The 111,362-nt window shown below is 65.6% G+C and carries 112 protein-coding genes, 1 tRNA gene, 1 pseudogene and 1 riboswitch (2 of these 115 cut by a window edge); of the genes and pseudogenes, 73 read left to right on the forward strand and 41 right to left on the reverse strand.

Annotated elements, in window-relative coordinates:
• The 3 genes from IM816_RS02885 to IM816_RS02895 form a co-directional block, all read left to right on the forward strand.
• Positions 1-490, forward strand: the 3' end of a protein-coding gene (locus IM816_RS02885; RefSeq protein ID WP_250339722.1) for a dipeptidase. The gene continues 758 nt to the left of window position 1, outside the view; only the last 490 of its 1,248 coding nucleotides appear in the window; its start codon lies off the left edge, out of view; the stop codon is at positions 488-490.
• Between the two features lie 109 nt (positions 491-599).
• A complete protein-coding gene (locus tag IM816_RS02890) occupies positions 600-1,319 on the forward strand; it encodes a M15 family metallopeptidase (protein WP_250339723.1) in 720 nt (239 codons plus the stop codon).
• Positions 1,320-1,492: 173 nt separating this feature from the next.
• Entirely contained in the window at positions 1,493-3,109 is a 1,617-nt protein-coding gene (locus IM816_RS02895) for an NAD+ synthase (RefSeq protein ID WP_250339724.1), read from the forward strand.
• Positions 3,110-3,232: 123 nt separating this feature from the next.
• On the opposite strand, the gene IM816_RS02900 is transcribed toward IM816_RS02895, so the two are convergent.
• Positions 3,233-4,069, reverse strand: a complete 837-nt coding sequence (locus IM816_RS02900) for a hypothetical protein (protein WP_250339725.1) — start codon at positions 4,067-4,069, stop codon at positions 3,233-3,235.
• A gap of 143 nt (positions 4,070-4,212) precedes the next feature.
• Here IM816_RS02900 and IM816_RS02905 point away from each other — a divergent pair.
• Positions 4,213-4,385, forward strand: a pseudogene (locus IM816_RS02905) (integrase core domain-containing protein); the annotation flags it as partial.
• A 67-nt stretch (positions 4,386-4,452) separates the two neighbouring features.
• Here IM816_RS02905 and IM816_RS02910 read toward each other — a convergent pair.
• Complete coding sequence (locus IM816_RS02910; protein WP_250339726.1) at positions 4,453-5,280, reverse strand: outer membrane protein assembly factor BamD; 828 nt, start codon at positions 5,278-5,280, stop codon at positions 4,453-4,455.
• Between the two features lie 69 nt (positions 5,281-5,349).
• Between IM816_RS02910 and rluD the strand changes: the two genes are divergently transcribed.
• Together rluD and pgeF are read left to right on the forward strand one after the other, a co-directional pair.
• Positions 5,350-6,324 carry a 23S rRNA pseudouridine(1911/1915/1917) synthase RluD gene (gene rluD / locus IM816_RS02915; RefSeq protein WP_250339727.1) on the forward strand — a complete coding sequence of 325 codons (975 nt, stop codon included), beginning with the start codon at positions 5,350-5,352 and terminating at the stop codon, positions 6,322-6,324.
• Between the two features lie 2 nt (positions 6,325-6,326).
• Complete coding sequence (gene pgeF / locus IM816_RS02920) at positions 6,327-7,067, forward strand: peptidoglycan editing factor PgeF (protein WP_250339728.1); 741 nt, start codon at positions 6,327-6,329, stop codon at positions 7,065-7,067.
• Between the two features lie 45 nt (positions 7,068-7,112).
• Here the strand turns inward: pgeF and otsA are convergent, their stop codons facing one another.
• Entirely contained in the window at positions 7,113-8,528 is a 1,416-nt protein-coding gene (otsA, locus tag IM816_RS02925; protein WP_250339729.1) for an alpha,alpha-trehalose-phosphate synthase (UDP-forming), read from the reverse strand.
• Complete coding sequence (gene otsB / locus IM816_RS02930; protein WP_250339730.1) at positions 8,525-9,310, reverse strand: trehalose-phosphatase; 786 nt, start codon at positions 9,308-9,310, stop codon at positions 8,525-8,527. The genes otsA and otsB overlap by 4 nt, the downstream gene beginning before the upstream one ends.
• Positions 9,311-9,479: 169 nt before the next feature.
• On the opposite strand from otsB, the gene clpB reads away from it, so the two are divergent.
• The 22 genes from clpB to IM816_RS03040 all read left to right on the forward strand — a co-directional run bounded on the left by clpB (position 9,480) and on the right by IM816_RS03040 (position 31,763).
• Entirely contained in the window at positions 9,480-12,062 is a 2,583-nt protein-coding gene (clpB, locus tag IM816_RS02935) for an ATP-dependent chaperone ClpB (RefSeq protein WP_250339731.1), read from the forward strand.
• 161 nt (positions 12,063-12,223) lie between these two features.
• Positions 12,224-12,526: an FmdB family zinc ribbon protein gene (locus tag IM816_RS02940; protein ID WP_072322618.1), complete on the forward strand. Its 303-nt coding sequence runs from the start codon at positions 12,224-12,226 to the stop codon at positions 12,524-12,526.
• 85 nt (positions 12,527-12,611) lie between these two features.
• Complete coding sequence (locus tag IM816_RS02945) at positions 12,612-13,163, forward strand: DUF3011 domain-containing protein (RefSeq protein ID WP_250339732.1); 552 nt, start codon at positions 12,612-12,614, stop codon at positions 13,161-13,163.
• Positions 13,164-13,260: 97 nt separating this feature from the next.
• Positions 13,261-15,030 (forward strand): aspartate--tRNA ligase, encoded by a 1,770-nt coding sequence (gene aspS / locus IM816_RS02950; RefSeq protein ID WP_250339733.1) that lies wholly within the window; start codon positions 13,261-13,263, stop codon positions 15,028-15,030.
• A 13-nt stretch (positions 15,031-15,043) separates the two neighbouring features.
• A complete protein-coding gene (locus tag IM816_RS02955) occupies positions 15,044-15,682 on the forward strand; it encodes an alpha/beta hydrolase (protein ID WP_250339734.1) in 639 nt (212 codons plus the stop codon).
• Positions 15,683-16,012: 330 nt separating this feature from the next.
• Positions 16,013-16,966 carry an IS110 family transposase gene (locus tag IM816_RS02960; protein ID WP_250338290.1) on the forward strand — a complete coding sequence of 318 codons (954 nt, stop codon included), beginning with the start codon at positions 16,013-16,015 and terminating at the stop codon, positions 16,964-16,966.
• A 221-nt stretch (positions 16,967-17,187) separates the two neighbouring features.
• The gene (locus tag IM816_RS02965) at positions 17,188-17,937 is read left to right on the forward strand and encodes a YebC/PmpR family DNA-binding transcriptional regulator (RefSeq protein ID WP_250339735.1); all 750 of its coding nucleotides are present in this window, start codon (positions 17,188-17,190) and stop codon (positions 17,935-17,937) included.
• Between the two features lie 46 nt (positions 17,938-17,983).
• On the forward strand, positions 17,984-18,505 hold the full coding sequence (ruvC, locus tag IM816_RS02970; protein WP_250339736.1) for a crossover junction endodeoxyribonuclease RuvC: 522 nt from the start codon (positions 17,984-17,986) through the stop codon (positions 18,503-18,505).
• A complete protein-coding gene (gene ruvA / locus IM816_RS02975; protein ID WP_072322624.1) occupies positions 18,502-19,098 on the forward strand; it encodes a Holliday junction branch migration protein RuvA in 597 nt (198 codons plus the stop codon). Before ruvC ends, ruvA begins: the two co-directional genes overlap by 4 nt.
• A gap of 2 nt (positions 19,099-19,100) precedes the next feature.
• Positions 19,101-21,002 (forward strand): potassium transporter Kup, encoded by a 1,902-nt coding sequence (locus tag IM816_RS02980; protein WP_250339737.1) that lies wholly within the window; start codon positions 19,101-19,103, stop codon positions 21,000-21,002.
• Between the two features lie 383 nt (positions 21,003-21,385).
• Positions 21,386-22,000, forward strand: coding sequence for a hypothetical protein (locus tag IM816_RS02985; RefSeq protein ID WP_250339738.1), 615 nt, complete (start codon positions 21,386-21,388; stop codon positions 21,998-22,000).
• 58 nt (positions 22,001-22,058) lie between these two features.
• Positions 22,059-23,099, forward strand: a complete 1,041-nt coding sequence (gene ruvB / locus IM816_RS02990) for a Holliday junction branch migration DNA helicase RuvB (RefSeq protein WP_250339739.1) — start codon at positions 22,059-22,061, stop codon at positions 23,097-23,099.
• 23 nt (positions 23,100-23,122) lie between these two features.
• Positions 23,123-23,494, forward strand: coding sequence for a tol-pal system-associated acyl-CoA thioesterase (ybgC, locus tag IM816_RS02995; RefSeq protein ID WP_425602628.1), 372 nt, complete (start codon positions 23,123-23,125; stop codon positions 23,492-23,494).
• Positions 23,495-23,532: 38 nt separating this feature from the next.
• Positions 23,533-24,216 carry a protein TolQ gene (tolQ, locus tag IM816_RS03000; RefSeq protein ID WP_250339740.1) on the forward strand — a complete coding sequence of 228 codons (684 nt, stop codon included), beginning with the start codon at positions 23,533-23,535 and terminating at the stop codon, positions 24,214-24,216.
• 14 nt (positions 24,217-24,230) lie between these two features.
• Positions 24,231-24,674, forward strand: coding sequence for a protein TolR (gene tolR / locus IM816_RS03005; protein ID WP_072322629.1), 444 nt, complete (start codon positions 24,231-24,233; stop codon positions 24,672-24,674).
• Positions 24,661-25,605: a cell envelope integrity TolA family protein gene (locus tag IM816_RS03010; RefSeq protein WP_250339741.1), complete on the forward strand. Its 945-nt coding sequence runs from the start codon at positions 24,661-24,663 to the stop codon at positions 25,603-25,605. The genes tolR and IM816_RS03010 overlap by 14 nt, the downstream gene beginning before the upstream one ends.
• Positions 25,606-25,713: 108 nt before the next feature.
• The gene (gene tolB / locus IM816_RS03015; protein WP_250339742.1) at positions 25,714-27,042 is read left to right on the forward strand and encodes a Tol-Pal system beta propeller repeat protein TolB; all 1,329 of its coding nucleotides are present in this window, start codon (positions 25,714-25,716) and stop codon (positions 27,040-27,042) included.
• Between the two features lie 244 nt (positions 27,043-27,286).
• A complete protein-coding gene (pal, locus tag IM816_RS03020; RefSeq protein ID WP_072322632.1) occupies positions 27,287-27,796 on the forward strand; it encodes a peptidoglycan-associated lipoprotein Pal in 510 nt (169 codons plus the stop codon).
• Between the two features lie 3 nt (positions 27,797-27,799).
• Positions 27,800-28,654 carry a tol-pal system protein YbgF gene (gene ybgF, locus IM816_RS03025; protein ID WP_250339743.1) on the forward strand — a complete coding sequence of 285 codons (855 nt, stop codon included), beginning with the start codon at positions 27,800-27,802 and terminating at the stop codon, positions 28,652-28,654.
• 4 nt (positions 28,655-28,658) lie between these two features.
• The gene (gene queE, locus IM816_RS03030) at positions 28,659-29,351 is read left to right on the forward strand and encodes a 7-carboxy-7-deazaguanine synthase QueE (protein ID WP_250339744.1); all 693 of its coding nucleotides are present in this window, start codon (positions 28,659-28,661) and stop codon (positions 29,349-29,351) included.
• Between the two features lie 15 nt (positions 29,352-29,366).
• Complete coding sequence (queC, locus tag IM816_RS03035; protein ID WP_250339745.1) at positions 29,367-30,053, forward strand: 7-cyano-7-deazaguanine synthase QueC; 687 nt, start codon at positions 29,367-29,369, stop codon at positions 30,051-30,053.
• A gap of 168 nt (positions 30,054-30,221) precedes the next feature.
• Positions 30,222-31,763: a hypothetical protein gene (locus tag IM816_RS03040; RefSeq protein ID WP_250339746.1), complete on the forward strand. Its 1,542-nt coding sequence runs from the start codon at positions 30,222-30,224 to the stop codon at positions 31,761-31,763.
• 15 nt (positions 31,764-31,778) lie between these two features.
• Here the strand turns inward: IM816_RS03040 and IM816_RS03045 are convergent, their stop codons facing one another.
• Positions 31,779-32,246 carry a nuclear transport factor 2 family protein gene (locus tag IM816_RS03045; protein ID WP_218184750.1) on the reverse strand — a complete coding sequence of 156 codons (468 nt, stop codon included), beginning with the start codon at positions 32,244-32,246 and terminating at the stop codon, positions 31,779-31,781.
• Positions 32,247-32,343: 97 nt separating this feature from the next.
• On the opposite strand from IM816_RS03045, the gene IM816_RS03050 reads away from it, so the two are divergent.
• The gene (locus tag IM816_RS03050; protein ID WP_250339747.1) at positions 32,344-32,913 is read left to right on the forward strand and encodes a TetR/AcrR family transcriptional regulator; all 570 of its coding nucleotides are present in this window, start codon (positions 32,344-32,346) and stop codon (positions 32,911-32,913) included.
• A 70-nt stretch (positions 32,914-32,983) separates the two neighbouring features.
• Here IM816_RS03050 and IM816_RS03055 read toward each other — a convergent pair whose 3' ends face one another.
• The 12 genes from IM816_RS03055 to IM816_RS03110 form a co-directional block, all read right to left on the reverse strand.
• Entirely contained in the window at positions 32,984-33,208 is a 225-nt protein-coding gene (locus IM816_RS03055; RefSeq protein WP_250339748.1) for a helix-turn-helix transcriptional regulator, read from the reverse strand.
• A complete protein-coding gene (locus IM816_RS03060) occupies positions 33,201-33,617 on the reverse strand; it encodes a DUF2178 domain-containing protein (RefSeq protein ID WP_486624462.1) in 417 nt (138 codons plus the stop codon). Before IM816_RS03060 ends, IM816_RS03055 begins: the two co-directional genes overlap by 8 nt.
• Positions 33,618-34,086: 469 nt before the next feature.
• Entirely contained in the window at positions 34,087-34,419 is a 333-nt protein-coding gene (locus IM816_RS03065; RefSeq protein ID WP_250339750.1) for a hypothetical protein, read from the reverse strand.
• A 289-nt stretch (positions 34,420-34,708) separates the two neighbouring features.
• Positions 34,709-34,784 (reverse strand) — tRNA-Lys (locus IM816_RS03070).
• 54 nt (positions 34,785-34,838) lie between these two features.
• Positions 34,839-35,783 (reverse strand): DedA family protein/thiosulfate sulfurtransferase GlpE, encoded by a 945-nt coding sequence (locus IM816_RS03075; protein WP_250339751.1) that lies wholly within the window; start codon positions 35,781-35,783, stop codon positions 34,839-34,841.
• A gap of 72 nt (positions 35,784-35,855) precedes the next feature.
• Positions 35,856-37,238 carry a sensor histidine kinase gene (locus IM816_RS03080; protein WP_250339752.1) on the reverse strand — a complete coding sequence of 461 codons (1,383 nt, stop codon included), beginning with the start codon at positions 37,236-37,238 and terminating at the stop codon, positions 35,856-35,858.
• A 105-nt stretch (positions 37,239-37,343) separates the two neighbouring features.
• On the reverse strand, positions 37,344-38,375 hold the full coding sequence (gene phnD / locus IM816_RS03085) for a phosphate/phosphite/phosphonate ABC transporter substrate-binding protein (protein ID WP_256470235.1): 1,032 nt from the start codon (positions 38,373-38,375) through the stop codon (positions 37,344-37,346).
• An 89-nt stretch (positions 38,376-38,464) separates the two neighbouring features.
• The gene (locus tag IM816_RS03090) at positions 38,465-39,151 is read right to left on the reverse strand and encodes a LuxR C-terminal-related transcriptional regulator (RefSeq protein ID WP_072322645.1); all 687 of its coding nucleotides are present in this window, start codon (positions 39,149-39,151) and stop codon (positions 38,465-38,467) included.
• A gap of 88 nt (positions 39,152-39,239) precedes the next feature.
• Positions 39,240-41,150 carry an ATP-binding response regulator gene (locus IM816_RS03095; RefSeq protein WP_072322646.1) on the reverse strand — a complete coding sequence of 637 codons (1,911 nt, stop codon included), beginning with the start codon at positions 41,148-41,150 and terminating at the stop codon, positions 39,240-39,242.
• A gap of 70 nt (positions 41,151-41,220) precedes the next feature.
• Positions 41,221-41,928 carry a TVP38/TMEM64 family protein gene (locus IM816_RS03100; protein WP_072322647.1) on the reverse strand — a complete coding sequence of 236 codons (708 nt, stop codon included), beginning with the start codon at positions 41,926-41,928 and terminating at the stop codon, positions 41,221-41,223.
• 15 nt (positions 41,929-41,943) lie between these two features.
• The gene (locus IM816_RS03105) at positions 41,944-42,501 is read right to left on the reverse strand and encodes a nucleoside deaminase (protein ID WP_250339754.1); all 558 of its coding nucleotides are present in this window, start codon (positions 42,499-42,501) and stop codon (positions 41,944-41,946) included.
• Positions 42,501-44,228: a glutamine--tRNA ligase/YqeY domain fusion protein gene (locus tag IM816_RS03110; RefSeq protein WP_250339755.1), complete on the reverse strand. Its 1,728-nt coding sequence runs from the start codon at positions 44,226-44,228 to the stop codon at positions 42,501-42,503. Before IM816_RS03110 ends, IM816_RS03105 begins: the two co-directional genes overlap by 1 nt.
• A 101-nt stretch (positions 44,229-44,329) precedes the next feature.
• Between IM816_RS03110 and IM816_RS03115 the strand changes: the two genes are divergently transcribed.
• Positions 44,330-44,602, forward strand: a complete 273-nt coding sequence (locus IM816_RS03115; RefSeq protein ID WP_250339756.1) for a putative signal transducing protein — start codon at positions 44,330-44,332, stop codon at positions 44,600-44,602.
• 26 nt (positions 44,603-44,628) lie between these two features.
• Positions 44,629-45,147 carry an adenine phosphoribosyltransferase gene (locus IM816_RS03120; RefSeq protein WP_250339757.1) on the forward strand — a complete coding sequence of 173 codons (519 nt, stop codon included), beginning with the start codon at positions 44,629-44,631 and terminating at the stop codon, positions 45,145-45,147.
• Here the strand turns inward: IM816_RS03120 and IM816_RS03125 are convergent, their stop codons facing one another.
• Positions 45,148-45,741 (reverse strand): hypothetical protein, encoded by a 594-nt coding sequence (locus IM816_RS03125; protein WP_250339758.1) that lies wholly within the window; start codon positions 45,739-45,741, stop codon positions 45,148-45,150.
• Positions 45,742-45,754: 13 nt separating this feature from the next.
• On the reverse strand, positions 45,755-46,714 hold the full coding sequence (oxyR, locus tag IM816_RS03130) for a DNA-binding transcriptional regulator OxyR (protein ID WP_250339759.1): 960 nt from the start codon (positions 46,712-46,714) through the stop codon (positions 45,755-45,757).
• Between the two features lie 155 nt (positions 46,715-46,869).
• On the opposite strand from oxyR, the gene IM816_RS03135 reads away from it, so the two are divergent.
• The 5 genes from IM816_RS03135 (at position 46,870) to IM816_RS03155 (ending at position 53,035) form a co-directional block, all read left to right on the forward strand.
• Positions 46,870-47,418, forward strand: coding sequence for a peroxiredoxin (locus IM816_RS03135; protein WP_250339760.1), 549 nt, complete (start codon positions 46,870-46,872; stop codon positions 47,416-47,418).
• 193 nt (positions 47,419-47,611) lie between these two features.
• Positions 47,612-48,154 carry a carboxymuconolactone decarboxylase family protein gene (locus IM816_RS03140; RefSeq protein WP_250339761.1) on the forward strand — a complete coding sequence of 181 codons (543 nt, stop codon included), beginning with the start codon at positions 47,612-47,614 and terminating at the stop codon, positions 48,152-48,154.
• Between the two features lie 98 nt (positions 48,155-48,252).
• Positions 48,253-48,612, forward strand: coding sequence for a DUF1428 domain-containing protein (locus IM816_RS03145; protein ID WP_250339762.1), 360 nt, complete (start codon positions 48,253-48,255; stop codon positions 48,610-48,612).
• A 107-nt stretch (positions 48,613-48,719) separates the two neighbouring features.
• Positions 48,720-51,404 (forward strand): M1 family metallopeptidase, encoded by a 2,685-nt coding sequence (locus tag IM816_RS03150; protein ID WP_072322662.1) that lies wholly within the window; start codon positions 48,720-48,722, stop codon positions 51,402-51,404.
• Positions 51,405-52,018: 614 nt separating this feature from the next.
• Positions 52,019-53,035, forward strand: a complete 1,017-nt coding sequence (locus IM816_RS03155; RefSeq protein WP_256470236.1) for a LacI family DNA-binding transcriptional regulator — start codon at positions 52,019-52,021, stop codon at positions 53,033-53,035.
• A gap of 10 nt (positions 53,036-53,045) precedes the next feature.
• Here IM816_RS03155 and IM816_RS03160 read toward each other — a convergent pair whose 3' ends face one another.
• On the reverse strand, positions 53,046-54,161 hold the full coding sequence (locus IM816_RS03160) for a Gfo/Idh/MocA family protein (protein ID WP_250339764.1): 1,116 nt from the start codon (positions 54,159-54,161) through the stop codon (positions 53,046-53,048).
• A 133-nt stretch (positions 54,162-54,294) separates the two neighbouring features.
• On the opposite strand from IM816_RS03160, the gene IM816_RS03165 reads away from it, so the two are divergent.
• Positions 54,295-55,206 carry a phytanoyl-CoA dioxygenase family protein gene (locus IM816_RS03165; protein ID WP_250339765.1) on the forward strand — a complete coding sequence of 304 codons (912 nt, stop codon included), beginning with the start codon at positions 54,295-54,297 and terminating at the stop codon, positions 55,204-55,206.
• A 101-nt stretch (positions 55,207-55,307) separates the two neighbouring features.
• On the opposite strand, the gene IM816_RS03170 is transcribed toward IM816_RS03165, so the two are convergent.
• Positions 55,308-55,736 (reverse strand): DUF4879 domain-containing protein, encoded by a 429-nt coding sequence (locus IM816_RS03170; protein ID WP_250339766.1) that lies wholly within the window; start codon positions 55,734-55,736, stop codon positions 55,308-55,310.
• A 266-nt stretch (positions 55,737-56,002) separates the two neighbouring features.
• A complete protein-coding gene (locus IM816_RS03175) occupies positions 56,003-56,431 on the reverse strand; it encodes a DUF4879 domain-containing protein (protein WP_250339767.1) in 429 nt (142 codons plus the stop codon).
• A 315-nt stretch (positions 56,432-56,746) separates the two neighbouring features.
• On the opposite strand from IM816_RS03175, the gene IM816_RS03180 reads away from it, so the two are divergent.
• The gene (locus tag IM816_RS03180) at positions 56,747-57,076 is read left to right on the forward strand and encodes a hypothetical protein (protein ID WP_250339768.1); all 330 of its coding nucleotides are present in this window, start codon (positions 56,747-56,749) and stop codon (positions 57,074-57,076) included.
• Positions 57,077-57,133: 57 nt separating this feature from the next.
• Here IM816_RS03180 and IM816_RS03185 read toward each other — a convergent pair whose 3' ends face one another.
• Complete coding sequence (locus IM816_RS03185) at positions 57,134-57,994, reverse strand: alpha/beta hydrolase (protein WP_250339769.1); 861 nt, start codon at positions 57,992-57,994, stop codon at positions 57,134-57,136.
• A 38-nt stretch (positions 57,995-58,032) separates the two neighbouring features.
• Here IM816_RS03185 and prmC point away from each other — a divergent pair, with 38 nt between their 5' ends.
• Positions 58,033-58,860: a peptide chain release factor N(5)-glutamine methyltransferase gene (prmC, locus tag IM816_RS03190; RefSeq protein WP_250339770.1), complete on the forward strand. Its 828-nt coding sequence runs from the start codon at positions 58,033-58,035 to the stop codon at positions 58,858-58,860.
• 85 nt (positions 58,861-58,945) lie between these two features.
• On the opposite strand, the gene dxs is transcribed toward prmC, so the two are convergent.
• Together dxs and IM816_RS03200 are read right to left on the reverse strand one after the other, a co-directional pair.
• The gene (dxs, locus tag IM816_RS03195) at positions 58,946-60,841 is read right to left on the reverse strand and encodes a 1-deoxy-D-xylulose-5-phosphate synthase (protein ID WP_250339771.1); all 1,896 of its coding nucleotides are present in this window, start codon (positions 60,839-60,841) and stop codon (positions 58,946-58,948) included.
• Between the two features lie 144 nt (positions 60,842-60,985).
• The gene (locus tag IM816_RS03200) at positions 60,986-61,594 is read right to left on the reverse strand and encodes an HNH endonuclease (protein ID WP_072322674.1); all 609 of its coding nucleotides are present in this window, start codon (positions 61,592-61,594) and stop codon (positions 60,986-60,988) included.
• A 316-nt stretch (positions 61,595-61,910) separates the two neighbouring features.
• Between IM816_RS03200 and IM816_RS03205 the strand changes: the two genes are divergently transcribed.
• Both IM816_RS03205 and IM816_RS03210 read left to right on the forward strand, forming a co-directional pair.
• Entirely contained in the window at positions 61,911-62,666 is a 756-nt protein-coding gene (locus tag IM816_RS03205; RefSeq protein ID WP_250339772.1) for a SapC family protein, read from the forward strand.
• Between the two features lie 383 nt (positions 62,667-63,049).
• A complete protein-coding gene (locus IM816_RS03210; RefSeq protein WP_250339773.1) occupies positions 63,050-63,685 on the forward strand; it encodes a pentapeptide repeat-containing protein in 636 nt (211 codons plus the stop codon).
• Positions 63,686-63,705: 20 nt separating this feature from the next.
• Here the strand turns inward: IM816_RS03210 and IM816_RS03215 are convergent, their stop codons facing one another.
• From IM816_RS03215 to IM816_RS03230, 4 genes are all read right to left on the reverse strand, one after another.
• Positions 63,706-64,341, reverse strand: a complete 636-nt coding sequence (locus IM816_RS03215) for a trimeric intracellular cation channel family protein (RefSeq protein WP_250339774.1) — start codon at positions 64,339-64,341, stop codon at positions 63,706-63,708.
• 86 nt (positions 64,342-64,427) lie between these two features.
• Positions 64,428-64,904: a GNAT family N-acetyltransferase gene (locus IM816_RS03220; RefSeq protein WP_072322677.1), complete on the reverse strand. Its 477-nt coding sequence runs from the start codon at positions 64,902-64,904 to the stop codon at positions 64,428-64,430.
• 165 nt (positions 64,905-65,069) lie between these two features.
• Complete coding sequence (locus IM816_RS03225; protein ID WP_250339775.1) at positions 65,070-66,845, reverse strand: acyl-CoA dehydrogenase C-terminal domain-containing protein; 1,776 nt, start codon at positions 66,843-66,845, stop codon at positions 65,070-65,072.
• A gap of 42 nt (positions 66,846-66,887) precedes the next feature.
• Positions 66,888-67,388, reverse strand: a complete 501-nt coding sequence (locus IM816_RS03230) for a hypothetical protein (RefSeq protein ID WP_250339776.1) — start codon at positions 67,386-67,388, stop codon at positions 66,888-66,890.
• Positions 67,389-67,530: 142 nt separating this feature from the next.
• On the opposite strand from IM816_RS03230, the gene IM816_RS03235 reads away from it, so the two are divergent.
• Positions 67,531-68,013: an SET domain-containing protein gene (locus IM816_RS03235; protein WP_250339777.1), complete on the forward strand. Its 483-nt coding sequence runs from the start codon at positions 67,531-67,533 to the stop codon at positions 68,011-68,013.
• Between the two features lie 102 nt (positions 68,014-68,115).
• Positions 68,116-68,661 (forward strand): type 1 glutamine amidotransferase domain-containing protein, encoded by a 546-nt coding sequence (locus tag IM816_RS03240; RefSeq protein ID WP_072322680.1) that lies wholly within the window; start codon positions 68,116-68,118, stop codon positions 68,659-68,661.
• A gap of 61 nt (positions 68,662-68,722) precedes the next feature.
• Here the strand turns inward: IM816_RS03240 and fusA are convergent, their stop codons facing one another.
• A complete protein-coding gene (gene fusA, locus IM816_RS03245) occupies positions 68,723-70,762 on the reverse strand; it encodes an elongation factor G (protein ID WP_250339778.1) in 2,040 nt (679 codons plus the stop codon).
• Between the two features lie 300 nt (positions 70,763-71,062).
• Here fusA and IM816_RS03250 point away from each other — a divergent pair, with 300 nt between their 5' ends.
• Both IM816_RS03250 and IM816_RS03255 read left to right on the forward strand, forming a co-directional pair.
• Positions 71,063-72,076, forward strand: coding sequence for a hypothetical protein (locus IM816_RS03250; RefSeq protein ID WP_250339779.1), 1,014 nt, complete (start codon positions 71,063-71,065; stop codon positions 72,074-72,076).
• A gap of 54 nt (positions 72,077-72,130) precedes the next feature.
• Positions 72,131-74,128: a hypothetical protein gene (locus IM816_RS03255; protein WP_250339780.1), complete on the forward strand. Its 1,998-nt coding sequence runs from the start codon at positions 72,131-72,133 to the stop codon at positions 74,126-74,128.
• Between the two features lie 6 nt (positions 74,129-74,134).
• Here IM816_RS03255 and IM816_RS03260 read toward each other — a convergent pair whose 3' ends face one another.
• Entirely contained in the window at positions 74,135-74,620 is a 486-nt protein-coding gene (locus tag IM816_RS03260; protein ID WP_250339781.1) for an RDD family protein, read from the reverse strand.
• A gap of 188 nt (positions 74,621-74,808) precedes the next feature.
• Between IM816_RS03260 and IM816_RS03265 the strand changes: the two genes are divergently transcribed.
• From IM816_RS03265 to IM816_RS03295, 7 genes are all read left to right on the forward strand, one after another.
• Positions 74,809-75,126 (forward strand): hypothetical protein, encoded by a 318-nt coding sequence (locus IM816_RS03265; RefSeq protein WP_250339782.1) that lies wholly within the window; start codon positions 74,809-74,811, stop codon positions 75,124-75,126.
• A 33-nt stretch (positions 75,127-75,159) separates the two neighbouring features.
• On the forward strand, positions 75,160-76,086 hold the full coding sequence (xerD, locus tag IM816_RS03270; RefSeq protein ID WP_250339783.1) for a site-specific tyrosine recombinase XerD: 927 nt from the start codon (positions 75,160-75,162) through the stop codon (positions 76,084-76,086).
• An 83-nt stretch (positions 76,087-76,169) separates the two neighbouring features.
• Entirely contained in the window at positions 76,170-76,922 is a 753-nt protein-coding gene (locus IM816_RS03275) for a DsbC family protein (protein WP_083527424.1), read from the forward strand.
• 540 nt (positions 76,923-77,462) lie between these two features.
• Positions 77,463-81,326: a phosphoribosylformylglycinamidine synthase gene (gene purL, locus IM816_RS03280; protein ID WP_250339784.1), complete on the forward strand. Its 3,864-nt coding sequence runs from the start codon at positions 77,463-77,465 to the stop codon at positions 81,324-81,326.
• Positions 81,327-81,351: 25 nt separating this feature from the next.
• Complete coding sequence (locus IM816_RS03285; protein ID WP_250339785.1) at positions 81,352-82,197, forward strand: glycosyltransferase family 2 protein; 846 nt, start codon at positions 81,352-81,354, stop codon at positions 82,195-82,197.
• The gene (locus IM816_RS03290) at positions 82,194-83,096 is read left to right on the forward strand and encodes a DMT family transporter (RefSeq protein ID WP_250339786.1); all 903 of its coding nucleotides are present in this window, start codon (positions 82,194-82,196) and stop codon (positions 83,094-83,096) included. Before IM816_RS03285 ends, IM816_RS03290 begins: the two co-directional genes overlap by 4 nt.
• Positions 83,097-83,213: 117 nt before the next feature.
• Positions 83,214-83,918 carry a FadR/GntR family transcriptional regulator gene (locus IM816_RS03295; RefSeq protein ID WP_250339787.1) on the forward strand — a complete coding sequence of 235 codons (705 nt, stop codon included), beginning with the start codon at positions 83,214-83,216 and terminating at the stop codon, positions 83,916-83,918.
• Between the two features lie 37 nt (positions 83,919-83,955).
• On the opposite strand, the gene IM816_RS03300 is transcribed toward IM816_RS03295, so the two are convergent.
• Both IM816_RS03300 and IM816_RS03305 read right to left on the reverse strand, forming a co-directional pair.
• A complete protein-coding gene (locus IM816_RS03300) occupies positions 83,956-84,162 on the reverse strand; it encodes a YbdD/YjiX family protein (RefSeq protein ID WP_072322687.1) in 207 nt (68 codons plus the stop codon).
• A 10-nt stretch (positions 84,163-84,172) separates the two neighbouring features.
• Positions 84,173-86,248 (reverse strand): carbon starvation CstA family protein, encoded by a 2,076-nt coding sequence (locus IM816_RS03305; RefSeq protein ID WP_250339788.1) that lies wholly within the window; start codon positions 86,246-86,248, stop codon positions 84,173-84,175.
• A 197-nt stretch (positions 86,249-86,445) separates the two neighbouring features.
• Between IM816_RS03305 and def the strand changes: the two genes are divergently transcribed.
• Positions 86,446-86,982, forward strand: coding sequence for a peptide deformylase (gene def / locus IM816_RS03310; protein ID WP_250339789.1), 537 nt, complete (start codon positions 86,446-86,448; stop codon positions 86,980-86,982).
• An 18-nt stretch (positions 86,983-87,000) separates the two neighbouring features.
• Here def and IM816_RS03315 read toward each other — a convergent pair whose 3' ends face one another.
• The 4 genes from IM816_RS03315 to IM816_RS03330 form a co-directional block, all read right to left on the reverse strand.
• The gene (locus IM816_RS03315) at positions 87,001-87,384 is read right to left on the reverse strand and encodes a hypothetical protein (RefSeq protein WP_072322690.1); all 384 of its coding nucleotides are present in this window, start codon (positions 87,382-87,384) and stop codon (positions 87,001-87,003) included.
• A 122-nt stretch (positions 87,385-87,506) separates the two neighbouring features.
• Positions 87,507-88,319: an orotidine-5'-phosphate decarboxylase gene (gene pyrF, locus IM816_RS03320; RefSeq protein ID WP_250339790.1), complete on the reverse strand. Its 813-nt coding sequence runs from the start codon at positions 88,317-88,319 to the stop codon at positions 87,507-87,509.
• A gap of 119 nt (positions 88,320-88,438) precedes the next feature.
• Positions 88,439-90,097, reverse strand: coding sequence for an energy-dependent translational throttle protein EttA (ettA, locus tag IM816_RS03325; protein ID WP_250339791.1), 1,659 nt, complete (start codon positions 90,095-90,097; stop codon positions 88,439-88,441).
• Positions 90,098-90,190: 93 nt separating this feature from the next.
• Positions 90,191-91,192, reverse strand: a complete 1,002-nt coding sequence (locus IM816_RS03330; protein WP_250339792.1) for a M12 family metallo-peptidase — start codon at positions 91,190-91,192, stop codon at positions 90,191-90,193.
• Between the two features lie 213 nt (positions 91,193-91,405).
• On the opposite strand from IM816_RS03330, the gene glyA reads away from it, so the two are divergent.
• The 4 genes from glyA to IM816_RS03350 are packed head-to-tail and all read left to right on the forward strand — an operon-like array spanning position 91,406 to position 95,294.
• Positions 91,406-92,662, forward strand: coding sequence for a serine hydroxymethyltransferase (gene glyA / locus IM816_RS03335; RefSeq protein WP_250339793.1), 1,257 nt, complete (start codon positions 91,406-91,408; stop codon positions 92,660-92,662).
• Between the two features lie 3 nt (positions 92,663-92,665).
• On the forward strand, positions 92,666-93,181 hold the full coding sequence (gene nrdR / locus IM816_RS03340) for a transcriptional regulator NrdR (protein WP_072322695.1): 516 nt from the start codon (positions 92,666-92,668) through the stop codon (positions 93,179-93,181).
• A 38-nt stretch (positions 93,182-93,219) separates the two neighbouring features.
• Entirely contained in the window at positions 93,220-94,302 is a 1,083-nt protein-coding gene (gene ribD, locus IM816_RS03345) for a bifunctional diaminohydroxyphosphoribosylaminopyrimidine deaminase/5-amino-6-(5-phosphoribosylamino)uracil reductase RibD (RefSeq protein WP_250340687.1), read from the forward strand.
• Entirely contained in the window at positions 94,299-95,294 is a 996-nt protein-coding gene (locus tag IM816_RS03350; RefSeq protein WP_250339794.1) for a Gfo/Idh/MocA family protein, read from the forward strand. The genes ribD and IM816_RS03350 overlap by 4 nt, the downstream gene beginning before the upstream one ends.
• Before the next feature lie 90 nt (positions 95,295-95,384).
• Positions 95,385-95,533: riboswitch (FMN riboswitch) on the forward strand.
• Here IM816_RS03350 and IM816_RS18675 read toward each other — a convergent pair.
• Complete coding sequence (locus IM816_RS18675) at positions 95,507-95,629, reverse strand: hypothetical protein (protein ID WP_255369407.1); 123 nt, start codon at positions 95,627-95,629, stop codon at positions 95,507-95,509. (Overlaps the previous riboswitch by 27 nt.)
• A gap of 28 nt (positions 95,630-95,657) precedes the next feature.
• On the opposite strand from IM816_RS18675, the gene IM816_RS03355 reads away from it, so the two are divergent.
• The 8 genes from IM816_RS03355 (at position 95,658) to IM816_RS03390 (ending at position 101,815) form a co-directional block, all read left to right on the forward strand.
• Positions 95,658-96,299 (forward strand): riboflavin synthase, encoded by a 642-nt coding sequence (locus IM816_RS03355; RefSeq protein ID WP_250339795.1) that lies wholly within the window; start codon positions 95,658-95,660, stop codon positions 96,297-96,299.
• A gap of 14 nt (positions 96,300-96,313) precedes the next feature.
• Entirely contained in the window at positions 96,314-97,408 is a 1,095-nt protein-coding gene (gene ribBA, locus IM816_RS03360) for a bifunctional 3,4-dihydroxy-2-butanone-4-phosphate synthase/GTP cyclohydrolase II (protein ID WP_250339796.1), read from the forward strand.
• A complete protein-coding gene (gene ldcA, locus IM816_RS03365) occupies positions 97,405-98,343 on the forward strand; it encodes a muramoyltetrapeptide carboxypeptidase (RefSeq protein ID WP_345779959.1) in 939 nt (312 codons plus the stop codon). Before ribBA ends, ldcA begins: the two co-directional genes overlap by 4 nt.
• A 46-nt stretch (positions 98,344-98,389) precedes the next feature.
• Complete coding sequence (ribH, locus tag IM816_RS03370) at positions 98,390-98,857, forward strand: 6,7-dimethyl-8-ribityllumazine synthase (protein WP_250339797.1); 468 nt, start codon at positions 98,390-98,392, stop codon at positions 98,855-98,857.
• Positions 98,854-99,300 carry a transcription antitermination factor NusB gene (gene nusB / locus IM816_RS03375; RefSeq protein ID WP_250339798.1) on the forward strand — a complete coding sequence of 149 codons (447 nt, stop codon included), beginning with the start codon at positions 98,854-98,856 and terminating at the stop codon, positions 99,298-99,300. Before ribH ends, nusB begins: the two co-directional genes overlap by 4 nt.
• Positions 99,301-99,387: 87 nt before the next feature.
• Positions 99,388-100,341 carry a thiamine-phosphate kinase gene (gene thiL, locus IM816_RS03380; protein ID WP_250339799.1) on the forward strand — a complete coding sequence of 318 codons (954 nt, stop codon included), beginning with the start codon at positions 99,388-99,390 and terminating at the stop codon, positions 100,339-100,341.
• Positions 100,338-100,838, forward strand: coding sequence for a phosphatidylglycerophosphatase A family protein (locus IM816_RS03385; protein WP_250339800.1), 501 nt, complete (start codon positions 100,338-100,340; stop codon positions 100,836-100,838). The genes thiL and IM816_RS03385 overlap by 4 nt, the downstream gene beginning before the upstream one ends.
• 8 nt (positions 100,839-100,846) lie before the next feature.
• Positions 100,847-101,815, forward strand: coding sequence for a potassium channel beta subunit family protein (locus IM816_RS03390; protein WP_250339801.1), 969 nt, complete (start codon positions 100,847-100,849; stop codon positions 101,813-101,815).
• Between the two features lie 286 nt (positions 101,816-102,101).
• Here IM816_RS03390 and IM816_RS03395 read toward each other — a convergent pair whose 3' ends face one another.
• Entirely contained in the window at positions 102,102-102,836 is a 735-nt protein-coding gene (locus IM816_RS03395) for a 16S rRNA (uracil(1498)-N(3))-methyltransferase (protein ID WP_250339802.1), read from the reverse strand.
• An 82-nt stretch (positions 102,837-102,918) separates the two neighbouring features.
• Between IM816_RS03395 and IM816_RS03400 the strand changes: the two genes are divergently transcribed.
• Positions 102,919-103,545 (forward strand): 2-hydroxychromene-2-carboxylate isomerase, encoded by a 627-nt coding sequence (locus tag IM816_RS03400; protein WP_250339803.1) that lies wholly within the window; start codon positions 102,919-102,921, stop codon positions 103,543-103,545.
• A gap of 7 nt (positions 103,546-103,552) precedes the next feature.
• Here the strand turns inward: IM816_RS03400 and IM816_RS03405 are convergent, their stop codons facing one another.
• Complete coding sequence (locus IM816_RS03405; RefSeq protein WP_250339804.1) at positions 103,553-104,923, reverse strand: adenosylmethionine--8-amino-7-oxononanoate transaminase; 1,371 nt, start codon at positions 104,921-104,923, stop codon at positions 103,553-103,555.
• Positions 104,924-104,949: 26 nt separating this feature from the next.
• Between IM816_RS03405 and gspN the strand changes: the two genes are divergently transcribed.
• The 5 genes from gspN to mazG are packed head-to-tail and all read left to right on the forward strand — an operon-like array spanning position 104,950 to position 108,680.
• Positions 104,950-105,723: a type II secretion system protein N gene (gspN, locus tag IM816_RS03410; protein ID WP_072322708.1), complete on the forward strand. Its 774-nt coding sequence runs from the start codon at positions 104,950-104,952 to the stop codon at positions 105,721-105,723.
• Complete coding sequence (locus tag IM816_RS03415) at positions 105,720-106,520, forward strand: inositol monophosphatase family protein (protein ID WP_250339805.1); 801 nt, start codon at positions 105,720-105,722, stop codon at positions 106,518-106,520. The genes gspN and IM816_RS03415 overlap by 4 nt, the downstream gene beginning before the upstream one ends.
• Positions 106,517-107,074, forward strand: coding sequence for an ADP compounds hydrolase NudE (gene nudE, locus IM816_RS03420; protein WP_250339806.1), 558 nt, complete (start codon positions 106,517-106,519; stop codon positions 107,072-107,074). The genes IM816_RS03415 and nudE overlap by 4 nt, the downstream gene beginning before the upstream one ends.
• Positions 107,071-107,889: a 3'(2'),5'-bisphosphate nucleotidase CysQ gene (cysQ, locus tag IM816_RS03425; RefSeq protein WP_250339807.1), complete on the forward strand. Its 819-nt coding sequence runs from the start codon at positions 107,071-107,073 to the stop codon at positions 107,887-107,889. Before nudE ends, cysQ begins: the two co-directional genes overlap by 4 nt.
• Positions 107,886-108,680, forward strand: a complete 795-nt coding sequence (gene mazG, locus IM816_RS03430; RefSeq protein WP_256470237.1) for a nucleoside triphosphate pyrophosphohydrolase — start codon at positions 107,886-107,888, stop codon at positions 108,678-108,680. Before cysQ ends, mazG begins: the two co-directional genes overlap by 4 nt.
• Positions 108,681-108,853: 173 nt before the next feature.
• Here the strand turns inward: mazG and IM816_RS03435 are convergent, their stop codons facing one another.
• Positions 108,854-109,375, reverse strand: coding sequence for a hypothetical protein (locus IM816_RS03435; RefSeq protein WP_250339808.1), 522 nt, complete (start codon positions 109,373-109,375; stop codon positions 108,854-108,856).
• A 166-nt stretch (positions 109,376-109,541) separates the two neighbouring features.
• Here IM816_RS03435 and IM816_RS03440 point away from each other — a divergent pair, with 166 nt between their 5' ends.
• Both IM816_RS03440 and IM816_RS03445 read left to right on the forward strand, forming a co-directional pair.
• Positions 109,542-110,318 (forward strand): DUF4097 family beta strand repeat-containing protein, encoded by a 777-nt coding sequence (locus IM816_RS03440; RefSeq protein WP_250339809.1) that lies wholly within the window; start codon positions 109,542-109,544, stop codon positions 110,316-110,318.
• A 124-nt stretch (positions 110,319-110,442) separates the two neighbouring features.
• A protein-coding gene (locus IM816_RS03445) for an SLC13 family permease (protein WP_250339810.1) crosses the window boundary here: on the forward strand, positions 110,443-111,362 show its 5' portion. Its footprint extends 184 nt past the window's final position; 920 of the gene's 1,104 nt are visible here — the first part of the coding sequence; its start codon is at positions 110,443-110,445; the stop codon falls past the right edge of the window.

The following is a 111,362-nucleotide window of genomic DNA, read 5'->3' on the forward strand; positions in this document are numbered from 1 at the left end:
ACAGGCGGTGGCATACAAGGAGTTTCTGAAGAAAGACCCCGAGCGCGCGGCAGCGGAGAAGGCCCTGCAGGCAAGGGTGGCGAAGGCGGCCGGCGACAAGGACTACGACAGCGAAAAGCACGACTACCTACCGTCCTATGTCGAGGGCATGAAGGCGATCCAGCGCGACCACCCGCTCGCGACACTGGACGATTTCCTCGATCACATCGAGCACATGGTGAAGGTGGCCGGCATCGATCATGTCGGTATCGCGTCGGACTTCGACGGTGGCGGCGAAATCACCGGTTGGATGGATGCCTCGCAGACGCGCAATGTGACCGCGGGCCTCAAGCGCCGAGGTTTTTCCGACGACGACATCGCGAAGCTCTGGAGCGGCAACCTGCTGCGCGTCTGGGCGGCCGACGAGGCGGCATCGACCCAGCAGAATCCGATGCCGGTCGGCCAACGTCGCGAAGCGTGGAACGACACGCATCTCTACGGTTACGGTTAGCGCGCCGGCTGGCGCTTTCTCGTACAGTGGGACGGGCAGCGGATGGACGTCGAGCCCTTGGTCGATCTCCTACCGCCCGACCCATTGCGCCTGACCAAGGTCGATCCCGATGCCGATTTCAGCAGTGACTTCGAAGATCTGGCTTTCACTCGCGTGCGCGCTTGCCCTTAGCGCCCACGCTGGTGAGCCGCCGCAGCTGTCGGCCGCCTGCACGCCGGAAGAGGCGGGACTGATCGATGTGCGCGCCCGCGCGCCGGACATCGCCGAAGCGATTCACTACGCCGGCAGCGACAACTTCGTCGGCCGCCCCGTGGATGGCTATGCAGCGGCAAAGTGCTACCTGCGCACTGCCGCCGCCGAGGCGCTGGCGCGCGTAGAACGCAGCCTGCGCGCACAGGGCTACGGTCTGCTGGTATGGGATTGCTATCGGCCAGCGCGTGCGGTCGCGGATTTTGTCCGCTGGGCGGGAGATCTTTCGGATACGCGCACCAAGGCAACGCATTATCCTCACCTCAGCAAGGACAAGCTGCTGGGCGAATACATCGCGCCGATCTCCGGACACAGTCGCGGCGCTACGGTGGACCTGACGCTGATGCGCTGCGACGGCGGGCAGTGCACGCCGCTGGACATGGGCACCGACTTCGATTTCTTCGATCCGCGCGCGCATACCGACGCCCCCGATATCGATGCCGCGCAGCGCGCTCATCGCCAACGGCTCCTTGGCGCCATGGCGGCGGAAGGCTTCGTGAACTACCCGCAGGAGTGGTGGCATTACACGCTGCCGTCGGCCGCGGAGGCGGGCGTGATCTACGATGTTCCGGTGAAGTGAGCGGGAGCTAACGTTCTCCTCCCCGGTGTCTTCGCGGCGCCCGCGGTGGGTTTCGGCGTTCGTGGGAGACCGCTACTCGCCAACGCGAGGCGCTGCCGGTAGGCGCGGCTGACAAAGCCCCGCCACGGGCCATGCCTTATCATGGGCGTTCCCCGCGACCGCCCGGATCCTCCATGTCCACGTTCCGCTTCGCCCTGGCCCAGTTCGATTTCCCCGTCGGAGCCACCGCCGCCAATGCCAAGCGCGTACAGGCGCTGGCCGAGGAAGCACGCGACCGCCTCGGTGCCTCGCTGATTGCCTTTCCCGAACTGACTTTGTCCGGCTACCCGCCCGAAGATCTCCTGCAACGGCCCAGCTTTCTCGAAGCCTGTCACCGGGAAATCGAGGCGCTGGCGCCGCGGATCGACGGGATCTCCGCCATCGTCGGTTACCCGGACTCGCACGGCGAGGTGTACAACGCGGCCACGCTCATTCGCGAAGGCAAGCGGGAGTGGACCTATCACAAGCAGGCGCTGCCCAATTACACCGTCTTCGACGAGAAGCGCTATTTCCAGCATGGCGAAGCCACCCGCGTGTTCGTCATCGACGGTGTGCGCGTTGGCATGCTCATCTGCGAGGACATCTGGGAAGCCGAACCCGCAGCGCATGCCGCACAGGCGGGCGCCGAGCTGATCCTCGTGATCAATGCCTCGCCCTACGATCGTCGGCAGGCGGCCACCCGCGAGGAACTGCTGCGCCGTCGTGCCACGGAAAACGGCGTGCCCATCGCGTACGTCAACCTCGTGGGCGGGCAGGACGACCTGCTCTTCGACGGCCACTCGCTGCTCGTGCAGGCCGACGGTCACGTCGCGGCACGCGCACCGTCGTTCGAGGAAATGCTGCTCGCCGTGGAATACGACACGGAAACGAAGCGCCTCGCCGCCATCGATTGGCCGGCACCCGACACCCGCTCACCGGAAGCCATCATGTATGCCGGGCTGGTGCGCGGCGTGCGCGACTACGTCGGCAAGAACGGCTTTTCCGGCGTACTGCTGGGCCTCTCCGGCGGCATCGATTCGGCACTGACGCTCGCCCTCGCCGTGGACGCGCTGGGCAAAGACAAGGTCACCGCCGTGATGATGCCCACGGTATACACCTCCGATCTGTCGCTGCGCGAAGCCAAGGCGCAGGCCGAGCAGCTTGGCGTCGAGTACCACGTGCTGCCGATCGAGGGCATCTATGAGGCTTTCACTGGTGCTCTGGCGCCTGTCTTCGCCGGACGCGAACCGGACATCACGGAGGAAAACCTCCAGTCGCGCACGCGCGGCGTCTTGTTGATGGCGATGTCCAACAAGACCGGCAAGCTGCTGCTTTCCACGGGCAACAAGAGCGAAATGGCGGTGGGCTACGCCACTCTTTATGGCGACATGTGCGGCGCTTATGCGCCGCTCAAGGACGTCTACAAGACCACCGTCTATGCGCTGTCGCGCTGGCGCGCGGCGATCGACGGGGCGATTCCCTTGGCGGTGATCGACCGTCCGCCCTCGGCCGAACTCCGTCACGAACAGACCGACCAGGATTCGCTGCCGCCCTACGACGAATTGGACGCCATCCTCGAACACTTCATCGAAGGCGAAGCGTCGGCGGAAGACATCATCGCGGCGGGCCACGAGGACGCCACCGTGCGTCGCGTCATCCGCATGGTCTTCATCAACGAGTTCAAGCGTCGCCAGGCCGCCCCCGGCCCCCGCGTCACCACCAAGGCCTTCGGCCGCGAACGCCGCTACCCCATCACCTCCGGCTGGCGCTAAAGGGGGGGGCGGGCCACTCCGTCGCCGATACCCAGATAGTCCGCCGGGGGCTCGGTCGCGATAGGCGCCGGTGTGGCCCGATCGCGAGCTCGCATGTTTGGGCGCGCATTGATCAAACCATGCTTAATTCCCGAGAGAAGCGGTTCCCCGCTCCAGGAGTAAATCGAACGCCCGGCCGCCGAGCCCCCATCCGAACCTCGACGGATAGGGCACCAGATTGATCCTGCAAAAGCACACGCAAAACGCTTCAGCTGGGAAATTCGTGTAAGCGAGGGGCGGAATCCAGAAGTGGTAATCCGCATTGGTGCCGTATGGCAGGCGTTGAATCAAGGAAAACAAGGAGATGAGCAAGTTGTCCTCGGCAATGTAGATTCCCCAATTGCACGTTATGTCCTGGAATAACTCGCCGTTTCCGACGGGTCCCAGCCGCACCGACAAGCCGTTCGGATAGTCCGGGACATATAAGCCGTCATCTGCGACGCCTTCGATGACTGGTGGCGTGAACGTCAGGAAGCGCGTCACCTTGATCGACCGAGTAGGCGAAACGACCACGGAACCATCGCGCAGATGCACAGAGTAGGTAACGTCGACGTCCTTCCCTTCGAATGGCCGGCGCTTGTCATCCGGCAGCGGGATGATCAAAAGATCCTGGCCGGATGACGGCACCGGTGGCGACGAGAAGCCGGCAGAACCGTCCGATGCCAGCCAACGGACGCTCACGAGTGCGTCGAGCGGCAGGGCGGCCGTCACGACACGCATGTCGGCGTGGCCAGCCGTTACAGGGAAATAGGTGCCCCAGATTGGGACATCTGGAATCTCCTCCGCGTCATCGGCAGAGTTTCCCCAAAAGATGCGAGGCTCGTGGAGCTGTGCGGCGAGAACACTGTTGCTCGCCAGCGCGAGGGCGCTGAAGGGGGATGTGCTCCGGTCGGGTCCGCTGGGATAGTCGATCGTTTTCATGATCCGTCCTTGGATAGTGAGTACGAAGATGCTGCCCGTGATCGCTCGCTTATGAAAGGGGCGCTTGCCGCCGATCGTTACGCAAATTCACGCGACACCTAGGCAACTCGCGCGTACGCCTAACAAATCACGCAGCATTGCCTGTACAGCTTCGGCTGATCGAGTCAGACAAACCCAATCAGAACGCCTACGTTGAGTCCTTTCAACGGGCGTCTGCGCGACGAATGCCTGAATGAGCATGGGTTTACCCACCCGCTACACGCCCGCACAATCATCGAGTCAATGGCGGCGGGAACACATCGAGGAACGACCTAGGAATGTGTCGGCGCTCGAATCATCCACTAAAACGAACAAGCCGGCTTTCGCCGGCTTGTTCGCTTGGATCAGTGGTGCCCCGAGAACGGGATCGCCTTGCGCCAGACCGACGGGTGATGCGGCCAGTTCGGGTCCGTCAGGTACGGGTGATCCGGGTAGTTCAGGGCCAGCACCTGGCGGGTCTGGTCGGCCAGCGGCTTGCGGTCGAGGGCCAGATAGCTGCGGGTGAGGATTGCCAGGGCGTCCGCCGTCTGCGGCGACTGCTGGTAATGCTCGATCACGTATTGGGCGCGGTCCGCCGAGGCCACGTAGGACTTCGTGCGCAGGTAGTACTCCGCCACGTTGATCTCGAACTGGGCCAGCTGGTTGCGCAGGAAGATCATGCGCTGGCGGGCGTCCGTGGCGTAGGCGCTGTTCGGATAACGACGGGTCAGCTGGCTGAAATCGTCGAATGCCGTGAGGTTGAAGCCCTGGTCGCGACGCGTGGATGCCGAGTTGCCGCGCTGCAGATAACGCTCGATCAGGCCACCGGTACGGTCGAAATTGATCAGACCGCGCAGGTAATAGGCATAATCTGCATGCTTGTGGGTCGGAAACGTCTTGATGAAGCGGTTGATCGTCGAGTACGCGTCGTCCGGCTTGTTGTCTTTGTACTGCGCGTAGGCCAGTTCGATCTGGGCCTGCTCATTGATGTCCCCCGACGGGAAGCGCGCGATGAGGCGCTCGTAGGCCTTTTCGGCCGCGGCATAGTCGGAATGCTCGAGTGACTCGTGAGCATTGGCGTAGAGCCGGTCGACCGGCATCGTGTCGATCGTCTCCTTCTTGCTGTGGAACATCGAGCAGGCGCTCATCGACAGGGCGAGGACGAGCAGAATGGTGATCTTAGTTGCACGCATTGAGAGAGTTCGGATGCTTGAGCGAAAAGGCATGATAGCCGAAACCGGCCTTGGGCCGGGTGGGGCGCTATGACGACGGTCAGACACGAGGCCAGCGTGCCGGTCTCGGCCGCAGGTCGGCGTTTCGACCAGTCCCTGGCCGAGATGTTCCCCGAGTATTCCCGATCCCGCCTGACGGCCTGGATCAAGGAGGGCAAGGTGCTGCTGGACGGCGCCAAGGTGGCGCCCCGGCACCTGCTGCGAGGCGGGGAGCGGGTGGAGCTGGAGGCCGAGCTGGAGACCGAGGTCGATGCCCAGCCCGAGGACATCGCCCTGAACATCCGCTACGAGGACGACGACCTCATGGTGATCGACAAGCCCGTGGGGCTGGTCGTCCACCCGGGGGCGGGCAACTCGGCCGGCACCCTGCTCAACGCCTTGCTCCACCACAGTGCCGCCCAGGCCGAGCTGCCCCGCGGCGGCATCGTGCACCGCCTGGACAAGGACACCGCGGGCCTGATGATCGTCGCCAAGAGCATCGCGGCGCATACCGCGCTCGTGGCGATGCTGGCCCGGCACGACGTACACCGTCAGTACGAGGCCGTGGTGCTCGGCACCATGGTCGCCGGCGGCACGGTGGACCAGCCGATCGGCCGCCACCAGCACGATCGCCTGAAGCAGGGCGTGCGCGACGTGGAGGATGGCGGCAAGGAGGCCATCACGCACTACCGCGTGCGTGAGCGCTTCCGCGCCCACAGCGTGGTTCAGTGCAATCTGGAAACGGGGCGCACGCATCAGATTCGCGTACACATGGCCCACCTCGGCCATCCCCTGGTCGGCGATCAGCTCTACGGCAACGGCCTGCGCCTGCCGCGTGGGGCGAGCCAGGAACTGATCGACGCGCTTCGTGGCTTCCGTCGTCAGGCGCTGCACGCGGAAAAGCTGGCTTTCGAGCATCCGCTGACGGGCGAGCACCTGGAGTTCGAATCGCCGCGGCCTGCCGACCAGGAAGCCCTGATCGCCGCCCTGCGGGCCGACACGGCCCTGCATCCGATCGAGGACTGAGCATGGACGACGCCTGGATCGTGCCGGACTGGCCCGCCCCGGCGACCGTCGGGGCCGCGGTCTCGACCCGGCAGGGGCCGGGCGTTTCGGCGCCGCCGTACGACCGCCTGAATCTCGGGCTGCGCTCCGGGGATGACCTCGCCGCCGTGGTGACGAACCGGGCGGCGCTGGCCCAGGCCCTCGCGCTGCCGGCGACACCGCTATGGCTGCGCCAGATCCATGGCACGGCTGTTGCCGAGCACTCGGCACCGCGCGAGGACGAGCCGGAGGCCGACGCCGCCGTCGCCCGTGGGCCGGGCAAAGCGCTCGCGATCCTCACCGCCGACTGCCTGCCGGTGCTCTTCACCAGCGCTGACGGTGGGACGATCGGTGCGGCACACGCGGGCTGGCGCGGGCTGGCGGCAGGCGTGCTCGAAAACGCCCTGGCCCGGATGGCGGTCCCAGCGGCGGACGTCATGGCGTGGCTGGGGCCGGCGATCGGCGCGCCGTCCTATGAGGTGGGTGACGAAGTCCGGGCTGCGTTCGTCGCTACCGATCCGGGCGCGGAAGCCGCCTTCACCCCCACCCGGCCGGGGCACGCCCTGTGCGATCTCTACATGCTGGCGCGGCGCAAGCTGGCGGCGGCGGGCGTCACGCGTGTCTTCGGCGGCGGCTTCGACACGTTCCGCGACTCACGCTTCTACTCCTACCGCCGCGACGGCGCGGCCAGCGGCCGTTTCGCGACGGTGATCTGGACGCGTTGATTCGCTGTCACACCGAGCGGTCGGTGTGACAGCGACCGTGCGCCATCAAGGCGCGACGTTGGGCTTCGGCAGGTAGATTTCGGGCTTTACGCGCGGTGGCTCGGTCAGCGCGTGCAGGAACGCATTGCGCCAGGTCGTGATGTCGTTGCGTTCCAGTACGTCCATCATCGACTGCCAGCGCATCCGCCGCTCCTTCAACGGCATTTCCAGGGCGCGCTTCAGCGCTTCCGATACCTCGTCCAGATCCGACGGATTCACCAGCAGGGCGGCGTCCAGTTCCTGCGCGGCGCCTGCAAAGCGCGAAAGCACGAGCACGCCCGGGTCCTGCGGATCCTGGCAGGCCACGTACTCCTTCGCCACGAGGTTCATGCCATCGCGCAAGGGCGTGACCAGGCCGACCTTCGCCACGCGGAAGTAGCCTGCGAGCACCTTGTGCGCAAAGGACTTGTTCACGTAGCGGATCGGCACCCAGTCCGGTTCCGCGTACTGGCCGTTGATGTGGCCCGCGCTGCGCTCCAGTTCGCGGCGGAGCGATCGGTATTCAGGCACGTCCGAGCGGGATGGCGGGGCGATCTGCAGCAGCGACACGCGGCCACGCATCTCCTTGTGATCGCGCAGCAGGCGAGCGAAGCCCTCGAAGCGCTCGGGCAGGCCCTTGGAGTAATCCAGGCGATCCACGCCGATGATCAGCGCACGGTCGTCGATCGACGCTTTCAGCTTCGCCACCGCGCCACTGTCTTCCGCGCGGTGCGCAAGTTCCACGGCCTCGGCGGTGTCGATGCTGATGGGGAATACCCCGGCGCGGAAGATGCGTCCGTTCGCTGCACGGATCCGGCCGCCCGTGCGCATGGCCGCGCCCAGTTCGTGCAGGAAATAGTCTTCCAGCGCGCGCAGATCGCGCTGCGTGTGGAGACCCACCAGATCGTACGAGGCCAGGGGCTCGAGCAGTTCGCGGTGGCGGGGCAGGGTGATGAGCAGTCCTGCAGCCGGCAGCGGGGTATGCAGGAAGAAACCGATCCGGTTCTCTACGCCCTCTTCGCGCAGCATCGCAGCCAACGGAAGGAGGTGGTAGTCGTGCACCCAGATGATGTCGTCCTTGCGGATCAACTTCGCCACGCGCTTGGCGAAGATGCGGTTCACCCGGAGATAGCCTTCGAGGTGATCACGGCGATAGTCGACCAGATCGGCGCGGTAGTGGAACAACGGCCACAGCGCGCGATTGGCGAAACCGCTGTAGTAGTCATCGTGATCCGCCTTCGACATGTCGATGGTGGCGTAGCTGATGTGTCCGTCCTCGACTTCATGCAGCTCCTTGCCCGTCTCGGCGGCGATGTTGCCGCTCCAGCCGAACCACAGACCGCCCATTTCCTGCAGCGCCGCGTTCATGGCGGAAGCGAGTCCGCCGGTCTGTGTCTGCTTGGGCAGCGCTACGCGGTTCGATATGACGACTAATCGGCTCATCGTGGTCTTGCGGCTCCCTGCGTCAATGCGGCCTTCACGGCATTCAGCCAAGCATGAACATCGGCCGGGCTAGGCAATGTGAACGCGGCATGTGACGGCGTTCTTTCGCCGACGCGCACCGACGCCCCCCCGCGTTCGTTGACCACCGCGAACGCATGTTCGTCGGTCAGGTCGTCGCCCAAATACACCGGGCGACGTCCCTGAAACGGCGCCGCATCGAGAAACGCCGCCACGGCCACGCCCTTGTCCATGCCACGCGGCTTGAACTCGTAGACGTAGCTGCCGGGCTGTAGTTCGAAGCCGGGGAAGCGCGCCGCGATCGCGGGCGCGACGCGATCGAGTTCCGCGGCATGGTCCGGACGTTCGCGGCAATGCAGCGCCACCGACCAGCTCTTGTCTTCCACGCGGACGCCGGGCATGGCGATCGCCACGTCATGCACGATGGCTCGCAAGCGGGCCAGTTCCTCCGCGTCCACGGGCATCGTGACGAGGCGTCCGTCGGCGTCGCGGCGCTCGAGGCCGTGCTGGCCGGCTGCGGCCCAGCGCTGACGCCCAAAGATGCGGTCGAGCCCTGCGATAGCGCGTCCGCTCACCAGGGCCAGCGCACCGTCCAAGGCGTCATGGATCGTGTCGAGCGTCTCGATCAGCCCGTCCACCACGACTACCCCCTCGGGATCGTCGGCGAATGCCAGCAGCGTGCCGTCGGCATCCAGGAACAGGGCAGTGTCGGAGGTGACGAGGTCGGCAGGCGGCCGGGGCAGATTGTCGCGGGCAGTGGTCACGGGAGCTCCATGGGCGGCGATCCGCGAAGGATGACGTTGTGCTCGTGAAAAAAGTGGTGGTTCACGCAGCGGCCGGGCCGTTGAAGGCGCATGCTTGCACCCGCATTTACCTGCCAGAGGCGTCGCGGGGAGGGCCCGGGGGCGCCAAACCTTGCGGAGAACAACCAAGATGCGAATGGACAAACTGACGTCGCGCTTCCAGCAGGCGCTGGCCGACGCGCAATCGCTGGCCGTGGGCCGCGACAACAACATCCTCGAACCTGCCCACGTGTTGGCTGCGTTGCTGGACCAGCAAGGCGGTTCGACGGCGCCGCTGCTTACCCAGGCACAGGTGAACGTGCCGGCGCTTCGCCAGCGGGTCGGCGAGATCCTGGAGCGGCTGCCGCGAGTCAGCGGCCAGGAGGGCAACATCAGCGTCGGCAACGACCTCAACCGCCTGTTCAACCTCACCGACAAGCTCGCCCAGCAGCGTGGCGACCAGTTCATCGCCAGCGAACTGTTCCTGCTGGCTGCGCTGGACGACCGTAGCGAGATCGGCGGCGCGTTGAAGGCCGCTGGCGCGACCAAGGAGCGGCTCGAAGCCGCCATCGAGAAGCTGCGCGGTGGGGAGAAGGTGCAGTCGGAAAACGCCGAGGACCAGCGCCAGGCGCTGGAGAAGTACACCATCGATCTCACCGAGCGCGCGGAGAGCGGCAAGCTGGATCCCGTGATCGGCCGCGACGAGGAAATCCGCCGCACGATCCAGGTGTTGCAGCGTCGAACGAAGAACAATCCGGTGCTGATCGGCGAGCCCGGTGTGGGCAAGACCGCTATCGTGGAAGGCCTCGCGCAGCGCATCGTCAATGGCGAGGTGCCGGAAGGGCTGCGTGACAAGCGCGTGCTCTCGCTCGACATGGGCGCCTTGATCGCGGGTGCGAAGTTCCGCGGCGAGTTCGAGGAACGCTTGAAGGGCGTGCTCAACGACCTCTCCAAGCAGGAGGGTCGGGTGATCCTCTTCATCGACGAGCTGCACACCATGGTTGGCGCGGGCAAGGCGGACGGCGCCATGGACGCCGGCAACATGCTCAAGCCGGCGCTCGCGCGCGGCGAGCTGCACTGCATTGGTGCCACCACGCTCGACGAGTACCGCAAGTACGTCGAAAAAGACGCGGCACTCGAACGCCGCTTCCAAAAGGTGTTCGTCGGCGAGCCGAGCGTGGAGGACACGATCGCGATCCTGCGCGGATTGAAGGAGCGCTACGCCGTGCACCACGGCGTCGAGATCACCGATCCGGCGATCGTCGCCGCAGCGACGTTGTCGGCCCGCTACATTCCGGATCGCCAACTTCCCGACAAGGCCATCGACCTGATGGACGAAGCGGCCTCGCGCATTCGCATGGAAATCGATTCCAAGCCGGAGGAACTCGATCGTCTCGAGCGTCGACTGATCCAGCTCAAGATCCAGCGCGAGATGCTCAAGAAGGAGCAGGATGACGAGTCGCGCCAGCGCCTCGCCCATTTGGAAGCCGACATCGAAAAGCTCGACCGCGAGTTCTCCGACCTCAACGAAGTATGGAAGTCGGAGAAGGCGACGCTGCAGGGCGCCACCAAGATCAAGGAGCAGATCGAACAGGCACGTCTCGATCTCGAGTCGGCCCAGCGGCGCCAGGACTACGGTGCGATGAGCGAGATCCAGTACGGCCGCCTGCCGGCGCTGGAAAGTCAGCTCGCGGCCGCGCAGAAAGCTGAGAAGCAGGACTTCACGCTGCTGCAGGACCGCGTTACGGCGGAAGAGATCGCCGAAGTGGTGGCACGCTGGACCGGCATTCCCGTCGCCAAGATGCTCGAAGGCGAGCGCGAGAAGCTGCTGCACATGGAAGAGGCGCTGCACGGTCGTGTGGTGGGGCAGGACGAAGCGGTGCGCGCGGTGTCCGACGCGATCCGCCGCGCGCGCGCCGGGCTGTCCGATCCCAACCGTCCGTATGGCTCGTTCCTGTTCCTCGGCCCCACGGGCGTGGGCAAGACGGAGCTGTGCAAGGCGCTGGCCGACTTCCTGTTCGACACGCAGGACGCCATGGTCCGCATCGACATGAGCGAGTTCATGGAGAAGCACTCCGTGAGTCGGCTCGTCGGTGCGCCCCCGGGCTACGTGGGCTACGAGGAAGGCGGTTATCTGACCGAGGCGGTGCGTCGCCGGCCGTACAGCGTGATCCTGCTCGATGAGGTGGAAAAAGCGCACCCGGACGTCTTCAACATCCTGCTTCAGGTGCTCGACGACGGTCGCCTGACCGACGGCCAGGGGCGCACGGTGGACTTCCGCAACACCGTCATCGTGATGACCTCGAACCTCGGTTCCAACCTCATCCAGGAGCAGGCCGGCGACAGCGAGGCGGACTATCTGCAGATGAAGGCGTCGGTACTGGGCGTGGTGCAGGCGCACTTCCGTCCGGAATTCATCAACCGTCTGGACGATCTCGTCGTCTTCCGCCCGTTGGACAAGACCCAGATCCGTTCCATCGCGCGCATCCAACTCGACTATCTGGCCAAGCGTCTGGCCGATCGTCAGTTGTCGCTGGATCTGACGGATCGTGCGCTCGACCTGCTGGGAAGTGCAGGATTCGACCCGGTGTACGGCGCGCGGCCGTTGAAGCGGGCGATCCAGCAGCAATTGGAGAACCCACTGGCGCAGCGCATCCTGCAGGGCGTGTTCTCGCCCGGTCAGACGGTGCGCGTCGATTCCGACGGCAACCACCTGACGTTTAGTGCGGTGTGAGTCGGCGGCTTGCGCCGCCTGTAAGTCGGCCGCTGTGCGGTCTGGGAACCGTCAGCTCACCGTTCGGTTCACGGTTTCCAGCGTGCGCAGCACGCGACTTTCAGGCCGCGCAGCGGCCGACTTACGCGATAATGCGCCCGATAGAACCTCGAGGTATCCCGATGCCCATCTACGAATTCCAGTGCCAGGCCTGCGGTCATCGCTTCGACCGCCTGCAGAAGATGTCCGATCCGGATCCCGCCACCTGCCCGAGCTGCGGGGAGCCACGCGTGGGTCGCCTGCTCAGCGCCCCGCAGTTCCGCCTGGCTGGCGGCGGCTGGTACGAGACCGACTTCAAGAAGGACGGTGAGCGCAAACGCAACCTGGCGGAAGGTTCCTCCGGTGCGCCCGCAGCCGCCCCTGCGCCTGCACCCGCGGCGGCTCCGGCGCCCGCCCCCGCGCCTGCCGCGAAAACCGGCGACTGACCCGCGCAGGTTCCTGCGGTCCGTTCAAACAGCGTTGCGTTGGCCTCGTATAGTTTTGCCCCCACACACATGGGAGGTCTGGGGTATGAGACGCATTCTGGGGCTGTTTGCCACCGTCGCCATCGGCGCTCTGTCGCTCGCCGCCCCGCACGTGGCGCACGCCCAGCGGGGCGGTGACACCGTCAACTGCTACAGCGACAACGGCCGGCGTTCCTATTGCCGCGTGCCGTGGCGCGACGCGCGCCTGATTCGCCAGGATTCGCAGACCGCATGCATTCGCGGCCGTACCTGGGACATCGACCGCGGTGGCCTTTGGGTCGACGACGGCTGCCGCGGCATCTTCCAGGAAGCCCGCGGCTGGGGCGGCGACGACCGGCCGGGTTGGGGTGGCCGCCCGGACGATGATCGACCGGGTTGGGGTGGTGGCCGTCCGGGTTACGGCGGCGGTGGGCAGATCGTGTCCTGCGACAGCGAGGACAACAAGCGCGTGTTCTGCCGCTGGCCGATCGGTCGCGGCGCGCGCCTGGTCGAACAGACCTCCAAGGCGAACTGCAGCGAAGGCTACAGCTACGGCTTCACCCGCGACGGGATCTGGGCCGATCGCGGCTGCCGCGGCAAGTTCGACATCGGCCGCTGAGGCCGTTCGCAGGCGTTTGGAGACCCCGGCTCGTGATACGATCCGGGGTCTTTTCCCACGCATTGACCGCCTTTGCGGTAGCCGGAGTTCCAAGCGCATGCGCACCCATTTTTGCGGACTCATCGACGAGTCGCTGATCGGCCAGGACGTCACCCTCTGTGGTTGGGTCAACACGCTCCGGCTGCAAAGCCACGTGGCCTTCGTCGACCTGCGCGACCACGAGGGCATCGCCCAGATCGTGATCGAGCGCGAGAACGCCGATGCCTTCGCCGTGGCCGGTGAGCTGGGTTACGAATTCGTGGTGCGCGTCACCGGCCAGATCCGTAAGCGGCTCTCGGCAAACGACAAGCTGAAGACCGGCACCGTGGAGTTGCTGGCCGACAAGGTCGAGATCCTCAACGCCGCACGCGACCTGCCGTTCGCACTGCATGAGTCGCCGAATGAGGACATGCGGATGACCTACCGCTACCTCGACCTGCGTCGCCCCGAAATGCAGAAGATGATGCGCACGCGCACGGCGCTGGTGCGCGAGCTGCGTCGTTACCTGGATGCCGCCGGCTTCCAGGACATCGAAACCCCGATCCTCACCAAGGCCACGCCGGAAGGCGCGCGCGATTACCTCGTGCCGAGCCGTGTGCATGCGGGGCAGTTCTATGCGCTGCCGCAGTCGCCGCAGCTGTTCAAGCAGATCCTGATGATGGCCGGCTTCGATCGCTACTATCAGATCGCGCGCTGCTTCCGCGACGAGGACCTGCGCGCCGATCGCCAGCCGGAATTCACCCAGCTCGACCTCGAGTTCGCCTTCGTCGAAGAGCGCGATGTGCAGGATTTCGTCGAGAACCTGATCCGCCATGTGTTCCGCGAAGTGCGCCACGTCGAACTCGACGCCAGCTTCCCGCGCATGACCTATGCCGAAGCCATGCGTCGCTTCGGTTCCGACAAGCCGGACCTGCGCATCCCGCTGGAGCTGGTCGACATCGCCGATGCGGTGAAGCACGTGGAGTTCAAGGTGTTCTCCGGTCCGGCGAACGATTCGGCCGGCCGCGTTGCCGCGCTGCGCGTTCCCGGCGCGGCGGACCTGTCGCGCAAGGACATCGACGGCCTGACCGAGTACGCCGCCAAGTACGGTGCGAAGGGTCTGGCCTGGCTCAAGGTCGACGACCTCGCCAAGGGCCGCGAAGGCATCACCTCGCCGGTCGCCAAGTTCCTCGACGATGCGGCGCTGACCCAGGTGCTGGCGCTTACCGGCGCCGCGTCCGGCGACATCGTGTTCTTCGGCGCCGGTGCGTGGAAGACCGTCACCGATTTCATGGGCGCGCTGCGGATCAAGCTCGGCCGCGATCGCGGTCTGGTCGAAAATGTGTGGAAGCCGCTGTGGGTCACCGACTTCCCCATGTTCGAGTACGACGACGAGGAAAAGCGCTTCGTCGCGCTCCATCATCCGTTCACCGCGCCCAAGGTGGACGACATCGCCGACCTGCGTGCCAACGCGGCCGTGGCGGTCAGCCGCGGCTACGACATGGTGCTCAACGGTAACGAGATCGGTGGCGGCTCCATCCGTATCCATCGCCCCGAGATGCAGAGCGCGGTGTTCGATCTGCTCGGCATCGGTGCGGAAGAGGCCGAGGCCAAGTTCGGCTTCCTGCTCAAGGCGCTGCGCCTCGGCGCGCCGCCGCACGGTGGCCTCGCCTTCGGTATCGACCGCATCGCTGCACTGATGGCGGGCACCGAGTCGATCCGCGACGTGATCGCCTTCCCCAAGACCACCAGCGCACAGGATCTGATGACCGACGCCCCGTCGCCGGTGTCCGAGCCGCAGCTCAAGGAGCTGCACGTGCGCGTGGCGGTCGCGGAGACGAAAGCCTGAACCGGAGGTGCCGATGACCCTTCCTGCGCCCGAGGTTCTGCTGCTGCACGGGCTGTGGATGCGCGGTTTCGCCATGGCGATGCTGCATCGGCGCTTGCGTGAGGAAGGCTTCCAGGTTCATCAGTTCGAATATATGAGTGTGGCCGCGCCGCCGGAGCAGGCGATCGCGCGGCTGCGGAAGCGCATGCGTAGCCTTGCTCCCGGACCGGTCCACGTGGTCGGCCACAGTCTGGGCGGCATTCTGGCCTTGCTGGCCTGCCGGGACGGCGACGACCTGCCCGACGGGCGCATCGTCTGCCTTGGCTCGCCGCTCAACGGCAGCGGCGCCGCCCGTGGTCTGACCCATCGCTGGGGCGGCGACATGCTGCTCGGTCGCTCGAAGGAATTGCTGGAGCACGGCCTGGATCGCTGGGACGGGCCGCGCCAGGTTGGCGTGATCGCCGGACGGCAGCCGGTGGGCCTCGGTTCGCTCGTTGGCGATGTGGGTTCCGAACACGATGGCTCGGTGGGCGTCGAGGAAACCCGGCTTCCGGGCCTGACCGACCACTGCATTCTCGAAACCAGTCACACCGGCATGCTCGTTTCGGCCGATGTCGCCCGCCAGGTGGCGTATTTCCTCAGGGAAGGGCGTTTCGACACCCCACTGGTTTAGGAGCCGCTATAGCGGCGAGGACTTGCCGGTGGGAGCCAGCCTGCTGGCGATGGGGGACTTGCCTCGCTGCTACACCGCTTCGTTGGCTTTTCGCCACCAGGGTGGCTTGTATGTTGTGTCCGCCCCTTTCTCTCGCCGGCAAGGCGAGGGATAAGGGGCTGGGGTGAGGGACGCTAGTGGTATCGGCTCGACCAACGAGACCGACAGTGAGAGACATCCCGACCCATCGTGAGCGTCGATGAAGGATCTGGCGATCCGATCGCCGATGAACAAGCTAACGCGTCGATGGGCTTCACCCCAGCCGTCCTTGAGACTACGAGGAGTGGGACCATGAAGCCAGTACGTCATTTCGGGATCGATATCGACAAGGCGGCTCTGACGGTGGCTTGCCACCAAGTGCCGGGTCAGACGCGGCGGATCGGCAACGACCCGCCGGCCATTGATGCGTGGCTGGATGAGTTGCCGCCGCGCAGCGTGCTGGCCGTGGAAGCCAGCGGCGCCTGCCATCAGACGTTGTTGCAGCGTGCGGTGGCCAAGGGGGTGGCCATTTACCTGCTCAATCCGCGGGACGTGCGCCATTACGCGGAGAGCCTGCGGCGACGGGCCAAGACCGATCGGGTCGACGCCCAAGTCATTGCCCGTTATCTGGAGCGCGAGCAGGACCATTTACGACGCTATACCGCGCCGGAAGAGCATGCGGCCAGCCTGGAATGGCTGCTGCGGCGACGGGCCTTGCTGGTGAGGCAGCAAGGCAGCCTGCGGTTAGGTTTCCAGGACGCGCCGCTGCCCGCTATCGATGCCTTGTTGGCGCAGTACAAAGCCGCCCTGGCCCAGATCGACCGACTCATCGATGAGCAGGTCGCCGCCGATCGGGCGCGCCAACAACAACGCGAACTGCTGCGCACCATTCCCGGCGTGGGGGCGCTTAGCAGTGCGGCCTTGCTGAGCCTTTTCTGGCGCCTGCCAGGCATTGGCGCCGAGGCGCTGATTGCCTATATCGGCTTGGACCCTCGGCCCCGGGAGTCCGGCAGCTACCGCGGCACGCGTAAGCTCTCCAAGCGGGGCGAGGCGGAATTTCGACGACTGACTTACATGGCGGCGGCCACCTTCGCTCGGCATACGGTCGGCCAAGCACTCTACGCGCGCTACCGCGCGCGCGGACTCAGTGCCACCGCCGTCTTCGTGATCCTGGCTCGGAAGATCATCCGACTCGCCCACGCCATCCTCACTAAAGGTCAGCCCTTCGACCCCGAACGCTTCGCTGCCGCTTGCGCCTCAACATAGGATCTCCCACCTTTCGTTGCCGCGGCGGGAACCGCTGGTGGGAGCCAGCCTGCTGGCGATGGGAACTAGCCTTGCCGCTACACCGCTTCGTTGGCTTTTCGCCACCAGGGTGGCTCCCACCTTCGCTCCGTAGGCCTCTCGCCGCGGCGGCGGCTCCTACAGCCGACACAGTTCCGCTAGAATCGCGCCCCTGTCCGTCCGGTAAGACCAGGAATCCGAACATGGGTAGAGGCCCGTCCATCGAAGGTCGCAAGAATGCCGAAGACGCCAAGCGCGCTAAGGTGTTCACGAAGCTGATCCGCGAAATCACCATCGCCACGCGCGGTGGTGTGCCGGATCCGGCCGGTAACCCGCGCCTGCGCGCGGCGGTCGACAAGGCGCTTGCGGCGAACATGACCAAGGACACCATCGAGCGCGCGATCAAGCGCGGCTCCGGTGCCGAAGGCGGCGCCGATATGCACGAGATCCGCTACGAGGGCTACGGCCCGGCGGGTACCGCGCTCATCATCGACTGCGTGACGGACAACCAGACCCGCACGGTGGCCGACGTTCGCGCCGCGCTCAACAAGTTGGGCGGCAACATGGGCACCACCAATTCGGTGGCGTTCCAGTTCACGCGCGTCGGTCAGGTCGTTGTCCACACGGGCGGCGACGCGGACGTCGAGGCCAAGCTTGAAGAAGCGGCCATCGAGAACAACGCCGAAGACATCGTGATCGCCGACGGCGTAGGTACGGTGCTGCTCGCCTCCGATCCGATCGCCGTGGAAGCCATGCGCAAGGCGCTGGCCGCCGCGGGTTTCGACGTCGACAGCTCGGACGTGGTGATGAGGCCGAACGGTCCGCTGGTTACGCCGACCGGCGACGCGCTGGAGCAGTTCGAAAAGCTGCTCGAGCGCCTGAACTCGCTCGACGACGTGGACGAGGTCTACCACAACGCTGTCCTGCCGAATCACGACGCGGACGAGGGCTGAGGCCGGTTCGCCGGTCCCTTCCTGTCTTGCTTCCGACGCCGTCGTCATGACCCGCATCCTTGGTATCGATCCGGGCAGTCAGCGTACCGGCGTCGGCGTGGTCGACGTGGCAGAGGACGGCAAGGTCTCTTACGTGTGGCACGGCGCGCTGCTGGTGTCCGGGGAAGCCACCTTTCCGCTTCGGCTGAAACGCATCTTTGACGAACTCTGCGACATCATCGGCACGCATGCCCCCGCAGAAGCCGCCATCGAACGGGTTTTCATGGCCCGCAACGCCGATTCGGCGCTCAAGCTCGGCCAGGCGCGCGGTGCTGCCGTCTGCGCGGTGGTCAGCCAGGGCATCGTGGTGCATGAATACGCCGCGACCGAAGTGAAACAGGCGGTGGTAGGCACCGGGCGCGCCGACAAGACCCAGGTGCAGCACATGATCGGCATGATCCTCGGCCTCAAGGGCCCGATACAGGCGGATGCGGCCGATGCGCTGGCGATCGCCATCGCACACGCGCACACCCGCTCCAGTCTCGAACGCGTGGGTATCCCGCGCACGGCATGGAGGCGTCGTCGATGATCGGACGACTGCGTGGCACCCTCATCAGCAAACAACCGCCGTCGCTGCTGGTGGAAGTCGGCGGCGTGGGTTATGAACTCGACGCGCCGATGTCCACCATCTACGACCTGCCGGCGACCGGTAAGGAAGTGATCCTGCTCACCCATTACGCGGTGAAGGAAGACGGCGTGGCGCTCTACGGTTTCCTGCGGGAAGCCGAGCGCGCGATGTTCCGCAACCTGCTCAAAGTGAGCGGCATTGGCGCGAAGATCGCGCTGGCCGTGCTTTCGGGTGTGTCGACCGACGAGCTGTCGCGACTGGTCCACGCTGGCGATGTCGTGGCGCTGACCAAGATTCCCGGCATCGGCAAGAAGACCGCCGAACGTATGGTGGTGGAGCTGCGGGACCGCGTGGATGCCGTGGGCGTGCGCCTTCCGGTAAGTACGCTGGGCGAAGCGCTGCCGGTCGATCCGGTGGGCGAGGCGACCGTGGCATTGCAACAACTTGGCTACAAGCCCGTGGAAGCGTCGCGCCTCGTACAGAAGGCCGCCGCCGAGGGCGATTCGGCCGAAACCATCATCCGCAAGGCGCTCCGCGCCGCGCTGGGAGGTTGAGTGTGAAAACGGAACAGCAGGGCGGCGACGTCCAGCACGCGCATGGCCGGCGCATCGGCGCGTTGGCGCTCGGTGCCATCGGCGTCGTCTTTGGCGATATCGGCACCAGCCCGCTCTACGCGATGAAGGAAACCCTCGGCACGCACGGCATGAGTCCGCACCCCGCGGCCGTGCTCGGCGTGCTGTCTTTGATCTTCTGGTCGCTGATCATGGTGGTCTCGTTGAAATACGTGACCTTCGTGATGCGCGCGGACAACAAGGGCGAGGGCGGCATCATGGCGCTCATGGCCCTGGCGCAGCGCAGCGTCAGCGGGTCGCCGCGGGCGCGCTGGGTGCTCGCCGCGATCGGTATCTTCGGTGCATCGCTTTTCTACGGCGACGGCGTCATCACGCCGGCGATCTCTGTGCTTTCGGCGGTGGAAGGCCTGGAAATCGCCGCGCCGCAGCTGGACACCTACGTGCTGCCGATCTGTCTCGTCATCATCTTCGTGCTGTTCGCCGTGCAGCGGCACGGCACGAACATCGTCGGCAAGGCCTTCGCGCCGGTGATGGTGCTGTGGTTCCTGGTGCTGGCCGGCCTCGGTATTCGCCAGCTTGTGGCCCATCCTCAGGTGCTCGTCGCGCTCAATCCCTGGTATGCCATCACGTTCTTTATCGAACACGGCAAGTTGGCCTTCATCGCGCTCGGCGGCGTGGTGCTGGCGCTGACCGGTGCCGAGGCGCTGTATGCGGATATGGGGCACTTCGGCAAGCGTCCCATCCGGCTCGCGTGGTTCGGCTTCGTGCTGCCAGCGTTGCTCATCAACTACTTCGGCCAGGGCGCGCTGCTGTTGCACGACCAGACCGCCATCGAGAACCCGTTCTACAAGATGGTGCCGGAAGACTGGCTCTATCCGATGGTGGCGCTGGCGACGATGTCGGCCATCATTGCCTCGCAGGCGGTGATTTCGGGTGCCTTCTCCATGACGCGTGAGGCCATGTCGCTGGGCTACTCGCCGCGCATGGCCGTGGTGCACACCTCCCACGAAATGTCCGGGCAGATCTTCGTGCCTTGGGTGAACCGGCTTCTCCTGGTGCTGGTCTTGCTCGCGGTGATCGGCTTCCGTTCGTCGAACAACCTCGGCGCGGCCTACGGCATCGCCGTGACCGGCACGATGACGATGACCACGCTGCTCGCGCTGGTCGTTGCGCGTTATCGCTGGCATTGGCATTGGTCCGCGGTCATTACCGTGGGCGTGATCTTCCTCATCGTCGACGTCGCGTTCTTCGGTGCGAACGCGCTGAAGATCGCCCACGGCGGCTGGTTCCCGCTGGTGTTGGGCGTGATCATCTTCACGGTGATGACGACATGGCGGCGGGGCAGGGACCTCGTCGTCCGCGAGATCAAGCAGTCTGGCCTGGCGCTGGAGCCGTTCATCGCCAACATCGCCGATCATCCGCCGTTGATCGTGCCGGGCACGGCGGTGTTCCTCACCGCCAACCAGAACGCCGTACCGCACGCGATGCTGCACAACCTCAAGCACAACAAGGTGCTGCACGAGCGCAACGTGCTCCTGACGGTGGAAATGCTGGAAACCCCAGTGGCCGACTTCGAGGAGCGCATGGAAGTGTTCGATTACGGCAATGGCTTCTATGGTCTTCAGCTTCGCTACGGCTTCGCCGAAGACCCGAACATTCCGGTGTCGCTCTCCCGGGCCAGTGCGCTCGGTCTCGACTTCGACATGATGGACACCACGTTCTTCCTGTCCCGCGAGACCATCGTCGCCGATGCACGTCGACCTGGCATGGCCTTGTGGCGCGACAAGCTGTTCGCGTTCCTGGCGCGAAACGCGATGCCGGCCACCGCGTTCTTCCAGATTCCCGGCAATCGGTTGATCGAGTTGGGCGCGCAGGTCGAAATTTGAGAAGGCTTCCCAGCCACGCCGCTCGTGCTTGGCTGGGAGTCGATGATCGCCCGCGCCGCTTCTGCGCTTTGAGCCTTCGTAGCGAGGCGATCAATCCCGCTGTTATTTCGCTTCCCGCGTTTCTAGCTTGATGGACGTTCGAATAGCGGATGTTCCAAGGAACTGGAATGCGACGAAATCTGTGGCGCGTCCGTCGTTTGTCGAGCACGTGTACGCATAGGCAGGCAGCCAATGTTCCTAAGTGGCTGACGGTCTGCATTGCGGTTGGGGGCGCTGGCGTGATCGCGCTCTGCGCCGAGCACGCGTCCACAGTCGACTCGTTGGCGGCACACATTCATATGTCTGCAGAGGACATCAAGCGGGCCGGTTCGGTGGGACTGGACATGACTCGTCTTCCCGCCTCGCCGGGTCTTCATATCGTGCCGCTTGATCATTCGCCCTTCGTGGGGGCGCTCGGTGAGCAGGCCGCCCAAGAATTTGCGGGGTACGCCAAGAACGGCGTTCGTATCGTGCCTCCGGGCGAGCTGCCAGACCTTCGTGGCGCGAATCGAAGCACGACCGACAAACGCCACCATCTTCGGTCGCTGGAAGCGATTCGTCCGCAGCTTCGCTACGAACCGATCTCCGTGCAGGGGACGATCCTCGAGAAAGCGCCCCTGGTGGACGTCACCACGGCAGGCGGGGTTCGCGATGGGCTTTGGACAGGGGGCACCCGCGCGTGGGAAGTGCCTGGCTTGGGTTATGTGCAGTTGGACGAGTCGGAATATCGGGAGACTGGCGGGTCCATCACGGTCGTCGAGGAGTGGCTCAACACCGAGGTCAATGGCAGCCCGGCATCGATCCAGGCGAAAAAGGAGCGCCGCGGCAAGGCGCTGGTCTCGCTGGGGTGGATTACCGACAGCACCACGTACCGGCTGGACTTGCAGCCGCGTGATCCGGTGGCGGTGAAGGCAAACGAGGAATCCTTGCTGGCCTTGGCGCGCAGTCTCGGCATGTGACCTAGATTCGGGCCGCGGGGCGGGCCGTCCCGCGGCCAAGACCTGCCATAATCCGCCCATGTCCGAGCACCGCATCATTTCCACCGCCGCCGCCATGGACGACGACGCGCTGGAGGCCAGCATCCGACCCAAGCGCCTGGCCGAATACCTCGGCCAGCGCACGGTGCGCGAGCAGATGGCCATCTATATCGAAGCCGCCAGGCGTCGAGGTGGCGCACTGGATCACACCCTCATCTTCGGGCCGCCCGGCCTCGGCAAGACCACGCTGTCGCACGTGATCGCCAACGAGCTTGGCGTCAGCGTGCGCTCCACCTCGGGTCCGGTGCTCGAGCGCGCAGGCGACCTCGCCGCGCTGCTGACCAACCTCGAGGCGAACGACGTCCTCTTCGTGGACGAGATCCATCGCCTGTCGCCCGTGGTGGAGGAAGTGCTCTATCCGGCGATGGAAGATTTCCAGATCGACATCATGATCGGCGAAGGCCCCGCGGCCCGCTCGATCAAGCTCGACCTGCCCCCGTTCACCCTGATCGGCGCGACCACGAGGGCCGGCCTGCTGACCGGCCCCTTGCGCGACCGCTTCGGCATCATCCAGCGCCTGGAGTTCTACAGCGTGGACGAGCTGACGGCGATCGTGCGCCGCGCGGCCCGGATCTTCGGGATCGAGTGCGAGCTAGAGGGCGCCATCGAGATCGCCCGCCGCTCGCGTGGCACGCCCCGTATCGCCAACCGTCTGCTGCGCCGCGTGCGCGATTTCGCCGAGGTGCGTGGCGACGGCCGGATCACCCATGACCTGGCGCGCGCCGCCACCGACATGCTCAAGGTGGATGCCGAAGGTTTTGACGACCTCGACCGCCGCCTGCTCAGCACAATCATCGAGAACTTCGATGGCGGGCCGGTTGGGGTGGAGTCCCTGGCCGCCGCGCTGAGCGAGGACCGTGGCACGCTCGAAGACGTGGTGGAGCCGTATCTCATCCAGCAGGGCTATCTGATCCGCACCGCGCGGGGCCGCATGGCCTCGGCCAAGGCCTGGCGACATCTCGGCCTCAACCCGCCGCCCCGCCAGTCGGCCACGCCGGACCTGTTTTCGGACGACGCATGAGCGTGTTTGCCTGGCCGGTCCGCATCTACTGGGAAGATACCGACGCGGGCGGCGTGGTCTACCACGCCAACTATGTGCGTTTCATGGAGCGTGCACGCACGGAATGGCTGCGCGCGCAGGGTATCGACCAGATGGCGCTGCGCGAAGCGACCTCCTTGGGCTTCGTGGTGCGCGATATGCACCTCGATTTCCATCGTCCGGCCCGTCTGGATGATGAACTCCTGATCACGGTGGACGTCAAAGAGCGCCGTTCAGCCAGTATGCTGTTCGGTCAGGAGATCGTGCGGGGGGATGCGGCACTGGTTCGCGCGCAGGTGCGCGTGGCTTGCGTCAACCTCGACACGATGCGTCCGGCGCAGATCCCAGCGGACCTGTTCCCTTCCGAATTCCCCTAATAACCAAGCCCTGATACCCGGCGGAGAGCCTTCAAGCGATGAACGGTGGACTGAACATTTTCAAGCTGGTGTCGGAAGCGAGCCTGCCCGTACAACTGGTCATGCTGCTCCTGCTGGTGTTCTCGTTCCTGTCGTGGGTGATCATCATCCGCAAGTACAGCCAGCTGAAGACCGCGCACGACAACGCAGAATCTTTCGAAGACCGCTTCTGGTCAGGCGCCGATCTCGCGGCCCTGTTCCGCGAGGTGGGCAATCGTGAAGGCCAGCACGGCATGGAAAACGTCTTCGAGGCCGGCTTCCGCGAGTTCGCCCGTCAGCGCCAGCGCCGCGTCACCGACGCCAACCGCGTGATGGAAGGCGCCGAGCGCGCCATGCGCGTGGCCGGCACCCGCGAGATCGGCAAGCTGGAACAAAATCTCGAATTCCTCGCCAACGTCGGTTCGATCAGCCCTTACGTGGGTCTGTTCGGTACCGTCTGGGGCATCATGGGCGCCTTCCAGGGCCTGGGTGAAATGAAGGACGTGACCATTTCCGTGGTCGCTCCGCACATTTCCGAGGCGCTGATCGCCACCGCGATGGGCCTGTTCGCCGCTATCCCTGCGGTGTGGGCGTACAACCGCTACGCCAACAAGGTCGAGCGCATCGCGTCGCGTTACGAGGTGTTCCAGGAAGAGTTCTCCTCCGTGCTGCAGCGTCAGATCCATTCCGACGAAACGGCCTGAGCGGAGCGTACGCGATGCGCACTACCTACCGCCGGCAAAAGCGGAAGCTGAAATCCGAGATCAACGTCGTGCCGTACATCGACGTGATGCTCGTGCTGCTGATCATCTTCATGGTCACCACGCCCATGATGAATCTCGGCGTGGACATCCAGCTTCCTCAGACAAACGCCAAGTCGTTGCAGGACAAGAAAGACCCGGTCGTGGTCTCGGTCGACGAGGGCGGGCAGATCTACCTCACCGCCAACGGCGCCAAGCGCGAGCCGGTCAGCGAGGACGAGTTCCGCAAGCGGATCACTGCCTTCCATAACGCGAACCCGGAGCTTCAGGTCCTGGTCGCGGGCGATCAGCGCGTGGGCTACGGCAAGGTCTATTCGATCCTCCCGATTCTCCAGGAGGCCGGTGTCTCCAAGATCGGTCTGATGAGCCAGCCGCAGTCGGCGCAGAATGGAAAACCGTGACGGCACGCCCCGCGCGGTCGTCCTCGCCGCGCTCCTGCACATCGGCATCGTGGCCTTCCTGGGCCTCGCGGTCATCCCGTGCTCGGATTACGAGAAATGGGCGGAAGCCATCGGCGTTCCCGCGGAGTGGAACCCGCTGAAGTGCCCGGCGCCGCTGGAACTGCCGGGCCAGATCATCGAGGCGACGCTGGTCGGTCCGACCGGCAGCCCGCCGCCGAAGGCCACCAAGGTCAAGCCGACGCCCGATACGACGTCACCGCCACCGGTGGTGCCGACGCCGCCTCCGCCGCAGCCGGAAAAGCCCAAGGTCGAGACGCTTCCGCCCCCGCCGAAGCAGCCGGATCTGAAAGATCAGGAGAGGGTCGTCGACGACGCGGTGCAGAAGGCCGAGGACGCCAAGCGCCTGCAGGAAGAAAAGCAGCGCCAGCGCCAGGCCGAACTGGACGCCGAGCAGGAGCAGAAGAAGAAGGAAAAGCAAAAGGAGATCGACGACATCTTCAAGCAGCTCGACGCGGCGAAGGCGCAGACCAAGAAGGCCGACACCACCAAGAAGCAGGCCGAGCAGCAGTTGAAGGATCTGCAGAACGCCAAGGACGACGGCCTGCCTGACCTGCCGCCCGCCGACCAGAAGATGTCCGGCACCAACGGCCGCGATACCGGCAAGCTGGGGCAGTACCTGGCCGCGATCCAGAATGCGGTCACCCAGAACTGGCTGCGGCCGGACAACATCGCGCCCACCGCCTGTGTCGTGCACATCGTGCAGGTGCCGGGCGGCCAGGTGCTGAGCGCCAAGGTGGACTCGAGCTGCCCTTACGACGCCGCAGGCCGCGCATCGGTGGAGAACGCCGTGCTGCGCGCCCAGCCTCTGCCGTACCAGGGCTTCGAAGATGTCTTTCAGCGCAACCTAACGTTCACGTTCAGGCCGCAATGATGTAGCGCGCTCGCTCCGGCCTCGCCGGAGTGAGCGGTTCAGACTCGGGTCACGCACAAAGTAACCATCGCGTTAACATTTCGCGGCCGTCCCCCTTCCCAGGCAGCAATGAATCCGCCCATGCGCAGAACGCTTACCCGCCTCCTCACCCTCCTGGTCGCGTTGACCGCCTTCGCGGCCGGTCCGGTCGCTGCCCAGTCGCTCAACGTGGATATCGTGGGCGGCCTCAAGACGGCCACCCCCATCGCGGTGGTGCCCTTCGCCCAGGCCGGCGGTGCGCCGCTGCCTACCGATGTCGCCGACGTCATCCGTGCCGACTTCAATCGCTCGGGCAAGTTCCGCGCCCTCGACAAGAACGACATCGTCGAGACGCCCTCCCAGGGGTCGGACATCAAGTTCGCCACCTGGCGCCTGCTCAAGCAGGACTACATCACCATCGGCCGCATCAGCGATGCCGGCGGTGGCATGGTCAAGGTCGAATACGAACTGTGGGACGTGAACCGTCAGCAGAGCCTCCTGGCCCAGTCGTTCACCGCCCCGACCGGCGACCTGCGTGGCGTCGCGCACCAGATCGCCGACCAGATCTACGAAAAGATCACCGGCGTCCGTGGCGCGTTCTGGACCCGCATTGCCTACATCACGGCTGTGGGTACCGGTAACAACACCACGTATTCGCTGATCGTGGCCGATTCGGATGGCTACAACCCGCAGGTCGTCGCACGCTCGCGTGAATCCCTGCTGGGTCCGGCGTGGTCGCCGGACGGCAGCAAGATCGCCTACGTTTCGTTCGAAAGCGGCAACTCGGCCGTGTACATCCAGAACATTTCCACCGGCTCGCGCAGCCTGATCGCCTCGCACCCGCGCGGCATCAACAGCGCGCCGTCGTGGTCGCCGGATGGCAGCAAGCTCGCCGTGAGCCTGTCGTATGTCGGCAACCCCGAGATCTTCGTGATCGACGTGGCCAGCCGCACGGAAACTCGCCTCACCAACAACTTCGCCATCGATACCGAGCCGACCTTCACTCCGGACGGCCAGAGCATCATTTTCACCTCGGACCGTTCCGGCAAGCCGCAGCTCTATCAGATGTCAGCCTCCGGCGGCGCCGCCCAGCGGCTGACCTTCCAGGGCGGCTTCAACGCCAGTGCCTCGGTGAGCTACGACGGCAAGCAGATTGCGATGGTGCAGGGCAACGGGAACGTGTATCGTATCGCCATTATGGACCGTAGCCTGGGAGGGCAGGTGCGCTTCGTCTCCCCGGGTAACGTGGACGACTCGCCCAGCTTTGCGCCCAACGCCAGCATGCTGCTTTATGCCGCATCGCAGGGTACGCGCGGCGTCCTTTACGCGGTTTCGGCAGACGGTCAGGTACGTCAGCGTCTCGTCCTCTCGGACGGCGACGTGCGTGAGCCGTCCTGGGGACCCTATCGACAGCGCTGATGGCGCGCCCCTTGTGGGCGGCGACATCGGCAACGTCCAGGGAAGGGCGCGGCGTGGCCGCGCCTTTTCTGCGGACGAAGGTTTTATCCGGCGATCGCCCTGGCGGGCGCCGGAACGCGAGCGCCGGGTGCGGGACAGCGCCTCGCTCGCGTAGATGTAAGTAGAAAAACAGCCGGACAACCGGCGGTGCCTGTCCCGAAACCGAAAACCGACTGTCGGAACTCAACTGTTGAAGGAACGTCCCATGAATAAGACCGTTACCGTCACCCTGGCTGCCCTGCTCTGCGTTGGCGCCGCCGCGTGCTCGAAGAAGAACACCAAGCCGGCTCCGATGCCGGAACAGCAGCCGGTCGCTCAGACCCAGGCTCCGACCAACGATGGCAAGTACCAGCCGTCCGATCTCGACACCGACGCGTGCCTGCGTCAGCGCGTCGTGTACTTCGACTTCGACAAGAACGACGTCAAGCCGGAGTTCCAGCAGATCATCGCTTGCCACGCCAAGTACCTGCAGGATCGTCCGCAGTCCGCCATGACCCTCGAAGGCAACACCGACGAGCGTGGCACGCGTGAGTACAACCTGGGCCTCGGCGAGCGCCGTGGCAATGCCGTCTCCAGCGCCCTCCAGGCTGCTGGCGGTTCGGCTGGTCAGATCAACGTGACCAGCTACGGCAAGGAAAAGCCGACCTGCCGTGAGCACAACGAAGACTGCTGGTCGAAGAACCGTCGCGTCGAGATCGTGTACACCGCGAAGTAAGCAATGAAGAAGACTCTGGCTACCAGTTTCACGGCCAGGCTTGGCGTGGCGGGCGCAATCGCGTCCGCCACGCTTTTTGCGTTGCCTGCCGCCGCCCAGGACACCCGTCTCAGCCTTGCCGACCGCGTGTCGCGGCTTGAGCAGCAGTCGCAGTCGCAGGCCGGCAGCGTTTCTCTGGTGAATCAGGTCAACGATCTGCAGCAGCAGCTTTCGCAGCTGCAGGGCCAGATCGAAGAACTGCAGCACCAGAACAAGCAACTCCAGGATTCCCAGAAGGCGCAGTACGCGGATATCGATTCGCGGCTGAGCCGTCTCGAAAAGGGCGGTGCGGCTCCCGCGCCGTCGCCGACCCCATCTGCCGCCACGCCTCCGGCGTCCGCGCCGGCAGCGGCAGCGCCAGCGCCAGCGCAGACCAGCACGCCCGCCGCAGCGGCAGCGAGCGAGGCCCCCGCGGGCCAACCGGCCAGCGCCGATCAGCAAGCTGCGTACGATGCCTCGTTCAAGTCACTCCGCGCGGGCGACTACGTCACGGCATCGCGTGGCTTCCGCGACTTCCTCGTGAAGTACCCGGACAGCCCGCTCGCGCCGAACGCCTATTACTGGCTCGGCGAGTCGTACTACGTGACCATGAACTACCCGGTCGCGATCGAAGCCTTCCAGCGCCTCGTGAAGCAGTATCCGCAGAGCGACAAGGTTTCCGATGGCCTGCTGAAAGTGGGTTATTGCCAGATCGAGTTGAAGCAGCAGGATGCCGCCATCGCCACGCTGAAACAGGTCGCGGCGAAGTATCCGGGTACCAAGGCCGCTGGTCTCGCACAGGAACGCCTGCGCCGCCTGCAGCGCCAGACGGCCAACTGATCCCATGAACGGCAACACCGCTACGCCGGCGGATGTCTCGCCGGCTTCGCCCGTCGCGGAGCGGTTGCGCATCACCGAGATTTTCCATTCCGTGCAGGGCGAGGCCGATGCGATCGGCTGGCCCACGGTGTTCGTGCGCCTGACGGGATGCCCGCTGCGCTGCGTGTGGTGCGACACCGAATATTCGTTCCACGGCGGGCAGTGGCACGACATCGACGCCATCCTCGCCGAGGTCGCCCGCCATGGCGCCCACCACGTCTGCGTGACTGGCGGCGAGCCGCTGGCACAGAAGCGCTGCCTGATCCTGCTGCGCAAGCTTTGCGACGCGGGCTACGAGGTGTCTCTCGAAACCTCCGGCGCGCTCGACGTCTCGGACGTCGATCCGCGCGTTCGCAAGGTCATGGACCTCAAGGCACCGGATTCCGGCGAAAGCGCGCGAAACCTCTGGTCGAACCTCGACCACCTCCTGCCGCACGACCAGGTCAAGTTCGTCATTGCGAGCCGCGCGGATTTCGAATGGGCGCGCGATACCGTGCGCGAGCATTCGCTTGATCGCAAGGTGATGGTTCTCTTCTCGCCCGTATGGTCGAAAGTGGAACCGCGCGACCTGGCCGAGTGGATTCTTGCCGAACGCCTGCCGGTGCGCTTCCAACTGCAACTGCACAAGCTGTTGTGGAACGACGCGGCGGGCCATTGAACACCAGGTCATGTCATGAACGCTTCGAACGCACCCCGTAAGGCCGTCATCCTCGTCTCTGGCGGCATGGACTCCGCCGTCACGATCGCCATGGCGCGCGAGCAGGGCTTCGACGTGCACGCCCTCAGCGTCGCTTACGGTCAGCGGCACAGTTCCGAACTGGAAGCGTCCGAGCGCGTCGCGACGATGCTCGGTGCCGTCGAACACAAGACCGTGCATGTGGATCTGCGCAGCATCGGCGGTTCTGCTCTTACCGCCGACATCGACGTGCCGGAAGAGGGTGGTGAAGGCATCCCGGTTACCTATGTGCCGGCGCGTAACACGATCATGCTTTCGATTGCGCTGGGCTGGGCTGAAGTGCTCGGCTCGAACGACATCTTCTGCGGCGTCAACGCGGTGGACTATTCCGGTTACCCAGACTGCAGACCAGCATTTATCGAGGCGTTCGAAGCGCTCGCCAATGTCGCCACGAAGGCCGGCGTCGAAGGTGCGGGCATCCGTATCCACGCCCCGCTGATGCAGATGGGCAAGGGTGACATCGTGCGCGAAGGCATGCGTCTCGGCGTGGACTTCTCGGCTACCGTGAGCTGCTACAAGGCCGACGCAGAAGGGCGCGCTTGCGGCCACTGCGATGCATGTCGGCTGCGCGCCGAAGGTTTTGCGAAAGCAGGCGTGGCCGATCCCACGCATTACGTGCCGTAATCTCTCGTTAGCTCGAAGGTGCCCTACGACCCCTGGTCTATTGTGTCGGGGTAAGACGCGGTGGAGAGTGGACATTACCCTCGGAGCAGGCCGGTTGGCCGAGGGTGACGCGTCAGATCGTGTGTGATCGGCGAGCAAGGATGACCCGCATCAGTCAGGACGGCGACCATGGACGGTTGGCTTCGTGTTCTTTCGCGCGAAACGATGCGCACATTCCGCATGTTGTCGCTCGCAACGTTGTTGCTGTGCATTGCGACCGAAACCGCGCTATCCAGCGACGTCATCATTCCGGCACTTGGCGGTGAGACCGTCCAACGTCTGATCGCGCGATACAACGACACGCGCCGGGACTGCGGTGACGCGAAGAGTCCCGCGTTCCTATGCTCCGGCATACTTCTCCGCGGTACCGTCGCCTCGCCGAAATATCACGTATGGGATCCCAGCCCTTCATCGATCGCGACGGGCGGCGTGTCGTTCTCGTTCCTGCGTAAGGACGCTGAGTTCAATCAACTCGCTCTTGGCTACACCAACGGCTTCATCGTTGCGCCGTATCAATCGGTCGAGGGCAAGCTCACACCGAAGATTCTTTGTTCGTTTCCCGTCGATGCAGCAACGGATCAACGCAACGAGAACGGCTGCGGCGTCTATCGGGGAAATGCCGCGAGCGCGACGTGCCAGCGTCAGGGCCTCAGCGATGCCGAGGGTTGGCGCAAGACTTATATGAAAGGCACCGGCTACGCGATGAAATACGCCCAGTGCGGATTCGACGTGACGGGCGATGATGCCGCGCCAGCGTTCTACGAAAGCCTCAAAGCCATGAAATACGCGCCGTCGTTCGCGGGCAACAATCCGGAGAACGAAGTAAGGATGGAGCCCTGGCCGCAGGGCGTTCCCAAGGAACTGCCGATCGAGGCCTTCTTCTACGTGCCGGGCGGCTTGGATGGCGCCAAATACAATCAGCGCGACTACTACGCGCAGACGAACATCCTGCTGCCCATCATCCGCATGACGCTGCCCTCCGCGCCATCCGCGGATACCACGTTCGCTTTCGTTCCGCAGGAGCAGACGATGGGCATGGGGCCGGACGTGCCGAAGCTCGCGCCTAAGTTGCGCGAAGCGTCGGCGGAAAACGGAACGCGGCTGCTCTTGTCCGACTTCTATCGCGCGGATCGAGTCACGGTGGTCGTGCCCATCTACGCCGGCATGGCGCCAGGGCATACCGTGGGTGCGCAATGGAAAGGGCCTTTCGCCACCTACGACACGGCCATCGCAACCGTCGCCGCCGTGGCGCCGATCGAGCTGACGGTGCCTCGTCGTGAAGTAGTGGATGCCATCGGGAAGGACGTCGAGATCACTTTCACCGTAAAGCGCGGCGACGAACCCGTCGAGGCGTCTGCGCCTCTCACCGTGTCAGTGGAGGCGCAGGCACTCGAGCTTCCTGCGCCGGAACTCGATGCCGACCATAAACAGGTCATCGTCCGCTTCCCAACCTTGGGGGCGGGCCATCAGGTGAACGTGCGCCTACAAGGTGCCACGACCCTCGATCTGCCGATCAAGACCGTTACGAACCAGACCGAACTGTCGTTCGCGATTCCCGCGACGTGGCTGCAACAGAATCGCGATCGTGTCGTGTACGTCACCTATGCGGTGGCTACGATCAAGGCGGGAGACCTTTGGCAGTTCTCCCGCGTATTGCGGGTCAAGCTGTGACGGCGAAGCGCTTCCTCACAAGCCAAGGTCGCTGAGCCCCGGATGATCGTCGGGACGGCGACCCAGCGGCCAGAAAAACTTGCGTTCATTCTCTGCGATGGGTTGATCGTTGATGCTGGCATGCCGGTTGACCATGAGCCCTTGCTCGTTGAACTCCCAGTTCTCGTTGCCGTGGCTGCGGAACCAGTGGCCGGAATCGTCGTGCCACTCGTACGCGAAGCGCACGGCGATGCGATTGCCGGTGAAGGCCCAGAGTTCCTTGATGAGGCGATAGTCCAGCTCGCGGTCCCACTTGCGGCGCAACAGTGCTTTAAGCGCCTCGCGTCCATCGACGAACTCGGCGCGGTTCCGCCAATGCGTGTCCGGGGTGTAGACGAGCTGGACCTTCTCGGGGTCGCGCGTATTCCACGCGTCTTCGGCCAAGCGGGTTTTCAGAACGGCGGACTCGGCCGTGAACGGGGGGACAGGCTGACGGATTTCCATGGTACACCTCGTGATCGAAGAGTGGGCAGGTAGGTAGACAGGTCTGTCTACGTGGCGAAGACTAGACCATGTAGACAGATCTGTCTACACTTTAATCATGACCTCACCTACCGCTTCCCCGACCACGGCCCCCTCGGCAGCGCGCGAGCGCATCCTGCAGACTGCGCACGACCTGTTTTACAGCGACGGCATTCGCGCCACCGGTATCGATAAGGTCATCGCCGAAGCCGGCGTCACCAAGGTCACCTTCTACCGGCACTTTCCGAGCAAGAACGATTTGATCGAAGCGTTTCTCGAGTATCGGCACGCTCGCTGGATGACATGGTTCGACGACGCGATCGAGCGTCGCCGCGACGAGGGTGCGCGGGCGGTGGTGGGTGCGTTGCGCGAATGGTTCGCGCAGCCCACGTTCCGCGGCTGCGCCTTCATCAATACCGTCGTGGAATTCGGTGCGAGCGCGCCGGAATTCGAGGCCATCTCACGCCGCCACAAAGACGAGATGACGGCCTCTCTTCGCACGCTTTTGCCGCCCGGCGAGCATGGCGATGCAGACGCCACCGCGATAGCGCTCGCCATCGACGGCGCCATCGTCCGCGCGCAATTCACACATGACGCGGAAGCGGCGCTTGCACCACTTGAACGCTTGATCGACGCGCTGGTTCGCTGATACGCGTTCATAGCCGGGTTCGACGAACATGGCCACGCCGCTGGTTTCCTATTGCGCCCTCTGCGATCGATCAGGCGCGCTCGGCCGTGCTCCAGGAAAAGACATCCTCCAACGGCTTGCCGAATACCTCGGCGATGCGAAACGCGCATTCCAGGCTCGGCGAGTACTTACCCGCTTCCACCGCGGCGATGGTCTGGCGCGTCACACCCACGCGCGCGCCCAGTTCGGCCTGGGTCATCTCCCCGGCCATGAAACGCAGCGTGCGGATATGGTTGGTGAGTTGGCGGTCAGCCATGCCATCCGCGCCGGTAGCTGACGACGATCATGCCGTGGTGGACGATCTCTGCGATAGCGATGGCGAGCAACGCCGCGTGGACGATGGACCAGCCGCCGTTACTGAAGGGCATGACCACGCCGACGAAGATCATGCCGGTCATAAGCACGTTATACGCGATGGCTGAAGAGCGGCGCGCGATGGCCTTGTCGCGTTCATCGCGCTCCGCGGGTCCACGCGATCGGCCAGCCAGCCATGTGCCTGCGGCGACGATACCTAGCGACGACAGCGCCGCGGCCAGCACTCCGATCTGCTGCCCCATGCTCGGCGGTCCACCCGATTCGATATAGGCAACCGTTCCGAAGTACAGGCCGAATATCACGGACAGAGCACATACCCATATCCAGGCAAATCGTTCCTGCACAAGCATCGCTCATCCCCTTTGGTCGTGGATGGCCGGAAAGTAAATCTTGTTTGACTTGATGTCAAACATTCTTAACATCAAGGCGCGCCCTTCAAATGTACAGGGATGCATCCGCGCAAGGAGAGCTGCTTCGCGGCTCAGTGTCTTATGGCTTACGCTGCGGCTCTCCCGACACGCAACCTCAGCCATCGCGGGAGTCTTCGGTGTCCCCCCTCGAGGCGAGTTCCGCACAAGAGAGCGGCCGAAGGCCGCTAGATACACGGGTCGCGCCAGCGGCCTTCTTTTCCGAACGCGGAGGACCTGTCTGAAGCAGCGAGGGGGGGCACCGAAGGCTCTGGCCTCAATGTACGAGCTAGCGGTAGCTCCAGCCGCTGGACATATGCAGTCGCGCTGCGGCGAATGAGCCGATGTATCCAGACAGCGACCAGGAATCCCGTGATGAACCAGAACAAAGGCCTCGAGCGATGCGAGCCGCTCAGGCCGCCAGGCGCGTCGTATCCGCCAGGTAGCGCAGGCCGATCGAGAGAGCCATCGCATAACCCGCCGCAGGGTCGCCGGGGATGACGACGCTGACCATCGACGGGTGCCCGGGAACTAGGGTTGATACGTCGGATGCGCCGGTGCGGTCGTGCACTTCGATGTACGGCGCGCGCAGAGCGGTCAAAGCTTCGCGCATAGGGACGGTGCAGGTGTCCGGCAGTTCGGCCGCATCGACGTCGAGCATCACGAGGTCGGCGGTGGCATTGCACGACGCGAGGCAGTTCGCCACCTCGGCGAAGTCGGCGCAGGGATGCCACTCGAAATCCATGCCTGCCGCCTGCGCTTTCTCTCAGAGGCGGCAGATACGCGCATCGGCGAGGGGAGGTTGATCCGGAAGATGCGGGCCCGAGATCGCCACGATCGACATCGACGGTTGTCCGTTGGGAAGGTGCGCTTAGTGTCTGCCCGAGATGCGTAAAAACGCTGCGCCACGCGAGCGCGTTCTGGGTAACGTTGGCGTAAAGATTGCGGCGTGCTGGCGTCTGCCGAGGCGAATATCGCCGCCCGAACACGGTCGTGTTCAAGACCTCGATGCTCGAACCAAGAGCGCATGCGAATGGTGGGTCGTGCCGGATTCGAACCGGCGACCTACGGATTAAAAGTCCGCTGCTCTACCAACTGAGCTAACGACCCACACGCGAGAACCGGCAAGTGTACGAGGCGGGCGCGGGTGGCACAAGCCGAAGATCAGGTCGTGAGGACCAGTGCCTCGACCTCGCGGCCGGCCTCGCGCCAGGCGCCAAGGCCGCCGGTCAGCGGGCGAACGTTGGAAAATCCCAGCTTGCTCAGGCGTTCGGCGACTTTAGCGGCCGACACCTCGTTGGGGCACGAGCAGTAGATGATCACGGCGCTGTGCCGCGGCAGGGTCGCCAGTTCGCGGTCCGCCGTGGCGAGGTCGAACAGGCGGGAACCGGGAATCACGAAGGGATCGTCGCGCCGGCTGATGGCCGAGCGCACGTCCACGATGAGGGCGCCCGGATCGCTCGCCAGCAGAGTCGACAGTTCGTCGACGGAAATGCGGCTCTTGCGCAGGCGCATCAGCAGCAGCGTGCGGCGCACGTAGCGGAACGCGATCCACAGCACGAGACCCGTGACAGCCACGGCTGCCATGCCGATACCGAACTGGCGAAGCAGGGCGAGTACGGCGTCGATCTGGCGGTAGAACAGCATGCCGGCCGAGAGCCCCACGGCGATCCACAACGATGCGCCGAGCAGGTCGTACAGAGTGAAGCGCGAGAAGCGCGTATCGCCTGCGCCGGCAATCGGTATCGCTACCAGCGACAGCCCCGGAATGAAGCGCGAGATCAGCAGCAGCTTCACGCCGCGCTTCTCGAAGAAACCGCTGGCGCGACGGACGCATGTGTCCGGTGAGAGTGATATCCGGCACAGTCCGTCCAGCACGCGATAGCCGAATCGCCTGCCGGTGAGGAACCATACGGCATCGCCCAGGAAGGCGCCGGCCAGCGCGCCGAGAAAGGTCGCCACAATGAGTGTCGGATCGCGGGCCGCCACCAGCGTGGCACCCACGACGATCAGCGTGGGCATGGCCGGCACCGGCAACCCGATGGCACCGGCGAACACACCGAGAAACGCCACCATGGGCGCCGCGTCAGACCCGTTGATGCTCGTCACTGTCCGCGTCCCCGAAGAGGTCCCTTTGCTCCCGCCCAAGATACGCCTGTACAGGCGCAGGTGACAGAGGGGCTAGAACGCCGAGTGGCTGCGCAGCGCGGCGGTGGCGCGGGTCGGTGGGCCGGAAGCTGCGCCGTCCAACTGCACCCAGAACAACGTGCCGCGCCCCGGGCGGGAGCGAACGCCGATGTTTCCGCCGAGCGTGTCGGCGATGCGCCGGGCCACGGCGAGACCCAGGCCGTAGCCAGGATGGCCCGGGAGTCGGGTGAATTCCTCGAAGACGCGCGCCTGAATGTCCGGGTCGAGGCCCATGCCGTTGTCGCGTACTTCCAGACGAATCGCATCGCCGCGCCGACGCACCGCGACCAGTACGCGGCCATGTGGCGTGCTGAGCACGGCGTTGACGACCAGTCGCTGCAGCAGCTCGGCGAAAAGCACGGGATCGGTGTGCAGCGGCAATCGCCCACCGCGCCATCGCACTTCCACGCCGAGCCGATCGGCATCGCTTTCGATGGCTGCGCGGCCGCGAACGAAGACGTCCGACGCCACGACGGTCGACGGCGCGGGCTCGACGGCACCTGCATCGAAGCGAGCCAGTTCCAATACGCCGTCGAGCAATTCGTTGAGGCGCGTGATGCTAGTGCGCATCTGTCCCACCACCGCGCGCTGGCGAAGATCGTCTCCCGGCTGCATGCCGGCGACGAAGAGGGCGAGCGCCTGCAATGGCTGTCGGAAGTGATCGCCGATCTGTTCCACGAAGCGGGTTTGCCTGGCGATCTCCTGCAAGCGGCGGCGCAGCGCTTCCGCCATCGCCGCATCGTGACGGCGGCGCAGTTCCACCAGCTCGTCGAGCAGTCCATCGATGGCCTGCAGTGTGTCGTCGTCGCCATCGGCCTGGCTTCCGCGCGGATGCAGGAAGCGATCGATGCGGCTGCGCACGTTTTCGATCGGCTCGATCAGGCTTCGTTCGAGATCGCGCCGACCGATCAGAAAGGCTGTGGTGATGCCCGCGCAGAGCAGCAGTGTCATCGCCAGGCCTGCCACGTGGCGGTCGTGCAGCGCCGACGCATCAACGAGTGTTTCGAGTTCGCCCTGCGGTGTCGGTGTCCACGTGTGGAGCGTGTGCCGCGGGTCGAGATGGCGACCGCTGTCGACCGCGAGATCGGTGGCATGCCTGCGGTGCAGTATCGCCCGTCCCGTGGGCGCGCTTTGCGCGAGAGCGAGGGTGAGCGCGTTGGTCATCGCATCGTCGTTCGGTCGTCCCGCGAACGCCGCGGCGAGGCCAGCCGCCTGGATGCGTGCCATGGCGTGCGCTTCGGCGTCCACGGCGCGCACATGCAAGACGCCCAGCGTGAGCGCCAGCGACAGGGCGATCAACGCCATCGGCAGCGATCCCCTCAGGATCAACTGCCGCAGGGACGTCGGCCTTCCTGGCGCATGCGGCGACACGGTCATGAATCGGCCTTATGGCGCGTTATCTCGTGTCGAATCTATGGAACGCGGCGTCGGCGCGCGATAGACAAGGGGAACTAACCCCGGCGGTCTATATCGATTGGCCTATCACTTCCCGTGCAGGCGCGCGACGAGGGCGTCGTGGTCGGTTTCGATCTTGCGGAAACGCGCATCGCGTGCGGCCTCGCTGACCCATTGAGCACTGCTGGCGCGACGCTTTTCCAGTGCGTATTCGATGTCCGCGAACGGCACGAGGTCCGCATTGCTCGCCGGTGCGAAGCCACTGATGTCGTGAATACGCTTGAGGTTGGCTTCCTCGCGCGCGCCGTCCTTGCCCTTGCCGTAGCCTGTGATGAATGCGGCGACGCGCTCGCGCATCGCCGCCGGAAGATCGCCGCGGATCACGATCACCGCATGCGGTATCAGCGACGATTTCCAGAGCACGCGAAGCCGTGCGTACTGCTCGGGGAAATGCTGCTGGAACCGTTCCATGTCGGCGGTATTGTTGGTCGCCACGTCCGCTTCGCCATTCGCCACCGCCAGCGCATTGTTCTGATGATTGTCGATGTGCACGCTTGCGAAGAACGTATCGGAGTCCAGGCCACGGGCGGCGAACAACTGCGTCTCGGGCACGAGGTAGCCCGACACGGAAAGCGCTTCGCCGCGCGCGAATCGCCATTTGCCCGGCCGGGCGAACAGTTGGTCCGGCGTGCGCAGCGGCGAGTCGGCCGCGACCAGCAGCACCGCGTTGTAGCCGCGCGAACCATCGCCGCGCGTGAGCCGTCCGATCACCTGCATGTTCTGCCGTGTCACGGCGTCCAGCGCGAGTCGCCCGGAAAGGAATGCGATGTCCACGCGCTGTTCGGAAATCGCCTGGGCGATACCCTCGTAGGTCGTGACCGAGACGGCGCGGATGGGGCGATCGAGCGCCTTGTGCAGGTCGTCGAGCATGGGTTGCCACGCTTCCAGCGATTCGGCAGGGCCACCGATCGGCAGGATGCCGAACGTCAGTGGCGCCATGGGGTCGATATCGCCGGGCGGCTGTGTCGCGACGGCAGGCACGGCGATCAGCGCGGCCACCAGCCACGCAGCAACATACCTGCGTACACGCCGCCCCGCGCTCCCCACGCCTGCTCGCATCGTGCCTGCCCCACGTTGTCTGGCCGCGTACCCCAACGGCCTGAAAGCTTGCCCAGCCTACCCCGGGCATATGTCCTGTGGATGACCGCTCAATCGCCCAGGTGCTGTGCCGCCACCAGGGCTTCGAGCCTGTTGCGCACGTGCAGGGCGCGGAAAATCGCGGCCAGATGGATCTTGACCGTGCCCTCGCTGATACCCAGCTCGCGAGCGATCAGTTTGTTCGGGCGGCCCTTCGCCAGCAGCTTGAGCACGTCGATCTGGCGGTCCGTGAGTACGGCCGCCAGGCGCTCCCGCGCGGTGAGGCCATCGTTGCCATTGGGCAGCGCGAAAGCCGGCGCGCCGGTGGCCACGGCAGCCTTCATGGCCTCGGGCGGCACGTAGATGCCTCCGCCGACCACCAGACGCACGGCGTTGAGGATCACGTCGGGAGGGGAAGACTTCGGGATGTATCCCTGGACGCCAAGATCCAGCACGTGGCGAATGGCAGACGGGTCTTCGGTGCCGGAAAGCACGATGACGGGACGCTGGCGCGACGTGCCGTCGTCTTCCGGCCCGCGCAGGGCCGCGACGGCGTCCTTGATGTGCTCGACGCCTTCGGCGCCGGGCATGGCCATGTCGATCAGCGCGACGTCGGGCGCTGGCCCTTGGGCAAGCTTGTCGCGCAGCTGTGCGACGGTTTCGGCCTCGACAAACTGGACGTCGTCGCCGAGTTCGCGAAGCTTGAGCTTCACGCCCTCGATGATGAGCCGATGATCGTCCGCGATCAGAACAAGCATGCCTTCCCTCCGGCCGCGCGAACCGCGAGCCACCCCGTTGCCCGGACCATAGCCCTACGCCGGTCTGGCGGCAAGCAGGCCATATGGTTCAGACGGCTGCATGATGGACAGCCCACGCAGAAACCATTACCTCGTGCAGACGCTCGGGCGAAACCGGCTTGAACAGCACGCGCGTGGTCTTCTGATCGATGTTTTTGAGGAACTCGCCGCGGGTCTCGCCCGTGATGAGGACGCGCGCGAAGGGCGGTGGATCGCCGGGCCGCCGACGGTAGTAGCGATCGAGCAGGGCAAGCACGTCGAGTCCCGTGCCCTCGCGCAGGCGCAGGTCGGAGATCACGAGGTCGGGCGGCTGCATCCACTGGTGCACGGCTTCCATCGCCTGCTGAGCGTCTTCCGCCGTCATCACTTCGCAGCCCCAGCTGCCGAGCAGATAGCTGATGCCAGCGAGGATGCTGGGTTCGTCGTCGATGACCAATACGCGCATGCCGGCCACGTCGCGGGGGATGCCGGGCTCCGGCTCGGGCACGGGCGGTGCGTCCATCAGGCCGGGCATCACTTCGGGCAGCACGATCGAGAACAGCGTGCCCTTGCCCGGCCGCGAGCGTACCGTGGCGGACGTACCCAACAGACCGGCGAGCTTCTGCACCGTGGACAGCCCCAGGCCGAGTCCGCGGCGGGTGCCTTCCGGGCGGCCGGTTTCCGGGCCGCTTTCCACGCGATAGAACTCGTCGAAGATGTGCTGGAGATGTTCTTCGCCGATGCCCAGACCGGTGTCCCAGACATCGATGCGTGCGGTGCCGTCGAGGCGTCGCCGCGCGCCGACCAGCACGCCGCCGCAACGTGTATAGCGCAGTGCATTGCTCACGAGATTGTTGAGGATGCGAGCGAGCATCGTGCGGTCGGTGCGTACCCACAGATCCGTCGTGCGCACGACGAGCCGCAGGTCGTTCTGTTCCGCCACCATGCGGAAGTTGACGCTCACCTCGTCGAACACTTCGTCCAGCCGTACGGCGCGCACCACCGGAGGCATGGCGCCGGTCTCCAGTCGCGAGAGGTCGAGCAGTTCGCCGAACAGGTGATCCAGCGATTCGACGCATTCCTGGATGTGCGCGATACGGTTCAGGCGGATGGGATCGTATTCATCCACCGCCAGTCCGGACGAGAACAAGGTCAATGCGTACAGCGGTTGACGAAGATCGTGCGATGCGGCGGCGAGGAACCGCGCCTTGGCGACGCTGGCCGCTTCCAGTGCGGCGTTCTTGCGCGCCAATTCCTCTGTCGCGCTGGTGATCTCGCGCTCCATGCCGATCTGCGCATGCAGCAGCTTCGATGCGGCGCCGTTGAAGCCGCGCTGCAGGTCGCCGATCTCCGTGTCGTCGGTGACCGGCACCACCACCGTGCGGTCGCCCAGGCCGAGCTGACGCACGGCGATGGCAAGGTTCCGCAGCGGCGCGCTGAGCCAGCGAGCTGTCGACCAGCCGATACCCACTGCGATCAGCAGGCTGAGCGTGAGCCAGATCAGCGCGTTGTGCACGCTGGCACGCTGGGCAGCGACCGCATCCTCCACGCTGACGTCGACCGTCACGGTACCGAGTACGCGGCGGTTCAACGGATCGACGATCTCCCTGGCGACGGTGAGGCCTTCATCGTCATCGCTGATCGAGCTGTTGACGCGGTCCGCCACGATCTCGCCATCGCGGTTGCTGATGCGTACACGCGACACTTGCGGCAACTGCACGATCGACTGCGCAATCCGGCCGAGTTCGCGTCGCTCGCCCGTGCGCAGTGCGTCGCCTGACACGGTAGCAGCCTGCTGCGCGATGGCGTCCGCGGTGGACCGGCCCATCTCGTGCAGCGTGTCCATCTGGTGGCGGGTCAGCAACGTGACCAGCAGGACTGCACTGATCGCAGTCGGAACGAGGGCAACGCACGTCAGGCGCTGCACGAGCGACGTGCGACGCCAGACCTTTTCCAGCCATGGAGTGGATACATCACGCATGTGTTTCCCCTGGCACCGCCCTCCCGGCGGCGCGAGGCCTACAGCCTAGCGCAGATCGCGAGCGGCGGCGTCAGCGGCCCCGGCGCAGCCGGGCGCGGATCGTTCGTATGGCCAGGGGCAGCAGGGTCAGAACGGCGAACGCCGCCAGCGGGATCAACAGGCGCTGATTCATCAGGCCGCCCGCGCTGACCGGGGTGCCGCTGGCGATCGTTGCGCCAAGCCCGGCGCCCACGGCGCTTTCGACGCACAACGAGACGGTGCCGCCAAGCCAGGTGGCAACGATGAAAAGCCATAGCGGGCAGCGCAGCCATGCCAGCGTCATGGTCATGATGCCGAGGGGGACGATCGGGACGAACCGAAGGGCGAACGTATAGGTCACCGGATGCGCGGCGTAACCGTCGCGCAGGCGGCGGGCCAGGGGCGGAGGCTCGCGTCCGCCCGGGCCAAAGGCGTAACGGCTGGCGCCGTAGAGCGCGAGCGAGCCGAGCAGGACGGCGACGGAGGACAGTGCCGTGCCTTCCCAGGTGCCGAAAAGCAGACCGCCGCTCAGCACGATCACGATGGTGCCCGGGACGCCGGTAGCGATTGCGAAGCAGAGCACGCCTGCATAGAGCAGGCGCGAGGCCACCGGATATGTCGCGATGGCCGTGCGCAGTTGCCCTTCTTCAGCCAGCAGGCGATGCGGTTCGAGACGGTCGAAGACGCCGCCGAACAGCAGCCCGAGGCCGATCAAGATCAGCAGGCACAACGGCAGGACGGTGCGCCAGCGGCGGGTCATCGGTGTTTATCCGAGTCAGTACGCCGCGCCCGATTCGCCGTAGCGACGCAGCACCTCGCGGGCCTCGTCGCGGCGAATATCGCGGCGCACGGCGATGCCGCGGCGTTCCAGCTCGCCGATCCAGTCGGCGGGCAGCGGGCCTTCGTCGAACGGCGTCAGCGCTTCGACGTCCTCGGCGCGCGCGCCGATCAGCAGGGTGTCGATGCCTGCCCAGACGGTGGCGCCATAGCACTGGCAGCAAGGCTGTGAACTGGTGGCGAGCACGAACGTGCTGCCGTCCTCATTGAGGCGGAAACGTTGCAGCCGCTGCTGCGCGGTCATGTACGCCATCATCTCGGCGTGAGCGGCCGAGCAGGTGTGCGGCACGACGCGGTTCACGCCGACGGAGACGATGCGGTCGTTGCCGTCGAACACCACGGCACCGAACGGGCCGCCGGTGGCGAGGTCCACATTGCGATCGGAGAGTTCGATCGCCAGGCCGACCTTCGCCTCGTCGCCTGGATAGGCTACCGACGTATCGACGGCCTCGTGGACCCAGGCGGGCAGGGTGAGATGGATCTGCGCGTAGAGCATCAGGCTTGCTTCGCCCACGAATCGCGCAGCGTCACGACGCGGTTGAACACCGGCGCGTCGTGCGTGTGGTCGTGCATGTCGGCCACGAAGTACCCGAGGCGTTCGAACTGCATGCGATCCTCGCGCGCCGCGCCGGCAGCGGCCGGTTCGACATAGCCGTGCACGATGCGGCGCGACTGCGGATTGAGGTGGTCCTTGTAGGTCTTGCCGTCGCTGTCGTCGTCTGGGTCGGTGACATCGAACAGGCGGTCGTACAGGCGCACCACGGCCGGGACGGCATGACGCGCACTGACCCAATGAATGGTGCCCTTCACCTTGCGATCCGCGCCGGGCATGCCGCTGCGGGTATCGAGGTCGAGCGTGCAACGCAGTTCGACGATGTCGCCGGCTTCGTTTTTTACGATCTCGTCGCAACGCACGATGCCGACGCCGCGCAGGCGCACTTCGCCTTCGGGCTTCAAGCGATGGAATCCCTTCGGCGGCACTTCGGCGAAATCCTCGCGCTCGATCCAGACCTCGCGCGAGAACGGGACGCTGCGTGTGCCGAAGCTCTCGTCCTTCGGATGGTTCGGGAAGGTGAGCGATTCCTCGTGCGCTTCCGGAAGGTTGGTGATGACCAGCTTCACTGGATCGATGACCGCAAGGCGACGCGGCGCGCTGCCGTCGAGGTCTTCGCGCACGGCACCTTCGAGCACGCTCATGTCGATGGTGCTGTTCTGCTTGCTGACACCGATGCGCTCCCAGAACAGGCGAATGCCGGCCGGCGTGAAGCCACGGCGGCGTACGCCTGCGATGGTCGGCAGGCGCGGATCGTCCCAGCCGTCCACGAGGTTTTCGGAGACCAGCGTGATGAGCTTGCGCTTGCTCATCACCGTGTAGTTGAGGTTGCCGCGCGAGAACTCGATCTGTCGCGGTTTGCTCGGCGCGGTCGGCAGGCCGGCGGCCAGCAGCGGCTGCCACAGTTCCGGATCGTTGGCGAGATCCACCTTATCCACGCACCAGTCGTACAGCGGACGGTGATCTTCAAATTCCAACGTGCACAGCGAATGCGTGATGCCTTCCAGCGCATCCGAGAGCGAATGGGCGAAGTCGTACATCGGGTAGATCGGCCACGCGTCGCCGGTGTTCTGGTGATGCACCTTGCGGATGCGATACAGGGCCGGATCGCGCAGGTTGATGTTGCCCGAGGTCATGTCGATCTTGGCGCGGAGGGTCTTGCTGCCATCGGCGAATTCGCCGGCCCGCATGCGCTGGAACAGGTCGAGGTTTTCTTCCACCGAGCGGTCGCGATAGGGCGAGTTGCGACCCGGCTCGGTAAGCGTGCCGCGGTATTCGCGTACTTCCTCGGCGCTCAGGTCGTCCACGTAGGCTTCGCCGAGACGGATCAGCTTCAGTGCCGAGCGGTAGAACACCTCGAAGTAATCGGACGCGTGGCGCAATTCGGCCCAGTCGAAACCGAGCCACTTCACGTCGCGCTGGATCGCCTCCACGTATTCGACGTCTTCCTTGGACGGGTTGGTGTCGTCGAAGCGCAGGTTGCAGGTGCCGGTGAACTCGCTGGCAAGGCCGAAGTTGAGGCAGATCGACTTGGCATGGCCCAGATGCAGGTAGCCATTCGGCTCCGGCGGGAAGCGCGTGCGAATGGCCGTGTGCTTGCCGGACGCCAGGTCGTCACGGACGATCTGGCGGATGAAATGCTGCTGCAGGACGGGCGTTTCGGTCGACATCGCGAAGGGCTCGGAAGAAGGTGCGTGGCAAACGTCCGAGTTTACCTTTGTTGTCGGCCGGGCGCTTGCCGCGGCCGCCGTCGGCGGGGTAGCTTGGCGCCATGCGCATCGCTTACCACGCCGAAACCCTGATCGACGCCCATCTGGTGAAGGATGCGCTGGAGCGTGCCGAGATTCCCGCGTTCATTGCCGGCGAGTTCCTCACCGGCGCCGTCGGACAGCTTCCGGCGCGCGATTTTGTGGCCGTGATGGTGCCTGAAGCCGCCGCCGAAGCCGCCGAGGGGATCGTCCGTGCGTTAGATGCCCAACTGGCGGAGGCACGTGCCGCTGTGGCCGCCGACGACGATTTCGGCGCGGCAACGCTGCCCGCCTGAATCAACCGCTTTCCCAGGATCCTTTCATGCAGGCTCTTTTCGACCTCGTCCGCGACGTGCCGGACTTCCCGCGTTCCGGCATTCTGTTCAAGGACATCACTCCGCTGCTGGCGGATGCGGACGCCTTCGGCGCCTGCATCGATGCGTTATGCGAGCCCTGGCGCGGGCACGGTATCGGCGCCGTCTGCGGCATCGAGTCGCGCGGCTTCATCTTCGGCGCTGCCATGGCGCGCGCGCTTGGCGCGGGCTTCGTGCCCCTGCGCAAGGCCGGCAAGCTGCCGCCGCCGGTCGTCGGGGTCGACTACGGGCTGGAGTACGGGTTGGATCGCCTGGAAATCGGTACCGATGCCCTCTCGCCCGGCGAGCGCGTGCTCATCGTGGATGACGTGCTGGCGACCGGCGGCACCCTGGAGGCCGGCCGGCGGCTGGTCGAACGGCTGGGCGCGGAAGTCGTCGGTGCCAGCGTTGCTATCGAACTCAGTGCGCTCAACGGACGGTCCCGCTGGCCGGCTAGTCTGCCGTTGCGCGCCTTGATGGCGTTTTGATCAGCGCACGTCGCGGATCGCCTCGACGAGTACGATTTCGCACGCGCCTGCGCCGGTATCGTCGCGGGTCAGCGACGTGTTCCAGTGCCATCCGTCGTCGCGCTTCACGTCCACGAGGAAACCTTCCAGGTGCACCACTTCCCCAGGGCGGACGGTGCGCAGTTCGCGAGCCGCCTCGTCGTTGGCCGGGATCATGTGCATGTTCGCGCTGGAATCCTCGATCTCGCGGCGCGGGATCGGGAAATTGTCGGTGTACCAGTAGTAGAAGCGGTTGGACTGTGAGATGCGGATGCTGTTGAGCACCGAACTGTCGGACATGCGGCCCCAGCCCATCGCCAGATCCGTGGGAGCGATCGGGGCCAGGTCGTCCAGTTGGTAGTCCTCGCGCGACAGCACACGTGCCGTCATCGCGAAGCTGGCCCGGGGTTCGAGCGTGAAGTGTCCGCGGTTGAGCAGCGTGCCGTGCGGCAGGTTCTCCTGGTCGGGAGCGGCATCCGCCAGGATGCCCGGCGCGTCGTGCACGGGCCGGTGGCGCCACCAGGAATAGCAGCCCCAGCCACAGAGCAGGAGCAGGACGACGAGCCAGACGCGCATCGCAACGGAACCGTCAGGAAGATGGGAGGGCAACGGTTGGCGAGCCTTCCGGTTGACGGGAGGCGCAGCCGCGCGTGCTGAACAAATCGGCAGGAACGTCGCGAATGACCGCCGCCAGCGCCTCGAAAAAGGGCGTCATGGCGGAACTCTTGCGCCAGAGCATGGCAATACGGCGGCTCGGCGCGGGCGCCTCGAACTCGATCAGCGCCACGTTGGGCGACTGCGCGATTGGCGGCTTCACGGCCAGGGCCGGGAGCAGGGTGATGCCCACATTGGCGGAGACCATCTGCCGGAGCGTCTCCAGGCTCGTGGCGCGAAAGCCCGTGCGCTCGCCGGCGCCGGCCAGGTGGCACACCTCGAGCGCCTGATCGCGCAGGCAATGACCGTCTTCCAGCAACAGCAGGTTCTGCTGCGACAGATCGTCCATGTGCAACGAGCGACGCCCCGCCAGTTCGTGACCCGACGGGACGGCCAGGACAAACGGTTCCTCGAACAGGAATTCGGTGTGCAGCGAGTCGTCGTGGACGGGCAGGGCGAGAATGCCGGCGTCGAGGGTGCCCTCGCGCAGCATGTGCAGCACCTGCTCGGTCTTTTCCTCACGCAGCAGGAGTTCCAGCCGGGGAAAGCGCTCGCGCAGCCGCGGAATCACATGCGGGAGCAGATACGGCCCCAGCGTAGGGAAGATGCCGAGGCGGATCGTGCCCGACTCCGGGTCGCGCGTCCGCTGGGCAATGGATTTGATCTCATCCACCTGCGACAGCACGGCGCGGGCACGGCGGGCGATTTCACGCCCCGTTTCCGTCAGCAGCACCTTGCGCGGCGTACGCTCCACCAGTGCGACACCGAGCTCGTCCTCGAGCTTGCGGATCTGGGTCGACAGCGTGGGCTGACTGACGAAGCTCGCCTCGGCCGCACGGCCAAAATGCCGGTACTCCGCCAGGGCGACGAGGTAGGACAGGTCACGCAGATTCATGACGACGGCTCTGGGTGGGCTACGATAGTCTTAGCCTATCACATTGATGCCTACAATCGATTTGGAATATGTAGTGCCTAGCGGTAAGCTTCTGTTCCAGTCGCGTCACCAAGCGCGCGTAGAGTCCAACCACCCCTCAAATGGAGAGTCGAAAGATGCTGAGCATTGGCGATAAGTTCCCCCAGTTCAACCTCAAGGCCGTTAACGGCGGCCCGCTCGCCAACAAGATCGAGGACGCCTTCGTCGACGTGACGGACAAGTCCTACGAGGGCAAGTGGAAGCTGGTCTTCTCGTACCCGAAGGACTTCACCTTCGTCTGCCCGACCGAGATCAAGGGTTTCAGCGACCTCAACGAGAAGTTTGCCGACCGCGATTGCCAGATCCTGGCCGTGTCGACCGACTCGGAATTCGTCCACCGCGCCTGGCGCATGGACCATGCCGACCTGAAGGATCTCACCTTCCCGATGCTGGCCGACATCAACAAGGACCTGTGCCGTGAGCTCGGTATCCTCACGAGCGAAGGCGTCGCCCAGCGCGCCACCTTCCTGGTCGATCCGAACGGCGAAATCCAGTTCGTCTATGTGACTGCCGGCTCCGTCGGTCGCAACCCGGACGAAGTGCTGCGCGTGCTCGACGCCCTGCAGACGGACGAGCTGTGCGCCTGCAACTGGAAGGCTGGCGACGAGACCCTCAAGGTCGCCTAAGTTCCACCGCTCGTAAGTCCCGCGCCGCGGCCCCCTCCCTCCCCCCGCGCGGCGCGGGCAGCCCGAGGCGGTGAAGTTCGCTTCACCGCCTCCTTTTCAAGGGTCGCCCGACCCGTTCCGCGTGAACCGGCGCATCGCGTCGAGACATTCCGCGCTCCTTTACTTCGCCCTCTCAAAGACAAAGGTGCATCCCATGAGCGTCGCCGATCTGCGCAGCAAGCTTCCCGAATACGCCAAGGACCTCAAGCTCAACCTCGACTCGGTGTTGAGCGAAGCGGGTGCTCCTGGCCTCAACATGGCCCAGATCGCGATGGTGGCACTGGGTTCGGCCTATTCCGCGCGTTACACGCCGCTGACCGAGGCCATTGCCGCCTTCGCTGCCGAGCATGCTTCAGCCGAGCAACTGACCGCCGCCAAGGGTTCGGCCGCGATCATGGGCATGAACAACATCTATTACCGTTTCCAGCACCTGGTCAGCCATCCGGAGTATGAAAAGCTCCCGGCGAAGCTGCGCATGAACGTGATCGGTGCCTACAAGGGCGACGCCAAGAACGACTTCGAGCTCGTCTCGCTGGCGGTCTCCGCGGTAAACGGCTGCGGCATGTGCATCGACTCGCACGACAAGGTGCTCCGCGATGGCGGCATCAGCGTGCAGGCGATCCAGAGCGCCGTGCGCATCGCCTCCGTGATCCACGCGGTTGCCGTGGTGCTTGAGCAGGCCGAAGCGGCGGGCTGATAAATCGCGACATCGCTGAAAGCAAAAGGCCGCGTTTCGACGCGGCCTTTTCTTTTCTGAGAGACTCTTCCACGACATCCACGCGAGGAGGGTTCGCCATGAGCTACGTCGATGGGTTTGTCATGCCGGTTCCGATGGACCGGTTGGCTGAATACAAGAAGATGGCCCGCTTGGCCGGCAAGATCTGGATGGAGTACGGCGCACTCGCCTATTCGGAATGCCTGGCCGACGATGTGAAACCCGGCAAGGTCACCTCGTTCCCGCAGTCGGTGAAACTGAAGCCCGGTGAGGTGGTGGTCTTCTCCTGGATCGTCTACAAGAATCGCCGGGATCGTGACCGGATCATGAAAAAAGTGATGTCGGATCAGAGGCTTGAGGCGTATGCCGACCCCAGGGCACTCCCGTTCGACGGCAAGCGCATGTTCTTCGGTGGGTTCAAACCCTTCGTCGAGTTGTAGGCCGGGTCTGACGCGGCGCAGCGAAGACGGGGGTGCCTTCTGGCACTGTGTCGAAGGTCACGGCCTTCGCAGGATGCAGGGATTACCCACAGGGAGTCCCACCTGCCATGCGTCGTTTCGTCCGTCCTCTCGTTCTCACCGCGCTCGCTGCCTGTTGTGGCGCTGCGCTCGCCGCCGGCACGGACGCCGCGCCGCCGCTCGGCCATCTGCCCACCTGGGCCCAGCCGGAGTCCTACAAGCTTTCGTTCAAGGTGGACCCGAAGCAGGAGAACTACTCGGGTTCCTCGACGATCCGCATCAAGCTCGCCCAGCCGTCCGACTTCATCTGGCTGCATGGCAAGGATCTGAAAGTCTCCAAGGTCACGGTGACCGACGCCGCAGGCAAGAAGCACGTCGGCAAATACATCGTGGCTGCCGAAAAGGAAGGCGTTGCCAAGGTCGAACTGGGCGCGAAGCTGGAGGGTGAGATCACCCTCGCGATGGAATTCACCGCGCCGCTGAACAAGCAGTTGCAGGGCCTGTACAAGGTTTCGCACGAAGGCATCCCGTACGCCATGACGCAGATGGAGCCGGTCTCCGCGCGTTACGCGTTCCCCGGTTTCGACGAGCCCTCGTTCAAGGTTCCCTTCGACATCAGCCTGACCATTCCGGCCGACGATCAGGGCGTGGCCAATACCGCTCAGATCAAGGAAGAAAAGGCGGGCGCAGGCTGGAAGACGCTGACCTTCTCCACGACCAAGCCGCTACCCACCTACCTGGTCGCGTTCGCCGTCGGCCCGTGGGACGTGGTCAAGGGTCCGGACATCACCCCGACCGAGTTCCGTTCCACGCCGACCCCGCTGCGCGGCATCGCCGCCAAGGGCGAAGGCCATCGCATGCAGCATGTACTGGGTGAGACGAACTCGATCATTCATACGCTCGAGGACTACTACGGCTTCGGCTATCCGTACGACAAGCTCGATCTGCTCGCCGCCCCGGACTTCAGCGCCGGTGCCATGGAGAACGCCGGCCTCGTCACGTTCCGTGACTGGCTGCTGCTGATCGATCCCGATTCGGCGGCGCAGTACGTGCGCGGCTCGTTCAACGTCAACGCGCACGAGCTGGCCCACCAGTGGACCGGCGACACCGTAACCATGGCCTGGTGGGACGATCTCTGGCTCAACGAGGCGTTTGCCACGTGGATGCAGCAGAAGGTCACCACGAAGGTGCATCCGGAATATCGCGCCGACCTCGACCGCGTGCGTGGTGCGCAGGGCGCGATGAACAACGATAGCCTCGTCAGCGCACGCAAGATCCGCCAGCCGATCACCGGCAATGGCGACATCGAGACCGCGTTCGACGGCATTACGTACCAGAAGGGTGCGGCGGTGCTGGGCATGTTCGAGGGCTACGTGTCCGACCCGGTGTTCCAGAAGGGCATGCGCGCGTACATCCAGAAGCACAAGTTCGCCAACGCGACGGCGGACGATCTGATCGATGCGATCGCCGAAGCCGCCGGCCAGGGCGACGCATTCAAGAAGGCGTTCCGCAGCTTCCTGGACCAGTCCGGCGTGCCTTACGTGGCCACCGAGACGAAGATCGAGGGCGGCAAGACCGTGCTGCATCTTTCGCAGAGCCGTTACCTGCCGCTTGGCAGCACGGGTGACGCGAACCGCGTGTGGGGCGTGCCGATGTGCGTGCGTTACGGCACGGCGGGTGGTGGCAACAAGGTCAAGTGCGAGCTGCTCGATCAGGCCACCGGCACGATGGTGCTCGACGATGCGGCGAAGAACGCCTGGGTGCTGCCCAACGCTGACGGTCGTGGCTACTACCGCTTCGCGCAGAGCAAGGCCGACCTCGGCGCGCTGACCAAGGTGGTCGGCACGCTCAGCGATGCGGAACAGCTGGCGTATGCCGACGCCGTTCGCGCAGGCTTCCAGCATGGCGATCTCGATGCGGGCGACGCGCTTGCCGCGTTCAAGCCGCTGACCGCGTCGAAGACGCGCGAGGTGTTCACCGCACCGCTCCAGACCTTCAGCTGGATCCTCACCCACGAAGCCACCACCGACGCCCAGCGCGAACGCCTGCGCAAGTGGGCCACGGAGGCCTACCTGCCGAAGCTGAAGGCGCTGGGTTATCGCAAGAAGGATGGCGAGGCGGACAACGACACCATAACGCGTACGGCGCTTGCCGGTTTCCTTGCCGACAAGGACATCGGTGTGCCCGAAGTGCGCGCCGAAATGCTGGCGCAGGGTGATGCAGCGCTGAAGATGAAGGATGGCCACCTCGATCTCGACGCCGCCGATTCGAACCTGCTCGGCGATGCGTTGGGCGTGGCGGTGCAGGAGCGCGGTGCTCCGGCGGTGGACGCGCTGATCGCGGAAATCCCGAAGACGTCCGATCCGGCCAAGCGCAATGCCATGCTTTCCGCACTGGCCGACATCAAGGACACGGCGCTTGCCAACAAGGCCCGCGACTTCGCGCTCGGCAAGGATGTGAAGGTGGGCGAGATGGCGATGGTGCTGCGTGGCGGTCGCGATACGGAAGCGTCGCGTACCGACATGTGGAACTGGTTCGTCGCCAACTACGACAAGATCGTGGCGCGCACCGGCAGCTTTGCGGGTGGTCAGTTGCCCGGCCTTGCCGGCGGCGGCGGTTGCTCGAAGGCCGAAGCCGATCGTCTGAGCGACTTCTTCAAGCCGCGCCTGGGCCAGGTCACGGGCGCCGAGCGCGGTCTTGCTCAGACCAGCGAGCAGATACTCCTCTGCTCGGCGCAGAAGGCAAAGCAGGACCCGAAGGCGATTTTGCGCTGATCGTATTGCGCAAGCGGTAAGGCGAGAACGCCGCACGACTCATATCCAAGGCGTTCTCGCTCGTTGATATTAACTTGGAAACCCAAGAGCCCCAGGCGATCGTCCTGGGGCTTTTTTTTGGTTCGTCGCGCGTTCGCGTGGAGTCGCCGGATGCCTCTGCCTTCGCGACCAAGATGGTGAGGTGGCGCAGCGCTGCGGCTCTTCCGACACGCGACCTCAGTCATCGTGGGAGTCTTCGGTGTCCCTCTCGATGCGAGTTTCCGCACAAGAGAGCGGCCGAAGGCCACTAGGTACATGGGCCGCGCCCGCGGCCATCCTTTTCGAACGCGGAGGACCTGTCTGAGCAGCGAGGGGGACATCGAAGGCTCTGGCCTCGTCGTACGCGCTAGCGGTAGCTCCAGCCGCTGGGCACATGCAGTCACGCTGCGGCGATTGAACCAATGTATCCAGACAGCGCCCCGGACTTCCGCGATGAACCTTTTTTTGTGCGCTCAACTCAAATTCGCTCACGTCGGGTGCGCGTAACGGCGAGCTTGTCCTTCGTTGCAACGGGTTCGCTGCTTGGCAGCCGGGCTTTCGATACGGGAGGATCGCGCTGCGCTAACCTAGTCGGCATGAGCTCGCGGCCCACATCGCCAGGTACTGTCCCGCGCGTCACCGCACGCGAGGTTGCCGAGGCGGCCGGCGTGTCGATTTCAGCGGTATCGCGCACCTTTACCGAGGGTGCGAGCGTTTCCGCGCGAACCCGCGATCGTGTCCTGCTTGCCGCGAACGCTCTGGGCTATCGTCCGAACCAGTTGGCCCGCAGCCTCATGACCGGGCGCACGCAGCTCGTCGGGCTGGTCTCCAATCACTTCGCCAACCCCGCCTTCATGGAGGTCTTCGACCTCTTTACGCGCGAGTTGCAGGCTCGTGGCTTGCGTCCGCTGCTCGCAAACCTCGGTGAGGACGAGGACGGCAGCGCGGCTCTGGACATGCTGCGCCAGTACAACGTCGATGCCGTACTGATCGCTACCTCGGCACCGCCGGCTGGATTCGGCGCGTCGTGCCGCGCGGCGGGCCTGCCAGCGATGCACGTGTTCGGTCGGGCAGGGCGTGCCTCGCCGTTGCCCGTGGCAACGGTCGACAACGTTGCCGCGGGACAACGGGTAGCGGAGGCCATGCGCCGCCGCGGACTGCGCAGGCTGGCCTTTCTCGGAGGTTCAGCACACGACGCTGCCACCATCGATCGCGGCAGGGGATTCGCGGAGACGGCCGGCAGGTTGCTCCGCGAGACCCTGCATGCCGGCAACTACACGCACGAGCACGGCCGGCTTGCCATGCACACGTTGCTCGACCGGGACGACACGATCGACGGTGTGTTCTGTGGCGACGACGTGCTGGCGCTCGGTGCCATGGACGCCTGCCGAGAGAGGGGCGTGGCGGTGCCCGGGGCGGTGAGCATCGTCGGTTTCGACGACATGCCGCTCGCGTCATGGTCGTCCTATTCGCTGACGACAATGCGCCAGCCGATACGCGACATGGTTCTCTACGCCATCGAGCGCATCGTCGTGTGGATGAACGACCCTGCGGCCATACCGCGTAGCCGGCTCTTTCCCTGCGAACTCGTCGTGCGCGGCAGCCTTCGCTAAGCGCTGACCGTTACACCGTTACCCAGCATCTGTCGCGGTTCGACACCAGCGCGGCGGCGATCACCTTGTCCACTTCGTATCCGTCGCGGAAGGTCGGCCAGACCGCTTCGCCGGTCGTCACCGCATGCAGGAAATCGCGTGCCTCGATCGCGATCTGTTCGTTGTAGCCGGTGCCGTGTCCGACACCCTGGTTGAAGGCAAGGTAATCCGGATGCGCGGGGCCCATCAGCAATTTCTGGAAGCCTCTCCGCGCGGGTTCGCGGGAAGCGTCATAAAGCCACAGGGCGTTCTGGTCTTCCTGATCGAAGAAGATCGCCCCGCGCGTGCCCGTGATGCGGTAGGTGTAGCCCATCTTCCGACCCGCGGCCATGCGGCTGAAACTGATGCTGCCGGTGGCTCCGTTGGCGAAGCGCAGCAGCATCTGGCCCTGATCGTCGTTCTCGACGGCCTCCAGACCATGCGGCCCGTCGCGATGCGTCTGCACGATTGTCGTGTCCGCCACCAGGCTCTCGATCGGTCCTGCCAGTCGGAGGCACGCGTTGATGATGTGGCTGGCGACGTCGCCCAGGGCGCCCGCTTCGGTACCGGTCGCAACACGAGTACGCCATGACGAAGGAAGGGTGGGATCGTGGAGATAATCCTCGACGTGTTCGGCGGTCACCTGTATCACCTCGCCGATCTCTCCCGAGGCCACGATCTGGCGTGCGAGCTGGCTGGCCGGCGTGCGGATGTAGTTGAACCCGACCATATTGGGTACGCGGGCCTGCTCCACCGCTTCGGTCATGGCGAGCGATTCGGCGGCGTTCGTTCCAAGGGGTTTCTCGCAAAAGACGGGTTTCCGCGCACCGACGCAGGCGATCACCATGGGCAGATGCGTGCGGGGCGGCGATGCGATGACGACGAGGTCGACCCCCGGGTCATCGACCAGTTCGCGCCAGTCCCCTGTGGAACGCGCCCATCCCCAGCGTCTCGCGACGTCGGCGGCACCGTCGTGGTGCGAGGTCGCGATCATCTCGCATGCAGGCCGACAGGTCATTTCGAAGATCGCTCCCACACTCTGGTACGCGATCGTATGCGCCTTGCCCATATAGCCGGCGCCGATAAGGCCGATGCGTAGCTGCTTCATCAGGACGGCTCTGCGTGGGGTGAGCCGACTCTACGTATGTTGCGGCGCAGTTTGCAAGCGCTTGCAAATCGGCCTAGCGTGGTCGTGCAAGCACCGTCGCCTCTCTTTGCGCCGTCCCCCGGCAGGAGTCCGCATGAATACGCGCACCCAGGCTGTACCGTTCGAGCGTCCGCATACGGTCGCCATTCCCGTCTACACCCCGGACAACCTGGACACCGACGCCATCGTGCGGGAACTCCTCGACGGCGTCGGCGCGGTGACACTGCGGGGCCTCTTCACGCCGGCAGAAATCGCCGAGGCGCGCCAGATCGTCATGCGCGAATCCGATGAAGACGCTGCGGGCGGCAAGGTCACGCATTTCCAGGGTGACGCCGAGCGCAGCGGCCGGATAGCCCTGCAACGCCGCGTGTGGAACCTGCTCGCCAAGGGCGACATCTTTTCGCGGATGGCCGCGCATCCGGTGCTCATGACGGTGATGCGTGCCTTCATCGGAAGCGAGTTCATCATGGGCTCCATCGCCGCCAACCGCATCCTTCCCGGCGGGCCGGGCCAGGAACCGCATATCGATTATCCCTATTGGGATTTTCATTCGCCGTCGACGCACCCCGCGCGGATCAATGCGAGCTTTCCGTTGAATGCGCAGGCGACGATCATGCTCGATCCCTTCACCGAGGAAACCGGTGCCACGGCATATGTACCTGGGAGCCAGCGCGAGCTGCGCTACCCGGACGAGAGCGATCGCTTCTTCGATCGCTGCGAACGCATGCTCGGCGAGCCTGGCGATACGATCGTCTTCTTCGGGGCGGTATGGCACTGCGCCATGCCCAATCGCAGCAGCGTGGATCGCTCGGCGATCATCACCCAGTACCTGCCAAAGTTCGTCAAGCCGATGGAGAACATGCCCGCGGCTCTGCCAGCGGAGTTCGTCAGGCAGGCCAGCGCCGACCTGCGCCAGTTGCTGGGCCTCAACTATCCCTATCCCGAGATACTCGACAGCGCACGAGGCGGCAACGCGGAAGGGCGCGATGCCATGAAGGCGCGCTAGCGAGCTGGCGCGTCTAACGATGCGCCCGTCTCGCATCGGCAGTGCAGAAAAAGCAGAAGGCCGAACGAGCGATCGTCCGGCCTTCGCGCTAAATGCCTTGGTTATCGAATGGTGAGGCGTGTCACTGCGTTGAGCCGAAGGCCGGGCTGCCTCGCGCTGTATTCAAAGGTGCCGCCTTCCACGCCTTGAGTCCACCAGACTCTCCGATGCCCAATGGGCCTTGCTCCGGCGGGGCACTCCCAGACTTCTCGCTCCGTGCCGCAAAGCGGTGCCGCACGCATCTCCTCCATCGGGAGACCATTGAGCGTGGCCCTCCGATGGTCCAAGGCAAAGAACTCATCGGTGGTGACGATGATCCAGCCGCCGCCGTGGTCATGCCTCGTCGATCGAAGATCCCGGCCGATGGCTTCAATAGGGCCCTGCGCCGACCTGACTTCGACGACCGACATGGCCCGAAGATCGCCTGCCAGGCAGTCGCTGCCCACCAGCGAGCAAGTCAACGCGGCCGCTGCGATCAAGAACGATTTCATGTGTTTCTCCATGGGTCGAGATGCCCGGCGCGAATCATCAGGGGTGGGCGGGAAGCCAACCAGCGGTAGGCTCTCAACACTTGCGTCGGTGCTTTGCTTGAGCATGCGTGAGGTAAACCTTGCCCGTGCCTGGATGTAAGAGGTGTTCCGCATATCACGAGGGCGTAACGCTCACTCGGCGCCGTGCATTGATGGATGAAACTCGTCATGTCGAAAAGCAAAAGACCGGACGAGCGATCACCCGGCCTTTTTGTTGAACGCGAGGATCAGCGAATCGTTAGGTGGACTCGTCTCGTGGGACCGATGCCGTTCGGGATCACCATGTACTCGAAATTCCCGCCGTCCAGACCTCGAACCTCCCAGGTCCGCCGGTATCCGATGATCGACCCTCCTCGCCGGCACAGGCCTGCGTAACCGCCCACGTTGCAAAGCCGTTGGGTGTCCGTTTCCCTCAGTGAATAACCCAGAAGTGTGGCCCGTTGGTTGTTCCCGTATCCGATTTCCTCGACGGTGACCTTGATCCATCCGCCGCCGTGATCACGCGCTGTCGATGAAGACCATGGCGACAAATATTCTCTTCCCCCATTTGGCGACTCGACGGCTACAACCTGCACATTCGAAAGGTTGTTTGCCAGGCAGTCACTGCCCATCAGTGAGCAAGCCAATGTTGCCGCGGCCGTCAAGAATAATTTCATGTGTTCCTCCCTTGGTCGAAATGACCGTTGGGCAGCATCGGGTGTTGATTGCGATTCAGCCAGCGGGTACGTCTCAACACTGCATAAGTACTGTGCTCAAGAATCAGTGAGATCAACCCTACCCACGCTTTCGACGTAAGGGTGTTCGGTAATGCTGGAAGGCGGAACGCTCGTGTGGTGCTGGAGGGGTTATCAACACCTCGCGATTTTGTTTTTGTCTGCGCTCCATTCGGAGGCACAGATATGCAGATCACGAGCTCGCTCCTTCAGCGACTATCTCCATCGGTACACAGCCGGGCTACGTCACAGGAGCCCGTGACGCAGATCGGCTCCGTGGAAAAGCCTCAGATTGCTCGCATCGACTTTTCGAACGTTACTGCGAGGCAAGTATCCGAGTACGTCGACGATCTTATGTCTCGCGGCGAAATCGACCCCGACGACGCCCACGCCCTCGCTTTGTGTATGCCGTCCGCGTGGTACCAGGAAAATTTCGATACGCCATTCAACCTGCGAGCGGAAATCGAGAGCATCCGCGATTTCGACAAGGCACACGGTTTTGACTTCCACGCAGCCTTCTACGAAGGCCTGCTGCAGCGAATGAAGCTGATGGAGGACCGATCGGTGCATGTGTCGATCGTGGCGTGACACGTGCGTTGATCCACGTGCGCGCGGATCGATAGGTATCCGCGCGCATCGATAGCGTCACCGGGGAGCCGCTGTTGCGTAGCGATGGATGAAGTCCATCGTGTCGGCCAGGACGGATGCTTTGGACTTTAACGGGCCGAACGCAAGAAGCAGCGTTTCATGGCCGACGTGGGGGTAGAGCTTCAACGTCACCGGCTCGCCTTGTGAGCGATACCTTCCTTCGAAAGAAACGGCTTCCGCGGGCGAGACGATCGTGTCGTTCTCGCCTTGAAGCAGCAGGGCGGGCGGTTCGTCGCCATCCACGAAGTTGATCGGTTGCGAAGCGGCCTGTTCGGTCGGGGTATGGCCGAAGATGTCGTAGAACTCCGGCTCGTCGAACGGAACGAAATCGTACGTGCCGGCCACGCCGATCAGGCCGGCGAGGTCACGTGGATTCATGCCTACCGAGGCCAACCATTGTTTGTCGGTCGCCAGCATGGCCGCGATCTGCCCGCCGGACGAATGTCCCATCACGAAGAGGTGCTCGGGATCGCCGCCGAACGCGCTGGCGTGATCGCGTGCCCAACGCACAGCCCGTGCGCCATCGCCGAGAAAGCCGTCCATGCGTGCCTTCGGCCAGGGACGAACGTCGGTGATGACGGCGACGACGCCTTGGGCAGCCAAGGCCTCTCCCATCCAGCGGAACCATTGGCGTTTGCCGGTCATCCAGCTACCGCCGTAGAAGTAGACAACGACTGGTGCGTGCGATGCGTCGGCTGGGCTATAGACGTCCAAAGCCAGACCGTGCTCCGGATCGAAGAGGACGTCGCGATGTGCCGTCACGTTGGCGGCAGGCTGACGTGCATTGACGGCGCCGAAGAAGGTGGCGTGGCAACCGGCAAGCAAAAGGACAGCAAGGAAGAGGGCGAGTACGCGCATCGCGCGATTGTAGGCGGACAGATCGCTAGAATGGCGGCATGACCGATATCCGCACGATCTTGCGCCAGGCCTCCGAAGCCCTCGGCGACCGACTCGAAGCCGAGTTGCTGCTGGCGCACGCGTTGGGGGTGAATCGCGCGTGGTTCTTTGCGCATGCGGATGACGAACCCGCAGCCGAGAGCGTGGAGCGTTTCCGTGCCCTGGTGCGGCGACGCGCCGCCGGTGAACCCATCGCCTATATCACCGGCACGCGCGACTTCTGGTCGCTCACGCTTGAAGTCACCCCGGCGACGCTGATCCCGCGTCCCGAGACCGAGCTGTTGGTAGAGCTCGCACTTGATCGTCTCCCCGCAGGAGGTAGCATCGTCGATCTCGGTACGGGCAGTGGCGCCGTCGCGTTGGCTATCGCCAAGGAACGGCCGGATGCCATCGTTGTCGCTGTAGACGCCAGCGCCGCCGCACTCGACGTGGCCCGACGCAACGCCCAGCGACTCGGGCTCGAACGCGTCGAGTTCGCGCAAGGCGACTGGTTTTCGCCGCTGAGCAACCGTCGCTTCGACCTTATCGTCAGCAACCCGCCCTATATCGAGGCGGCCGACCGGCATCTAGGCGAAGGCGATCTTCGTTTCGAACCCGCATCGGCATTGGCCTCCGGTGCCGACGGCCTGGACGACATCCGTCGCATCGCTGCGGGGGCGACCGCGCACTTGAAATCCGGTGGCGCGTTGCTGGTCGAACACGGTTGGAATCAAGGCGACGCCGTCAGGCAGATTTTTCGCGAGGCGGGTCTGACGAGTGAGTTCACAGCAAAAGATCTGGAGAGTCGTGACCGCGTATCCGGTGCGGCGGCCTCAGTAGATCAGTAAAGGCAGCGCTCGTATTCCGCCGCTCCTTGGTACTGCGGCTGCGTGTCATCCTCCGCGTGCTACTTCGCGGAGGAACTAGCGCGAATTACCCCGCGCTAGCCACCGCCGACGCGCAGAACTGCGGGAACCGTACGCGGATCGCGTGGCGGATCTGCGGGAGGTCGAGGCCGGCCATGGTGAGGACTTCCTCGCGGCTGCCGTGTTCCAGATAGACGTCCGGAAGACCGAGATGCTGGATGGGCAGGGTGACGCCATGGGCGGCGAGGCATTCCGCCACGCCGGCACCGGCACCGCCAGCGATGGCGTTGTCTTCGATGGTGACGAAGGCCTTGTGCGTGCGCGCGAGTTCGAGGATCAGTTCCTCGTCCAGCGGCTTCACGAAGCGCATGTTTACCAATGTGGCGTCGACCTCCGCGGCGATGACGGCAGCCGGCGCGAGCATGGTGCCGAACGACAGAATCGCCAGGCCGTGGTGGCCACGACGACGCACTTCCGCCTTGCCGATCGGGAAGGTTTCGAGCGTCTCGGCAAGCTTCGCGCCCGGACCGGTGCCGCGGGGATAGCGCACCGCCGCGGGGCCTTCGTAGCGGAAACCAGTAGTCAGCATGGTCCGGCATTCGTTCTCGTCGGCCGGCGCCATGATCACCATGTTCGGCAGGCAGCGCATGAACGACAGATCGAAGCTGCCCGAGTGCGTGGCGCCATCCGGACCGACCACACCCGCGCGGTCGATCGCGAAAGTCACGTCGAGGTTTTGCAGGGCCACGTCGTGAATGGCCTGATCGTAGGCGCGCTGGAGGAAGGTGGAATAGATCGCCACCACGGGCTTCGCCCCTTCCACCGCCATGCCCGCCGCGAGCGTCACCGCATGCTGCTCGGCGATCGCCACGTCGAAATAGCGCTGCGGGTATTCCTTGGAGAAACGGACCAGGCCCGAACCTTCGCGCATGGCGGGCGTGATGCCCAGCAGGCGCTCGTCGGTCGCGGCCATGTCGCAGAGCCAGTCGCTGAAGATGTCGGTATAGGTCGGCTTGGCTGGCGCACCCTTCTTCACCAGGCCCGCCACGGGATCGAACGGGCCCACGGCGTGGTACTCGATCTGCGCCTTTTCCGCGGGCTCGTAGCCCTTGCCCTTGGTGGTCATTACGTGGAGCAACTGCGGGCCGGGGAGGGCCTTCACCGTCTCCAGCGCGTTCACCAGTTGAGCCATGTTGTGGCCGTCGATGGGGCCGGTGTAGTGGAATCCCAGCTCCTCGAACAAGGTCGAGGGCACGAACATGCCCTTGGCGTGTTCTTCCCAGCGCTTGAAGAAGCGGCCGACGAACGACTCGCGCGGCATCGCCTTCTTGGCGCGCTCGCGCCAGGCGTTGAGCGTGCGGCTCGCCATGGCGCGGGCCATCATCTTGGTCATCGCGCCGACGTTCTCGCTGATCGACATGCCGTTGTCGTTGAGGATCACGAGCATGTTCGGCTCGACGTCGCCGCCGTGGTTCAAGGCTTCGAAGGCCATGCCAGCCGTCATCGCGCCGTCGCCGATCACGGCTACCACCTTGCGCATGTCGCCGCGGCGTTGCAGCGCGAGGGCCATGCCGAGGGCTGCGGAGATCGATGTGGACGAATGGCCGACCCCGAAGGTGTCGTACTTGCTTTCCTCGCGGCGCGGGAACGGCGCGAGGCCGTCCTTCTTCTTGATCGTCGTGATCCTGTCACGTCGACCGGTAAGGATCTTGTGCGGATAGCACTGGTGGCCGACGTCCCACACCAGGCGGTCGTGCGGCGTCTCGAACACGTGGTGCAGCGCGACGGTCAGCTCGACCACTCCCAGCCCGGCGCCGAAATGGCCGCCCGACGACGCCACGGCCTCGATGAGGTAGCCGCGCAGCTCGTCGGCGATGGCCGGCAGTTCATCCGTCGAAAAACGGCGGAGGTCCTCCGGCGACTCGATCTGCGCCAGATAGGGATAACGGGAGAGGTCGTTCATCTGCCTATTGTTCGCCTCCCGAGGGGGCGGGGCAAGGGACAAAAGGTGAACATAAAGCGACAGGGCCGGGCAGCGGCCCGGCCTGCGTGGCCGCCGCCGCGGCCAGACGCCGGCAAGCGCCCGGCGCAGCGACGTTTTTTGCCGTTAGCCGGGCCGCCGGTCGCGCGGCAGATGGCTCACCAGGAATTCCATCTGATCGGCGAGGATGTTGCGGTTGGACAGGATCAGGTGCTCCACCCAACTCGGGCGGTAGGGCACGGCCAGCAAGGGCATGTTGGCCTGCTGCGGGGTCCGGTTGCTCTTGCGCAGGTTGCAGGCCAGGCAGGCACTGACCACATTCTCCCACTCGTCGGCGCCCTTCTTGGACAGCGGCACCACGTGGTCGCGGGTCAGCTCGTGGCGCGTGTACTGATGGCCGCAATAAAGGCAGATGTGCCGGTCGCGAGCGAACAGAGCGGTGTTGGTCAGGGCCGGGGCCGGGTCGATCGCGTGTTCGCGACAATGGCCCGTGCTGGCCACGATCGGGTGCAATTGCAGGCTGCTGCGCAGTCCGCTCGCCCGGCTGATGCCGCCGTGGACAGTGACGCACGGGTCGCCCAGGGTCCAGGCCACCACGCCGCGCACATACAGGCAAACCGCGTCCTGCCAACTGATCCAGTCCAGGATGCGGCCTGCCGCATCGAGGGAAAGCACCCGCGTCGCATGTAACGCGGTGACCCTCGGCAGGTCCTCTTGGAGCACTTCCATCGTCATCGTGTCTCGTCCTTCACATAAGCGAAAGAGCGTTCCAGCAAGTCGAACTCCGTGCGGATCGCACGGCGATCCAGCCCCTGCAGGAGGGGTCTGGCCCGAGCATAGCCGATTATTGCTACGGAATAGCGTTCGTCCAAGGGGCCACTGTCGCGCCGTTCAAACGGATGCGGAAAGGTGCCTGGCGCCCGGTGCCGCCCCCTGGGGCTTCACCTGTCATCGACCACTGCTATAGTGGGAATTCGCATTCGAGCCCAGCGGGTTTGGAAGGGGGGCCGGGGTGGCTTCCCAGGTCCGCGGGGTCCATGAGGGTTACACAGTGGCAGAAGTGCTTTTCTACGAGCGTCCGGTTCCCCTGAACCGTACCGCCCACCGCGACCTGCGTCTGAAGGCCGTGAACAACATCCGTTTCGCCGCCTCCGCGCACTCCGTGCCGCTGACCGGCGTCGAATTCGCGCCCGCTGCGCGCGATTTCCCGATCCTCTTCGCGGGCAATTCGCTGGAAGAAGCAGGCCCGATGGCGTTGCTTGGCCTCCGCCAGGGCGAGAACCTGCTGGTCGGTGAGAACGGCTTCTGGGAGCAGGGCATCTACATCCCGGCGTTCGTTCGCCGCTATCCGTTCGTGCTGGCCGAGAAGCCGGCCGGTACCGAAGGCGACGACTTCACCGTGTTCCTCGACGAAGCCTACGAAGGCTTCAACAACGAGGAAGGCGAGCGCCTGTTCAACGAGGACGGCACCGATGCGCCGGCTCTCACCAATGCCGTGAACTTCCTCGGCGAGTTCCAGGACCACGTGGCCCGCACGCAGTGGTTCATGGGCAAGCTGCGCGAGCACAACCTGCTCGAGCCGCGCACGATCACGCTGCAGAAGGAAGGCAAGGGCATCAACCTCAACGGTCTGTTCGTGATCAACGAGGAACGGCTGCGCGCGCTCGACGAGAAGACGGCGCACGAATTCCTGCGCGAGGGTGCCCTCGGCTGGATCTACGCGCACCTGGTCTCGCTGGCGAACATCGACCGCATGGCCGCCCGCCTCGACGAGCGCGAGCGCAAGGAAACGCCGTCGGCGACCTGAGTCGCCGGCAAGTGATACACGATAAGCCGCCTTCGGGCGGCTTTTTCTTTGGTTGTTCGCGCATTGGCGGGAAGGTGGAGTTTTCTTGTCGTTGCTGTTGACGACTCGCTTCGTCGGTTTGGCTCGCCTTCGGCCTCGCATCGGCGCCTGTGCCGCGCTGCGGCTCTCCCGACACGCGACCTGAGTCATTGTGGGAGTCTTCGGTGTCCCCTCGATGCGAGTTTCCGCACAAGAGAGCGGCGAATGACCCGACGTATCCAGACAGCGCCCCGGACTTCCGTGATGAGCCTTTTTCTTTTGGGGTCTATGCGATCGCGCCCGCTTCGCATCATGCTGCGTTCCATAGCTGCTGCGGTGCTCGTTCCTTAAAAGGCTCGACCGCCATGGTTTCTCTCCGTCCGCTTGCCTACGCCACCATGACACGATCCCTGCCCAGCGATACCGAGTTCTACCTGAAGCACTTCGAAGGTCTCGACCTTGCCGGTGAAACGTTCACTTCGAGAACGTTCGAGTCCTGCACCTTCGTACGCTGCTCGCTGACGGAAGCCGTGTTCGATCGCTGCAAGTTCATCGAGTGCACCTTTCGCTCATGTGACCTGAGCAATGCGCGTTTGTCGGCGAGCAAATGCCAGGCGGTGTCGTTCGATGAGTGCAAACTGCTGGGCGTCGACTGGACCCGCGCGGAGTGGCCGCGCTACGCCGCGCCGGGCAAGTTGGCCTTCCGCAAGTCGAACATCAGCTACTCGAACTTCTTTGGCCTCGACCTGCAGGAAACCGTGCTGGAGGAGTGCAAAGCGCACAGCGTCGATTTCCGTGAAGGAAACTTTGCTAAGTCGAACTTCACGTATACCGATTTCCGCGACAGTCTCTTCAACAAGACCCAGCTCATCGGCGTGGATTTCAGCGAAGCCATGCATTACCTGATCAATATCCAGGAGAACCCGGTGCGTGGCAGTCGTTTCACCCGCAGCGAGTCCTTCGGGCTGTTGCATGGTCTGGATATCGAACTGGTCGATTAGTTCTGTTGCAACGTGTTCGCTCACGCGACGCGGGGCAACTGCCAACCGAAAGCCACGGCGGCCATGCGGACGGCGAAGCACACCAGGCAACCCAGCGCCGTGGCGACGGCGGGCGGCCATTGCAACTTCCGGCATCCGATGACCACTGCCGCACCGAGCAGCGCTGCGGTGGCGTAGATATCCGCCATCAGGATCAGCGGCGTGCGAGTGAGCAGCAGATCGCGGATGACGCCTCCACCGCAGCCCGTCACGGCGCCCATCAGGATCGCGTTGATCGGGGTGATCCCGTAATCCCATGCTTTTTCCGCGCCCGTTGCGGCGAAGATGGCGAGCCCGGCGGCATCGAGTGTGAGTAGCACCATGGGCGGTGCGGCTGTCATGGATGCGTGGAACGCAAAGGTGACCAGGCCTGCGGCGAAGGCGAGCGTCGGATAACGCCAGTCGCGAATGGCATTGGGTGGTGTGGCGCCGATCAGTACGTCGCGGACCACGCCGCCGCCCAGCGCGACAATGAACGACAACACCAGCACGCCAAGCAGGTCCAGCCCGCCGTGAATGGCAGCGATGGCGCCTTCGACCGCGAAAACCACCGTGCCGGCGAGATCGCCCGCGAGAACGACGTGTCGGCGGGTCACGGGTATCCACTGTGCGCTCATGTATCCGGTCCAAGCGGTGCCGCGCTCGCGTCCTGCAACCGCCCGCGGCGCGGCGGAGCCGAGTGTTCGTTACAGCGCGGAGGCGCTCAGCGCACCGGCTTCGCCATGCGCATCAGGTCGGTGTCGAAACCGTGCTTGCGATACAACTCCAGCGCGCGCTCGTTGCCGGGGAAGACCGCCAGCGTGACGAACTGGCAGCGGTGCTCCTTGGCCCACGTCTGTGCATGATCGAGCAGGAAGGCGCCGACCCCGGCACCCTCGTAACGCTCGGCCACGGCAATGTCCGAGATGTGGCAATTGTCGCGGTGAGTGAAGAAGTCCTTGGTCTTCTGCAGGTGGACGAAGCCCACCGCCTCGCCCTCGTCGTTCTCGGCGACGAAGATGTAGCTGTTCGACGGTTGCTCGTCGAGGTGCTTGACCAGGTCGGACTCGATGCCTTTCAAGCAGTCGGTGCGCGTGCGACCGTTGGGCAGCTTGAAGTCGACGAAACGGGGAATGAGGCCGAGGATGAACTCGTCGTCGTCGCTCTCGGCGAGACGGATCAGGAACGGAGAATCGCTCATCGTGTCGGTCACCGTCTCGGTCGCAGTTCCGGGCAGAGGCTTTTTTCTACACCTTCGGGCATGTCGAGGAAAGCCCCGCGAGGTCGTAAGTGTGATGGCCCCTATCCGAGCGCGGGCCGTTTCGTAGCCGATGGCTGCCGAAACGGCCCCACGAATCGCTCGCGATTACAGCACCTCAGGGAGGCTCGCCACACCCGCTTCGATCGCTGCCTTGTGCATGTGAATGCGCGGCAGGATGCGGGCGAAGTAGAAGCTGGCGGTGTCGCGCTTGGCCTGCCGGCGTTCTGCCGAGAGGGAGGAACCCTCGGCGGCCAGCACGCTCTTCGCCCAGACATACGCCAGGCTGACATAGCCGGAGAGATAGAGGTAATCCACGGCGGCGGCGCCCAGTTCCTCGGGGTTGGCCTGCGTGCTTTGCGCGATGGCCTGGGTGAGATCCCCCCAGGTCTTCGCCGCCACGGCCAGCGGTCCCACGAACGCGCGGAGCGCTTCGTTCGCCTGGTGAGCCTGACAGAAGGCGGAGATCTCGCCGAGGAAATGCTTCAGGCCGGCGCCCTGCAACTGCATGATCTTGCGACCGAGCAGATCCAGCGCCTGGATCTGCGTGGTGCCCTCGTACAAGGTGATGATGCGGGCGTCGCGGACGAACTGCTCCATGCCGTGTTCGGCGATGTAGCCGTGGCCGCCGAAGATCTGCAGCGCTTCCTTGGTGCACTCCTGCGCGGCTTCGGTAAGCAGGCCCTTCGCGATCGGAATGAGGAACGACAGCAGTTCACCGGCTTCCTTGCGCGCCTGCGGATCGGTGGCGCGCGCTTCGATGTCGCTTTGCAGGGCCGCGTAGGCCGCGAGCACACGACCGCCTTCCACAAACGCACGCTGGGTGAGCAGCATGCGGCGGACGTCCGGATGCACGGTGAGGGGGTCGGCCGGCTTCTCGGGCAGCTTCGGGCCCGAGAGCGCGCGCATCTGCAGGCGCTCGCGCGCGTAATTCAAGCTGTTCTGCAAGGCACGCTCGGAGACGGCCAGCCCCTGAATACCGACAGCCAGGCGCGCCGCATTCATCATGGTGAACATGGCGACCAGCCCCTTGTGCGGGGGGCCGACCAGCCAACCTTCGGCCTCGTCGAAGTTCATGACACACGTGGCCGAGCCCTTGATACCCATCTTGTGCTCGATGGCGCCTGCGGCGACGGTGTTGCGCTCGCCCATCGTGCCGTCCTTGTTCACCTTGAACTTGGGCACCACCAGCATCGAAATGCCGCGGCTGCCGGCCGGTGCGTCGGGCAAACGGGCCAGCACGAGGTGCACGATGTTCTCGGCGAAGTCGTGTTCGCCCGCGCTGATGAAGATCTTGGTGCCGGTGACCCGGTAGCTGCCATCTGCGTTCGGCTCGGCGCGCGTCTTCAACAGGCCGAGGTCCGAACCGGCCTGCGGCTCGGTGAGGCACATGGTGCCGGTCCAGCGACCTTCCACCAGCGGCTTCAAGAAGGTTTCCTGCTGCCACGCGTCCCCGTGGTGCGCCAGCGCATCGGTAGCGCCATGCGACAGCAGCGGGTAGATGCCCCACGCCAGGTTGGCGGAGTCGATCATTTCCTTGGTCAGTGCACCCAGCACGGCCGGCAACGCCTGGCCGCCGAACTGCTCGGGAGCGGTAAGCCCCGCCCAACCGCCATCCACGTACTGGCGATAGGCCTCCTTGAAGCCCTTCGGCGTGGTGACAGCCGCGGTGGTCTTGTCGTAATGGCAGCCTTCGGCGTCACCGGAGGCGTTCAGCGGTGCCAGTACCTGTTCGTTGAAACGCGCGGCTTCATCGAGCACGGCGTCGAACAGGTCGCGGGTATGCGCTTCGCCGCCTTCGAGCTGGCCGAGCACGGCTTCGGCGCCGAGGACGTCGTAGAGCGCGAAGCGCATGTCGTCGAGAGGGGCTTTGTAGAGTGTCATGGAAGATCCTGGGGCGGTCGCGCGGGACGGCGCGGTGAGAGGTCAGGGAGAGCGATACGTGTCGGGAATGCCGGGGACGGGCGAGAGCCAGTTCTTGCCGTGTACGGGGAAGGTCTGGGCCTTGTCTTCCTTTTCCGGCGTGGCGGTCACATGGCCGTCGATGCTGTACGGCAGGGCGCCTGCGCTGCCCTTGGCCGCGAGGGCCGCGAGCGCCTTCGACATCTCCGCCGTGGGCAGCAGGTCGATGGTGGCAACGTCGGCGGCGAAGGAGGGGATGTCCTGGTCGATCTTCGCGTCGAGCAGCACGGCGCCGAGATCGCCGACGCGCAGCGTGCCCTGGAAGGTGTCGAACGACATGCCGCCATAGCTGTTGTTGCGGACGCGCAGGGTCACGTGCCAGGTGCCCCCCGGCTTCGCGGACACTTCCTGCAGGGTCAGCGACGGCGGGAACACGCTTTTCCTGGCCGGCCCGCAGCCCGCGAGCAGGGCAACGCCGGTCACGAATACGGCACGAACGAGGGGGTGGCGGACGATCGAGGTCATTCCGTTGGATTCCGGCATGTCGAACACTCGTTCGATGGTAGCGCCGGGCGCCCGGTACGCGCGAGCCATGCGTTTCAAACGCGGTTCCCAAGCGGCAGGCAAGCAGGCATGATCACGGATCATTCCATCATCACGATCACCCATGACCCGACGCATCGCCGCACGACGTTCGCCCATCCACGGAAATGGCGTTTTCGCCACCGCACCGATCAAGGCCGGTGAGGAGATCATCGAGTACAAGGGCGACCGCATCACGCACGCGCAGGCCGACAAGCGTTACGGCGACGGCGGCGAGACCGGCCACACCTTCCTGTTCACGCTCAACGAGCGCTACATCGTCGATGGCAACAGCCATGGCAACGTCGCCCGCTGGATCAACCACGGCTGCGACCCGAACTGCCAGGCGCTGATCGAGGAAGCCGTGGAGGGTAAGCCGTCCAAGCATGACCGCGTGCTGATCGAAGCCATTCGCGATATCGCGCCGGGCGAAGAGCTCACCTACGACTACGGCATCACGCTCGACATGAAGCACACGGCGCGCCTCAAGAAGATCTGGGCCTGCCGCTGCGGCTCGCCCAAGTGCATCGGCACCATGTTGAAGCCGAAGCGCGCCAAGGCGGGCTGATCCCGTCTTCACGTTTGCCCATGCCGCGGCGACGGCAATGCGACATCTCGCTCATCTGCCGTCGCCCATCCTCGATCGGACATTCCCCCGAGGAGATTCCCCATGGCAAACGATCGACTTAAGGGCCGCCGCGTGGCGGTACTGGCTACCGACGGCTTCGAGCAGTCGGAACTGACCGAGCCCAAGCGCCTGCTGGAAGAAGCGGGCGCGACGGTCGATGTGATCGCCCCCGGCGACGCTCAGCGGATCAAAGGCTGGAGCGGGAAGGATTGGGGCGAAGAGGTTCCCGTTGACGTCCAACTTGCCAAGGCCGATGCCAGCGGCTACGACGCCCTCGTGCTGCCGGGTGGCGTGATCAACCCGGACAAGCTGCGTACCGACGAGAAGGTGCTGGGCCTGGTGAAGACCTTCGCCGAGTCGGGCAAGCCGATCGCGGCCATCTGCCACGGTCCGTGGACGCTCATCAACGCCGGCCTGGTGAAGGACAAGAAGGTCACCTCGTGGCCGTCGCTCAAGCAGGATCTCTCCAACGCGGGTGCGCGCTGGGAAGACAGCCAGGTGGTGAAGGACGGCAACCTCATCACCAGCCGCAAGCCGGATGACATCCCGGCCTTCACGAATGCGTTGATCGACACGCTGGCGGCATAAGCCACCGGGTCCGTCATGGCGGCACGCACGCCGCCATGACGGATGTGCCGACGACCGGGCCTCAATCGTCTTCCACCGTGGGTTTCCACGCTTCCATCAGCTTCTTCTGCACGCCGGGCGGCACCGTGTCGTAGTGACTGAACGACATGGCGTAGCGTCCCTGCCCACCGGTCATGGCCTTGAGCTGGGTCGAGTAGTCCACCAGTTCAGCCAGGGGCACGCGGGCCTTGATGGCCGTCTCGCCGCCGCGCAGCGAATCGGTTCCCATGATCTGCGCACGTCGCGAGGCCAGACCGCCAGTCACGTCGCCCACATAGTGGTCTGGAATCGATACCTCCAGATCCACCACCGGCTCCAGTATCTGGGGCCGGGCGCGCGAAACCGCATCCAGAAACGCCTTTCTGCCCGCGCCGATGAATGCGACTTCCTTGGAATCCACCGGATGGTGCTTGCCATCGTGGACGACCACGCGCACGTCCTGTATCGGGTAGCCGGCGATGGCGCCGTGCTCCAACGCCTGGCGTACGCCTTTTTCGATGGCCGGCATGAATTGCCCTGGAATGACACCACCCTTGGTCTCGTCGGCGAAGACGAAGCCGGCGCCGCGTTCCAGCGGTTCCACACGCAAAAACACTTCGCCGAACTGACCTGCGCCACCGGTCTGCTTCTTGTGTCGATGATGACCCTCGGCATCGGCGGCGATCGTTTCGCGGTAGGCGATCCGCGGCGGCCGTGTGACGACGTCGACGTCGTAGCGCGCTTTCATGCGATCGAGCATGAGCTTGAGATGCAGATCGGACAGCCCGCGCACCACGGTCTCGTTGAGTTCCTTGTGGTGTTCCACGCGGAAGCACGGATCTTCCTCGGCGAGCTTGGCGAGCGCCTGCGCCAGTTTCTGCTCCTGCCCCTTGTGCGCGGGTTCCAAGGCGAGGCCGTACATGGGAGCGGGAAACGGGGCGGGGTCGAGATGGATGCGGGCTTCGTCGGCCGCGTCGTGCAGCACCGCGTCGAAATGCACGTCGTCGACCTTCGCCACGGCGGCGATGTCGCCCGGCACGGCCTCGTCGATCTCGACGTGTTCACGCCCCTTGAGGCGGTACAGATGCGCCACCTTGAACGGCTTGCGTCCATCGTCGACGAAGAGTTGCGCATCCTTGCGGACGGTGCCCTGCCACACGCGGAATACGCCCAGCTTGCCGACGAAGGGATCGTTGACGATCTTGAACACGTCGGCGACCACGTGCCGCTGCGCGTCGGCGGCTATGTCGAACGGCGTACCGTCGGCACTGCGGAACGGCGGTGGGTTGACCTCGGTAGGGCAGGGCAGGATGCGTTCGACGAGATCGAGCAACTCGACGATGCCGACGCCTTCGCGTGCGCTGGTGAAGACGATCGGCACGAGGTGGCCGTCGCGCAGGCAGTGCTCCAATGCGCCGCGGAGTTCGGCCGCGCTGAGTGCGGATTCGCCAGCATCGAGGTAATGCTCCATGACCTCGTCGTCGATTTCCACGACCTGATCGATGATCTGCCGATGCGCTTCGCCGGGCGACGAGAAATCCGTCTCGCCGACTGTCTGGAAGAACGTGTCGCGTATGGCGTGTCCTTTGGCCGCGGGCAGGTTGAGCGGCAGGCACTCGGCGCCGAACTCGTCGCGCAGCGCGTTCACCAACGCGGGCAGGTCCACGCCTTCCGCATCGATCCGGTTGATGATGAGCACGCGCGCGAGGCCGCGCTCTTTCGCCAGCGCCATCATGCTGCGCGTGCCGTGTTCGATACCGTTCGCCGCGTTCACCACGATGGCGACGGTGTCCGCGGCGGCGAGGGCAGCGAGTGCGGGTCCGCAGAAGTCGGCATAGCCCGGCGTGTCGATCAGGTGGATGCGGTAACCGTTGCGCGCGATGGACGCGATCGATGCGTCGATCGAATGCCCCCGCGCCTTTTCCATGGGATCGGTATCGGAAACGGTACTGCCGCGTTCGACGCTGCCCATGGCGGTCAATGCGCCGCCAGTGTGAAGCAGGGCTTCGAACAGGGTGGTTTTGCCGACGCCGGCATGGCCGGCCAGGGCGAGGCTGCGGATGCGTTCCGTGGATGGCGACACGATGCGACCCTCCTTCAGTGGAAGGGACGCGTGGGGAACGCGAACGTCACGATCGGCGTCGCCCTCTCGCACGCCTCCCGGCGTAACGATGGCGGGCCGTCACGGTCGTCCGGGGTCCGGACGGTCATGGCGGTGGTCGGGCAAGGGCCCGGGCCAAGCCTTCTCCTTCCGAGCGCCGGAATCAAGAGGCGAGGGGAATCTTCCGGCACGCGCACGGTCTGAGCGCCGGGGCTTACGCTCCGTTTAGCGGAGCGCCGCTAAGCTTTCCGACTTTCTCACGCCCATGGGGGCCCTGCGCGCGTGCAATATCCTGGCAAGGCGCCACCGTCGTTCGTCGAACCCCACCGGCTGGAGCCGGACGCATCGCCGCGTCCGGCCGGGCTGGCGCCGATCGACGCGGCGACGATCGCTACCCTGCACGCGATAGGACGCCGTCCGCCACCCCGAGAGCGTGTGCGCCGCATCTTGGCGATGGTCGTGGCGATCATCCTGCACATTCTTCTGGTGCTGCTGGTTCGCTACGAGATGATGCCTCGCCCGCTCGTCGGCTACGCCTCGCCCGACGACCGCAACGACGTGCTCGAGGTCCGCTTCATCGCGCCGACCCGGTCCGCGCCACCTGTCGAGGCGCCGCCTCCGCCGCCCGTCACCGAGCCGCCGCCGAAGGTTCGCTCGCCGGAGGCCACACGGCCCGAGCCGCCTCGCCCCAAGGAACCGCCGAAAGACCAGGCGCCGCCGCCGGCCGCCGCCGATACGCCGGCCCCACCGACCCAGCAGCCCGCGTTGTTCGGTACGGACGGTTCGATCGTGCTGCCGAAGCAAGGGGCGGGCTCGTCGACGACCCAGGCCGATTTCGTGGCGCGCAAGCCGACCGACGACAGCGGAATCATGTCGCACAAGACCACGGTCACGTACACGCAGACCCGCTTCGAGAAGGATTGGGCGCCGCGCGATGAGAACGCACTCAACAAGGGGCTGCGCCGCGCGATCGAAAGCACCACGGTGAAGAAGACGATCGACCTGGGTCATGGCACGCGCATCAAGTGCGCCACCGTGTTCTTCGTGCTGCCGGTCGGCTGCGGTGGCGAGGACCCGTCGAAGGCTTCCAAGAAGGACGGCGACGTGCGGCTCAACATGGCGCCCGCCAATCCGTTGGTGAAAGACCTCCCCGACCAGCCTCCGCCGCCGACCGAAGCGGCATGCATCGCTGCCTTCCGCGCCGACAAGCCGCTGCCGCAGGGCTGCGCGTCCGACATTCCGCTCAAGGCGATGGATCAGGAGAACGCCGAGCGAGCGCGGCGCACGGGACAGTAGCTACCGTTACGGTCGCGATTGTGCGCGCGCGCCGCAGCATGGACACTACGCACGATGCCCAAGACCTTCCGACCGGACAGCGACCCAGCGATCGCTGCTAATGCGCTGCCCGTGTCCCCGCGGGAAGCCGCGATGCATGCGCTGGTCTACCGCCGTCGTCTTCGCGAGCGGCCGCGCGATCGCCTGCTACGCGTCGCCGCGTGGGTGGGCACGATCCTCATCCACCTGGTTTTCCTGTTCGGCATGATCCTCGGGCCGGCCTACGACATCCTGCCCCCGCCGCCGTCGCCGCCCGACGAGAATGCACTGCTGGTGCGGCTCATCGACAAGCCCCCTCCGCCGGTGCCACCCGTGCGCGGCACGCCATCGAAGGCGCCTGTGGCGAAGACGCGTTGGAATACCCCGCACTCGAAGGCCAGTCGTGCGTCGAGCGGGTCGCACGCCAGTGCGGTGGCATCGGCGACCAAGACGCCGCCGGCCATCGCCGTACCGGTGGCGCCACCGCCGCGCGTGAAGCCCGACGTGAAACCCAAGGCGCCGCCGCCCAGCGTAGCGGCCGTGGCACAGCGCCCTCTGACCCAGCCCAAGGCACCACCGCCCCAACCGGACCTCGCCAAAGTACCCGTGCCGACGCAGGCGCCGCCCGATCTGGCGCTGGATACGCCCAAGCCGCAGGTCGTGCCGCCGCGGTTCCAGCCCGAACCGGTGCGCAAGGCGCAGGTGGAAGGCACCGCACCGATGCCGCCTCCCGCATCGCTGGCGCTGCCGGAAACGCCGGCCGCGCAGATGGCGGTGACGCCCACGCCGCCGACCATCACCGCGGAACGCACCACGCCTGTGCCCACCACGGCGATCACGCTCGCGACGGTCCCGCGGCCGGAAGTCGAGGAATCCTCGGCACCGCCCACACCGCAGGACACGCCGCTGCCGGCCGTCGCGCCCGAGCCCAGCGCGCCGACGCCCGACCTGGCGATCGACCATCGTCCGGTCCCGCCCAAGGTCGCGGTGACCGTCGAAGCGGTACACGCGCCGGCCGTGGAAGCCGAGGCCGACCTCGAGGCTGTGCCGCTGCCCGACGCCACGGCCAAGCCGACCGTCTCGGCTCCAGCCGCCGACCGTCCCGCTCCGGCCATCCAGGCGCCTGCCGTCACGCCGGGAGAACTGCAACGTCCCGTCGCGGGTGCCGACGTCGCACCCGCTCCCCCCGGTCAGGCGCCGGGCGACAACGCCGCAGGCCAGTCCACCGCGCAGAACCAGGCGGAACAGGGCAAGGCCGACACCGAACGCGCCAAGAGCACCGCGCAGGGCGCACCCGCCCAGCCGTTCGTACCCGGCCAGACCACGGCTGAGGCGTCGGGCTCCAACACGCCGGGAGCCGCGGCGGAAAGCGGCACGCCGGGTGCGGCCAAGGGTGTAGACGAGGGGCAGCGGTTGACCGGGGCGAATGGCACGTCGCAACGCGACGATGGCGTTGTCGGCGGCCAAGGCGACAAGGCAGGGCAGGTGGGGGCGTACGTGGAACTGAAGCCGCACGGCAATCTCGTGCCGCAGTCCGGCGCCCGCGTGCACATCGACTACAAGGCCACACGCTTCGAAGGTGCCTGGACGCCGAAGGGCGAATCGTCGGTGGATACGGCGATCCGTCACGGCGTCGAGGCGGCCACCGTGAAACCGACGATCTCGCTGCCGCGCGGCATCCGTATCAACTGCGTGGCTGGACCGGGCAATACGGGCGGCGCCATGAAGGCGGTGTCGCTGTTCACGATCGGCTGCGGCGGCGACCCGCCGGCCAAGCCGATCAATCAGGACGCCGTGGCGAAGAATCAAACGATGGCGCCCGCGAAGCCGCTGGCCGACAACCTGCCGCCCGCCAACAGCGCCAGCGTCGCGGCGGCACCGGTGGCGCTCGACAACACGGCGCTGTGTACGACGGCGCGCATTTCGGGTGGCCCGATGCCGCCTGGGTGCGAGGCCACCATCAAGGTGAACGTGCCGGCGCCTTCACCAAGCTCGGGATCGTGGGTGCCCGCCAGCGACCAGTTCGGTCGCTGAGCCGATTCACCCCAACCGGCGGATCTCCGTGCCGGCGACCAGATCGTGTAGAGCCCGGCGACGGCGGTCGATCAGGCAAGGAAGCAGCCACACGGCCCAACCGATCAGCGGCGCATAGAGCGCGAAACGCAGCGATGTCAGCGGGTAGAGCGTCAGCAGCAGGAGCGGCAGGGCGGCAACGACCAGTCGCACGATGCCGCGCGTCCAGGTCACGGCGCTGCCGTGGGCATCGGTGACACGGATACGCCAGGGCCGCATGCCGAGCGTCTGCCCGCCACGCACCCAGGACACCAGGAAATACGCAGCGACCACGAGTCCTTGCAGGGGCCGATACCACGCGGCGAGCACCTGGCCGTGTTCGTCGATGAGCTTGCCGCCCGTGGCGAACTGCGCCAGCAGCCCGACCACCATCACGATGGCGACCACGGCGAGCGCGTCGTAGACGATGGCGGCGAAACGGCGCCAGGCGGGAGCAGGGTCGAGTGCGCTCATGCGTATCGGTCTTGGGAAGGCGGGTCATTATGCCCGGCCGCCGCGAGGCCCGGCACGACGCCAGATCTCGCGCTGCATCAACGCGCTACGTTGTCCGTGCCGATTTGACGTTGCGTTGGGTTTCGACGCGAGCCAGACGTCGGCGTAGCTTGGCGGGACCCCCGAAACGACCTTAAAGGAGCGCGGTCATGAGCCTCACCCTGCATTCCACCTTCCCCGAGCTGGACCAGCACATGCGCGCCTTCGACGGCGACGACAATGTGGGTGCCGCGGAATTCCAGCAGTTGCGCGACGATGCGGACAAGCATCTGGATGCGATTGCCGCGGTCGATGCCAGTGGTTTCCGCGAGGCCGCCGATGGGCTGGCTGAAGCCATGCAGAAGCTGGCGCTCGCTGCGCGCAAGGCGAAGCTCTCACCGGAAGATCGCACGGCGCTCAAGACCGCGGCCGAGTATCAGATGGCCTACGTCGTGGCGGGCTACCAGTCGAGTCTCCAGCGACTTTGAGTGCGGCGCGCGGGTCGTGCGACCATCCTGCGCATGGCCCCTGTCGAATCCGTTCCCTCCGCCCAAGCGTCTGCCGATGACGTACGCCTGATCGAGCGCTTCATCGAGCGTATCTGGGCGGAAGACGGGCTTGCCGACCGTACGCTCGAGGCCTATCGGCGCGATCTCCAGCAACTTGCTCGCTGGCTCGCCACGCGCGGGCGCACGCTGGCGAGTGCCGGGCGCGACGATCTTTCCGCATACCACGGCAGCCAGCCGGTGTCCGTGCGGAGCATGGCGCGGCGGCAGTCGGCCTTCCGCCGTTTCTACGCCCAGCTAGCGCGCGACGAAGGTCGCCGCGAAGATCCAACGCTGCTGATGCAGCGCCCGCGGATGCCGCGTGGTCTGCCGAAGGCGCTCGCCGAACGCGAGATCGAGGCGCTGCTCGTTGCGCCCGACATCACGACGCCGCTGGGTCTGCGCGATCGCGCGATGCTCGAATTGATGTACTCATCGGGCCTGCGCGTATCGGAACTCGTCGATTTGCCGTTGGCCGGACTCAATACGCGCCAAGGTGTGCTGCGCGTTACGGGCAAGGGCGGCAAGGATCGCCTCGCGCCGGTAGGCGAAGAAGCTCTGGCGCGCGTGGAGGCCTATCTGCGCGACGCGCGCCCGTTGCTGGCCAAGGGTCACGGGCAGCCCGTCGCCCTGTTTCTGTCCCGGCGCGGCGACGCGATGAGCCGGCAGATGTTCTGGACGCTGGTGAAGCGCTACGCGATGCAGGTGGGCATTCCCGAGAAGCGGGTGTCGCCGCATGTGCTGCGGCATTCCTTCGCTACGCATCTTCTCAACCACGGCGCGGATCTGCGCGCCCTGCAGATGCTGCTCGGACACAGTGCGCTGAGCACCACGCAGATCTACACGCTGGTCGCAAAAGAGGGGCTGAAGCGCCTTCACGCCCAGCACCACCCGCGCGGCTGAGGCATGCCACAATCGGGAACCGAACGCCGGGGCCGTGTTCCAAGCACCCCGCGTTTCCCCCGGTCATCGATGGAGTCGTACCGATGTTGAAGAAAATCCTGCCGGCGATCCTTGCCGGTGCGTTCGCCATGACGGCCTGTGCCGCCGACGACCAGAAAGCCGTTCGCGACGCGATCGAGTCCCTCGGCCCGGGCATTCAGGTGGACAGCATCGGCCCGGCGCCGATGCCCGGCTTCTACCAGGTGGTGGCCTCGGGTCGCATGGTTTATGTCAGCGCAGACGGCCGTTACATGCTCAACGGTAACCTGATCGACCTCAAGTCGAAGACCGATCTCAGCGCCGCAAGCTGGGCCGCCACGCGCAAGGCTGCCCTGGCCAAGTTGCCGGCATCGCAGCGTCTGATCTACGCGCCGGCCAACCCGAAGCACACCGTCACCGTGTTCACCGACGTCGACTGCGGTTTCTGCCGCCAGCTGCACGCGCACATCGACGAGTTCAACAAGCAGGGCATTGCGGTCGAATACGTGTTCTGGCCGCGCGAAGGCGTGAAGACCACGGCCGGCAACGATACGCCGTCTTACACCAAGGCGGTGTCCGTCTGGTGCAGTGCCGACCGCAAGAACGCCTTCAACGAGGCGATGAAGGGCGCCACCCCCAAGGCGGCGACCTGCGCGAACCCCGTGAAGGACGAATTCGAGCTGGGCGAACGCCTGGGCGTGAACGGCACCCCCACCATCGTGACCGAGAACGGGGACGTGGTCGGCGGCTACGTGACGCCCGCCCAGTTGCTTCAGGCCCTGGAAGCCCCTGCCGGCACCCCCCGTCGCGGCGGCTGAAAAACACACCAGTGGGAGCCACCCTGGTGGCGATAAGCCAACGAAGCGGTGTAGCAGCGAGGCAAGCTCCCATCGCCAGCAGGCTGGCTCCCACCGGTTCCCATCGCGGCAGTTTAAAAACCATTGGTGGGAGCCACCCGGGTGGCGATAAGCCAACGAAGTGGTGTAGCGGCGAGGCAAGCTCCCATCGCCAGCAGGCTGGCTCCCACCGGTTCCCATCGCGGCGGTTGAAAAACATTGGTGGGAGCCACCCGGGTGGCGATAAGCCAACGAAGTGGTGTAGCGGCGAGGCAAGCTCCCATCGCCAGCAGGCTGGCTCCCACCGGTTCCCATCGCGGCGGTTGAAAAACATTGGTGGGAGCCACCCTGGTGGCGATAAGCCAACGAAGCGGTGTAGCGGCGAGGCGAGCTCCCATCGCCAGCAGGCTGGCTCCCACCGGCGGCTCCCATCGGCGGCTTCCGTAGGCGCCGGAGGCCCGACCATGCTGCCGCGCAACATCATGTAGAATGGGCGTTTTCCTGCAGCGCCTTTTCCCCCGCATGATCGCACTCGACGGGCAGAGCGCCCTCTCGCCTTTTCGCCTCGAACGACTGAACGCCCACCTGGATGCCCTGCATCACGGGACGCGGGTGCAGGCCGCCTGGTTCACTTACTTCGTCGACGCCGACGTCCCGCCGGAAGGCGAGGCACGCGTGCGTCTGCTTGCCGTGCTGGAGGCGAAGAGCACCGGTCCGGAAGATGCCACGTTCTGGGTCGTGCCGCGTCTGGGCACGATTTCGCCGTGGTCGAGCAAGGCCACCGACATCCTGCATGGTGCCGGCTTCGACGTGCGCCGTGTGGAGCGCGGCACCGCGTGGCGCGTCACCGGCATGCCGGCAGAAGATGACGCGTCCTACGCCGCGGTCATGGCAGCCTTCTGCGATCCGATGGTGCAGTCGCCGCTGGATTCGCTGGAGCAGGCGTCCGGCCTGTTCCTGGCGGGCGAACCGGGTGCGCTCGGTCGCATCGATCTGGGCAACGATGCCGTGGCCGCGCTGTCGGCGGCCAACGCGTCGCTGGGCCTCGCCCTGGCCGACGACGAGATCGACTACCTCGCCACGCGCTATGCGGAGATGGGTCGCGCGCCGACCGACGCCGAGCTGATGATGTTCGCGCAGGCGAACTCGGAGCATTGCCGGCACAAGGTCTTCAATGCCACGTGGACGCTCGACGGCGCTGAGCAGCCGGCGTCGCTGTTCGGCATGATCAAGAACACCCACCAGCATTCGCCTGCGCATACGCTCTCGGCGTATCACGACAACGCGGCGGTGATCGAAGGCTACGAGGGCCAGCGTTTCTTCGTCGACCCGAAGGACAGCGTGTTCCGCACGGTCGCGGAAGCCGCGCCGTATGCGATCAAGGTGGAAACGCACAATCACCCGACGGCGATCGCGCCGTGGCCGGGTGCCGCCACCGGTGCCGGTGGCGAGATCCGCGACGAAGGCGCGACGGGCCGCGGCGGCAAGCCCAAGGCCGGTCTCACCGGCTTCTCCGTCTCGCATCTGCGCATTCCCGGCCTTCCGCGCCCGTGGGAGAAGGATCGCCCGCTACCGCCGCGCATGGCCTCGGCGTTCGAGATCATGCGTGACGGTCCGCTCGGCGCGGCCGCGTTCAACAACGAATTCGGTCGTCCCGCGCTCGGCGGTTACTTCCGTACGTTCGAGCAGGAAACAGGCGACAAGGGCGTGCGTCGCGGCTACGACAAGCCGATCATGATCGCAGGCGGCCTCGCCGCGATCCGCCCGGGACACGTCGACAAGCGCAAGCTGCGCGCGGGTGACAAGGTGATCGTGCTCGGCGGCCCGGCCATGCTCATCGGTCTGGGCGGCGGTGCCGCCTCGTCCGTGGCGTCGGGTACCTCGAGCGCGGAACTCGATTTCGCCTCGGTACAGCGCGACAACCCCGAGATGGAGCGCCGCTGCCAGCAGGTGATCGACGCGTGCTGGGCGCGCGGCGACGAGAACCCCATCGTCAGCATCCACGACGTGGGCGCGGGCGGTGTGTCCAATGCCATTCCCGAGATCCTCAACGACGCGGGCGTGGGCGGCATCATCGATCTCTCCAAGCTGCCGTGCGACGATCCGACGCTGTCGCCGATGCAGATCTGGAGCAACGAGTCGCAGGAGCGCTACGTGCTCGCGATCGGCAGCGAGAACCTGGCGCTGTTCGAGGAATACTGCGCGCGCGAACGCTGCCCGTTCGCCGTCGTCGGCGAGGCGACCGACGAACCGCGCCTGCTGGTGCGCGACACGCGTCGCGACATCACCGTGATCGACCTGCGCATGGACGTGCTGTTTGGCAAGCCGCCGCGCATGCACCGCGACGCCGTGCGCGTGAAGCCGCGCGTGGACCTGGTGGCCGACCTGACCGGCATCGGCATGGACGAAGCACTGATGCGCGTGCTGCGCCTGCCGGCGGTGGGAAGCAAGAGCTTCCTCATCACTATCGGCGACCGTACCGTCGGTGGCCTCAACGCGCGCGATCCGATGGTCGGTCCGTGGCAGGTGCCCGTGGCCGACGTGGCGGTCACGATGACCGACTTCGACGGCTACACCGGCGAAGCCATGGCGATGGCCGAGCGCGCTCCTGTCGCGCTGCTGTCCAGCGCCGACGCCGCACGCATGGCCGTGGGTGAGGCGCTGACCAACCTCGCCGCCGCGTCGATCACGCTCGACGAAGTGCGCCTCTCGGCGAACTGGATGGCCGCCGTGAATCATCCGGGCGAAGACGCTGCGCTGTTCGATGCGGTGCGTGCCGTGGGCATGGAACTGTGCCCGTCGCTCGATATCTCGATCCCCGTGGGTAAGGACTCGCTGTCCATGCAGACGGTATGGACCGACGAGAGCGGCAAGGCGCAGAAGACCGTGTCGCCGGTATCGCTGGTCATCACGGGCTTCGCCCGTGTGGACGACGTGCGTCGCACGCTCACGCCGCAATTGCGGCTCGATCGCGGCGACACCGATCTCTGGCTGATCGATCTCGGCGCGGGCCGCGATCGCCTCGGCGGTTCGGCGCTCACCCAGGTCTTCAATCGCGGGGGCGGCGTCCCGCCGGATCTCGACGACCCCAAGCGCCTGCGCGCGATGTTCGAGCTGATCCAGGAGGCCAACCGCGCCGGCCTGCTGCTGGCCTACCACGACCGTTCCGATGGCGGCGCCATCGTGACGCTGCTGGAAATGGCCTTCGCCGGTCGTTGCGGTCTTGAGCTGCGTCTGGACGGTTGGGCAGAAGCAACGCTTCGCGCGCTGTTCAATGAAGAACTTGGCGCCGTCGTGCAGGTGGCGTCGGCCAATCGCGAGGCCTTCGAGCAATTGCTGGTCAAGTACAACCTCGCCGGCATGACCCATAACGTGGGCCGCCCGAAGGAAAAGCTTGGCATCAAGTTGCACCTCGGCGGCGAGACGCCGTTCAAGTGGAACTGGACCGAGCTGTTCCGCGCCTGGAATGAAACCAGCTACGCGATGCAGCGCCTGCGCGATAACCCGCAGAGCGCGGATCAGGAAAACGAGTGGCGCCTCGACGACGTCGATCCGGGCATCTCGCCGAAGCTCGTCTTCGATCCGACGGAGAACATCGCTGCGCCGTATATCGCCACGGGTGTCCGTCCGCGCGTGGCGATCCTGCGCGAGCAGGGCGTCAACGGCCAGGTGGAAATGGCAGCGGCATTCGATCGCGCCGGCTTCGAGGCGGTGGACGTCCACATGACCGACCTCGCCAGCGGTCGCCACCATCTCAAGGACTTCGTCGGCTTTGCCGCGTGCGGCGGTTTCTCCTATGGCGACGTGCTTGGCGCCGGCCGTGGCTGGGCGACCTCCATTCTCTACAACGACGCGTTGCGCGAGCAGTTTGCGCGCTTCTTCGAGGATGGCAGCCGCTTCGCCCTGGGCGTGTGCAATGGTTGCCAGATGATGTCCGGTCTCAAGGACATCATTCCGGACGCGAAGCATTGGCCGCAGTTCCTGCGCAATCAGTCGGAGCAGTACGAGGCACGCCTCGCCACGCTCGAGATCCTCGACTCCGGCAGCATCTTCTTCCGTGGCATGGCCGGCTCGCGCATCCCGGTCGCAGTGGCGCACGGCGAAGGTCGCGTGCATTTCCCGAGCGTGTGCAGCCCGTCCAAGAGCCACGCCGCCGCGCGCTTCGTGGACAACCGCGGCAAGCCGACCGAGAGCTACCCGTTGAATCCGAACGGTTCGCCGGGTGGCCTGGCTGCCTTCACCGCGGCCGACGGGCGCGTCACGATCATGATGCCGCACCCCGAGCGCGTGTTCCGCACGGCGCAGTTGAGCTGGCATCCGGAGCAGTGGGGCGAGGATTCCCCCTGGATGCGGATGTTCCGCAACGCGCGCGCGTGGGTGGGCTGACGAGAGGCACCGCACCGTGGCCAATATGCCTGTCACGAGCGTCATCATTGTTCTTGCCGACAGCGGTCCGCTGACGCGCGAGTGCGTGGAGCACGCCCTGGCGAGCGACGTGCCGGTGAACGTCGTCGTCGTGGACAACGGGTCCACTGACGGCATCCCCGAGTCGCTCGATCGCGCCTACGCGGACGACGACCGGGTGCGAATCGTCTACAACCGCGCCAACCTGGGCTTTGGCCCTGCAGTGAATCGTGGCGTCGCGCAATCGCGCGGCGCGCGCATCCTGGTGCTCAACCCTGACTGCCTCGTGCAGCCCGATACGATCCGGCGCATGGCCGCGCACATGGACGTCCATACGGGCATCGTGGGTGCCGTCGTCTGCGACGCCGAGGGACAGCCCGATCCCGCCTCGCGCCGGCGCGACCCCCTGCTGCGCCGTGCGCTCGCGACCAAGCTCGGTCGCGGCGGCGATGCCGGCATCGACATCGACGGTCCCATCCCCGGTGGCGCGGAGGAGGTGGAAATCGTTTCCGGTGCCATCATCCTGATGTCCCGCTCCGTCTTCGAGCGCCTGCGCGGTTTCGACGAAACGTTCTTCCTCCACTGCGAGGATATGGATCTTTGCCGTCGTGCCCGCGATGCGGGCTACAAGGTGCTGCTCGCGGGCGACGTGCGCGTGCTGCACGGGAAGGGCGGATCGAGCCGGCATCGGCCCGTGTTCGTCAGCCGACACAAGCACCGCAGCATGTACCTGTGGTTCCGCCGGCACGATCCCGCCGCACGCAACGTGTTCGTGCGCATGCTGGTCTGGCTCGGCATCTGGTCGCATTTCCTGTTGAAGATCCCGGGGCAGTTGCTGCGGAAACGTCGATGAGCGACGGCCACCGCGGCGCCGGTCTCGCTACCCTCGGCCTGCTCGCCGTCACGGCCATTTGGGGCTCCACCTTCGCGTTGATCAAGGGGGTGGTCGGGCGGATGCCCGTGGCGGATTTCCTCGCGGTTCGGTTCGCCATTGCCGCCATCGCCATGGTGCTGCTGTTCGCGCTGCCGCTACGTCGGCTCGGTCGCGCGTCGTTGCTGCGTGGCCTGGCCCTGGGCGTACTCTACGGCCTGGCGCAGTGGCTGCAGACGGAAGGACTGGCGCGCACGTCGCCCAGCGTCAGTGGCTTCGTCACCGGCATGTATGTGGTCATCACGCCGATCCTTTCGCTGCTGATCTTCCGTCAGCGCATGCCGTGGACCACATGGTTGGCCGTGCTGCTCGCCACGCTGGGCCTCGGCGTGCTCGCTCTGAGTGGTTTCTCAGTAGATGCGGGCGTGCTGCTGACGTTGGCGTCGGCAGCGCTGTACGCGTTGCACATCGTGGGGCTGGGTCACTGGTCCAAGCCCGGCGATGCGTTCGGCATGTCCGCGATCCAGATGGTCGGCATTGCCGCGGTCTGCCTGCTCATCACCTTGCCGCACGGCGGTCCGACCCTCCCGCCCGATGCGGCTGCGTGGATTTCGGTGCTCTACATGGCGCTGGTGGCGGGCGCGTTCGCCATGCTGGTGCAGACCTGGGCGCAGGCGCATATGCCGGCCACGCGAGCGGCCATCGTCATGACCACCGAGCCGGTATTCGCGGCGGGCTTCGCCGTGCTGCTCGGTGTGGACGTGCTCACGCCGCGCATGCTCGGCGGGGGCGCCTTGGTGCTGGCTGCCATGTACATGGTGGAACTGGCACCGCGCTTTCGTCGCCGCAAGCCCGCGGAAGCGTTGCATCACGAGGTGTAGCGTCTCCACGATCCGCTTTCAGGCGCGGGGTTTCGTGGCCCGGCAAGTTGCGCTGCGTCATCGCCGCTACGCTCGCTGCCATTAGGATGGGCGGCGAACGGGACAGGGCGGACGAGCATGGCATCGAGAAAGGACGGGGCGAAGAACCTGCACGCGCAGGTGATCGAGGACATCGGCGAATCGATCGTCGGTGGCGTGCTCCAGCCCGGGGATGCGCTCCTCGGGGAGGCCCAGCTCGCCACGCAGATGGCGGTGAGCCGAACGGTGCTGCGCGAGGCGTTGAAGGTGCTTGCTGCCAAAGGACTGATCGAGACGCGCCAGAAGACCGGCATGCGCGTGCGCGATCCGCGCTACTGGAATCACCTCGACCCCGACGTGCTGGCCTGGCGCTGCGCCGCGATGCCGACCGAGGATTTCGTGGAAAAGCTGGTCGAGATGCGCGGCATCATCGAGCCCGCGGCGGTGATGGCGGCGGCGCGGCGGCGGACGCCCGAGCAATTGGAGGCGATCGCCGTGGCATTGGAGGCGATGGAAGATGCGCCCGACCTGGAAGCCTGGGCCGAGGCGGACCTGCGTTTTCACGAAGCGGTGTTGATGGCGACCAGCAATGAACTGCTCGGCTCGCTGTTCGCGGTGATCGAGACGGCGCTCGCCACGTTCTTCGTGATGTCGGCGAAGACGGCGCGTCACTTCAAGTACTCGCTGCCGCACCATCGCGCCGTCTACGAGGCGATCCGTCGTCGTCGTCCCAATGAAGCCGCGACGGCGATGCGGGCCATGATCGTCGACTCGCGCAGCAATATGCGCAAGGGACGCCGCTGATCGCCGCGGCATGTTCGCAGGGACGCTGCTTCTGCTTCTAGCAGCAGCGTCCGCCGGTGCCGCGGTAGCGCGCTTCCTGGCGCTCGCGGAAGAATGCGTCGTAGCTCGGCACCGGGCGCTCCGGATGGTGCTCGCGCAGGTGCTTCACGTAGACGTCGTAATCGGGCACGCCGCAGCAGAGGCGGGCGGTTTGCACCGCCCACTTCCACAGCGAGCGCGGCCCTGCCGACAGGTTCGTGCTCATGCTGGCCTCCTTACGGCGCCACGCTCGACAGCGCGACGTACGGTTCCTCGTGCGCGGTCGGATGGTTGGCTCGCCAGGCGCGGACGATCGCGCGCAGCGAGAAGAACAGCATGGTCAGCACCAGCAGCATGAACAGGGCGGTGAGGGCCATGTCCACGCGGTTGTTGGTGATGATGCGCTGCATGTCGTCGGTGGTCTTGGCCGGCGCAAGCATCTTGCCCGCAGTCATGGCGTCCGCGTACTTCTGTGCGGCGGCAGTAAAGCTGATCTTCGCATCGAAGATCTTCTGCCAGCCCGCAGTCAGCGTGCAGATCACCAGCCATGCCGCCGGCACCGCCGGCACGAGCACGTAGCGCTCGCGCTTCAGTTTCACCGTCACGACCGTGGCAAGCATCAGCGCGATGGCGGCCAGCATCTGGTTGGCGATGCCGAACAACGGCCACAGCGTGTTGATGCCGCCCAGCGGATCGACGGCGCCTTGGTAGAGGAAGTAGCCCCACAGCCCCACGCAGATGACGGTGGCGACCACGTTGCCGATCCACGAGTCCGTCTGTTTCAGCGGCGCCCAGGCCATGCCGGCCAGTTCCTGGATCATGAAGCGCCCGACACGCGTGCCGGCGTCGACGGTGGTGAGGATGAACAGGGCTTCGAACAGGATCGCGTAGTGATACCACAGGGCCATCATGCCCTCGCCGGGCATGATGCCGTGGAGCAATTGCGCCATGCCCACGGCCAGGGTGGGTGCACCGCCGGCACGACCGAGGATCGTGCCCTCGCCGATGTTGCGTGCCGTGTCGGTGAGTTCGGCCGGCGTGACCAGGAAACCCCAACTGCTGATCGTCTGCGCCGCCTGCTCGGCGGTGGTGCCCACGAGGGCGCCGGGGGAGTTCATGGCGAAGTACACGCCCGGATGCAACGAAGCCGCGGCGATCAACGCCATGATCGCCACAAATGCCTCCATCAGCATGCCGCCGTAACCGACCATGCGCGCTTCGCCTTCGTTGGCGAGCAGCTTCGGCGTGGTACCCGACGCGATGATCGAATGCCAGCCGGATACCGCACCGCAGGCGATGGTGATGAACAGGAACGGGAACAGGTTGCCGGCGAAGACCGGCCCCGTGCCATCGATGAACTTCGTGATCGCCGGCATCTGCAGCGTGGGTGCGGCGAGGAAGATCGCGAGCGCGAGCAGGGCGATCGTGCCGATCTTGAGGAACGTGGACAGGTAATCGCGCGGCGCGAGCAGCAGCCACACCGGCAATACCGAGGCGAAGAATCCATAGCCGATCAGCAGCCAGGCCAGCGCCTTTGCGTCGAAGTCGAACAGCGCGGCGAGGGCGGGCGTGTCGTTTACCGTCTTGCCGTACCAGATCGACGCAAGCAGAAGCACCAGGCCAATGAGCGAAACCTCAAGGATGCGGCCGGGGCGGATATAGCGAAGGTACAGGCCCATGAGCAGCGCGATGGGAATCGTCGCGGCGACGGTGAAGGTGCCCCATGGGCTGTGCGTCAGTGCCTTGACCACGACCAGCGCGAGTACCGCCAGCACGATCATCATCAACACCAGCACGCCCACCATGGCGATGACGCCCGGGACTTCGCCCAGCTCTTCACGCAGCATATGACCGAGCGAGCGGCCGTCGCGGCGAAGCGAGAGGCCGAGGATCATGAAGTCCTGCACGGCGCCTGCGAACACCACGCCGACGAGAATCCACAGCGTGCCCGGCAGGTAGCCCATCTGCGCGGCGAGCACCGGGCCCACGAGCGGTCCGGCGCCCGCGATCGCGGCGAAGTGATGGCCGAAGACCACCCAGCGATCCGTAGGCACGTAATCCAGGCCGTCGTTGCGGAGCACGGAAGGTGTGGCGCGCGAGGGATCGAGTTGGAGCACGCGGTTCGCGATCAGGCGGCTATAGAAGCGATAGCCGATCAGGAAGACGGCGATGGACGCAGTCACCAGCCAGATGGCGTTGATGGGCTCGCCCCGTCGCAGGGCGACGACGCCGAGGCACCAGGCCCCGACGATGGCGATGGCGGCCCACAGGATCTTGCCTGCGGGGCTCGGTTTTGGAATGGCGCTGTGCATGGTTTGGAGCTCCCCTTGCGGATGCTCCAAGGGTCGTCCCCCGTGCCGGTGGGGGTCAATCGCTGGGACCGGTTTCCGGCATTAGCCATTGGTCGAATGGCGCATGCCGGATTGACGCCATGGGGCCCCCTGAGGAGGCTTGAGCCGAGGGGCGTCCGGCGCCATGCTGGGGTCTCCCCATTCCCCAGGGAACCACCATGATTCGCGAGATCCTCAAGATGGGCGACGAGCGCCTTCTGCGCATCGCCCCGCCCGTACCGGAGGCGATGATCGGCTCGGCCGAGCTGGACCAGCTCATCGAGGACATGTTCGACACGATGCACGACGCCGGCGGCGTAGGCCTCGCTGCGCCCCAGATCGGGGTCGACCTGCAACTGGTGATCTTCGGCTTCGACAGCAGCGAGCGCTATCCGGACGCCCCGCCGGTGCCGCAGACGATTCTGCTCAATCCGGTCATCACGCCTCTGTCCCAAGACATGGAAGAGAGCTGGGAAGGCTGCCTTTCCGTACCCGGCCTGCGCGGGGCGGTGAACCGCTACTCGCTGATCCGCTATCAAGGGGTGGACCCGAAGGGCCAGCCCATCGATCGCACCGCCGAAGGGTTCCACGCCCGCGTGGTCCAGCACGAGTGCGATCACCTGATTGGACGGCTATATCCTTCGCGCATCACCGACTTTACGAAGTTCGGGTTTACCGACGTGATGTTCCCCGGCATGGACATCGGGGACGACTGAGCCTGCGGCCGGCGCGGGTCACTCCGCGTCGGCCAGTGCCTCGATGATGACCAGCAGGGCCTTGCGGCGCTCCTTGGGCAGGCGGCTGACCAGCCCGACGAGGCGGAGCTGTTCCCGCGAGTCGGCGCGGTAGAGGGCGGGGCTTTCGCGTACGCCCGTGGCACCGCTGGGCGAGCCGCGACCGGTGGCCAGCCATTCGAAGTTCACGCCGAACCGGGTCGCCATGTCGATCTGGCGCTCGAGTTCCGGGAGACCAAGGTCGCTGAGCCATTTCCTCGCGGTTTCCCGGCTGACGTCGAAAAGATCGGCCAGCTGGGTGATGCGCCCGCGGCCTTTCTTGACGCCAGCCATGTCCAATGCGACATGCAGGCGCTGGGAAAAACCTCGGTTGATAGGTGGCATGACAACTCCGGTGAGACGCTAAGGCGCTTCGAGCCCGGTATTGTTCGATAGCGTGGAGCGGGAGCGTAAGCCTTTTGCAGTTGCCAAATCATGCAATTTGCGACTGCTTTTGAAATTATCGCTCACTGGCGGAAGCTGTTGACGAACTTTCTCATTTCTTCCGCCGCTCGATGTGCTAGGTCGGCGTAATCGGGGCCGGCGCTAGCGTAAAGGATGGCGCGCGAGGAAGAAATCATCAGACCGGTGCCGTCGGCCGTCCGTCCGTGGGCCATGACCGCACCCACATCGCCGCCCTGAGCACCGATTCCCGGCACCAGCAAGGGCATGTCGCCGACGACCGCACGTACGCGGCCGAGCTCTTCCGGCCAGGTGGCACCGGTAACCAGCGCGCAATTGCCGTTTTTGTTCCACTCGCGGGCGATGGTCTCGGCGACCCGCAGGTAGAGCGGCTGGCCGCCGCAGTCGAGCGCCTGGAAATCCTTGCCGCCGGGGTTGGAGGTCCGGCAGAGCAGGATCACGCCCTTGTCGGCGCGTTCCAAAAAAGGCGCCACGGAATCGTGGCCGAGGTACGGGTTCAAGGTGACGGCGTCGGCGTCGTAGCGGTCGAACGCCTCGCTGGCGTAATGCTTGGCCGTGGATCCGATGTCGCCGCGCTTGGCATCGAGGATCACCGGGATGCCAGGGTGTTTGTCGTGGATATGCGCGATCAGCCGCTCCAGCACGCCCTCGGCTCGCTGCGCGGCGAAGTGCGCGATCTGCGGTTTGAAGGCGCAGACGACGCCGGCCGTGGCATCGACGATGTCGCGGCAGAACGTGAAGATGCCTTCCGGACCCGACAGTCCTGCGGGAAGACGACCCGGTTCCGGATCGAGCCCCACGCAGACCAGCGAGTCGTTGCGACGCCAGGCGTCCTTGAGGGCGGTCATGAAATTCATGGGGTGGACCTCGGTGGAGCGGTCTCCCGTAGGAGCCGCCATGGCGGCGAGGGCAGACCCCTCGCCGCATCATTGCTTCGTTGGCTTTTCGCCGCCATGGCGGCTCCCATAGTTCTGGGTCAGACCAGCTTCTTGTACTTCACGCGCTTCGGACCGGCTTCGTCGCCGAGGCGGCGCTTCTTGTCGGCTTCGTATTCGTTGTAGTTGCCGGGGAAGAACTCGACGTGCGAATCGCCTTCGAACGCGATGATGTGCGTGGCGATGCGGTCGAGGAACCAGCGGTCATGCGAGATGACCACCGCGCAGCCGGGGAACTCCAGCAAGGCGTCTTCCAGCGCGCGCAGCGTTTCGACGTCCAGATCGTTCGAGGGTTCGTCGAGCAGCAGCACGTTGCCGCCCTGCAGAAGAGTCTTCGCCATGTGCAGACGGCCACGCTCACCGCCGGACAACTGACCCACGATCTTCTGCTGGTCGGTGCCCTTGAAGTTGAAGCGGCCGATATAGGCACGCGACTGGATCTCGAAGTTGCCGATGGTGAGGATGTCCGAGCCGCCCGACACTTCCTGCCAGACGTTGTTCTTCGGGTCGAGCGCATCGCGCGACTGGTCGACGTAGGCCAGCTTGACCGTGTGGCCGAGCTTCACCTCGCCGCTGTCCGGGGTTTCCTTGCCCATGATCATCTTCATGAGCGTGGACTTACCGGCGCCGTTGGGACCGATCACGCCGACGATGGCGCCGGGCGGAATCTTGAACGACAGGTCTTCGATCAGCACGCGGTCGCCGAAGGACTTGGTAACGTTCTTGAACTCGATCACTTCCTGGCCCAGGCGTTCGCCCGGCGGGATGAAGATCTCGTTCGTTTCGTTACGGCGCTGGTACTCGACCGAGTTGAGTTCCTCGAATCGGTTGAGACGCGCCTTGCCCTTCGACTGGCGGCCCTTCGATGCGGAGCGCACCCATTCGAGTTCCTTTTGGATGGCCTTCTGGCGCGACTTCTCTTGCTGGGCTTCCTGCTTCAGGCGCTCGTCCTTCTGCACGAGCCACTCGGTGTAGTTGCCCTTCCAGGGAATGCCGCGGCCGCGATCCAGCTCGAGAATCCACTCGGCGGCGTTGTCGAGGAAGTAGCGGTCATGGGTGACCGCGACCACCGTGCCGGGGTAGTCGTGGAGGAAGGTTTCCAGCCAGTCCACCGATTCGGCGTCCAGATGGTTGGTGGGCTCATCGAGGAGGAGCATGTCGGGCTTGGACAGCAGCAGGCGGCACAGCGCCACGCGGCGCTTCTCGCCGCCCGACAGCGGCCCGATCTTGGCGTCCCATGGCGGCAGGCGCAGGGCGTCGGCCGCGACTTCCAACTGGCGTTCCAGGGCGTGGGCATCGTTGGCGGCCAGAACGCCCTCAAGGCGTTCCTGCTCCTTCGCCAGCGCGTCGAAGTCGGCGCCTTCCTCGGCGTAGGCCGCGTATACCTCTTCCAACCGCTTCTGGGCGTCGAGCACTTCCGATACGCCTTCCTCGACGGCTTCGCGGACGGTCTTCTCCGGGTCGAGATCCGGCTCCTGCGCGAGGTAGCCGATCTTGGTGCCGGGATTGGCGCGGGCTTCGCCCTGGAAGTCCTTGTCGACGCCGGCCATGATCCGCAGCACCGTGGACTTGCCCGCGCCGTTCAGGCCGAGCAGGCCGATCTTGGCGCCTGGGAAGAACGACAGCGAGATGTCCTTGATGATCTGGCGCTTCGGGGGGACGATCTTGCTCACCCCGTTCATGGTGTAGATGTATTGCATGGACGCTCCGAGGGGATGGGACGCGCGCCGGCGCCGCGCGCCGATGGGCAAAAGCCAATTATAGCGGGTTGGCGGCGCCGTCCAGCAGGGTCGTCACTTTCGCCGGTTGGCCGCTATGTAGCGACGGATGTACTCGTCATTGGCCCCGGAGTAGTACCAGCACGGAATTCGGGCGAACTCGCTGTCCTTCATGTTCGTGATGCACCAGAAACGATCCTCGGCGGCCTCGTGGGTGGCGCCAAAAAGGTGGCCCATTTCGTGGGCGAAGACATGCCGGTGCCCCCGGTTGCTGATGATCGACGCCCCGAATTTCTCCACCGCGACCCCCAGCCTGTTCGACGGCCAGTTGGTCGGCGGCCTGTCCACGAACAGGACGAATTTCGTCAGGCGGGTGATGGCCGCGCCCTCGGATCGGGCGAATTTCGCGCCGCGCTGGGCTACGTCCAGCGCACGCTCGAAGTCCCGGCCCTCGTCGTAGTTCAGGTCGGTGATCCCCGGCACGTGGTCGCGCACGCTCACTCGGACCGGCATACCCGGCTTGATGGTCTTTTCCATGTCCTTGATCCACCAGTCGACGTAGCGGTTCAGGAACTTGGCGTGGTCATTTTCGCCTGCGGTGTCGTGCAGGAAGATCCAGATGTGGATCGCGTCTTCCGGCGCGGCGTCGGCATCCGACTCGACTACGGTGTATGCGGTCGCGTTCGTCAGAGCGACCGGGGCCGGCAGGGCTTCGCCGGGTGCAGGGAGCGCATCGGTCGCGTCTGCGAGCGTCATGACGGGCTCATTTTCATCGGCTCCGACGAGGTTCAGGCCCGTGTCGGTGCGCACGATCAGCGCCGGCCGGCCATTCACTGTCGCTTCGAAGAGCCTGGCGGAACCGCTTTGCGGGGTATCGATCTGGCTGTACAGGCGCTGGGTGACGGTGGCGCACCGCTGGCCGCTCTCAGGCGTCGGCAGGCACACGCGCGTCGGCAGCCCCCTGGCTATCTGGGCGTCGAAGGACGCCAGGTCGTCTGCGGAGGCGTGAGCGGTCGGTGAGCCAGTGGCGAATGACAGGCACAGGGCGGTGGCGAGGATGCTATTGCGGAGCTTCACGGTCGAATCCTTTCGATGTCGGACCCCATCGGTCCGGCGGCGAACCTTACCCAGGGTCGAGGGCGAAGCCCGTAGGGCCTTCCTGTTCGTGCCTGTGGGCGGCCGCCGCTGCGTGGTCGGCCCAGGGCGGTGAGAAACCCCGGCAGTGGCCGTAAACCCCGCTGCACGCTACACTTTCGGTCTTCTTTCCCCACCCGTTCCCACGAGGTCGAGATGTTCCCGAAGGATGCAACGATCGCCGGCTACGACGACGAACTCGCCAAGGCCATCGCCGACGAGTCCCGTCGCCAGGAAGATCACGTCGAGCTGATCGCCTCGGAGAACTACGCAAGCCCGCGCGTGATGGAGGCCCAGGGGTCTTCGCTCACGAACAAGTATGCCGAGGGCTATCCGGGCAAGCGCTACTACGGCGGTTGCGAATTCGTGGACGTCGCCGAGCGGCTGGCCATCGACCGCCTCAAGAAGCTGTTTGGCGCCGACTACGCAAACGTCCAGCCGCATTCGGGTTCGCAGGCGAACCAGGCGGTCTACTTCGCGTTGCTGCAGCCGGGCGACACGATCCTGGGCATGAGCCTCGCGCACGGCGGCCATCTCACCCACGGCGCCAAGGTCAATCTCTCCGGCAAGATCTTCAATGCCGTGCAGTACGGCATCGATCCCGACACCGGTCTGGTGAACTACGACGAAGTCGAGCGACTGGCGGTCGAACACAAGCCGAAGATGATCGTGGCAGGCTTCTCCGCGTATTCGCAGGTGCTCGACTGGGCGCGTTTCCGCGCCATTGCCGACAAGGTCGGCGCCTACCTGTTCGTGGACATGGCGCACATTGCCGGTCTCGTTGCTGCAGGCGTCTATCCGAGCCCCATCGATCATGCGCACGTCGTCACCTCCACCACGCACAAGACGCTGCGCGGTCCGCGCGGCGGCATCATCGTCGCGAAGGGATTGGGCGAAGAACTCGAGAAGAAAATGCAGTCGGTGGTCTTCCCGGGGATCCAGGGCGGCCCGTTGATGCATGTGATCGCCGCCAAGGCCGTCGCCTTCAAGGAAGCGCTGGAGCCGGCGTTCACCGAGTACCAGAAGCAGGTGGTGAAGAACGCGAAGGCCATGGCCAAGACGCTGATGGATCGTGGCTACAAGATCGTTTCCGGCGGCACCGAAAACCACCTGATGCTGATCGACCTCATCGGCCGCGACGTCACCGGCAAGGACGCGGAAGCGGCGCTCGGCAAAGCGCACATCACCGTGAACAAGAACGCGGTTCCCAACGACCCGCGCTCGCCCTTCGTGACCTCCGGCCTGCGTGTCGGTACGCCCGCGATCACCACGCGCGGCTACAAGGAAGCCGACACGGTGGAACTCGCGCACTGGATCTGCAACGTGCTCGATGCGCCGGGCGACGAAAGCGTGATCGCCACGGTGCGCGAGAAGGTGACCGCACAGTGCGCCAAGTTCCCGGTGTACGGCTGATCGATGCACTGTCCGTTCTGCCAGCATGAAGACACGCGCGTGATCGACTCCCGTCTTACCGAAGACGGGAGCACGGTGCGCCGGCGTCGTGAATGCCCGCAGTGCGGCGAGCGCTTCAACACATTCGAAACCGCCGAACTGAAACTGCCCACGGTGGTGAAGTCGGGCGACCGTCGCGAACCGTTCGACGAACATAAGTTGCGCGTGAGCTTCGAGCGCGCTCTGCAGAAGCGGCCGGTGGCGAGCGACGCGGTGGATACCGCCGTGCGCGCCGTCACCAACGACCTGCGTCGCAGCGGCGAGCGCGAGGTGCCCTCGCGCCAGGTTGGCGAGCTGGTGATGCGCGAGCTGAAGAAGCTCGACCAGGTCGCCTACGTGCGATTCGCGTCGGTCTATCGTCGCTTCGAGGACGTCCACGCGTTCCGCGAGGAGATCGAGAAGCTGGAGCGCGACCTGCCGTCGCTGGAGGGCCTGCAACTGCCCCTGCTGGAAGCGGCGCGGCGCGGTCGCAAGCCCTGATGTCCCGCCCGTTCTTCCCCGCCATGGACCATGTCCATATGGCGCACGCGCTGCGTCTTGCCGCGCGCGGGTTGCATACCACCCAACCGAATCCTCGCGTCGGCTGCGTGATTGCTCGTAGCGATACGGTGCTTGGTACCGGCTGGCACCAGCGTGCCGGTGAGCCGCATGCGGAGGTGTACGCGTTACGGGAAGCGGGGGATGCCGCACGCGGTGCCACCGCCTACGTGACGCTCGAGCCTTGCGCACACTTCGGCCGCACGCCGCCCTGCGCAGATGCCTTGATCGCCGCGGGCGTGGGGCGTGTGGTGATTGCGCACGAAGATCCGTTCGACAAGGTGGCTGGCGCCGGCATCGAGAAACTTCGCGCTGCGGGTATCGGTGTGCAGGTAGGCCTGATGCGCGAGGCGGCGCATGAGCTGAACATCGGCTTCTTCAGCCGTATCCAGCGCGGTCGCCCCTGGGTACGCGTGAAGCTCGCGATGAGTCTCGATGGTCGCACCGCGCTCGCGGACGGCGCGTCGAAGTGGATCACGGGCGAAGCCGCGCGTGCCGATGTACAGCGCTGGCGCGCACGGGCCTCGGCCATTCTTTCGGCGAGTGGCACGGTACTGGCGGACGATCCGCACCTGACCGTGCGCCTGCCGGACAACGAGCCCTTCGTGCCGCCGCTGCGCGTGGTTCTCGATACCTCGCTGCGCACGCCGGCAAATGCGAAGGTGCTCGACGATGCCGCGCCGAGCGTGCTGTTGCACGCGCCGGACGTGTCGGTGCCCGCCTCGCTTGCTGATGTCGCTCATGCGTCCATTCGTCGTGGCGACGACGGTAGATTGGACCTGCGCGCCGCGCTGCACTGGCTCGCGCAACGCGACATCAATGAAGTGCATGTGGAAGCCGGTCCGGTGCTGTGCGGCGCGCTGCTGGCGGCCGGGCTGGCCGACGAACTGCTCGTCTACGTGGCGCCGATCCTGCTCGGTCATACGGGCCGCCCGATGCTCACCCTGCCGCCGCTGGACGACATGGCGTCGCGCTGGAAGCTCGACACCGTGGACCGCCGTCAGGTCGGCGACGACACGCGCCTGCAATTGCGTCCGGCTGCCGCGAAGCACGAGGCGGCGTGAACGGGCGCCTCGCCCACGTTCGCTGGGGCATCGTCGGTTGCGGCGCGGTCACCGAGGTCAAGAGCGGTCCCGCCTTCTCGAAAGTCCCCGATTCGTCGCTCGTCGCGGTGATGCGTCGCGATGGCGCCAAGGCGAAGGATTACGCGCAGCGCCATGGTGTACCGCGCTGGTACGACGATGCGGCTGCATTGATCCACGATCCCGAGGTGGATGCGGTGTACGTCGCTACGCCGCCGTCCAGTCATCGCGAATATGCCTTGATGGCGATTGCCGCCGGCAAGCCCGTCTACGTCGAGAAGCCGATGGCGCGCGATCACGCCGAATGCGAGGACATCATCGCCGCAGGCGAAGCGGCGGGCGTGCCAGTCTTCGTGGCCTACTATCGGCGCATGCTGCCGCGCTTCCGGCGCATCGCGGAACTGCTGGCGGACGGCACGATCGGCACACCGCGGCTCGTCCAGGTGCTGCTGCACCATCCGCTGGAGGCGCGTTATCGCGATCCGGCCAACCTGCCGTGGACGGTGCTTCCGGAGATATCCGGTGGCGGCATCTTCGTCGACATCGGCTGCCACACTCTGGATATCCTCGATTTCCTGCTCGGCCCCATCGTGGAGGCGCGCGGCATGGTCTCCCATCAGATGGACGTCTATCCAGCCGAGGACTCCGTGGCGATGGCGTTCCGTTTCGGCAGTGGCGTGCTGGGAACGGGTCTTTGGCAGTTTGGTGCGGACCGTCGCGAGGACCGCGTCGAGATCGTGGGCGACCGTGGGCGGCTGGTCTTCGCCACCTTCGGCGACGGCCCGATCCGCGTCGACGCAATCAACCGGCAGGAAACCATCCTCATCCCGAATCCCGAGCACATCCAGCAACCGCTCATCGAGAGCATCGTGGCCGAGTTGACCGGGAAGGCCCGCTGCCCGTCCACGGCGCGCAGTGGCGCGCGCACCAGTTGGGTGATGGATCAGGTGCTTCGCCCCGCTCATCGGCCGTAACGCCAGGTCCGGCGGGTACTGGCCGGCCGAGGGTGCCGGCGCAGGCGTGGTATTCTTGCGCGGCTGGTTTCCCAGGAAGCCGGCCCTCCACAGCGTCTTCAGGGCGGGGCGAAACTCCCCACCGGCGGTAGGTTCCGCGAGGAACGAGCCCGCGAGCGCTCCCGGCATCCGTCGGGAGGTCAGCAGATCCGGTGCGATGCCGGAGCCGACGGTCACAGTCCGGATGAAAGAAGACGGCGTACGTTCGCTTCCCCAAGCGGGCGTCGCCATGCCTTGGGGCGTTTTTCGCTCACTACTGCGGGAAACGTTTCATGAAAGAACAGCACCAGCGCCATGGCGCCTTCCTCAAGGGAGGCCACTGACATGTTCACCGGCATCATTCAGGCGGTGGGACGCATCGCCCGGCTCGAACCGCGCGGTGGCGACGTCCGCCTCACCGTGGACACCGCCGATCTCGACATGGCCGACGTCGCTCTCGGCGACAGCATCGCGGTGTCCGGCGTGTGCCTCACCGTAATCTCGTTCGACGCATCGCATTTCGCCGCCGACGTCTCCAACGAGACCCTGGCGCACACCACGCTCGGCAAGCACAAGGCGGGCGATCCGGTGAACCTCGAAAAGGCCTTGCGCCTGGCCGATCGCCTCGGCGGTCACCTCGTTTCCGGTCACGTCGACGGCACCGGCAAGGTCGTCTCGGTGCTGCCCGACGCGCGCTCGCAGCGCTGGACGTTCGAAGTCCCCTCGGACCTCGCGCGCTACATCGCGCACAAGGGCTCGGTCTGCATCGATGGCACCAGCCTCACGGTGAACGACGTCGACGGTCACCGTTTCGGCGTCAACCTTATCCCCCATACCGTGGCACATACGGCATTCGCCGCACGGCGCGCGGGCGATGCGGTGAACATCGAAGTGGACGTCGTGGCCCGCTACGTCGAACGCCTGCTCGCCGCTGGCGGCGGCCCGCGCCTCGACGAGGCTTTCCTGAAACAGCACGGCTTCGCCTGAGCGGACATTCTTCCATGCCTTTCCATACCATCCCCGAGATCGTCGAGGACCTGCGCAACGGGCGCATGGTCGTGATCCTCGACGACGAAGACCGCGAGAACGAAGGCGACATCGTGATGGCGGCCGAGAAAGTGCGGCCGGAAGACGTTAACTTCATGGTGCGCGAAGCGCGCGGTCTGCTCTGCCTCACGCTGACGGAACAGCGCACGCGCCAGCTCGGCCTGAAGCCGATGGTCAGCGACAACAACTCGCCGTACCACACCAACTTCACCGTCTCGATCGAAGCCGCCGAAGGTGTCACCACGGGCATCTCGGCGCACGATCGCGCGCGCACCGTGCAGGTCGCCGTCGCCAAGGATGCCAAACCGGCCGACATCACGATGCCGGGCCACGTCTTTCCGCTGACGGCGCAGCCGGGCGGCGTGCTCACTCGCGCCGGTCATACGGAAGCGGGTTGCGATCTCGCTGCGCTGGCCGGTCTCGAACCGGCCTCGGTATTGATCGAGATCCTCCACGACGACGGTTCGATGGCCCGCCGTCCGGAACTCGAAGTGTTCGCGGCGAAGCACGGCTTGAAGATCGGCACGATCGCCGACCTGATCCGCTATCGCCTCGAAACGGAAAAGACCGTGACGCGGGTTTTCGAGGACCACGTGGATACCGAATTCGGTCCGTTCCGGCTGGTTGCCTTCCGCGACGCGATCCGCCACGGCCTGCACTTCGCCCTGGTGCGCGGCGACGTCTCGAACGGCGAGCCGGTGCTGACCCGCGTCCACATGCGCAATACGTTGTCCGATGTGCTGCATCTGAAGCGCGACGATCTCGGCCAGACCGTGACCGACGCGCTGCGCCGCATCGATGCGGAAGATCGCGGCGTGCTGCTGGTGCTGTCGGGCGACGACACGGCCGAGGCGCTGCTGGGGCGGCTGAAACAGGAGAGTGCGCCCATGCCTGCGCCGAAGGACGACCAGGAATGGCGTCAGCTTGGCCTCGGCGCGCAAATCCTCGCCGACCTGGGCGTGAAGCGCCTGCGCGTGATGGGCACGCCACGCAAGTTCGTCGGCATTGCCGGCTTCGGCCTTGAAGTGGTGGAGCAGGTCGCGGGATGAGTCCCATGCCCAGCTACGACATCCGCCTGATTGCGCCTTCCGGCTATCCGCACAACCCCGAGGCCATGCATCGGGGCATCACCCGTCTCGAATCGGCGGGGCATCGCGTAAGCGGCAAGGCCGTGCTCGACCGTCGCGAGCTGCGTTTCGCTGGCAGCGATGCCGAGCGCGCCGCCGACTTCGCGGCGCTGTGCGATGCCTCGCAGCCGCTGCCCGACATCGTGCTCGCCGTTCGCGGCGGCTACGGCGCGCATCCGCTGTTGACGATGCTCGATTACGCCGCGCTAGGCGATCGGTTGCGCGACGCGCCGGTCGCCCTCGTGGGGCACAGTGATTTCACTGCGCTGCAGTGCGCGCTGTATGCGAAGAGCGGCATCGTGACCTTCGGTGGTCCCATGCTTGGCCCCGACTTCGGCGCGACCGAGCTCGATCCGCTCACCTGGGCGCACTTCTGGCACACCCTCGGCCAGGACGAAGGTGTGGCGGAGTGGGCGACGCCGGAAACGGCGGACCTGAGCGCCGAGGGCACGCTGTGGGGCGGCAACCTCGCGATGCTCGGCGGCCTCGTCGGTTCTCCCTATTTCCCTGCAATCGACGGCGGATTGCTGTTCATCGAGGACATCGCCGAGCCGCCTTACCGCGTCGAGCGCATGCTCTACCACCTGCTGCACGCAGGCGTGCTCGGTCGGCAGAAGGCCTTGCTGGTGGGTGACTTCACGGGCTACCGGGTGGCCGAGTACGACAACGGCTACGACGTGGACATCGCCCTCGATCGCGTCGCCCAGGCGGCCGGCATTCCGGTCGTGCGCGGCCTGCTGTTTGGGCACGGCCCCGCCAAGTTCACCTTGCCGTTCGGCGCGACCGCCCGCCTTTCCGTCGCGGACGGCCAGGCCGTCCTGCGCTTCAGCGGCCACCCCAGGCCGAAAACCCCGTAAAATGTCCGGTCGCGCGGCGGCCGATTCGCCACAGGACTTTCCCAGCATGAAGATCATCGAAGGCGATTTCGCCACTCCCAAGGGCCGCTTCGCGATCGTCGCGGGCCGTTTCAACGCGTTTGTCGTCGAGCCCCTGGTCCAGGGTGCGCGCGACGCGCTGGTCCGCCACGGCGTGAAGGACGACGCGATCGACCTCATCCGCGTGCCGGGTGCATGGGAAATCGCGCAGGCGGCGTACAAGGTTGCGAACAACGGCGGCTACGCCGCCGTGATCGGCCTCGGCGCAGTCATCCGTGGCTCGACGCCGCACTTCGACTACGTGGCCGGTGAAGCCGCGAAGGGCCTCGGCCAGGCCGCCTACGCCTCGGGCGTGCCGGTGTGCTTCGGCGTGCTCACCACCGACAGCATCGAGCAGGCGATCGAGCGGGCCGGCACCAAGGCTGGCAACAAGGGTGCCGACGCCGCCATGGTCGCCATCGAAATGGTCAACCTCTACGCGAAGCTCGGCGCATGAACACGCCTCCCCACGGTATCGACCTGGCCGCGCGCTCGCGCGCCCGTCGCCGCGCCCTCCAGGCGCTGTATGCCTGGCAGGTCGGCGGCAGCAAGATGACCAGCGTGATCGATCAGTTCCGCCACGAGCAGGACATGGAAGTGGCCGACCTCGAATACTTCGAGGACATCCTGCGTGGCGTGGAGCAGCACGTGCAGGAACTCGACGACGGCATCAAGCCGTTCGTCGATCGCGAAGTGGGGCAGATCGATCCCATCGAACGCGCCGCGCTGCGCATGGGCGCGTACGAGCTGAAGTACCGCCCGGACGTGCCGTACCGCGTCGTCATCAACGAAGCCGTGGAAGCCACCAAGCGCTTCGGTGCCGACCATGGGCACAGCTATGTGAATGGCGTGCTCGACAAACTCGCGACACATTGGCGTACGGCTGAGAAGCGATCCTGACCGAGGACGACGTCGGGGCGGCTCGCTGAGCCCTCCCGACTCCCCGGGCGCCGCGACCCCGCGCGCTTTCTTCGCCAAGGACACCGCATGGAATTCGACCTGATCGACCGCATTCGCCGGCATACGGAAGTCAATCGCGACGATGTGGTGAAAGGCATTGGTGACGACGCTGCCGTGGTCGCCGTGCCGGCCGGTCGCGAACTCGCCATCGCCGTCGATACCCTCGTCGAGGGCATTCATTTTCCGGTCGGTACCGCCGCCACCGATATCGGTTGGAAGGCGCTGGCCGTCAATCTTTCCGATCTTGCCGCCATGGGCGCCACGCCTGCCTGGGCCTTGCTGGCGCTCACCACGCCGGATGCCGACGCGGCCTTCTTCGATGGCCTGGCGAGTGGCTTCGCCGAGCTGGCGACTCCGTATCGCCTCGCGCTCATCGGGGGCGACACCACGCGCGGTCCGCTCACCGTGACGGTCGCCGTGCATGGTTTCACCGCGCCCGGCGAAGCGCTGCTGCGCTCGGGCGCACGCGTGGGCGACGTGGTGATGGTGACGGGCACGCTGGGCGATGCCGCCGCGGGCCTGCGTTGTCTCGCCGAGGCCGATGTCTCGCCGTATGCCGCGCTTATCGAACGCCTCAACCGGCCCACGCCGCGCGTTTCCGCGGGGCAGGCGCTGCGTGGTCTTGCCACCGCGTGCATCGACGTGTCGGACGGGCTCGTTGCCGACCTCGGTCATATCTGCGCCGCCAGCGGTGTCGGTGTCGACGTCGAGGCGGCCATGCTGCCCCGCTCGTCCGCGCTGCTCACGCACTTTACCGACGCCGATGCGCTGGATTTCGCGCTGGGCGGCGGCGATGACTACGAACTCTGCTTTACCGTGCCCGCCGACCTCGCCGGTGAAGCGGGTGCCACGCTCGCGCGGCTCGGCTGCGGTGCCACGCGTATCGGACGTGTCGTCGAAGGCGCGGGAGTCCGTGTGCTCGACGAACGCGGGCAGGTCTACGAGCCCACCCGCGCGGGCTGGAACCACTTCGCCGCATGAGCACGAAATACCTCCTCGATCCCGCCGATCGGCGCCGCCTGCTGGCCTCGCCGGCCGGATGGCTCGCCTGCGGATTCGGCTCGGGCCTCGCGCCGAAGGCCCAAGGCACGTTCGGTTCGCTGGCAGCGCTCCTGCCGTGGTACCTGCTGCGCGACCTCAGCGTTCCCGCGTGGCTTGGCGTCATCGTGCTGGCCTTCGCCATTGGCGTATGGGCGTGCGACGTCGCCGGACGCATCCTCGGCGTGGCGGACCACCGCAGCCTCGTCTGGGATGAATTCGTCGGCCAATGGATCGCCTTGCTGCCAGCGTTGCTCGCGCCGTGGTGGGCAGTGTTCGCGGGCTTCGTATTCTTTCGCCTGTTCGATGTCTGGAAGCCGTGGCCGATCGGCTGGTTCGATCGCCGCGTGAAAGGCGGTTTCGGCGTCATGCTCGATGATGCGATCGCCGGCCTCTTTGCCGCCATCGTGCTGTTCCTCGTCCTCCGTCTCGCCACCTGAGGGAATCCATGGAATATCGTCGCCTCGGTTCGACCGGCCTCAAGGTCTCCGCCCTGTCCTACGGTGCATGGGTCACGTTCGGCCGCCAGGTAGGACGATCCCAGGCGCGCGAACTGATCGCGCTCGCCTACGACCATGGCATCAACTTCTTCGACAACGCCGAAACCTACAATGCAGGCGAAGCGGAGCGGTTGATGGGCGACGTGATCGCCGACCTGCGCCTGCCGCGCGACGCGTACTGCGTATCGAGCAAGGTCTATTTCGGCGCCGTGGAAAACCCGAAGCCGACGCAGCGCGGCCTGTCGCGCAAGCACGTGTTCGACGCCTGCCATCAGGCCCTCGAACGCCTGCGTGTCGACTACCTGGACATGTACTTCTGCCATCGCCCCGATCCCGATACGCCGGTGGCGGAAACCGTGGCGGCGATGGACACCCTCGTGCGTCAGGGCAAGGTGCTCTACTGGGGCACCAGCGAATGGCCGGCGGAGCTGATCGAGGAAGCGCATCGCGTGGCTCGCGAGGGTCAGCTCACCGCGCCGTCGATGGAGCAGCCGCAATACAACCTGCTGCACCGCGAGCGCGTGGAACAGGAATACGCGCCGTTGTACGAGCGCTACGGCATGGGCACCACGATCTGGTCGCCGCTGGCGTCAGGCTTGCTGACGGGCAAGTACAACGACGGCGTGCCCGAGGACTCGCGACTCGGCCACCCGGACTACGCCTGGCTGCGCGAGGCGCTGCTGGAAAACGACGGTGCGCGTTTGCGCACCGTGCGTGCGCTGGCACCGATCGCCGACGACCTCGGCATCCCGATGTCGCGCCTCGCGCTGGCGTGGTGCCTGAAGCATCCCCACGTGTCGGCGGTCATCCTTGGCGCGAGCAAGAACGCGCAGTTGGAGGAGAACCTCAAGGCGATCGATGCCGTGGCCTTGCTCGACGATGCGGTGATGCAGCGGATCGACCTCGCGCTGGGCTGACCCCTCCCGCTACCCCGCTTCGTTGGCTTCTCGCCGCTATAGCGGCTCCCACAACGCTGCCTGGATATCGCGCCTCCCCTGTGGGAGCCGCCATGGCGGCGAGGGGAGTCTGCCTCAGCGCCTCATCGCTCCGTAGGCTTCTCGCCGTTATGGGGCCCCGGTCGTGCTTTTGGCGCGTGGCGGCGGTGGGAAATTGCCGGAGGGAGCCAGCCTGCTGGCGATGGGAGCTTGCCTCGCTGCTACACCGCTTCGTTGGTTTCTCGCCTCCATGGCGGCTACCACCGCTTCACAAGTCGCCGTAGAGCGCCTGCAGTGCTGCGATGGCCGCAAGCCCTGCGGTCTCGGTACGCAGAATCCGAGGACCCAGCTTCAAGCCGGTGAACCCGGCGCCCGCCAGGGCGCTGCGGTCGCGCTCGCCGAAACCGCCTTCGGGCCCGATGGCCAGGATCGCCGCGTCGCGGAGCGCCAGCTCCGCGGGCCGCCGCGTGCCTTCCGGCAGGAGTGCCAGGCGCATCGGGCCGCCTTCGCCGAGGGACGCCAGCCAGGCGGCAAGCGGCACGGCCGGTTCGATCACCGGCACCCGCGCCCGGCCGCTTTGCTCGCACGCGCTGGCTGCCACCGCTCGCCAATGGGCGAGGCGCTTCTCTGCGCGTGCCGCATCGAGCTTCACTTCCGACCGCTCCGTGAGCAACGGCACGATGCGCGCGATGCCGAGTTCGGTCGCCTTCTGCACGATGAAGTCCATCTTGTCGCCGCGCGCCACGCCCTGGGCGAGCGTGAGCGACAGGGGCGATTCGTTACCGACCGCGCGACCTTCCCCGACCTTCGCGACGACATGACGCTTGTCTACCTCGGCGAGCACGGCGTCGTACTCCATGCCGTCATGGCCCCCGAACAGCACGACTGGCGCGCCGACCTCCAGCCGCAACACGCGCGCGACGTGTTCGGCGGCCTGTGCGGGCAGGGCGACGTCCTGCCCGGTCGTGACGGGCGCGTCGACGTGGATGCGGATGGTGCGCATGGTGTGCCTCAGATCACGAAACGTCCATTGTAGCGAGGGGCGAGGGCGGCTATGGTCGCTGAAGTCGCGGAGGAGGCCGTGCATGCCGATCGCTTGGTACTTCGATTTCGTTTCGATGTTTTCCTGGCTGCAATGGCCCGCCATTCGTGAACTCGCCGAAAAGCGCGAGGTAACGCTTCGGCCGATCCTGTTGGGTGCGCTGCTCAAGCAGATGGACCAGCGCGGCCCCGCCGAGATCCCAAGCAAACGCGAATTCACCTATCGCTACGCACTGTGGCGCGCGCGGCGCGATGGCGTGCCCCTGCGGTTCCCGCCAGCCCATCCGTTCAATCCGCTGCCGGCCTTGCGGCTGTGCATCGCCGCGGGAACCACACTGGATGCCGTGGGCTCGATCTTCGAATGGATATGGGCTCACGGACGCGCGGCGGACACGGCCGAGGCCCTCGCGCCCCTGGCGGCATCGCTCGGCATTGACGACCTGCGCGCGGCACTGGCCGCCGCCGAGGTGAAGGCCGCTTTGCAGGCCAACTTCGAGGAAGCCATGCGCCAGCAGGTCTACGGCGTGCCCACGCTCGCGATCGGTGACGAACTGTTCTGGGGCTCCGACGCGCACGCGTTCGCGATGGACTACCTCGCGCACCCCGAGATGTTCGCCGAAGGAGAAATGGCCCGGCTCGGCGCGCTGCCCATCGGGCTGTCGCGGGTGTGACCGGCCGCTAGGCGACGGCCTTTTCGATGCCTGCGATGGCGGTATCGACCATGAAGTCGATCTCCGCCTCGTTCACCACGTAGGGCGGCATGAAATACACCACGTTACCTAGCGGGCGCAGCAGCGCGCCCTGCGCAAGGCCATGCCGATACACGCGCAAACCGCGCCGATCGGCCGCAGGAAACGGCGTGCGCGTGGCCTTGTCGGCCACCAGTTCCACCGCGGCAATCATGCCGGTCTGGCGCACGTCGGCCACGTGCGGATGCACTGCCAACGGAGCGATGCGCGCCGCCATGTGTGCCGCGAGCTCGCGGTTGCGTTCGATGACGGGATCGTCGCGGAAGATCTTCAACGTGGCCGTCGCCGCACGGCAGGCCAGCGGGTTGCCGGTGTAGCTGTGCGAATGGAGAAAGGCCTTGCCGGAGGCATATTCCGCGTAGAACGCCGCATACACGCCCTGCGTGGTGAGCACGGCGGACAGCGGCAGAAAGCCGCCGGTCAGCCCCTTCGACAGGCACATGAAATCGGGCGAGATGCCTGCCTGCTCGCAGGCGAAGAGCGTGCCTGTGCGACCGAAGCCCACGGCGATCTCGTCGGCGATGAAATGCACCTGAAACTCGTCGCACAAGGCGCGCAGGCCGGTGAGGTACGAGGCGTCGTACATACGCATGCCGCCGGCGCACTGCACCAGCGGCTCGACGATGACCGCGCAGGTCTCGTGGGCGTGGCGTTCGAGCAGTGCGCGCATGTCGCCGAGGCGCCGTGCCGCGACCTCCTTGGGGGTCTCGCCGGGCTCGCCTTCGTAGGCATCGGGTGAGGGCGCCAGTTCGGGCGTGAGCAGCAGCGGCGCATAGGTCTTGCGGTAGAGCGCCACGTCGCTGACCGAGAGCGCGCCAAGCGTTTCACCGTGGTAGCTGCCGGTCAGGGCGATGAAGCGCGTCTTTTCGCCGTGGCCGCGATTGAGCCAGTAGTGGAAGCTCATTTTCAGCGCGACCTCGATCGCCGCCGAGCCGTTGTCGGCGAGGAACACGCGATCGAGCCCAGGCGGGGTGATCCGCACCAGTTCTTCGGCCAGTTCCAGCGCCGGCTCGTGGGTGAAACCGGCGAAGATCACATGTTCCAGGCGGTCCAGCTGGTCTTTCAAGGCGGCGCCGATGCGCGGTTCGGCGTGGCCGAACAGGTTGGTCCACCAGGAGCTGACCGCGTCGAGGTAGCGCCGTCCGTCGGCGCCGACCAGCCATGCCCCTTCGCCACGCACGACGGGTACCATGGGCAGGGTTTCGTGGTCGTGCATCTGGGTGCACGGGTGCCACAGGACGGAAAGATCGCGTGCGACGAAAGTATCGACGTCGAGTGCAGTAAAACGGGCATCGGTCATCCGCCGATGATAGACGAGGTGATGGTTTGAAGTGGTTTCGCAGGATCGCCCTGGCCGTCGCCTTGCTCGTGGCGGCCGCTGGCCTGTTCTACTGGTTCATGCCCGCAAGCGTGGCGGTTCCGTTCCTTGCCGCGCGCACGCATGGGCTGGTGTTCGGCGACGTGTCCGGCTCGCTCTGGGATGGTCGCGCGGCGCGCGTTGCCACGGCCGACGGCCGTGAGTTGGGCACCCTGAACTGGCAGCTTGGCCGGGGGGTGATCCTTGGTCGCCTGCGCCTGGACTTCCACCTCGAGGGGCGGGCGGGGCGCGTCGAGGGCCACGTCGAACGCGGCGACGGGGATCGCATGACCTGGACCGGCTTCGACTTCCGCCTCGACGCCGCGGCGCTCGCCGGTCCCGCCCTCTCGGCCGAACTCGTACCGATGGGCGTGGTGGAAGGCCGGATCCCGCACGCGGAATGGCAGGGCAACTGGCCGCTGGCGCTCAATGCGGCCATCGACTGGCGGAAGGCCGCCGTGCGCACGCCGGAGGGTCACGTGGCGCTCGGTGACATCGGCATCAAGGCGCGGAGCGACGACGGTGTGCTTCGCGCCACCGTGGCCGACGATGGGACCGGCTCGCTTGCGACGGATGCGGCCCTCGCTGCATCGCCGCTCGGCTGGCGCATGCAGGGCCGACTCGTGCCGCGCGTGGCCGACACGGCGCTTTCGCACCTCATCGCGCGTTTCGGTCCCATGGGCCGCGACGGTACGGTCAACCTTCAACGCAAGGCGGGGCTCGCGCCCACGATCAACCCATGAGCGACATCCTGGACAAGGCACTCGGTGCCGCGCGCGAAGCGGCGGGTGCCGCCGCGGAGATCATCCTGCACTACTGGCGCACCGGCGTGGACGTCGTGGTGAAGGGCGACGACACACCCGTCACCGTCGCCGATCGCGAGGCGGAGATGGCGATACGCGGCATTCTCGCCGCCGCGCTGCCCGAGGCCGGCATCTATGGTGAGGAATACGGCGCGGACGACATATCGCGCGAGTGGCTCTGGTTGGTGGACCCGCTCGATGGCACCAAGAGCTTCGTCCGCCGCACGCCGTTCTTCTCCACGCAGATCGCGCTCATGCATCGGGGCGAACTGGTGCTCGGGGTATCGTCGGCACCGCTGTACGACGAGCGTATGTGGGCCGTACGCGGACGCGGCGCCTTTCTCGACGGCCAGCGTGTGCAGGTAGCCTCGACCGCCGCGATGCGCGATGCCTCGATTTCCACCGGCAATGTGAAGAGCCTGACGGCGGATGCGCGCTGGGACGCACTGGGCGCGATGATCCGCGACAGCAACCGTATCCGCGGGTACGGCGACTTCTGCCATTACCACCTGCTCGCCCGTGGCGGGCTCGATCTCGTGATCGAGTCCGACCTGAATATCCTGGACGTGGCGGCGCTCGCCGTGATCGTGCGCGAAGCCGGTGGCGTCTTCACCGATCTCGACGGCAACGCACCGGACCTCCGCACACGCAGCGTCCTGGCGGGTACGCCCGCCATGCACGCCCAAGCCCTGGAGCGGTTCAGGGCGTCGCTCGGCGGCGCTACAATCGGCGGATGAACAAACGGCCCACGATTCTCGCGACCCGCGATGCGCCCGACAGCCCTCTCCGCAGCGTGGAAGAGGTGGACCTGGAATTTTCCAACGGTGAGCGACGTACGTATCACCGCCTGAAAGGCAGCGGCTTCGGTGCGGTGCTGATCGTGGCGATGCGCGACCCGGAGACGGTGCTGCTGGTACGCGAGTATGGCGTCGGTGTGGACCGCTACGAGCTCGGCGTGCCGAAGGGCCGGCTGGACCGCGACGAGACGGCCGAACAGGGCGCGAACCGCGAACTGAAGGAAGAGGTCGGCTACGGCGCGCGCCACTTGAAGATTCTCGGCACGCTGTCCCTGTCGCCCTCGTACATGACCCACCTCGCACATGTCGTGCTCGCCGAGGATCTCTATCCCGAGCGCCTGCAGGGCGATGAACCGGAGGAACTCGAAGTCGTGCCGTGGCGTATCGACCGTCTGCACGAACTGCTCGAACGGGACGACGTCACGGAAGGTCGCTCCATCGCCGCCCTGTTCATGGCCCGCGAGTACCTCGCCGGCCGCTACCGTCCCGCGTGACCCTCTCATCAGCACGCCTGCTCGACCCCATCTGCGCGATCGCGCGGCAGGCGGCCGAGGTCATCCTCGCGGTCTATGCGCAGGATTTCGACATCGTCTGCAAGGACGACAATTCCCCGGTCACTGCCGCCGACCTCGCCGCGCAACGCGTTATCGAAGACGCGCTGCGCGAACTCACGCCGAACGTCCCGGTGATTTCCGAGGAAGCCGTGGTGGCACCGTGGGCGGAGCGACGCACGTGGCGTCGGTACTGGCTCGTCGATCCGCTCGACGGCACGCGCGAGTTCGTCAAGCGCAATGGGGAGTTCACCGTCAACATCGCGCTGGTGGAAGATCACCGCAGCATTCTCGGCGTGGTGCTCGCGCCAGTGACCGGCGATCTCTATGCGGCTGCCGCAGGGCAGGGCGCATGGCGGCAGCGGACGCCCGACGACGCGCGCGAGCCGCTGCGTACCCGCGTCGCCGAAGGCGTGCTGCGCGTGACCGGTAGCCGTTCGCATGGCAGCGGCCGCACGAAGACGCTGCTCGATCGGCTCGGTGAGCACGAGACGTTCAGTCTGGGTTCGTCGCTGAAGTTCTGCGTGCTCGCGCGCGGCGATGCCGACATCTACCTGCGTCTCGGCGCCACCTCGGAATGGGATACGGCGGCGGCGCAATGCGTGCTCGAAGAAGCAGGCGGTGCGGTGCTCGATCTTGCCGGCCGTCCCTTCCGCTACAACACGCGCGACTCGCTCATCAATCCCGAATTCATTGCCTGCGGCGATCCGGCGATCGACTGGACCAGCCGGCTCATCGACCCGGAAGACCCCGCGTGACACGCACCGTCGACGAACTGATCGCGATCATGGCCCGCCTGCGCGATCCCGAGAACGGGTGCCCCTGGGATGTGCGGCAGGATTTTGCGTCCATTGCGCCGTACACGATCGAGGAAGCGTACGAGGTCGTCGACGCCATCGATCGCGGCGACATGCACGATCTTCGCGACGAACTCGGCGACCTTCTGCTGCAAGTGATCTTTCATTCGCGCATGGCGGAAGAGCATGGCCAGTTCGCCTTCGAGGACGTCGTCGCGTCGATCTGCGACAAGATGGTGCGTCGCCATCCGCACGTCTTCGGCGACACCGCACACGAGAACGACAGCGCGCGTTCGCGCGACTGGGACCGCCTCAAGGCGGAAGAGCGCGCAGCGAAGGGAAGCAGCGATACCAGCGCACTTGCCGGCATCTCCCGTGGCCTGCCCGAGTGGCAGCGTGCGGTGAAATTGCAGAAGCGCGCGGCAAACGTCGGCTTCGACTGGCCGGACTACCGACCCGTGCTCGACAAGATCGCGGAGGAGTTGGAAGAAGTTCGCCACGAATTCGAACACGGTGCCGACGAAGCACGCCTCGCCGACGAAATCGGCGACGTGTTGTTTGTTGCGGCCAATCTGGCGCGTCATGCGAAGGTGGACGTATCGCGTGCCTTGCGCGGTGCGAACGCCAAGTTCGAACGCCGCTTCCGCGCGATGGAAGCCATCGCCGCGAACGAAGGCAGAGAGCTGTCGTCGTATTCGCTCGACGAGCAGGAAGGCTTGTGGGCGCGCGTAAAGCGCGAAGGCTTGCGCTAGCAGCGCGAACGGCGGTTATCCCCATCGCCAGCAGGCTGGCTCCCACCCCGACAGCGGTAGGAACCAGTCTGCTGATGAATCAGGTTGTACTGTGGTGGGAACCAGTTTGCTAATGAGTCAGGTTGTACTGTGGTGGGAGCCAGCCTGCTGGCGATTGGCGCCGCCTTCCGACATCACTTCGCGCTGGCAGACTTCGCGGCTGCGCGGTCCTGCATGCGCTGCTTGAAGGCTTCCATTTCCTGGTGGCGCTTCTGGTCCTGGGCGAGGCTCTCGTCGAGGCTCTTGCGCATCGTGGCGATGGCGGCATCCACGTTCTGCGGCTGCATCTGCGCGCGCGCCAGATGGCGGTACGCGTAGTCGCGCACCATCGGGTTCTGCGACTTCGCCAGCACCTCGTTGTACAGCGCCGGGAGTTCCTTGCTGCGTCCGCTGGCGATGTAGAGGCGTTCCAGCGAGCGCAGGTCGCCGATCACACCGGCGTTGCGCATGTCGCCGTGACCATGCCGGCCCCAGTCGCCGCGGTCGTGATCGCCGCCATGGCCCCACTTCGGACCCTGCGGCGGGTTGGCAGGCTGAGCCCCGCGCGCCGCAGGCGCGGTGGGAGCGGGCGGAGCGGCATCCTGCGCGACGGCAAAGGCGGTCGAGCCGGCGAGGAGGAGGGCGGCGGCACTGGCGAGAAGGGTCTTGCGTTGCATACGGTGGTCTCCGGTTGGACTTGCACGGTGGAAAACGTGCCGCCCCGATGGCGGTTGACGTGCCTGTTGGCCGCCGGTCATCTTCACGTGAAGACGTCGGTTGCAACCTTTTGCGAGCGCGCCGCATCCATAGGGGGTCAACGCGTTCTCACCATGGGGAAAACACATGCGCTACCTGATCCTTGCCTCGCTGTTGCTGCTGCCGGCCGTGGCTCTCGCCAATGACGAGCCGTGCAAGTTCCATGCGGATCGCAATCTCGATCTGGACTTGAATGGCGTGCGCTCGGTGCGTTTTGCCGTCAGCGCCTACGACCTGCACCTTTCCGGTGGCGGTCCTGCTGGCAAAGGCACGGTGCGCGGCAAGGCCTGCGCATCGGAGCAGGAAGCCCTCGACGATCTCGTCGTGACCCAGGAGCGCGATGGCGACACGCTGGTGGTCGAGATGAAGAACAGGCGCAATGGCGGCTGGTCGGGATTTGGCAGCCACTACAACAGCCTCAAGGTCGAGGCCACGGTGCCCTCGAACATCCCGGTCAAGGTCAACGTCGGCTCGGGCGATGCGATGGTTCGCAATGTGGCGTCGCTCGACGGCGCAGTGGGTTCAGGTGACCTCGAAGCACGCGAGATCAAGGGCCCCGTGAGCATGACCGTGGGCTCGGGCGACGTGAAGCTGGAGCAGGTGGGCGCGGTCACCGTCGAAACGATCGGTTCGGGCGATTTCATCGCAAAGCGCGTGGACGGCGGTGTGCGCATCGGCACGGTCGGCTCGGGCGACGCCAAGATCAGCGGCGTCAGCGGCGATATCGAGGTGGCGACCGTCGGTTCCGGCGATGTCGACGTGGACGAGGTGCACGGCAATCTTACCGTGCGCACGGTCGGTAGCGGCAGCGTCAGCCATCGGAGCGTGACCGGCAAGGTCGACGTGCCCCGCGAGAAGGACTGACGTTTCGTCCATCATGATCGCCGGCCTTCCGGCGTTCGTGACGGCCGCGTGAGAGCGATCCGAGTCGAAAGGTTCGCTCCGATACTTCCGCTATCATCCCGCCACTCGTGGTGGGATGTTATCGATGACGTGGTTGCCTGAATCGTTGCGCGCGCTGCGCCGCGACATGCTCTTTATCACGCTGCTCGTCGCAGCGATCGTGTTCGCCGTCGTCATGCCGTCGCGGCTGCCGGATTGGCCGGGGCTGGTCGATTGGCCGACCATTGCGGCGCTGACTGGCCTTCTCATACTGACGCGTGCCGTGGATTCGAGCGGCGCCCTGGAAGTGGCCGGGCGCTGGCTCATCGATCGCATGTCGACGCGCCGTGTCGCCGCCCTTGGACTCGTTGCCGCGACGGCCGTGCTGTCGATGTTGCTGACGAACGACGTGGCTTTGTTCGTGATGGTGCCGCTTGCCCTGACCATGTGTCGCATCGCGCGCATGCCGGCCACGCGGCTGGTCGTCTTCCAGGCGCTGGCGGTCAACGCCGGCTCGATGCTGACGCCCATCGGCAACCCGCAGAATCTTTTCCTGTGGCAGCAGTGGAACAACGGCTTCGGCGGCTTCGTCTGGGCCATGCTGCCGCTTGCCGGTATCGCCCTGATCCTGTTGCTGGCACTGACGGCGCTGGCATTTCCTGCGGAACCGCTCGAAGTGCATGGCCGTGGCGACGAAAGCGTCGATCGCACGATGCTGCTGGTCGCTGCGTTGCTCTATGTACCGTTCATCGTGCTGGCGGATCTGCGCTACGTCGGCTGGGCGCTGCTCGGCGTGATGGTGGTGTTCGTCGCCTTCCGCCGTCGCGTGGTCGCGAGCATCGACTGGGGTCTGTTGCTGACCTTCGTGCTGATGTTCATCGACCTGCGCCTGCTCGCGGGCTTGTCGGCGGTAAAGAGCTTCGTGGCCGGGCTCGGGCTCGACCACGCGACGCATCTCTACGTCACCGGTGCCCTCGCGTCGCAGATTGTGAGCAACGTGCCGGCGGCAATCCTTTTGGCGGAGTA

Origin of the sequence: Luteibacter flocculans (assembly GCF_023612255.1) — a bacterium.
Lineage (GTDB): Bacteria > Pseudomonadota > Gammaproteobacteria > Xanthomonadales > Rhodanobacteraceae > Luteibacter > Luteibacter flocculans.

What these genes read in the sequence shown, in the direction of transcription:
- IM816_RS02890 (WP_250339723.1), top strand. Translation starts at nt 600, where the DNA reads ATGCCGATTTCAGCAGTGACTTCGAAGATCTGGCTTTCACTCGCGTGC.
- IM816_RS02895 (WP_250339724.1), top strand. Translation starts at nt 1,493, where the DNA reads ATGTCCACGTTCCGCTTCGCCCTGGCCCAGTTCGATTTCCCCGTCGGA.
- IM816_RS02900 (WP_250339725.1), bottom strand. Translation starts at nt 4,069, where the DNA reads ATGAAAACGATCGACTATCCCAGCGGACCCGACCGGAGCACATCCCCC.
- IM816_RS02910 (WP_250339726.1), bottom strand. Translation starts at nt 5,280, where the DNA reads ATGCGTGCAACTAAGATCACCATTCTGCTCGTCCTCGCCCTGTCGATG.
- rluD (WP_250339727.1), top strand. Translation starts at nt 5,350, where the DNA reads ATGACGACGGTCAGACACGAGGCCAGCGTGCCGGTCTCGGCCGCAGGT.
- pgeF (WP_250339728.1), top strand. Translation starts at nt 6,327, where the DNA reads ATGGACGACGCCTGGATCGTGCCGGACTGGCCCGCCCCGGCGACCGTC.
- otsA (WP_250339729.1), bottom strand. Translation starts at nt 8,528, where the DNA reads ATGAGCCGATTAGTCGTCATATCGAACCGCGTAGCGCTGCCCAAGCAG.
- clpB (WP_250339731.1), top strand. Translation starts at nt 9,480, where the DNA reads ATGCGAATGGACAAACTGACGTCGCGCTTCCAGCAGGCGCTGGCCGAC.
- IM816_RS02940 (WP_072322618.1), top strand. Translation starts at nt 12,224, where the DNA reads ATGCCCATCTACGAATTCCAGTGCCAGGCCTGCGGTCATCGCTTCGAC.
- IM816_RS02945 (WP_250339732.1), top strand. Translation starts at nt 12,612, where the DNA reads ATGAGACGCATTCTGGGGCTGTTTGCCACCGTCGCCATCGGCGCTCTG.
- aspS (WP_250339733.1), top strand. Translation starts at nt 13,261, where the DNA reads ATGCGCACCCATTTTTGCGGACTCATCGACGAGTCGCTGATCGGCCAG.
- IM816_RS02955 (WP_250339734.1), top strand. Translation starts at nt 15,044, where the DNA reads ATGACCCTTCCTGCGCCCGAGGTTCTGCTGCTGCACGGGCTGTGGATG.
- IM816_RS02960 (WP_250338290.1), top strand. Translation starts at nt 16,013, where the DNA reads ATGAAGCCAGTACGTCATTTCGGGATCGATATCGACAAGGCGGCTCTG.
- IM816_RS02965 (WP_250339735.1), top strand. Translation starts at nt 17,188, where the DNA reads ATGGGTAGAGGCCCGTCCATCGAAGGTCGCAAGAATGCCGAAGACGCC.
- ruvC (WP_250339736.1), top strand. Translation starts at nt 17,984, where the DNA reads ATGACCCGCATCCTTGGTATCGATCCGGGCAGTCAGCGTACCGGCGTC.
- ruvA (WP_072322624.1), top strand. Translation starts at nt 18,502, where the DNA reads ATGATCGGACGACTGCGTGGCACCCTCATCAGCAAACAACCGCCGTCG.
- IM816_RS02985 (WP_250339738.1), top strand. Translation starts at nt 21,386, where the DNA reads ATGACTCGTCTTCCCGCCTCGCCGGGTCTTCATATCGTGCCGCTTGAT.
- ruvB (WP_250339739.1), top strand. Translation starts at nt 22,059, where the DNA reads ATGTCCGAGCACCGCATCATTTCCACCGCCGCCGCCATGGACGACGAC.
- tolQ (WP_250339740.1), top strand. Translation starts at nt 23,533, where the DNA reads ATGAACGGTGGACTGAACATTTTCAAGCTGGTGTCGGAAGCGAGCCTG.
- tolR (WP_072322629.1), top strand. Translation starts at nt 24,231, where the DNA reads ATGCGCACTACCTACCGCCGGCAAAAGCGGAAGCTGAAATCCGAGATC.
- IM816_RS03010 (WP_250339741.1), top strand. Translation starts at nt 24,661, where the DNA reads ATGGAAAACCGTGACGGCACGCCCCGCGCGGTCGTCCTCGCCGCGCTC.
- tolB (WP_250339742.1), top strand. Translation starts at nt 25,714, where the DNA reads ATGAATCCGCCCATGCGCAGAACGCTTACCCGCCTCCTCACCCTCCTG.
- pal (WP_072322632.1), top strand. Translation starts at nt 27,287, where the DNA reads ATGAATAAGACCGTTACCGTCACCCTGGCTGCCCTGCTCTGCGTTGGC.
- ybgF (WP_250339743.1), top strand. Translation starts at nt 27,800, where the DNA reads ATGAAGAAGACTCTGGCTACCAGTTTCACGGCCAGGCTTGGCGTGGCG.
- queE (WP_250339744.1), top strand. Translation starts at nt 28,659, where the DNA reads ATGAACGGCAACACCGCTACGCCGGCGGATGTCTCGCCGGCTTCGCCC.
- queC (WP_250339745.1), top strand. Translation starts at nt 29,367, where the DNA reads ATGAACGCTTCGAACGCACCCCGTAAGGCCGTCATCCTCGTCTCTGGC.
- IM816_RS03040 (WP_250339746.1), top strand. Translation starts at nt 30,222, where the DNA reads ATGGACGGTTGGCTTCGTGTTCTTTCGCGCGAAACGATGCGCACATTC.
- IM816_RS03045 (WP_218184750.1), bottom strand. Translation starts at nt 32,246, where the DNA reads ATGGAAATCCGTCAGCCTGTCCCCCCGTTCACGGCCGAGTCCGCCGTT.
- IM816_RS03050 (WP_250339747.1), top strand. Translation starts at nt 32,344, where the DNA reads ATGACCTCACCTACCGCTTCCCCGACCACGGCCCCCTCGGCAGCGCGC.
- IM816_RS03055 (WP_250339748.1), bottom strand. Translation starts at nt 33,208, where the DNA reads ATGGCTGACCGCCAACTCACCAACCATATCCGCACGCTGCGTTTCATG.
- IM816_RS03060 (WP_486624462.1), bottom strand. Translation starts at nt 33,617, where the DNA reads ATGCTTGTGCAGGAACGATTTGCCTGGATATGGGTATGTGCTCTGTCC.
- IM816_RS03065 (WP_250339750.1), bottom strand. Translation starts at nt 34,419, where the DNA reads ATGGATTTCGAGTGGCATCCCTGCGCCGACTTCGCCGAGGTGGCGAAC.
- IM816_RS03080 (WP_250339752.1), bottom strand. Translation starts at nt 37,238, where the DNA reads ATGACCGTGTCGCCGCATGCGCCAGGAAGGCCGACGTCCCTGCGGCAG.
- phnD (WP_256470235.1), bottom strand. Translation starts at nt 38,375, where the DNA reads ATGCGAGCAGGCGTGGGGAGCGCGGGGCGGCGTGTACGCAGGTATGTT.
- IM816_RS03090 (WP_072322645.1), bottom strand. Translation starts at nt 39,151, where the DNA reads ATGCTTGTTCTGATCGCGGACGATCATCGGCTCATCATCGAGGGCGTG.
- IM816_RS03095 (WP_072322646.1), bottom strand. Translation starts at nt 41,150, where the DNA reads ATGCGTGATGTATCCACTCCATGGCTGGAAAAGGTCTGGCGTCGCACG.
- IM816_RS03100 (WP_072322647.1), bottom strand. Translation starts at nt 41,928, where the DNA reads ATGACCCGCCGCTGGCGCACCGTCCTGCCGTTGTGCCTGCTGATCTTG.
- IM816_RS03105 (WP_250339754.1), bottom strand. Translation starts at nt 42,501, where the DNA reads ATGCTCTACGCGCAGATCCATCTCACCCTGCCCGCCTGGGTCCACGAG.
- IM816_RS03110 (WP_250339755.1), bottom strand. Translation starts at nt 44,228, where the DNA reads ATGTCGACCGAAACGCCCGTCCTGCAGCAGCATTTCATCCGCCAGATC.
- IM816_RS03115 (WP_250339756.1), top strand. Translation starts at nt 44,330, where the DNA reads ATGCGCATCGCTTACCACGCCGAAACCCTGATCGACGCCCATCTGGTG.
- IM816_RS03120 (WP_250339757.1), top strand. Translation starts at nt 44,629, where the DNA reads ATGCAGGCTCTTTTCGACCTCGTCCGCGACGTGCCGGACTTCCCGCGT.
- IM816_RS03125 (WP_250339758.1), bottom strand. Translation starts at nt 45,741, where the DNA reads ATGCGCGTCTGGCTCGTCGTCCTGCTCCTGCTCTGTGGCTGGGGCTGC.
- oxyR (WP_250339759.1), bottom strand. Translation starts at nt 46,714, where the DNA reads ATGAATCTGCGTGACCTGTCCTACCTCGTCGCCCTGGCGGAGTACCGG.
- IM816_RS03135 (WP_250339760.1), top strand. Translation starts at nt 46,870, where the DNA reads ATGCTGAGCATTGGCGATAAGTTCCCCCAGTTCAACCTCAAGGCCGTT.
- IM816_RS03140 (WP_250339761.1), top strand. Translation starts at nt 47,612, where the DNA reads ATGAGCGTCGCCGATCTGCGCAGCAAGCTTCCCGAATACGCCAAGGAC.
- IM816_RS03145 (WP_250339762.1), top strand. Translation starts at nt 48,253, where the DNA reads ATGAGCTACGTCGATGGGTTTGTCATGCCGGTTCCGATGGACCGGTTG.
- IM816_RS03150 (WP_072322662.1), top strand. Translation starts at nt 48,720, where the DNA reads ATGCGTCGTTTCGTCCGTCCTCTCGTTCTCACCGCGCTCGCTGCCTGT.
- IM816_RS03155 (WP_256470236.1), top strand. Translation starts at nt 52,019, where the DNA reads ATGAGCTCGCGGCCCACATCGCCAGGTACTGTCCCGCGCGTCACCGCA.
- IM816_RS03160 (WP_250339764.1), bottom strand. Translation starts at nt 54,161, where the DNA reads ATGAAGCAGCTACGCATCGGCCTTATCGGCGCCGGCTATATGGGCAAG.
- IM816_RS03165 (WP_250339765.1), top strand. Translation starts at nt 54,295, where the DNA reads ATGAATACGCGCACCCAGGCTGTACCGTTCGAGCGTCCGCATACGGTC.
- IM816_RS03170 (WP_250339766.1), bottom strand. Translation starts at nt 55,736, where the DNA reads ATGAAATCGTTCTTGATCGCAGCGGCCGCGTTGACTTGCTCGCTGGTG.
- IM816_RS03175 (WP_250339767.1), bottom strand. Translation starts at nt 56,431, where the DNA reads ATGAAATTATTCTTGACGGCCGCGGCAACATTGGCTTGCTCACTGATG.
- IM816_RS03185 (WP_250339769.1), bottom strand. Translation starts at nt 57,994, where the DNA reads ATGCGCGTACTCGCCCTCTTCCTTGCTGTCCTTTTGCTTGCCGGTTGC.
- prmC (WP_250339770.1), top strand. Translation starts at nt 58,033, where the DNA reads ATGACCGATATCCGCACGATCTTGCGCCAGGCCTCCGAAGCCCTCGGC.
- dxs (WP_250339771.1), bottom strand. Translation starts at nt 60,841, where the DNA reads ATGAACGACCTCTCCCGTTATCCCTATCTGGCGCAGATCGAGTCGCCG.
- IM816_RS03200 (WP_072322674.1), bottom strand. Translation starts at nt 61,594, where the DNA reads ATGACGATGGAAGTGCTCCAAGAGGACCTGCCGAGGGTCACCGCGTTA.
- IM816_RS03210 (WP_250339773.1), top strand. Translation starts at nt 63,050, where the DNA reads ATGGTTTCTCTCCGTCCGCTTGCCTACGCCACCATGACACGATCCCTG.
- IM816_RS03215 (WP_250339774.1), bottom strand. Translation starts at nt 64,341, where the DNA reads ATGAGCGCACAGTGGATACCCGTGACCCGCCGACACGTCGTTCTCGCG.
- IM816_RS03220 (WP_072322677.1), bottom strand. Translation starts at nt 64,904, where the DNA reads ATGAGCGATTCTCCGTTCCTGATCCGTCTCGCCGAGAGCGACGACGAC.
- IM816_RS03225 (WP_250339775.1), bottom strand. Translation starts at nt 66,845, where the DNA reads ATGACACTCTACAAAGCCCCTCTCGACGACATGCGCTTCGCGCTCTAC.
- IM816_RS03230 (WP_250339776.1), bottom strand. Translation starts at nt 67,388, where the DNA reads ATGACCTCGATCGTCCGCCACCCCCTCGTTCGTGCCGTATTCGTGACC.
- IM816_RS03235 (WP_250339777.1), top strand. Translation starts at nt 67,531, where the DNA reads ATGACCCGACGCATCGCCGCACGACGTTCGCCCATCCACGGAAATGGC.
- IM816_RS03240 (WP_072322680.1), top strand. Translation starts at nt 68,116, where the DNA reads ATGGCAAACGATCGACTTAAGGGCCGCCGCGTGGCGGTACTGGCTACC.
- IM816_RS03255 (WP_250339780.1), top strand. Translation starts at nt 72,131, where the DNA reads ATGCCCAAGACCTTCCGACCGGACAGCGACCCAGCGATCGCTGCTAAT.
- IM816_RS03260 (WP_250339781.1), bottom strand. Translation starts at nt 74,620, where the DNA reads ATGAGCGCACTCGACCCTGCTCCCGCCTGGCGCCGTTTCGCCGCCATC.
- IM816_RS03265 (WP_250339782.1), top strand. Translation starts at nt 74,809, where the DNA reads ATGAGCCTCACCCTGCATTCCACCTTCCCCGAGCTGGACCAGCACATG.
- xerD (WP_250339783.1), top strand. Translation starts at nt 75,160, where the DNA reads ATGGCCCCTGTCGAATCCGTTCCCTCCGCCCAAGCGTCTGCCGATGAC.
- IM816_RS03275 (WP_083527424.1), top strand. Translation starts at nt 76,170, where the DNA reads ATGTTGAAGAAAATCCTGCCGGCGATCCTTGCCGGTGCGTTCGCCATG.
- purL (WP_250339784.1), top strand. Translation starts at nt 77,463, where the DNA reads ATGATCGCACTCGACGGGCAGAGCGCCCTCTCGCCTTTTCGCCTCGAA.
- IM816_RS03285 (WP_250339785.1), top strand. Translation starts at nt 81,352, where the DNA reads ATGCCTGTCACGAGCGTCATCATTGTTCTTGCCGACAGCGGTCCGCTG.
- IM816_RS03290 (WP_250339786.1), top strand. Translation starts at nt 82,194, where the DNA reads ATGAGCGACGGCCACCGCGGCGCCGGTCTCGCTACCCTCGGCCTGCTC.
- IM816_RS03295 (WP_250339787.1), top strand. Translation starts at nt 83,214, where the DNA reads ATGGCATCGAGAAAGGACGGGGCGAAGAACCTGCACGCGCAGGTGATC.
- IM816_RS03300 (WP_072322687.1), bottom strand. Translation starts at nt 84,162, where the DNA reads ATGAGCACGAACCTGTCGGCAGGGCCGCGCTCGCTGTGGAAGTGGGCG.
- IM816_RS03305 (WP_250339788.1), bottom strand. Translation starts at nt 86,248, where the DNA reads ATGCACAGCGCCATTCCAAAACCGAGCCCCGCAGGCAAGATCCTGTGG.
- def (WP_250339789.1), top strand. Translation starts at nt 86,446, where the DNA reads ATGATTCGCGAGATCCTCAAGATGGGCGACGAGCGCCTTCTGCGCATC.
- IM816_RS03315 (WP_072322690.1), bottom strand. Translation starts at nt 87,384, where the DNA reads ATGCCACCTATCAACCGAGGTTTTTCCCAGCGCCTGCATGTCGCATTG.
- pyrF (WP_250339790.1), bottom strand. Translation starts at nt 88,319, where the DNA reads ATGAATTTCATGACCGCCCTCAAGGACGCCTGGCGTCGCAACGACTCG.
- ettA (WP_250339791.1), bottom strand. Translation starts at nt 90,097, where the DNA reads ATGCAATACATCTACACCATGAACGGGGTGAGCAAGATCGTCCCCCCG.
- glyA (WP_250339793.1), top strand. Translation starts at nt 91,406, where the DNA reads ATGTTCCCGAAGGATGCAACGATCGCCGGCTACGACGACGAACTCGCC.
- nrdR (WP_072322695.1), top strand. Translation starts at nt 92,666, where the DNA reads ATGCACTGTCCGTTCTGCCAGCATGAAGACACGCGCGTGATCGACTCC.
- ribD (WP_250340687.1), top strand. Translation starts at nt 93,220, where the DNA reads ATGGCGCACGCGCTGCGTCTTGCCGCGCGCGGGTTGCATACCACCCAA.
- IM816_RS18675 (WP_255369407.1), bottom strand. Translation starts at nt 95,629, where the DNA reads ATGGCGCTGGTGCTGTTCTTTCATGAAACGTTTCCCGCAGTAGTGAGC.
- IM816_RS03355 (WP_250339795.1), top strand. Translation starts at nt 95,658, where the DNA reads ATGTTCACCGGCATCATTCAGGCGGTGGGACGCATCGCCCGGCTCGAA.
- ribBA (WP_250339796.1), top strand. Translation starts at nt 96,314, where the DNA reads ATGCCTTTCCATACCATCCCCGAGATCGTCGAGGACCTGCGCAACGGG.
- ldcA (WP_345779959.1), top strand. Translation starts at nt 97,405, where the DNA reads ATGAGTCCCATGCCCAGCTACGACATCCGCCTGATTGCGCCTTCCGGC.
- ribH (WP_250339797.1), top strand. Translation starts at nt 98,390, where the DNA reads ATGAAGATCATCGAAGGCGATTTCGCCACTCCCAAGGGCCGCTTCGCG.
- nusB (WP_250339798.1), top strand. Translation starts at nt 98,854, where the DNA reads ATGAACACGCCTCCCCACGGTATCGACCTGGCCGCGCGCTCGCGCGCC.
- thiL (WP_250339799.1), top strand. Translation starts at nt 99,388, where the DNA reads ATGGAATTCGACCTGATCGACCGCATTCGCCGGCATACGGAAGTCAAT.
- IM816_RS03385 (WP_250339800.1), top strand. Translation starts at nt 100,338, where the DNA reads ATGAGCACGAAATACCTCCTCGATCCCGCCGATCGGCGCCGCCTGCTG.
- IM816_RS03390 (WP_250339801.1), top strand. Translation starts at nt 100,847, where the DNA reads ATGGAATATCGTCGCCTCGGTTCGACCGGCCTCAAGGTCTCCGCCCTG.
- IM816_RS03395 (WP_250339802.1), bottom strand. Translation starts at nt 102,836, where the DNA reads ATGCGCACCATCCGCATCCACGTCGACGCGCCCGTCACGACCGGGCAG.
- IM816_RS03400 (WP_250339803.1), top strand. Translation starts at nt 102,919, where the DNA reads ATGCCGATCGCTTGGTACTTCGATTTCGTTTCGATGTTTTCCTGGCTG.
- IM816_RS03405 (WP_250339804.1), bottom strand. Translation starts at nt 104,923, where the DNA reads ATGACCGATGCCCGTTTTACTGCACTCGACGTCGATACTTTCGTCGCA.
- IM816_RS03415 (WP_250339805.1), top strand. Translation starts at nt 105,720, where the DNA reads ATGAGCGACATCCTGGACAAGGCACTCGGTGCCGCGCGCGAAGCGGCG.
- nudE (WP_250339806.1), top strand. Translation starts at nt 106,517, where the DNA reads ATGAACAAACGGCCCACGATTCTCGCGACCCGCGATGCGCCCGACAGC.
- IM816_RS03435 (WP_250339808.1), bottom strand. Translation starts at nt 109,375, where the DNA reads ATGCAACGCAAGACCCTTCTCGCCAGTGCCGCCGCCCTCCTCCTCGCC.
- IM816_RS03440 (WP_250339809.1), top strand. Translation starts at nt 109,542, where the DNA reads ATGCGCTACCTGATCCTTGCCTCGCTGTTGCTGCTGCCGGCCGTGGCT.